The 113,475-nt window shown below is 67.0% G+C and carries 101 protein-coding genes, 1 tRNA gene and 1 pseudogene (1 of these 103 only partly in view); 43 read left to right on the forward strand and 60 right to left on the reverse strand.

Going from position 1 to position 113,475, the window contains the following annotated elements; all coding sequences use genetic code 11:
• The coding region (locus H5407_RS13485; protein ID WP_183104975.1) for a dihydrolipoamide acetyltransferase family protein at positions 1–975 on the forward strand (975 nt) is incomplete at its 5' end.
• A 344-nt stretch (positions 976–1,319) separates the two neighbouring features.
• Here the strand turns inward: H5407_RS13485 and H5407_RS13490 are convergent.
• Genes H5407_RS13490 through H5407_RS13520 form a run of 7 tightly spaced genes read right to left on the reverse strand, consistent with a single transcriptional unit; the run spans position 1,320 to position 8,616 of the window.
• Positions 1,320–3,014 (reverse strand): asparagine synthase-related protein, encoded by a 1,695-nt coding sequence (locus H5407_RS13490; protein WP_183104976.1) that lies wholly within the window; start codon positions 3,012–3,014, stop codon positions 1,320–1,322.
• A complete protein-coding gene (locus H5407_RS13495; protein WP_183104977.1) occupies positions 3,014–4,462 on the reverse strand; it encodes a lipopolysaccharide biosynthesis protein in 1,449 nt (482 codons plus the stop codon). Before H5407_RS13495 ends, H5407_RS13490 begins: the two co-directional genes overlap by 1 nt.
• Positions 4,463–4,483: 21 nt before the next feature.
• Positions 4,484–5,416 carry an AAC(3) family N-acetyltransferase gene (locus tag H5407_RS13500; RefSeq protein ID WP_183104978.1) on the reverse strand — a complete coding sequence of 311 codons (933 nt, stop codon included), beginning with the start codon at positions 5,414–5,416 and terminating at the stop codon, positions 4,484–4,486.
• A complete protein-coding gene (locus H5407_RS13505) occupies positions 5,403–6,587 on the reverse strand; it encodes a hypothetical protein (RefSeq protein WP_183104979.1) in 1,185 nt (394 codons plus the stop codon). The genes H5407_RS13500 and H5407_RS13505 overlap by 14 nt, the downstream gene beginning before the upstream one ends.
• 21 nt (positions 6,588–6,608) lie before the next feature.
• Entirely contained in the window at positions 6,609–7,520 is a 912-nt protein-coding gene (locus H5407_RS13510) for a hydrolase 1, exosortase A system-associated (RefSeq protein WP_183104980.1), read from the reverse strand.
• Positions 7,517–8,362 carry a hydrolase 2, exosortase A system-associated gene (locus H5407_RS13515; RefSeq protein WP_183104981.1) on the reverse strand — a complete coding sequence of 282 codons (846 nt, stop codon included), beginning with the start codon at positions 8,360–8,362 and terminating at the stop codon, positions 7,517–7,519. Before H5407_RS13515 ends, H5407_RS13510 begins: the two co-directional genes overlap by 4 nt.
• 20 nt (positions 8,363–8,382) lie before the next feature.
• Entirely contained in the window at positions 8,383–8,616 is a 234-nt protein-coding gene (locus H5407_RS13520) for an acyl carrier protein (protein ID WP_404935632.1), read from the reverse strand.
• Positions 8,617–8,822: 206 nt separating this feature from the next.
• Between H5407_RS13520 and H5407_RS13525 the strand changes: the two genes are divergently transcribed.
• Positions 8,823–10,487, forward strand: a complete 1,665-nt coding sequence (locus tag H5407_RS13525; protein ID WP_183104983.1) for an acyl-CoA ligase (AMP-forming), exosortase A system-associated — start codon at positions 8,823–8,825, stop codon at positions 10,485–10,487.
• Between the two features lie 91 nt (positions 10,488–10,578).
• Positions 10,579–11,784 (forward strand): pyridoxal-dependent decarboxylase, exosortase A system-associated, encoded by a 1,206-nt coding sequence (locus H5407_RS13530; RefSeq protein WP_183104984.1) that lies wholly within the window; start codon positions 10,579–10,581, stop codon positions 11,782–11,784.
• A gap of 125 nt (positions 11,785–11,909) precedes the next feature.
• Here H5407_RS13530 and H5407_RS13535 read toward each other — a convergent pair.
• The 3 genes from H5407_RS13535 to H5407_RS13545 form a co-directional block, all read right to left on the reverse strand.
• Positions 11,910–12,000 (reverse strand) — tRNA-Ser (locus tag H5407_RS13535).
• Positions 12,001–12,140: 140 nt separating this feature from the next.
• Complete coding sequence (locus tag H5407_RS13540; protein WP_183104985.1) at positions 12,141–13,052, reverse strand: SPFH domain-containing protein; 912 nt, start codon at positions 13,050–13,052, stop codon at positions 12,141–12,143.
• Positions 13,053–13,100: 48 nt separating this feature from the next.
• Positions 13,101–13,538, reverse strand: a complete 438-nt coding sequence (locus H5407_RS13545) for an NfeD family protein (protein ID WP_183104986.1) — start codon at positions 13,536–13,538, stop codon at positions 13,101–13,103.
• 164 nt (positions 13,539–13,702) lie between these two features.
• On the opposite strand from H5407_RS13545, the gene H5407_RS13550 reads away from it, so the two are divergent.
• Positions 13,703–15,961, forward strand: a complete 2,259-nt coding sequence (locus H5407_RS13550; protein WP_183104987.1) for an arginine/lysine/ornithine decarboxylase — start codon at positions 13,703–13,705, stop codon at positions 15,959–15,961.
• Positions 15,962–16,305: 344 nt separating this feature from the next.
• Here the strand turns inward: H5407_RS13550 and fabI are convergent, their stop codons facing one another.
• The gene (gene fabI, locus H5407_RS13555) at positions 16,306–17,085 is read right to left on the reverse strand and encodes an enoyl-ACP reductase FabI (protein ID WP_183104988.1); all 780 of its coding nucleotides are present in this window, start codon (positions 17,083–17,085) and stop codon (positions 16,306–16,308) included.
• Positions 17,086–17,602: 517 nt separating this feature from the next.
• Here fabI and rimP point away from each other — a divergent pair.
• The 12 genes and pseudogenes from rimP to H5407_RS13615 all read left to right on the forward strand — a co-directional run.
• Positions 17,603–18,103 (forward strand): annotated as a pseudogene (rimP, locus tag H5407_RS13560) (ribosome maturation factor RimP); the annotation flags it as partial.
• 125 nt (positions 18,104–18,228) lie between these two features.
• Positions 18,229–19,707: a transcription termination factor NusA gene (gene nusA, locus H5407_RS13565; RefSeq protein WP_183104990.1), complete on the forward strand. Its 1,479-nt coding sequence runs from the start codon at positions 18,229–18,231 to the stop codon at positions 19,705–19,707.
• A gap of 50 nt (positions 19,708–19,757) precedes the next feature.
• Positions 19,758–22,727, forward strand: a complete 2,970-nt coding sequence (infB, locus tag H5407_RS13570) for a translation initiation factor IF-2 (RefSeq protein WP_183104991.1) — start codon at positions 19,758–19,760, stop codon at positions 22,725–22,727.
• A gap of 74 nt (positions 22,728–22,801) precedes the next feature.
• The gene (gene rbfA, locus H5407_RS13575) at positions 22,802–23,185 is read left to right on the forward strand and encodes a 30S ribosome-binding factor RbfA (RefSeq protein WP_183104992.1); all 384 of its coding nucleotides are present in this window, start codon (positions 22,802–22,804) and stop codon (positions 23,183–23,185) included.
• A gap of 36 nt (positions 23,186–23,221) precedes the next feature.
• Entirely contained in the window at positions 23,222–24,220 is a 999-nt protein-coding gene (gene truB, locus H5407_RS13580; RefSeq protein WP_183104993.1) for a tRNA pseudouridine(55) synthase TruB, read from the forward strand.
• Positions 24,221–24,311: 91 nt separating this feature from the next.
• Positions 24,312–26,144, forward strand: coding sequence for a translational GTPase TypA (gene typA / locus H5407_RS13585; RefSeq protein WP_183104994.1), 1,833 nt, complete (start codon positions 24,312–24,314; stop codon positions 26,142–26,144).
• A gap of 118 nt (positions 26,145–26,262) precedes the next feature.
• Complete coding sequence (locus H5407_RS13590) at positions 26,263–27,144, forward strand: DMT family transporter (protein ID WP_183104995.1); 882 nt, start codon at positions 26,263–26,265, stop codon at positions 27,142–27,144.
• 47 nt (positions 27,145–27,191) lie between these two features.
• Entirely contained in the window at positions 27,192–28,310 is a 1,119-nt protein-coding gene (locus tag H5407_RS13595; RefSeq protein WP_183104996.1) for an enoyl-CoA hydratase/isomerase family protein, read from the forward strand.
• 108 nt (positions 28,311–28,418) lie between these two features.
• Entirely contained in the window at positions 28,419–30,083 is a 1,665-nt protein-coding gene (locus H5407_RS13600; protein ID WP_183104997.1) for a formate--tetrahydrofolate ligase, read from the forward strand.
• A gap of 361 nt (positions 30,084–30,444) precedes the next feature.
• Positions 30,445–32,772 carry a M14 family zinc carboxypeptidase gene (locus H5407_RS13605; RefSeq protein WP_183104998.1) on the forward strand — a complete coding sequence of 776 codons (2,328 nt, stop codon included), beginning with the start codon at positions 30,445–30,447 and terminating at the stop codon, positions 32,770–32,772.
• 158 nt (positions 32,773–32,930) lie between these two features.
• Positions 32,931–33,299, forward strand: coding sequence for a hypothetical protein (locus H5407_RS13610; RefSeq protein ID WP_183104999.1), 369 nt, complete (start codon positions 32,931–32,933; stop codon positions 33,297–33,299).
• A 4-nt stretch (positions 33,300–33,303) separates the two neighbouring features.
• Positions 33,304–33,870 carry a hypothetical protein gene (locus tag H5407_RS13615; RefSeq protein ID WP_183105000.1) on the forward strand — a complete coding sequence of 189 codons (567 nt, stop codon included), beginning with the start codon at positions 33,304–33,306 and terminating at the stop codon, positions 33,868–33,870.
• A gap of 74 nt (positions 33,871–33,944) precedes the next feature.
• Here H5407_RS13615 and nhaA read toward each other — a convergent pair whose 3' ends face one another.
• Together nhaA and H5407_RS13625 are read right to left on the reverse strand one after the other, a co-directional pair.
• Entirely contained in the window at positions 33,945–35,291 is a 1,347-nt protein-coding gene (gene nhaA, locus H5407_RS13620) for a Na+/H+ antiporter NhaA (protein ID WP_220800612.1), read from the reverse strand.
• Positions 35,292–35,382: 91 nt separating this feature from the next.
• Positions 35,383–35,607 (reverse strand): hypothetical protein, encoded by a 225-nt coding sequence (locus tag H5407_RS13625; RefSeq protein ID WP_183105001.1) that lies wholly within the window; start codon positions 35,605–35,607, stop codon positions 35,383–35,385.
• 932 nt (positions 35,608–36,539) lie between these two features.
• Between H5407_RS13625 and H5407_RS13630 the strand changes: the two genes are divergently transcribed.
• The 6 genes from H5407_RS13630 (at position 36,540) to H5407_RS13655 (ending at position 42,369) form a co-directional block, all read left to right on the forward strand.
• On the forward strand, positions 36,540–36,734 hold the full coding sequence (locus H5407_RS13630; RefSeq protein ID WP_183105002.1) for a hypothetical protein: 195 nt from the start codon (positions 36,540–36,542) through the stop codon (positions 36,732–36,734).
• 155 nt (positions 36,735–36,889) lie between these two features.
• Positions 36,890–38,773 carry a LysM peptidoglycan-binding domain-containing protein gene (locus H5407_RS13635; protein ID WP_183105003.1) on the forward strand — a complete coding sequence of 628 codons (1,884 nt, stop codon included), beginning with the start codon at positions 36,890–36,892 and terminating at the stop codon, positions 38,771–38,773.
• Complete coding sequence (locus H5407_RS13640) at positions 38,770–40,287, forward strand: hypothetical protein (protein WP_183105004.1); 1,518 nt, start codon at positions 38,770–38,772, stop codon at positions 40,285–40,287. Before H5407_RS13635 ends, H5407_RS13640 begins: the two co-directional genes overlap by 4 nt.
• 11 nt (positions 40,288–40,298) lie before the next feature.
• Complete coding sequence (locus tag H5407_RS13645) at positions 40,299–40,622, forward strand: hypothetical protein (protein ID WP_183105005.1); 324 nt, start codon at positions 40,299–40,301, stop codon at positions 40,620–40,622.
• A gap of 158 nt (positions 40,623–40,780) precedes the next feature.
• Positions 40,781–41,944: a hypothetical protein gene (locus H5407_RS13650; protein WP_183105006.1), complete on the forward strand. Its 1,164-nt coding sequence runs from the start codon at positions 40,781–40,783 to the stop codon at positions 41,942–41,944.
• Positions 41,945–41,946: 2 nt separating this feature from the next.
• Entirely contained in the window at positions 41,947–42,369 is a 423-nt protein-coding gene (locus H5407_RS13655) for a hypothetical protein (RefSeq protein WP_183105007.1), read from the forward strand.
• Positions 42,370–42,538: 169 nt separating this feature from the next.
• On the opposite strand, the gene H5407_RS13660 is transcribed toward H5407_RS13655, so the two are convergent.
• Positions 42,539–42,802, reverse strand: coding sequence for an antitoxin VbhA family protein (locus tag H5407_RS13660; protein WP_183105008.1), 264 nt, complete (start codon positions 42,800–42,802; stop codon positions 42,539–42,541).
• Between the two features lie 715 nt (positions 42,803–43,517).
• On the opposite strand from H5407_RS13660, the gene H5407_RS13665 reads away from it, so the two are divergent.
• Positions 43,518–45,674 carry a phosphocholine-specific phospholipase C gene (locus H5407_RS13665; protein WP_220800614.1) on the forward strand — a complete coding sequence of 719 codons (2,157 nt, stop codon included), beginning with the start codon at positions 43,518–43,520 and terminating at the stop codon, positions 45,672–45,674.
• An 11-nt stretch (positions 45,675–45,685) separates the two neighbouring features.
• Complete coding sequence (locus tag H5407_RS13670) at positions 45,686–46,384, forward strand: hypothetical protein (protein ID WP_255501238.1); 699 nt, start codon at positions 45,686–45,688, stop codon at positions 46,382–46,384.
• A gap of 361 nt (positions 46,385–46,745) precedes the next feature.
• Here the strand turns inward: H5407_RS13670 and H5407_RS13675 are convergent, their stop codons facing one another.
• The 4 genes from H5407_RS13675 to H5407_RS13690 form a co-directional block, all read right to left on the reverse strand.
• The gene (locus H5407_RS13675; RefSeq protein WP_183105010.1) at positions 46,746–47,423 is read right to left on the reverse strand and encodes a TonB family protein; all 678 of its coding nucleotides are present in this window, start codon (positions 47,421–47,423) and stop codon (positions 46,746–46,748) included.
• A gap of 147 nt (positions 47,424–47,570) precedes the next feature.
• Positions 47,571–49,766, reverse strand: a complete 2,196-nt coding sequence (locus H5407_RS13680) for a TonB-dependent hemoglobin/transferrin/lactoferrin family receptor (RefSeq protein ID WP_183105011.1) — start codon at positions 49,764–49,766, stop codon at positions 47,571–47,573.
• A gap of 188 nt (positions 49,767–49,954) precedes the next feature.
• Positions 49,955–50,440, reverse strand: coding sequence for a hypothetical protein (locus tag H5407_RS13685; RefSeq protein ID WP_183105012.1), 486 nt, complete (start codon positions 50,438–50,440; stop codon positions 49,955–49,957).
• 11 nt (positions 50,441–50,451) lie between these two features.
• The gene (locus H5407_RS13690) at positions 50,452–51,249 is read right to left on the reverse strand and encodes a DUF4198 domain-containing protein (RefSeq protein ID WP_183105013.1); all 798 of its coding nucleotides are present in this window, start codon (positions 51,247–51,249) and stop codon (positions 50,452–50,454) included.
• A 352-nt stretch (positions 51,250–51,601) separates the two neighbouring features.
• Here H5407_RS13690 and dusA point away from each other — a divergent pair, with 352 nt between their 5' ends.
• The 7 genes from dusA (at position 51,602) to H5407_RS13725 (ending at position 57,812) form a co-directional block, all read left to right on the forward strand.
• Positions 51,602–52,639: a tRNA dihydrouridine(20/20a) synthase DusA gene (gene dusA, locus H5407_RS13695; RefSeq protein WP_183105093.1), complete on the forward strand. Its 1,038-nt coding sequence runs from the start codon at positions 51,602–51,604 to the stop codon at positions 52,637–52,639.
• 8 nt (positions 52,640–52,647) lie between these two features.
• On the forward strand, positions 52,648–53,283 hold the full coding sequence (locus H5407_RS13700) for a methylated-DNA--[protein]-cysteine S-methyltransferase (protein ID WP_255501239.1): 636 nt from the start codon (positions 52,648–52,650) through the stop codon (positions 53,281–53,283).
• A gap of 221 nt (positions 53,284–53,504) precedes the next feature.
• Positions 53,505–54,668 (forward strand): cytochrome-c peroxidase, encoded by a 1,164-nt coding sequence (locus H5407_RS13705; protein WP_183105014.1) that lies wholly within the window; start codon positions 53,505–53,507, stop codon positions 54,666–54,668.
• 31 nt (positions 54,669–54,699) lie between these two features.
• Positions 54,700–56,007: a hypothetical protein gene (locus tag H5407_RS13710; protein ID WP_183105015.1), complete on the forward strand. Its 1,308-nt coding sequence runs from the start codon at positions 54,700–54,702 to the stop codon at positions 56,005–56,007.
• Positions 56,007–56,549 (forward strand): FMN-binding protein, encoded by a 543-nt coding sequence (locus H5407_RS13715; RefSeq protein ID WP_183105016.1) that lies wholly within the window; start codon positions 56,007–56,009, stop codon positions 56,547–56,549. Before H5407_RS13710 ends, H5407_RS13715 begins: the two co-directional genes overlap by 1 nt.
• Before the next feature lie 4 nt (positions 56,550–56,553).
• Complete coding sequence (locus tag H5407_RS13720; protein ID WP_183105017.1) at positions 56,554–57,339, forward strand: FAD:protein FMN transferase; 786 nt, start codon at positions 56,554–56,556, stop codon at positions 57,337–57,339.
• Positions 57,340–57,365: 26 nt separating this feature from the next.
• Complete coding sequence (locus H5407_RS13725; protein WP_183105018.1) at positions 57,366–57,812, forward strand: hypothetical protein; 447 nt, start codon at positions 57,366–57,368, stop codon at positions 57,810–57,812.
• Here the strand turns inward: H5407_RS13725 and H5407_RS13730 are convergent, their stop codons facing one another.
• The 6 genes from H5407_RS13730 to H5407_RS13755 all read right to left on the reverse strand — a co-directional run bounded on the left by H5407_RS13730 (position 57,813) and on the right by H5407_RS13755 (position 63,099).
• Complete coding sequence (locus H5407_RS13730; protein WP_183105019.1) at positions 57,813–58,838, reverse strand: recombination-associated protein RdgC; 1,026 nt, start codon at positions 58,836–58,838, stop codon at positions 57,813–57,815. It lies immediately after the preceding gene.
• Positions 58,839–59,008: 170 nt separating this feature from the next.
• Entirely contained in the window at positions 59,009–59,668 is a 660-nt protein-coding gene (locus H5407_RS13735; protein WP_183105020.1) for a DsbA family oxidoreductase, read from the reverse strand.
• A gap of 64 nt (positions 59,669–59,732) precedes the next feature.
• Complete coding sequence (locus tag H5407_RS13740; protein ID WP_183105021.1) at positions 59,733–60,125, reverse strand: hypothetical protein; 393 nt, start codon at positions 60,123–60,125, stop codon at positions 59,733–59,735.
• Between the two features lie 66 nt (positions 60,126–60,191).
• Positions 60,192–61,157: a succinylglutamate desuccinylase/aspartoacylase family protein gene (locus H5407_RS13745; protein WP_183105022.1), complete on the reverse strand. Its 966-nt coding sequence runs from the start codon at positions 61,155–61,157 to the stop codon at positions 60,192–60,194.
• Between the two features lie 11 nt (positions 61,158–61,168).
• The gene (locus H5407_RS13750; protein WP_183105023.1) at positions 61,169–62,083 is read right to left on the reverse strand and encodes a PIG-L deacetylase family protein; all 915 of its coding nucleotides are present in this window, start codon (positions 62,081–62,083) and stop codon (positions 61,169–61,171) included.
• A gap of 83 nt (positions 62,084–62,166) precedes the next feature.
• Complete coding sequence (locus H5407_RS13755) at positions 62,167–63,099, reverse strand: DMT family transporter (RefSeq protein ID WP_183105024.1); 933 nt, start codon at positions 63,097–63,099, stop codon at positions 62,167–62,169.
• A gap of 145 nt (positions 63,100–63,244) precedes the next feature.
• Here H5407_RS13755 and H5407_RS13760 point away from each other — a divergent pair, with 145 nt between their 5' ends.
• Positions 63,245–64,132 (forward strand): hypothetical protein, encoded by an 888-nt coding sequence (locus tag H5407_RS13760; protein WP_183105025.1) that lies wholly within the window; start codon positions 63,245–63,247, stop codon positions 64,130–64,132.
• Positions 64,133–64,168: 36 nt separating this feature from the next.
• Here the strand turns inward: H5407_RS13760 and H5407_RS13765 are convergent, their stop codons facing one another.
• From H5407_RS13765 to H5407_RS13815, 11 genes are all read right to left on the reverse strand, one after another.
• Entirely contained in the window at positions 64,169–65,662 is a 1,494-nt protein-coding gene (locus H5407_RS13765; RefSeq protein WP_183105026.1) for an aldehyde dehydrogenase, read from the reverse strand.
• 77 nt (positions 65,663–65,739) lie between these two features.
• Positions 65,740–67,146 carry a DUF3138 family protein gene (locus H5407_RS13770; protein WP_183105027.1) on the reverse strand — a complete coding sequence of 469 codons (1,407 nt, stop codon included), beginning with the start codon at positions 67,144–67,146 and terminating at the stop codon, positions 65,740–65,742.
• Between the two features lie 79 nt (positions 67,147–67,225).
• Positions 67,226–68,083: an ABC transporter permease subunit gene (locus tag H5407_RS13775; RefSeq protein ID WP_183105028.1), complete on the reverse strand. Its 858-nt coding sequence runs from the start codon at positions 68,081–68,083 to the stop codon at positions 67,226–67,228.
• Positions 68,080–69,021: an ABC transporter permease subunit gene (locus H5407_RS13780; protein WP_183105029.1), complete on the reverse strand. Its 942-nt coding sequence runs from the start codon at positions 69,019–69,021 to the stop codon at positions 68,080–68,082. The genes H5407_RS13775 and H5407_RS13780 overlap by 4 nt, the downstream gene beginning before the upstream one ends.
• 7 nt (positions 69,022–69,028) lie before the next feature.
• Positions 69,029–70,138, reverse strand: coding sequence for an ABC transporter ATP-binding protein (locus tag H5407_RS13785; protein WP_183105030.1), 1,110 nt, complete (start codon positions 70,136–70,138; stop codon positions 69,029–69,031).
• Positions 70,139–70,169: 31 nt separating this feature from the next.
• Positions 70,170–71,318 carry a polyamine ABC transporter substrate-binding protein gene (locus H5407_RS13790; RefSeq protein WP_183105031.1) on the reverse strand — a complete coding sequence of 383 codons (1,149 nt, stop codon included), beginning with the start codon at positions 71,316–71,318 and terminating at the stop codon, positions 70,170–70,172.
• Between the two features lie 169 nt (positions 71,319–71,487).
• Positions 71,488–72,891 (reverse strand): aspartate aminotransferase family protein, encoded by a 1,404-nt coding sequence (locus H5407_RS13795; protein WP_183105032.1) that lies wholly within the window; start codon positions 72,889–72,891, stop codon positions 71,488–71,490.
• Positions 72,892–72,988: 97 nt separating this feature from the next.
• Positions 72,989–74,356: a glutamine synthetase family protein gene (locus H5407_RS13800; RefSeq protein ID WP_183105033.1), complete on the reverse strand. Its 1,368-nt coding sequence runs from the start codon at positions 74,354–74,356 to the stop codon at positions 72,989–72,991.
• 83 nt (positions 74,357–74,439) lie between these two features.
• Positions 74,440–75,252, reverse strand: coding sequence for a gamma-glutamyl-gamma-aminobutyrate hydrolase family protein (locus H5407_RS13805; RefSeq protein ID WP_310737649.1), 813 nt, complete (start codon positions 75,250–75,252; stop codon positions 74,440–74,442).
• A gap of 11 nt (positions 75,253–75,263) precedes the next feature.
• Positions 75,264–76,580, reverse strand: coding sequence for an FAD-binding oxidoreductase (locus H5407_RS13810; protein ID WP_183105035.1), 1,317 nt, complete (start codon positions 76,578–76,580; stop codon positions 75,264–75,266).
• A 28-nt stretch (positions 76,581–76,608) separates the two neighbouring features.
• Complete coding sequence (locus tag H5407_RS13815) at positions 76,609–77,925, reverse strand: aspartate aminotransferase family protein (protein ID WP_183105036.1); 1,317 nt, start codon at positions 77,923–77,925, stop codon at positions 76,609–76,611.
• A gap of 188 nt (positions 77,926–78,113) precedes the next feature.
• On the opposite strand from H5407_RS13815, the gene H5407_RS13820 reads away from it, so the two are divergent.
• On the forward strand, positions 78,114–78,572 hold the full coding sequence (locus tag H5407_RS13820; RefSeq protein WP_310737650.1) for an Lrp/AsnC family transcriptional regulator: 459 nt from the start codon (positions 78,114–78,116) through the stop codon (positions 78,570–78,572).
• Between the two features lie 139 nt (positions 78,573–78,711).
• Here H5407_RS13820 and H5407_RS13825 read toward each other — a convergent pair whose 3' ends face one another.
• From H5407_RS13825 to H5407_RS13835, 3 genes are all read right to left on the reverse strand, one after another.
• Positions 78,712–78,897: a hypothetical protein gene (locus H5407_RS13825; protein ID WP_183105038.1), complete on the reverse strand. Its 186-nt coding sequence runs from the start codon at positions 78,895–78,897 to the stop codon at positions 78,712–78,714.
• Between the two features lie 313 nt (positions 78,898–79,210).
• The gene (locus H5407_RS13830; RefSeq protein WP_183105039.1) at positions 79,211–80,110 is read right to left on the reverse strand and encodes a DMT family transporter; all 900 of its coding nucleotides are present in this window, start codon (positions 80,108–80,110) and stop codon (positions 79,211–79,213) included.
• 58 nt (positions 80,111–80,168) lie between these two features.
• Positions 80,169–80,945 (reverse strand): ferritin-like domain-containing protein, encoded by a 777-nt coding sequence (locus H5407_RS13835; RefSeq protein ID WP_255501241.1) that lies wholly within the window; start codon positions 80,943–80,945, stop codon positions 80,169–80,171.
• A gap of 110 nt (positions 80,946–81,055) precedes the next feature.
• On the opposite strand from H5407_RS13835, the gene H5407_RS13840 reads away from it, so the two are divergent.
• Together H5407_RS13840 and H5407_RS13845 are read left to right on the forward strand one after the other, a co-directional pair.
• A complete protein-coding gene (locus H5407_RS13840; protein ID WP_183105041.1) occupies positions 81,056–81,580 on the forward strand; it encodes a gamma carbonic anhydrase family protein in 525 nt (174 codons plus the stop codon).
• A 169-nt stretch (positions 81,581–81,749) separates the two neighbouring features.
• Positions 81,750–82,703, forward strand: a complete 954-nt coding sequence (locus H5407_RS13845) for an Hsp33 family molecular chaperone HslO (protein ID WP_183105042.1) — start codon at positions 81,750–81,752, stop codon at positions 82,701–82,703.
• 63 nt (positions 82,704–82,766) lie between these two features.
• Here the strand turns inward: H5407_RS13845 and H5407_RS13850 are convergent, their stop codons facing one another.
• The 10 genes from H5407_RS13850 to mutS all read right to left on the reverse strand — a co-directional run bounded on the left by H5407_RS13850 (position 82,767) and on the right by mutS (position 94,194).
• Positions 82,767–84,506 (reverse strand): bifunctional UDP-sugar hydrolase/5'-nucleotidase, encoded by a 1,740-nt coding sequence (locus tag H5407_RS13850; RefSeq protein WP_183105043.1) that lies wholly within the window; start codon positions 84,504–84,506, stop codon positions 82,767–82,769.
• A 180-nt stretch (positions 84,507–84,686) separates the two neighbouring features.
• Positions 84,687–85,397: an AAA family ATPase gene (locus tag H5407_RS13855; RefSeq protein ID WP_183105044.1), complete on the reverse strand. Its 711-nt coding sequence runs from the start codon at positions 85,395–85,397 to the stop codon at positions 84,687–84,689.
• A gap of 9 nt (positions 85,398–85,406) precedes the next feature.
• The gene (pnuC, locus tag H5407_RS13860) at positions 85,407–86,045 is read right to left on the reverse strand and encodes a nicotinamide riboside transporter PnuC (protein ID WP_183105045.1); all 639 of its coding nucleotides are present in this window, start codon (positions 86,043–86,045) and stop codon (positions 85,407–85,409) included.
• Positions 86,046–86,058: 13 nt separating this feature from the next.
• Positions 86,059–86,328, reverse strand: a complete 270-nt coding sequence (locus H5407_RS13865) for a septum formation initiator family protein (RefSeq protein ID WP_183105046.1) — start codon at positions 86,326–86,328, stop codon at positions 86,059–86,061.
• 129 nt (positions 86,329–86,457) lie between these two features.
• Positions 86,458–87,744 (reverse strand): phosphopyruvate hydratase, encoded by a 1,287-nt coding sequence (gene eno / locus H5407_RS13870; RefSeq protein ID WP_183105047.1) that lies wholly within the window; start codon positions 87,742–87,744, stop codon positions 86,458–86,460.
• 98 nt (positions 87,745–87,842) lie between these two features.
• Positions 87,843–88,133 (reverse strand): DUF1330 domain-containing protein, encoded by a 291-nt coding sequence (locus H5407_RS13875; RefSeq protein ID WP_183105048.1) that lies wholly within the window; start codon positions 88,131–88,133, stop codon positions 87,843–87,845.
• A gap of 57 nt (positions 88,134–88,190) precedes the next feature.
• Positions 88,191–89,048: a 3-deoxy-8-phosphooctulonate synthase gene (gene kdsA / locus H5407_RS13880; RefSeq protein WP_183105049.1), complete on the reverse strand. Its 858-nt coding sequence runs from the start codon at positions 89,046–89,048 to the stop codon at positions 88,191–88,193.
• 13 nt (positions 89,049–89,061) lie between these two features.
• A complete protein-coding gene (locus tag H5407_RS13885) occupies positions 89,062–90,705 on the reverse strand; it encodes a CTP synthase (protein ID WP_183105050.1) in 1,644 nt (547 codons plus the stop codon).
• Between the two features lie 45 nt (positions 90,706–90,750).
• A complete protein-coding gene (locus H5407_RS13890; RefSeq protein ID WP_183105051.1) occupies positions 90,751–91,614 on the reverse strand; it encodes an alpha/beta fold hydrolase in 864 nt (287 codons plus the stop codon).
• An 18-nt stretch (positions 91,615–91,632) separates the two neighbouring features.
• Positions 91,633–94,194 (reverse strand): DNA mismatch repair protein MutS, encoded by a 2,562-nt coding sequence (gene mutS, locus H5407_RS13895; protein ID WP_183105052.1) that lies wholly within the window; start codon positions 94,192–94,194, stop codon positions 91,633–91,635.
• Positions 94,195–94,428: 234 nt separating this feature from the next.
• Between mutS and H5407_RS13900 the strand changes: the two genes are divergently transcribed.
• Together H5407_RS13900 and H5407_RS13905 are read left to right on the forward strand one after the other, a co-directional pair.
• Positions 94,429–94,977, forward strand: coding sequence for an integrase arm-type DNA-binding domain-containing protein (locus H5407_RS13900; RefSeq protein ID WP_183105053.1), 549 nt, complete (start codon positions 94,429–94,431; stop codon positions 94,975–94,977).
• Positions 94,971–95,774: an N-acetylmuramidase family protein gene (locus H5407_RS13905; RefSeq protein WP_183105054.1), complete on the forward strand. Its 804-nt coding sequence runs from the start codon at positions 94,971–94,973 to the stop codon at positions 95,772–95,774. Before H5407_RS13900 ends, H5407_RS13905 begins: the two co-directional genes overlap by 7 nt.
• A 229-nt stretch (positions 95,775–96,003) precedes the next feature.
• Here H5407_RS13905 and H5407_RS13910 read toward each other — a convergent pair whose 3' ends face one another.
• The 4 genes from H5407_RS13910 to H5407_RS13925 form a co-directional block, all read right to left on the reverse strand.
• Entirely contained in the window at positions 96,004–96,927 is a 924-nt protein-coding gene (locus H5407_RS13910; RefSeq protein ID WP_183105055.1) for a hypothetical protein, read from the reverse strand.
• A gap of 127 nt (positions 96,928–97,054) precedes the next feature.
• Positions 97,055–97,477 (reverse strand): hypothetical protein, encoded by a 423-nt coding sequence (locus tag H5407_RS13915; protein ID WP_183105056.1) that lies wholly within the window; start codon positions 97,475–97,477, stop codon positions 97,055–97,057.
• Between the two features lie 426 nt (positions 97,478–97,903).
• Positions 97,904–98,794, reverse strand: a complete 891-nt coding sequence (locus tag H5407_RS13920) for an antA/AntB antirepressor family protein (RefSeq protein ID WP_183105057.1) — start codon at positions 98,792–98,794, stop codon at positions 97,904–97,906.
• A gap of 9 nt (positions 98,795–98,803) precedes the next feature.
• Complete coding sequence (locus H5407_RS13925; protein WP_183105058.1) at positions 98,804–99,139, reverse strand: hypothetical protein; 336 nt, start codon at positions 99,137–99,139, stop codon at positions 98,804–98,806.
• Positions 99,140–100,273: 1,134 nt separating this feature from the next.
• Here H5407_RS13925 and H5407_RS13930 point away from each other — a divergent pair.
• Complete coding sequence (locus H5407_RS13930; protein ID WP_183105059.1) at positions 100,274–100,519, forward strand: hypothetical protein; 246 nt, start codon at positions 100,274–100,276, stop codon at positions 100,517–100,519.
• A 135-nt stretch (positions 100,520–100,654) separates the two neighbouring features.
• Here the strand turns inward: H5407_RS13930 and H5407_RS13935 are convergent, their stop codons facing one another.
• Complete coding sequence (locus tag H5407_RS13935; protein WP_183105060.1) at positions 100,655–101,290, reverse strand: hypothetical protein; 636 nt, start codon at positions 101,288–101,290, stop codon at positions 100,655–100,657.
• A gap of 188 nt (positions 101,291–101,478) precedes the next feature.
• Between H5407_RS13935 and H5407_RS13940 the strand changes: the two genes are divergently transcribed.
• Complete coding sequence (locus H5407_RS13940; protein ID WP_183105061.1) at positions 101,479–102,189, forward strand: SOS response-associated peptidase; 711 nt, start codon at positions 101,479–101,481, stop codon at positions 102,187–102,189.
• A gap of 738 nt (positions 102,190–102,927) precedes the next feature.
• Positions 102,928–103,107, forward strand: coding sequence for a hypothetical protein (locus tag H5407_RS13945; RefSeq protein WP_183105062.1), 180 nt, complete (start codon positions 102,928–102,930; stop codon positions 103,105–103,107).
• A 59-nt stretch (positions 103,108–103,166) separates the two neighbouring features.
• Here H5407_RS13945 and H5407_RS13950 read toward each other — a convergent pair whose 3' ends face one another.
• On the reverse strand, positions 103,167–104,135 hold the full coding sequence (locus H5407_RS13950; protein ID WP_183105063.1) for a pirin family protein: 969 nt from the start codon (positions 104,133–104,135) through the stop codon (positions 103,167–103,169).
• A 189-nt stretch (positions 104,136–104,324) separates the two neighbouring features.
• Here H5407_RS13950 and edd point away from each other — a divergent pair, with 189 nt between their 5' ends.
• On the forward strand, positions 104,325–106,139 hold the full coding sequence (gene edd, locus H5407_RS13955; protein WP_183105064.1) for a phosphogluconate dehydratase: 1,815 nt from the start codon (positions 104,325–104,327) through the stop codon (positions 106,137–106,139).
• 40 nt (positions 106,140–106,179) lie between these two features.
• Positions 106,180–106,809 (forward strand): bifunctional 4-hydroxy-2-oxoglutarate aldolase/2-dehydro-3-deoxy-phosphogluconate aldolase, encoded by a 630-nt coding sequence (eda, locus tag H5407_RS13960; RefSeq protein ID WP_183105065.1) that lies wholly within the window; start codon positions 106,180–106,182, stop codon positions 106,807–106,809.
• A gap of 58 nt (positions 106,810–106,867) precedes the next feature.
• Here the strand turns inward: eda and H5407_RS13965 are convergent, their stop codons facing one another.
• Together H5407_RS13965 and xth are read right to left on the reverse strand one after the other, a co-directional pair.
• The gene (locus H5407_RS13965; RefSeq protein WP_183105066.1) at positions 106,868–107,425 is read right to left on the reverse strand and encodes a PaaI family thioesterase; all 558 of its coding nucleotides are present in this window, start codon (positions 107,423–107,425) and stop codon (positions 106,868–106,870) included.
• 63 nt (positions 107,426–107,488) lie between these two features.
• The gene (gene xth, locus H5407_RS13970) at positions 107,489–108,253 is read right to left on the reverse strand and encodes an exodeoxyribonuclease III (RefSeq protein ID WP_183105067.1); all 765 of its coding nucleotides are present in this window, start codon (positions 108,251–108,253) and stop codon (positions 107,489–107,491) included.
• A 347-nt stretch (positions 108,254–108,600) separates the two neighbouring features.
• On the opposite strand from xth, the gene H5407_RS24670 reads away from it, so the two are divergent.
• The gene (locus tag H5407_RS24670) at positions 108,601–110,289 is read left to right on the forward strand and encodes a methyl-accepting chemotaxis protein (protein ID WP_183105068.1); all 1,689 of its coding nucleotides are present in this window, start codon (positions 108,601–108,603) and stop codon (positions 110,287–110,289) included.
• A 74-nt stretch (positions 110,290–110,363) separates the two neighbouring features.
• Here the strand turns inward: H5407_RS24670 and H5407_RS13980 are convergent, their stop codons facing one another.
• From H5407_RS13980 to H5407_RS13995, 4 genes are all read right to left on the reverse strand, one after another.
• Complete coding sequence (locus H5407_RS13980; RefSeq protein ID WP_183105069.1) at positions 110,364–110,942, reverse strand: DUF4337 domain-containing protein; 579 nt, start codon at positions 110,940–110,942, stop codon at positions 110,364–110,366.
• Between the two features lie 30 nt (positions 110,943–110,972).
• Positions 110,973–111,479, reverse strand: a complete 507-nt coding sequence (locus H5407_RS13985) for a dihydrofolate reductase (RefSeq protein WP_183105070.1) — start codon at positions 111,477–111,479, stop codon at positions 110,973–110,975.
• 17 nt (positions 111,480–111,496) lie between these two features.
• Positions 111,497–112,330 (reverse strand): thymidylate synthase, encoded by an 834-nt coding sequence (locus H5407_RS13990; RefSeq protein WP_183105071.1) that lies wholly within the window; start codon positions 112,328–112,330, stop codon positions 111,497–111,499.
• Between the two features lie 70 nt (positions 112,331–112,400).
• Positions 112,401–113,475 carry the 3' portion of a mechanosensitive ion channel family protein gene (locus H5407_RS13995; protein WP_220800618.1) on the reverse strand. 680 nt of this gene lie beyond the right edge of the window, so the window shows 1,075 of its 1,755 coding nt (coding positions 681–1,755); the start codon falls outside the window, past its right edge; the stop codon is at positions 112,401–112,403.

Below are 113,475 nucleotides of genomic sequence, written 5' to 3' on the forward strand. Positions count from 1 at the left end.
GTGCATGCGCCGGCCGCCGCCGCCGCGCCCGGCGCCCGCCCCATTGCCTCGCCCTCGGTGCGCCGCCGTGCCTGGGAGCTGGGCGTGGAGCTGGCCCAGGTGCGCGCCACAGGCACCGCCGGACGCATCACGCATGCCGATGTTGAAGGCTTTGCGGCGGCGCATCCGCAAGGCCTGCAGCCGGGCAGCGGCTCGCCCTTCGTGAACGTGGAAGGCGCAGCGGCTGTGGTCGCGCCGGTGCGACCCAGCGAACGCCACCTGGTCTCGCCCCGTGGCGACGGCATCGAGGCCAGCAAGGTCACGGGCCTGCGTCGCAAAATTGCCGAGAAAATGCAGGAGAGCAAGCGCCGCATCCCGCACTTCAGCTATGTGGAAGAGGTGGACGTCACCGAGCTGGAAGCCCTGCGTGAACGCCTCAACGCCCTGCATGGCAAGACCCGTGGCAAGCTGACGGTGCTGCCCCTGCTGGTGCGTGCCGTGTGCCGCTCGTTGCGCGACTTCCCGCAGATCAACGCCCGCTTCGACGACGAAGCCGGCGTGGTCAACCGCTATGAGGCCATGCACCTGGGCATCGCCGCCCAGACGCCCTCCGGGTTGATGGTGCCGGTGATTCGCCATGCCGAGGCCCTGGACCTCTGGTCCTGCGCGGCGGAGATCCGTCGCCTGGCCGAGGTCGCCCGCACCGGCAAGGCCACACGAGACGAGCTCAGCGGTTCCACCTTCACCATCTCCAGCCTGGGCCCCCTGGGCGGCATCGTCACCACGCCGGTGATCAACCATCCCGAGGTGGGCATCCTGGGTGTGAACCGCATCGTCGAGCGGCCCATGTTCAGGAGCGGTCAGGTGGTGGCGCGCCTGCTGATGAACCTGTCCTCGTCCTTCGACCACCGCGTAGTGGACGGGCAGGACGCGGCCGAGTTCGTCCAGTCCATTCGCGCGCAGCTGGAGGCGCCGGCGACGCTGTTCATCGACTGAGGACTCGCGCCTTCAGGAAAAAATCGGGGCGGCCCGCGCGGTCCGTGCCGAAACGGCCTGACAGTCGCCTCCAGTCAACGCCTTGGAGCAATCCAAGGCGTTTTTGCATGGGGCAATGAGTGGATGCGCTGGAGGGCCTCCTCGAATGGGCATCGCGCGCGGCGTCGTAGACGATGCATGGGCGCTCCAGTGGCGTCCCATCGCCCTGGCCCCGAGCATCACCGCTTGCGGCTCAGTGCCCGCGGCCCCGCCGGCCCGGCGTGGCTGGCGCCATGCGCAGCGCTGCGTCAGTGCGTTGGCACGGACCGCGCAGGCCGCCCTTTCCCAAGGGCGCGGGACAACACTCAGCGGCTGGCCTGCTCCACAGCCTCGGCGTAGCGGCCGTAGAAGCTCTGGTCGCGCAGGCCGGACTTGGTCAGCATCCAGGCCGCCAGTAGGTTGCCGCGCGAGAGCATGGGGCTCTTGGGCTGCAGGGCCGAGCTCAGGCAGTGGGCCGTGTGCTGGTCCTTGAGCATCTTGGTGTCGTCCTCGTCGTAGCAGGCTTCCCACTGATAGCGCAGCTTGAGCTCCTGCGGCACGGCGATGGGGCAGGGGTCGTGGCCCGGATACGCTTGCCAGGGCACTTGGGCAATGGGTCCGGGCAGGGCCAGCAGGATGCGGTTGTAGACGCGGTGGTTCAGCAGGTCCTCGTTGGGGCCGGCGAGCACCTTGGCGATGACGCGGGCGTCGAAAAAGGGCAGGGCGAAATCGAAGCCCTTCTTGTGCACGGTCTCAAAGTGTCCGATCAGGTGGCGGCGCTGGTCATTGAGCAGAAGGAAGAGGTAGGCGGCCTTGGCCGGTACGCGGTCCCAGCGACGCAATTCTGCGGCGACCTCGGCCTGCAGGCGCCGCGCCAGCTCGCGATAGCGCGGACGCAGGGCCCGAGAGGGCACGCCCCACTTGTTCTTGCGGCAAAGCAGGGACGCGGCCTCGTCATAACGGCGCTCCGTGGCCAGTTGGACGATCTGCTCATCGAGGTAGACGTGACCCAGGCCCACGCTGCCACCGTCACCCGACCAGATGCGCCGATCGAAGTTGCGGCCGCCGTCCTGGGCCTTCCAGGCGGAGATGGTCTGGATCTGCTTGCTGTCGAAGTTGTCCGGGCCCAGCGGGAACTCGAAATGCCGCGTGCCCAGGGCCTGGGCGGCCATGCGGCCGAAGGTGAGGTCCTGGGTGTCGCTGGGCGCGAAATTCAGCGTGTTGAGACGGATGCCGCTGTGGGCCAGGCTGGCGGCGATCAGTCGTGAGTCCATTCCGCCGGAGAGGAAGGCCGTCTGTTCCTGAGCCTCGCCCTGGCGATCCCGCACAGCCTGCAGGAAGGTCTCGTAGAGCTCGACTTCATACGGCTTGGCTGGATCGAGCGGGGTCAGGTCTTGCCAGTCATGGTAGGTCAGGCGGTGGGCGCCTGCGGCTGTGGCCTCGATCAGCTCGGCGCCGTAGCAGGCGCGGATGCCCAGATAGCGCGTGCGCTCGGCCAGAGGGAAGGCCATGGAGGCGATCTCCAGCACGCCCTGGGGATCGGGTTGCAGCGCGATCGCCTCGCCCATGCCCTGAAGCAGCCAGCGCGCATTGGTGAAGAAGTGGATGCCGCGGTGCTGGCCGGTGTAGAGGGTGCGTACGCCCAGCTTGTCGGTGAAGGCGTGCAGGCGCGTGTGTGCCGGGTCCAGGCGCAGGCCGCAGAAGGTGCCGTGGGACTGCTGGAGCAGGGCGCGCAGCTCGCCGCCTGCGAAGCGGGCCAGGGCTTCGGTCTGGGAGACGCGCTGGCCGTCCTGCTGCAGGATGGGCTCCCCGGCCAACAGGGCCAGGCTGCCGTCCGCCAGGCGGTGGTGCGAGACCGGCGCCCAGATGCCCAGCTCGTGCCACACGGCGAAGAGCCCGGGAGCCTCGGCGGCCTCGATGGGGGCGTTGCCCAGTTCACGGCTCAGGGCTGCGGAGGCCGCGGCCTTGAGCCGCTGAAGGTCCTCCGGCGTGCCGCCGACGGCCGCAAAGAAAATCGCCATTACGAATCCTTGTTCAAACGGGAGGCCAGCTGCGCCTGCAGCCATTGCCGGAAGGCACGGTCCAGGACGAACAGCGCCAGCACATAGCTCAGCACCCCCAGCGTGCCCGGCACCAGCAGCTGCCACAGCGGCTGCGCCGGTACGAGGCGCCCGGCGCCCATCACCACGCCCACCATGGGCAGGCAGGCCAGCAGGCCGTTGCGGAAGGTGCCCAGCACGGGTCGCAGCGGCAAGTCTAGCAAGCGGGCGCTGCGGGGGAAGTTGAGCAAAAAGACCAGGGGCACGCCAACCGTCCAGGCGGCAGCCAGGCCGTTGGCGCCCCAGAGCATGCCGCCGACGGCAAAGGCCAGGGGCATCACCAGGGCGCCAGTGAGCGTGTTCCTGAAGTCGGCACCCGCGTGGCCGGTGGCGATGAGGGCGGTGGCCAGGATGGCGCTGCACAGGCGCAGGGGCACGGCCAGCGCGATCAGCTGCAAGGCCAGCACCGCATCCGCCCATTGCTGCCCGATGACCAGCAGCACCAGGGGCTGGGCCAGCAAGGCCAGCAGGGCGCAACTGGGCAGGGAGGCCAGATTCAGCGCACGCAGGCCCCTGAGCAGCTCGGGCGGCACCGCCTGACCGCTGTTCTTGAGCTTGGCGATGGCGCTGAAGGCCACCTGGTTGACCACCTGCATGGACTTTTGCAGCGGCAGCGAAGCCAGGGTCAGCGCCACCGAATACAGGCCGAGGGCCGCCGTGCTGAGCAGCTTGGCGCCGATCAGCACGTCCACCTGGGACATGAACCACCAGGTGAAGCGGCTGGCCGTCAGGTTGCTGCCGTAGGACAGCAGGCCGCGCAGCTGCTGGAAGTCGGCATTGGGCCAGACCCGCGTATGCGACTGCAGGTGCAGCAGCAGTGTGCGCACCGCCGCGCCGACCAGGTTGCCCAGCAGCAGCGCCCAGACACCCTTGCCGGCATAGGCCAGGCCCAGGGCGCTGAGGCTGGTGGCGATGACGGCCGCGATGTCGGCATAGGCGATGGCTTTGAAGTCCATCTCCCGGCGCAGCACGGACTCTGGCACCGTGCTCAGTGCCGAGATGAGAAAGATCAGCCCGGCCGGTCGGAGCAGCTCCGCCAGCCGCGGGTCATTGAAGAAGTGCGCCAGCGGCGCGGCGCCCAGCCACAGCGCCCCATTGAGCGCGGTGGCCACCACCAGCATGGCCCCGAAGACGGCGCCGCAGGTCCGGCGGTCCAGGGTTTCGCCGCGCACCAGGGCTGAGCCGAAGCCGAACTCATTGAGGTTGGACAGCAGGGTGATGACCATCATGGTCATCGCCATCAAGCCGTAGTCGCTGGTCTGCAGCAGGCGCATCACCACGATGGTGGAGCCCCAGCTGAGCAACTGGCTCAGCAGCTTGCCGATGGCGGACCATTTCAGGCCATGGAGGAAGCGATCGCGTATCTGCATCGATGGCATCTGCGCCCGGGCTCAGGCCGGCAGGCGCGACAGCTCCTCGGCCGTGGTGTAGATGGTGAGACCACGCTGCGCGTCCTGCTCGAGGTGGCGGTAGAACTCGTCGGCGCGGATCCACCAGGAGCGCGCCGGCCCCACCTGGCCGGGATGCAGGATGCCGGCCTTCAGGTATCGGTCGTAGAAATGCTGACGCAGGTCGGCGCGGGACTTGTGGTCGATGCGCTGGCCCTGGAAGGCCGGGTCCAGCGGGCGTACCGGCACCGTGATGTCGCGCCCCTGCCAGTCCTTGCAGGGCATCTGGAAGGTCTCGCGCATGCGTACCGGCAGCGGGAAGCGCTGGTCCATGAGGTCCTCGACCAGGTGATAGAAGGTCACCGGGCCCATGCTGATGCCCAGGCCCAGGATCTTGGCCTTGTGGTGAACGCAGCGCTCCCAGGGGGACAGCCGGCCGCAGACCGAGGCTGCGAGGTGGTGCTGCCCCACGATGTCCTCGGCCAGCGGCCCCAGGGCCGAGACCGAGTGCGTCGGGTGGATGCTGCGGCGGATGCCGGGCATCTTCAGGAAGGCTGCGGGCAGGGCGCCCAGGTTGGAGCCGTGCTCGCGCGGGTCGAATACATAGCCCTGCATCTGGCAGGTGGCGTAGATGGTGCCGCCGGGCAGGTAGTAGGTGGGCACGACCAGGGTGCCGCCAGGGCTGATGGCTTCATGGATGGCCTCCAGCACCGCAGTGGGGCCGCCCTCCACATAGCCCAGGCTCTTCAGCGAGGAGTGCAGCATCACGGTGTCGCCCGGGACGATGCCCATGGCGCGCAGGCCGGCGACGATCTCCGCCTTGCTGGTGTGCGGCTGTTCGGCCTTGAGCTCGGCGCTGCGACGTCGGGCGCGCCAGGCGTTCAGCAGGCGCCGCAGGGGCGCCTTGATGCGCTCCTTGAGGTCAGGCGCGGCCATCGATGTCCTGCTCCAGCAGATTGGCGTCGATCATGAACTTGGCTGCCCAGTTGAGGTACTCCCACTGGCCGTAGTCGCCGTCCACCGGGAAGGAACCCTTGACACCGCCGCGCTGGTCTTCGGGACCGTCGATGGAGATGGCGCGGCGCACGTAGCGGTTGGCCAGCTTGGCGGCATCGCGGTACTTCTGCTGGCCGGTCAGCTCGTAGAGCATCAGCCAGCTGTGTGCGATCTGGACTTCGCCGGTCAGGCACGACCAGTCCACCGCGGCCGACCAGTCCGGCTTCAGGCGGCCGGGAATGAAGCCGTCCGGGCGCAGGGCCGTCATCAGGCCATCGGCGGTCTTGATGGCGCGACGCAGGATGTGCTCGTCCTGCGTGAAGCGGTGGGCTTCCATGAAACCGCGCAGGGCATAGCCCAGGGTGTGGGTCAGCGGCGTCGCGGGGATGTTCAGGCAGCAGTTGGCCAGCCAGCCGTTGGCCTGCTGCTGGGTGAAGGCCCACTCGACCTGGCGCAGGGCGGCCTCGGCATAGCCCCGGTCGGGCACGTGGCGGGCGGCCTCGAACAGGCCCCAGGAAACATGGGTCTCGTAAGTCTTGTCACCGCGCTCGGCGAAGGGCGTGGCGTGCTTGCGCCAGCAGCCGTCGGCGTCCAGCGAGTCACGCAGGAAGGCCGCGGCCTTGTTCATCGGGGCCAGGTAGGGCTCACCGAAGGCCCCGACGCCCGAGGCCAGGCCGATCAGGATCTGCCCGGTGTTGAAGGTGACGGGAACGCGCGGCGTGGCGTTGATCTTGCCGCCCATGAAGCCGCCCTCGGGGAACTGGATGGACACCAGCCAGTCCAGCATGCGGCGGGCGCGGTCCAGGGAGTCGGCGTCCTGGAAGCGCTGACCGCAGTCGATCATGGTGGAGACGATGTAGCCCGTGGTCTCGGGGTAGGAGACGGCCCAGCCCGACTTCAGGCTGAAATCCCGGGCGACGCCGCCATCGTGCGAGGCCGACTGGTCCTGGGCGCGCTTGAGCCACTGCAGAGCCGCCTTCACGGCCGCGTCGATGCCGGGGTCCTGAGCGGGCAGGCCGCGCGCATCCTTGGCGGCTTCGGCCTTGGCCTCGGCCGGAAGGCTGGCCTGCTCACGCCAGTTGCGGAGAACCTGTTTGGCTGCGTTCAACATGCGGTGTCACTCCCTCTTGATTCAGATGACGGCGGGATCCGCGGCCGGGCTGGCGCTGGGCGTGGCCACGGGGGCCTGAAAGTCCTGCAGCCACTGCGCGCTGAGGTTCAGCGCGGCGGCCCGGTGCTCGGGATCGGAAAAGGTATGGTCGGCCCCGTCCAGCCATTGCAGGCTGAAGCCGGGACGGCTGGCCAGCGCGGCCCAGCCGGGCTCGCGCAGGGTCTCGGAGAATTCCTGGGCCGTGAGGTCGGCCCCGGACAGCAGGCACAGCACCCGACCCTGGAAATGGGCCAGACCCTCGCGCATGCCGGCCCGGAAGTCGGTGCCGGGCTCCCCATTGGCGGCGGCACTGCGGCGCAGGCTGCCACCCAGAGCCCCTAAGGCGGTGCGCAGGCTGCTCCAGCGCACCTGGCCACTCAGCAGGCGGCGCCAGAAATCGGCGCTGGCCAGGCGGGCGGGATAGTAGTGGCGGGTGCGAGCTTGGGCCAGGCTGTGTTCGCTGCGCACCCAGGGATTGGCCAGCAGCAGACCGGCCACGCGCGCATCCCCGCGGCGGGCATGGAGCAGAGCGGCAGATGCGCCATCGCACAGGCCCCATAACAGCACGCGGTCTACCGTGGGGCAAGCCTGCTGCAGTGCCGCGATGGCGGCATCGATCTCGGGGTCCAGGTGCTCGAATCCGGGAGGAAGGCCGAGGGCGTCGCCCATGCCGCGATGGTCGAATCGCAGGACGGCCGCGCCATGCCCGGCCATTTGGCGGGCCAGGCTGACGAAGAAGCGATGTGCGCCGATGCGGTATTGCGGGCCGCCCACCACCACGATCACGCCCAGACGGGGCCGGCCGGCCGGCGGCAGGCTGAGGATGCCGGGCAGGCTCAGGCCTTCGCAGCTCACCGGGCAGACCTGCTCGATCACACTGGTGTGGCCGCTCATGCGAAGGACTCCTCGGCACACAGGGCGCGCAGACTGCCCTCGACCAGGCCGTGACTGAGGGCGGGCACCTGGCTGGCCCAGAACTGCGGGCCCTGCACGCAGAGGGTGCTGGGCTGGTAGCCGGCCGCGCGCCAGGCCTCGATGTGCTGGCGGCTGGCGGGCCCGAGGGTCTGGGTGGCAGCGCTGGCCATCTCGCCCCAGACCAGGCGCGCGCCGGCCACGCCGCCGGGCGGCTTGAGCTGCGTCGCGGCCAGGGGCAGGGCCAGTTCGGGGCGGACCACATAGCCCGCGGCATGAAGGGCCTGGCCCTCCTGCAAGGCCTGGCGCATGGCGGCGGTGTCGGCATAGCTGCGCACGCCACGTCCCATGTCGGAGGCCAGCCGCAGGCGCAGGAACTGCTGCAGCACCTGCTCGCCGCTGGGCTGGGGCTGCCACAGCAGCCAGTGGCAGGCCAGTTGGCGGCGGTGGGCGAAGTCGCTGGCCAGCAGGGCGCCGCTGCGCAGGCTCCACAGCCACAGGGGGCTGTCCGGCTCGCCTTCCTGGCGCAGGCGGTCCAGGGCCAGGTCGAGATCCTCCAGCCAGGTCTGCCAGCGGGCCTCACCGTGCTCGCCGGCGCTGTCCCCGCAGCCGAAGAGATCGGGCCAAAGCACGGTAAAGCCAGCCTGACGCAGGGAGTAGGCGCCCAGGGCCAGCATGCACCGGCTGCGGTTGAGTTCCTCCAGCCAAGGCGGGACCAGCAGCACCAGGCCGCGTCCGGGCGTGCCGGGCGCGGGCTTGAACAGGTTCACATAGCGCAGGCTGCCATCGCGGCTTTCCAGGAAGAAGGCTGTGGCGGCGTCCATGGCTTGCTGATGCGGAGGGTTCAGGCCGCCAGCTTGGCTTCGACGAAGCGGGTCAGGGCGCCCACGGTCGAGAAGGTCTGGCCATCGATCTCGTCGTCGCCGATGCTGATGCCCAGCTGTTCCTCCAGTGCGGTGATCAGGCTCACCACGGCCATGGAGTCCAGTTCGGCCAGGGCGCCCAGCAGGGGCGTCTGCGCATCGAACTGCGCGGCGCGGCCCTGGAGGCCGAGCGTTTCGTCGAGGAGGCGGAGCACGTGCGAAGCTGGAGACATGGGACGACCGGAAAAGGAAAAAGGGCGCCCGGGGAAGACCGGGCGCCAGGGAAGGCGGCCGAATCTTACCCGGGGGCGCCCTCCAGTTCCCGGGGGGCGGGCCCCCTCATCCCAAGGGAGGTGACCCTGGCGAGTGCCTCGCCGCAGACCCTTGGTCGGCCGACGGACTCGGGGACAATCGCCGCATCATGCAAGAGACCGTCGCCCCAGTCCTCGCCCCAGTCTTCGCCCTCAGCCCCGGCCAGCCGGGCTTCCCGGCGCCGCGGCTGCTCGCCGACCTGGTCCACCAGCAGGCGCGCTGCCGGCCTGCAGCGCTGGCCTTGGGAGGGGATGGTGGCGCCCTGGACTACGGCGGCCTGTCACAACAGTTACACCTGATGGGCGGCTGGCTGGCCGCGCGGGGCGTGTCGCGCGGGGAGCGGGTGGCGGTCTACCTGGACAAGCGCCAGGAATTCGTCATCGCCTGCTTCGGTGCCGGCGCGGTGGGTGGGGTGTTCGTGCCGGTCAATCCGGTGCTGAAGGCGGAGCAGGTCGTTCACATCCTGCGGGATTGTGACGTGCGCGTGCTGGTCACGGCCGGTGCGCGCCTGCAGTCCCTGGTCGAGGTGCTGCCGGACTGCCCGGCCCTGCGCGAGGTCCTGCTGGTGGACGCGCGGCCCGACGCGCTGGCCCTGCCGCCCGCGCTGCGCCTGCACGACTGGACGGAGCTGCACGATGCGCGCCCGCAGGAGGCCGCAGCGCCCGTGCTGGACAGCGACATGGCTGCCATCCTCTACACCTCCGGCAGCACGGGCAAGCCCAAGGGCGTGGTGCTGTCCCACCGCAACCTGGTGCTGGGCGCGCAGAGCGTGGCGCAGTACCTGGGCAACCATGCGGACGATGTGCTGCTGGCGGCGCTGCCCCTGTCTTTCGACGCAGGCTTCAGCCAGCTGAGCACCGGCTTCCTGGTCGGCGCCAAGGTGGTGCTGCTGAACTACCTGATGCCGCGCGATGTGCTCAAGGCCCTGGATCGCGAGGGCATCACCGGCCTGACCGCCGTGCCGCCGCTGTACATCCAGCTGACCCAACTGGCCTGGCCCGAAGGCGCCGGCCGCAGCCTGCGCTACTTCGCCAACACCGGCGGCCGCATGCCGCGGGAGACCCTGGACCGCCTGCGCGAGCGCCTGCCGCAGGCCGCGCCCTTCCTGATGTACGGGCTCACCGAGGCCTTTCGCTCGACCTACCTGCCGCCGTCCGAGGTGGACCGCCGGCCGGATTCCATCGGCCGCGCCATCCCCAATGCCGAGATCCTGGTGCTGCGGGAGGATGGCAGCCTTTGCGAGGCCGACGAGCCCGGGGAGCTGGTGCACCGCGGCCCGCTGGTGGGCCTGGGCTACTGGAACGACGCCGAGAAGACGGCCGAGCGCTACAAGCCCCTGCCTGCGGGCGTCGGAGGCCGCGAGGCGGGCCTGCAGCTGCCGGAGTACGCCGTGTTCTCGGGCGACACCGTACGGCGCGATGCCGAAGGCTTCCTCTACTTCATTGGCCGGCGCGACGAGATGATCAAGACCTCGGGCTACCGCGTCAGCCCCGTGGAAGTGGAGGAACTGCTGTACCGATCCGGGCTGGTGGGCGAATGCGCAGCCTACGGGATGCCGCATGAGCAGTTGGGGCAGTGCATCGAGGTGGTGTTCTGCCCGCCTGAGGGCACCGAGGCCGACCCGGCCGCGCTGCAGGCCTTTTGTAGAAAGCACATGCCGGCATACATGCTGCCCTCGCGCCTGCTGGCCGCGAGCGGCCCGCTGCCGCGCAATCCCAATGGCAAGATCGATCGCAAGCGCCTGCAGCAGCAGGCCCTGGCGGCCGAGGACTGATCGCGTCGCTCCCTTCCTCTCCTCCCCATCGCCTCCAATGGACACCACCTCCGCTGCTCCTCCCGCCCGCGCCCTGCCAATGCATGCGCCGATGCGCCAGTTTCCGGCAAAGGGCGCTGACCTCATCGTCGGCGGGCAGTCCCTGCGCGAGCTAGCGGCGGCGCTCGGGCAGACGCCGTTCTACGTCTACGAGCGAGCCCTGCTGGCGCAGCGCGTGGCCGAGCTGCGCGCCGCGCTGCCCACGGGCATCCACATCCACTACGCGATGAAGGCCAACCCGCTGCCGGCTCTGGTGGGTTGCATGGTGGGCCTGGTGGATGGCATCGACGTGGCCTCCGCCGGCGAGATGCATCTGGCGCTGGCACAGGGCGCTGATCCTCGGTGCATGAGCTTCGCCGGGCCGGGCAAGCGGGCTCAGGAGCTGCATGCCGCGGTGGAGGCGGGTGTGCTGGTTAATGTGGAGTCCTTCCGCGAGCTGCCCCTGCTCGCGCAGGCCTCGCAGGACCTGGGCCGGGCGGCCCGCGTGGCCGTGCGCGTGAATCCCGACTTCGAGCTCAAGGGCTCGGGCATGCGCATGGGCGGCGGGCCCAAGCAGTTCGGCGTGGACGCCGAGGAGGTGCCGCGCCTGCTGGCCGAGATCGGCCGCCTGGGCCTGCAGTTCGAGGGCTTTCATCTCTTCGCGGGCTCGCAGAACCTGCGCGCCGAGGCGATCTGCGAAGCTCAGCGGCTGAGCTACGAGCTGGCCCTGCGTCTGTCTGCTCATGCGCCCGCACCGGTGCGCCACCTGAACCTGGGCGGCGGCTTCGGCATTCCCTATTTCCCCGGCGAGCAGCCGCTGGACCTGGGCCCTGTGGCCGCCAGGCTGGCCGAGCTGCAGGGCAGGGCAGGGCGCGAAATGCCCGAGGCGCATCTGGTGCTTGAACTGGGGCGCTACCTGGTGGGCGAGGCGGGACTCTATGTGGCCCGTGTGCTGGACCGCAAGGTCTCGCGGGGTCAGGTCTTTCTCGTGACCGACGGCGGCCTGCATCACCACCTGGCGGCCTCCGGCAACTTCGGGCAGGTGATACGCAAGAACTACCCGGTGGCCATCGGCAACCGCATGGACGAACCGGCCACCGAATCCGTCCATGTGGTGGGGCCCCTGTGCACGCCGCTGGACCTGCTGGCCGAGCGCATGATGCTGCCGGCGGCGCAGGAGGGGGACCTGGTGGTGGTCTACCAATCGGGCGCCTACGGGGCCAGCGCGAGCCCGCAGGGCTTTCTGGGGCATCCGGGTTGCCTGGAGGTGCTGGTCTGAGCTGCTGCCGGACGGCTCGTGTTGGGGCTCGCGTGGGGCCTTGCACCTGCTGAGCCAGGCATCCGCTGAGCCAGAAATGAAAACGGGCCCCGACTGTTGTCTGGGGCCCGTTTCTATCGAATGGGTGGCGGAGAGAGCGGGATTCGAACCCGCGGTGGGCTGTTAACCCACACACGCTTTCCAGGCGTGCGACTTAAACCACTCATCCATCTCTCCGAAGCCCGCCATCATAGCGTAGTTTTTTGGCGCTCCAGGAAAGTTCAGCAAATTTTTGAAGAATTTCTCTGGAGGCTGTCTGGAGGACCCTTGGCGAGGGCGCCCGGCCGGCCGGTGGCCGGGCCGGGGCGCCTGCCGCATCAGGCCTTGGCGCCCTTGATCAGGGCCATGGCCGTGCCGATCAGGCCGGAGACCTCGCTCATGTTGTTGGGCACGATCATGGTGTTGTTCTTCTGGGCCAGCTGGGCGTAGGCCTCGACGGCCTTCTCGGCGACCTTCAGCTGCACGGCCTGCTCGCCGCCGGGCGACTGGATGGCCGCGGCGATCTGGCGGATGGCCTCGGCGCTGGCACCGGCCACGGCCAGGATGGCGGCGGCCTCGCCCTCGGCCTTGTTGATCTCGGCCTGCTTCTCGCCCTCGGAGCGGGCGATGGAGGCCTCGCGCTCGCCGGTGGCGATGTTGATCTGCTCCTGGCGGCGGCCCTCGGAGGCGGCGATCAGGGCGCGCTTGTCACGTTCGGCCGTGATCTGGGCCTGCATGGCGCGCAGGATCTCGGCGGGCGGGGTCAGGTCCTTGATCTCGTAGCGCAGCACCTTGACGCCCCAGTTGAGCGCGGCCTCGTCAAGAGCCTGCACCACAGCGCTGTTGATGATCTCGCGCTCCTCGAAGGTCTTGTCCAGCTCCATGCGGCCAATCACCGAGCGCAGGGTGGTCTGGGCCAACTGGGTGATGGCGATGATGTAGTTGCTGGAGCCGTAGCTCGCACGCATGGGGTCGGTGACCTGGAAGTACAGGATGCCGTCCACCGTCAGCTGGGTGTTGTCCTTGGTGATGCAGATCTGGCTGGGTACGTCCAGCGGGATCTCCTTCAGCGAGTGGCGGTAGGCCAGGCGGTCCACGAAGGGCACCAGGAAGCTCAGACCCGGGGTGAGGGTGGCGTGGTACTTGCCCAGGCGCTCGACCACCCAGGCGTTCTGCTGCGGCACGACCTTGACGGACTGGATAACGAAAATGGCTGCGGCGATGAGGATCACCAGCGCGATGAGTTCCATGAATCCTCCTTGGGTTTCTTGACGAATGGATCGGGGCAGGGCAGGGGTTCAGGCGTCCAGCAGCAGCGTGCTGCCATCGACGCCGCGGATGGTATGCATGCCGGACTGCGGCGTGGCGCTGCCGGTGTAGCGGGCCTGCCAGTTGGTGCCGCGGTAGCGCACGGTGGCATGGCCTCCGGGCTGCCAGGCATCCACCTGCACTTGCTGGCCGATGTCCAGCAGCACGTCCGGGTTGTGGCTCGCCGTGGCTTGCGGCTCATGGCTGCGGAGGGCCAACTGGCGACGGTGCCACAGCGTGACGGCCAGGCCGCCGATGAGGGCGGCGGTGAGCATCTGCCCTACGCTGGCCAGGCCGGCATGGGCCGAAAGGGCTGCGCAGGCCGTGCCAATGGCCAGCATCAGCAGGTAGAAGGTGCCTGTGTAGAGTTCCGTGGCGACCAGGATGCCGGTGGCAATCCACCACCAGGTCGAAGCGTTGAATCCCATCTCGTCCTCCTTTATTTCATGATGTGAACTGAGTGTATCGCCCGGCTTTTGCCGGCTTGCCGTTCTGTTTGTGCGACAAAGCGAAATTGGATCTTGCGCTGTCAGCTCCTAGCCCTACACTTCGCGCCTTTGATTTTTCGCCCGTGTTCCCGGAGGGCCCTGAAATGCTGCGTTTTCGTTTCCCCATCGTCATCATCGACGAGGACTACCGCTCCGAGAACACCTCGGGTCTGGGCATCCGTGCCCTCGCCGACGCCATCCAGAAGGAGGGCTTCGAGGTGCTGGGCGTGACCAGCTATGGCGACCTCTCGCAGTTCGCCCAGCAGCAGAGCCGGGCCAGCGCCTTCATTCTCTCGATCGACGATGAAGAGTTCACCCCCGGTCCCGAGCTGGACCCGGCGGTGCTGAACCTGCGCAAGTTCATCGAGGAGATCCGTTTCAAGAACGCGGACATCCCCATCTACGTCTACGGCGAGACCCGCACCTCGCAGCACCTGCCCAATGACGTGCTGCGCGAGTTGCATGGCTTCATTCACATGTTCGAGGACACGCCGGAGTTCGTGGCACGTCACATCATCCGCGAGGCCAAGAGCTACCTGGACGGCCTGGCGCCCCCCTTCTTCAAGGCGCTGATGGACTACGCCCAGGACGGCTCCTACTCCTGGCACTGCCCGGGCCACTCCGGTGGCGTGGCCTTCCTGAAGAGCCCCGTGGGTCAGATGTTCCACCAGTTCTTCGGCGAGAACATGCTGCGCGCCGACGTCTGCAATGCCGTGGAGGAGCTGGGCCAGCTGCTGGATCACACGGGCCCGGTGGCGGAGTCTGAGAAGAATGCTGCGCGCATCTTCAATGCCGACCACTGCTTCTTCGTCACCAACGGCACGTCCACGTCCAACAAGATGGTCTGGCACCACACGGTGGCCCCGGGCGATGTGGTGGTGGTGGACCGCAACTGCCACAAGAGCATCCTGCACAGCATCATCATGACCGGCGCCGTGCCGGTCTTCATGACGCCCACGCGCAACCACTACGGCATCATCGGACCCATCCCCGAGAGCGAGTTCGCGCCGGAGAACATCCGCAAGAAGATCGCCAAGAACCCGCTGCTCAAGGGGGTGGACGCCAAGAAGGTCAAGCCGCGCATCATGACGCTGACCCAGAGCACCTACGACGGCGTGCTCTACAACACCGAGACTATCAAGCAGAAGCTGGACGGCTGGATCGACACCCTGCACTTCGACGAAGCCTGGCTGCCGCATGCAGCCTTCCATACCTTCTACGGCTCCTACCATGCCATGGGCAAGAACCGCGCACGCCCGAAGGAGGCCATGGTCTACGCCACGCAGTCCACGCACAAGCTGCTGGCGGGCATCAGCCAGGCCTCGCAGGTGCTTGTGCAGGATGCGCAGAACGTCAAGCTGGACAAGCACCTGTTCAACGAGGCGTACCTGATGCACACCTCGACCAGTCCGCAGTACTCCATCATTGCCAGCTGCGATGTCGCGGCCGCCATGATGGATGCACCAGGCGGCCCGGCCCTGGTGGAGGAAAGCATCGCCGAGGCCCTGGACTTCCGCCGCGCCATGCGCAAGGTGGAGGCTGACTACGGCAAGGACTGGTGGTTCAAGGTCTGGGGGCCGGACAAGCTCGTCGATGAGGGCATCGGCAAGCCCGCGGACTGGATGCTCAAGGCCAACCAGAAGTGGCACGGTTTCGGCAACCTGGCCTCTGGCTTCAACATGCTGGATCCGATCAAGTCCACGGTGATCACGCCGGGGCTGGACATGAGCGGCAAGTTTGCCAAGACCGGCATTCCCGCCAGCATCGTCACCAAGTTTCTGGCCGAGCACGGCGTGGTGGTGGAGAAGACGGGCCTGTACTCCTTCTTCATCCTGTTCACCATCGGCATCACCAAGGGCCGCTGGAACACGTTGCTGACCGCGCTGCAGCAGTTCAAGGACGACTACGACCGCAACGCGCCGCTGTGGCGCATCATGCCGGAGTTCTGCGCTGCCCAGCCGCGCTACGAGCGCATGGGCCTGCGCGACCTTTGCCAGAGCATCCACGAGGCTTATGCCCAGGGCGACATCGCGCGCCTGACGACCGAGGTCTACCTCTCGGACCTTGAGCCGGCCATGAAGCCCAGTGACGCCTACGCGCACATCGCGCATCGCCGCACCGAGCGCGTCGGCATCGACAAGCTGGAAGGCCGCGTCACGACCTCCCTGCTGACGCCGTACCCGCCCGGCATCCCGCTGCTGATCCCGGGTGAGCGCTTCAACAAGAAGATCGTGGACTACCTGAAGTTCACCCGCGAGTTCAACGTTAAGTTCCCTGGCTTTGCCACTGATGTGCACGGCCTGGTTGAGGAGAAGGACGAGAACGGCAAGTCGCACTACTTCGTCGATTGTGTCAAGGGATGACCCCCCCCCCCCCCCCCTACCGGCTTCGCCGGCCCCCCAGGGGGGGCGAGCTTGAGGGCCCGGCGTGAGCCGGATCCCCAAGCTCCGTGACTGAAAAACAAAACGGGACTCGATGGTCCCGTTTTGTTTTGTCTGCGTGTAGCTTGCTGCGCTGGTGGCCTGCCCCGGGTCTCGGTCGAGTTCCCTTTGTCGAGCCCGAAGCGCGTGTCCGGAAAAACAAAACGGGACCCGAACTTGGGTCCCGTTTTGTTTCCTCAGCGGAGCTTGGGGATCCGGCTCCGCCGGGCCCTCAAGCTCGCCCCCCTTGGGGGGGGGGGGGGGGGGCGGCGAAGCCGGTAGGGGGGTCACTCCCCAGACAGGGCAACGTGGTTGAAGCCGCCATCGACGTAGATGATTTCGGCGCTGATGCCGGCCGAGAGGTCGGAGAAGAGGAAGGCGGCGGTGTTGCCCACGTCCTCGATGGTCACGTTGCGGCGGATGGGCGTGGTGGCGGCGAACTGGGTCAGCAGCTTGCCGAAGTTCTTGATGCCCGATGCGGCCAGGGTCTTGATGGGGCCGGCGGAGATGCCGTTGACGCGGATGTTGCGCTCACCCAGGGCGTAGGCCAGGTAGCGCACGCTGGACTCCAGCGAAGCCTTGGCCAGGCCCATGGTGTTGTAGTTGGGCACGTAGCGGTCTGCGCCCAGGTAGGACAGGGTCAGCAGCGAGGCGCCCGAGCGCAGGCGCGGGGCCGCGGCCTTGGCCATGGCCGGGAAGCTGTAGGCCGAGATGTCGTGGGCGATGCGGAAATTCTCGCGCGTCAGGCCGTCCAGGAAATTGCCGGCGATGGCCTCTCGCGGGGCGAAGCCGATGGAATGCACGAAGCCGTCGAACTCGGGCCAGACCTCGCCCAGTTGTGCGAAAAGGCTGTCGATCTGCTCGTCGCTGGAGACGTCGCATTCGAAGACCAGCTTGGAGTCGAACTCGGCGGCGAATTCGGTGATGCGGTCCTTGAAGCGTTCGCCCACGTAGCTGAAGGCCAGCTCGGCGCCTTCGCGGTGGCAGGCCTTGGCAATGCCATAGGCAATCGACCGGTTTGAAAGGACGCCCGTGATCAGCAGGCGCTTGCCGGCGAGAAATCCCATGTCTGCTCCTTGGTATCAATGTTCAAATCAGCGCGGGATTCTCGCACGGCCTCGTTTCAGGGCAAGCCGGGTTCTTGCGGGCATGGTGCTTGCATAGTACAATCCTGGCTTCGCTGAATAAGTGAAACGCTGGATGCGCGGCTTGGTTCGTGGACTGAATCGTGTGCTGAAAAGCACCCGAAGTTCCTGAGAACACGCCAGGATGCCATCGGGCGACGTGCAGAGGGGCGCCTTCATGAACTTGAACGGTGCTCAGATGTGGGCGGATTTTTCCAGCCCATTTTTTTTGCTTGATCTGGCGATGGAACTTTTGTTCTGAAGTTTTCTGTTTGGTTGATGGCCTGAGCTCTTTTGAAGCGCGGGTTGTCGGTCGAGCGACCGCTTGAGTGCTCTGCGGTGCGGGGAGTCCGCGCTGGCCCGGTGAAAGCCGAGTCAACGTGCCCGTGCGGCAGAGCTTCAGGCGCTTTTTGATTGCTGTTTTTTGCTCCTCGAGAGACTAGAAGCCCACACCCAACGCATGACGAATTGGCAAGCTGCTGTAGAGAAAACCGTGACCGGCCTGGGTTACGAGCTGGTGGACTGCGAACGCAGTGCCGGTGGTTTGCTGCGCGTCTACATCGACAAGCTGCCTGAGCAGGCACTGGCCGGTGCGGTGATCACGGTGGATGACTGCGAGCGCGTGACGCGCCAGTTGCAGTACGTGCTCGAGGTGGAAGGTGCAGATTACGCCCGGCTCGAGGTGTCCTCGCCGGGGGTGGATCGCCCGCTCAACAAGCTCGCTGACTATCAGCGCTTTTCCGGCCACGAGGTCGAGATCACCCTGCGCGAGGCCTTCCAGGGCCGCAAGAAGTACCGCGGCGTCCTGTCTTCCGAAGGCGAGGGCTGGCGCGTGGTCTTCAACGATGGCAAGACCGAGCAGGCGCTGGACTTTGCGCTGGACGAGGTGCGCAGCGCCAAGCTGGTGCCGGAAATTACTTTCAAGGGGCGCAATGCCGCCCCCAAGGGCGCTGCCACTCCCGGGCAGGCCGCAGCAATGAAGGCCAAGGCCGCGAAGCCTGCGAAGAAAAAGCAGAGCAACGCCAAGGCCAGGCAGTCTGTCGAGACTGCCGATCAGGATGACAAGGTTGACGGAGGTCTCGATCAATGAACCGCGAACTGTTGATGCTGGTGGACGCCATCTCCCGCGAGAAGAGCGTGGAGCGCGATGTGGTGTTTGGTGCCGTTGAAGCGGCCCTGGCTTCGGCCACCAAGAAGTTGTATGGCGGTGAGGTCGATATCCGCGTGGCCATCGACCGAGACTCCGGCGAGTACGAGACCTTCCGCCGCTGGCACGTCGTGCCCAACGAGGCCGGTCTGCAGAACGCCGACGCCGAGATCCTGCTCTTCGAAGCCCAGGAGCAGATCGCCGACATCGAGATCGACGACCACATCGAGGAGCCCGTCGAGTCCGTGCCCATCGGCCGTATCGGCGCGCAGGCCGCCAAGCAGGTCATCCTGCAAAAGATCCGTGACGCCGAGCGCGAGCAGCTGCTGAATGACTTCCTCTCGCGCGGCGAGAAGATCTTCATTGGCACCGTCAAGCGCCTGGACAAGGGCGACATCATTGCTGAGTCCGGCCGCGTGGAAGCCCGCCTGCGCCGCAATGAGATGATCCCCAAGGAAAACCTGCGCACCGGCGACCGCGTGCGTGCCGTGATCCTGGGCGTGGACCCTACCCAGCGTGGTCCGCAGATCATGCTCTCGCGCTCCAGCCCCGAGTTCATGAAGGAGCTGTTCGCCCAGGAAGTGCCCGAGATCGAGCAGGGCCTGCTGGAGATCAAGAGCTGCGCCCGCGACTCTGGCTCGCGCGCCAAGATCGCCGTGCTCTCGCACGACAAGCGCGTGGACCCCATCGGTACCTGCGTGGGCGTGCGTGGTTCGCGCGTCAACGGCGTGACCAATGAGCTGGCCGGCGAGCGCGTCGACATCGTGCTGTGGTCGGAAGACCCGGCCCAGTTCGTGATCGGCGCTCTGGCGCCTGCGAACGTCCAGTCCATCGTGGTGGACGAGGAACGCCACGCCATGGATGTGGTCGTGGACGAAGAGAACCTGGCCATCGCGATTGGTCGCGGCGGCCAGAACGTGCGCCTGGCCTCTGAGCTGACGGGCTGGCGCATCAACATCATGACGGCCGAGGAATCGGCCGCCAAGCAAGCTCAGGAGTCGGAATCGGTCCGCAAGCTCTTCGTCGATAAGCTTGACGTCGATGAGGAAGTGGCCGAGATCCTGATCGCCGAAGGGTTCACCAGCCTGGAAGAAGTGGCCTATGTGCCCATGCAGGAAATGCTGGAGATCGAGGCCTTCGACGAGGACACAGTCAACGAGTTGCGCACCCGTGCCAAGGATGCGCTGCTGACCATGGAAATTGCCCGTGAGGAAAAGGTCGAGGAAGTGTCCCAAGACCTGCGCGATCTGGAAGGCATGACGCCGGACCTGATCGCCAAGCTCGCTGACGGTGATATCCATACCCGCGACGACCTGGCCGACCTGGCCGTCGATGAACTCGTTGAACTGGCCGGCATGGACGAGGCTCAGGCCCGCGCCATGATCATGAAGGCCCGCGAACACTGGTTCAACGCCTGACCCGCAGGCACGCAACCATTCGCACCCAGATTACCCAGAAGGATTCCCACATGGCTGTGACCACCGTCGCCCAGTTTGCTGCAGAGCTGAACAGGCCTGCCAGCACGCTGCTTGAGCAGCTTCAAGCTGCCGGCGTCAAGAAGGCGTCTGCAGAAGATGCGCTCAACGAAGCCGACAAGGAGCGTCTGCTGGACTACCTGCGCACCGCGCACGGCACCAGCAGCGCTGAACGCAAGAAGATCACGCTGACCCGCAAGTCGACCAGCGAGATCAAGCAGGCCGATGCCAGCGGCAAGGCCCGCACCATCCAGGTCGAGGTGCGCAAGAAGCGTGTGTTCGTCAAGCGCGACGATGCCTCCGGCGTGGACGAATCCAATCTGCAAGCTGAGCAGGAAGCCGAGCTGCAGCGCCGCGAGGAAGAGGCCCGCGCCCAGGCCGACGCCCTGCGCAAGCAGGAAGAGGAACTGGCGACGCGCATGCGCGAGCGTGAGGAAGCCGAGCGCCGTGCCCGCGAAGCCGAAGAGCAGCGTCGCCGTGACGAGGAAGCCCGTGCCGCCGCCGAGGCTGAAGCCCGTGCCGCCGCCGAAGCCGCCGCCAAGGCCGCCGCTGAAGCCGCCGCCAAGGCCGCCGCTGAAGCCGCCGCCAAGGCCGCCGCTGAAGGCAAGCCCACGCCTGCAGCATCTGCACCGGCACCGGCTCCCGCCGCTACTCCCGCCGCCCCTGTGGCTGCCGCGGCGCCTGCGCCTGTGGCCGCCGCGCCGGTCGAACCGCCCAAGCCCCAGCTGCGCGTGGTCAAGGCCGGCGACAGCGCCGCCGACGAAAAGCAACGCCAGGCTGACCTCGAGCGCCGGCGCAAGGCCGCCGAGGCCGAGGCAGCAGCCATCCGCGCGATGATGAACGCACCCAAGAAGGTGCTGGTCGCGAAGAAGGAAGAGCCCAAGCCCGCTGAACCCGCCAAGGAAATCAAGGGCACCATCCACAAGAAGCCGGGCACTCCTGGCGCAGCAGCTCCCGCCACCGCCAATGCCGGCGCGGGCGCCAAGCCGGGCGACAAGAAGTCCGTGAAGAGCGAGAAGCTCTCGTCCAGCTGGGCCGACGACGCCGCCAAGAAGCGCGGCCTCAAGACCCGTGGCGACACCGCTCCTGCCGGTGCCGCCCGTACGCCGGGCTGGCGTGCTCCCAAGGGTGGCGCTGGCCGCCGTGGTGACCGCAACGACCGCGGTGGCAACAGCAACTTCTCGGCCCCGACGGAACCGGTGATCCAGGAAGTGCATGTGCCCGAGACCATCTCGGTGGCGGACCTGGCCCACAAGATGTCCATCAAGGCTTCCGAAGTCATCAAGAAGCTGATGCTGCTGGGCCAGATGGTCACCATCAACCAGCAGCTGGACCAGGAAACGGCCATGATCGTGGTCGAGGAAATGGGCCACAAGGCGCTTCCCGCCAAGCTGGACGATCCCGATGCCTTCCTGGAAGAGGAGGGCGCCGACGCCGACAAGGAACACGAGCTGCTGCCGCGTGCACCGGTCGTGACCGTCATGGGCCACGTCGATCATGGCAAGACCTCGCTGCTGGACTACATCCGCCGTGCCCGCGTGGCCGCTGGTGAAGCCGGCGGCATCACGCAGCACATCGGCGCCTATCACGTCGATACGCCGCGCGGCATGATCAGCTTCCTGGATACCCCGGGTCACGAGGCCTTCACGGCCATGCGTGCCCGCGGTGCCAAGGCCACCGATATCGTCATCCTGGTCGTCGCGGCCGATGACGGCGTCATGCCCCAGACCAAGGAAGCCATCCACCACGCCAAGGCGGCCGGCGTGCCCCTGGTCGTGGCGATCAACAAGATCGACAAGCCGGGCGCCAACCTGGATCGCGTGAAGAGCGAGCTGGTGGCCGAGGAAGTCGTGCCTGAAGAATTCGGCGGCGATTCGCCGTTCGTGCCCGTGTCCGCCAAGACCGGCGAAGGCATCGACAGCCTGCTGGAGCAAGTCCTGCTGCAGGCCGAAGTGCTGGAGCTGAAGGCGCCGGTGGCCTCCATGGCCAAGGGCCTGGTCATCGAAGCCAAGCTGGACAAGGGCCGCGGCCCCGTGGCCACGGTGCTGGTGCAGAGCGGCACGCTCAAGCGCGGCGACGTGGTGCTGGCCGGCTCGACCTACGGCCGCGTGCGCGCCATGCTGGACGAGGACGGCAAGCCCTGCCAGGAAGCCGGGCCTTCCATTCCGGTGGAAATCCAGGGCCTGACCGAAGTCCCGCAGGCCGGTGACGAGTTCATGGTGCTGGGCGACGAACGCCGCGCCCGCGAAGTGGCCACCTTCCGCCAAGGCAAGTACCGCGACGTCAAGCTGGCCAAGCAGCAGGCCGCCAAGCTGGAGAACATGTTCTCCGACATGGCTGCCGGCGATGTCCAGACCCTGCCGCTGATCATCAAGGCCGACGTGCAAGGCTCGCAGGAAGCGCTGGCCGCTTCGCTGCTCAAGCTCTCGACCGACGAGGTCAAGGTGCAGATCGTGCACGCCGCCGTGGGTGGCATCAGCGAGTCCGACGTCAACCTGGCGATCGCCTCCAAGGCCATCATCATCGGCTTCAACACCCGTGCTGACGCGGGTGCCCGCAAGCTGGCCGAGCACAACGGCGTGGACCTGCGCTACTACAACATCATCTACGACGCTGTGGATGAGGTGAAGGCAGCGATGGGCGGCATGCTGGCGCCGGAGCAGAAGGAAGAGGCTCTGGGCACGGCCGAGATCCGCATGGTCTTCGTCGCTTCCAAGATCGGCACGGTGGCCGGCTCCATGGTCACCTCCGGCCTGGTGCGCCGCAACGCCAAGTTCCGCCTGCTGCGCGACAACATCGTCATCTACACGGGCGAGGTCGAATCCGTCCGCCGCGAGAAGGACGACGTCAAGGAAGTCAAGGAAGGCTTCGAGTGCGGTATCAAGCTCAAGAACTACAGCGACATCGCCGAGGGCGACCAGCTCGAGTTCTTTGAAATCAAGGAAGTGGCGCGTACGCTGTAACAAGGCAAGCGGGCCCCGGCCGACAAACCCCGCCTCAGCAATGCGGCGGGGTTTGTGCTTGAAAGGAATCCACCATGCGACACAAGCGTTCCATTCCCAACCGCGGCTTCCGAGTCGCCGACCAGATCCAGCGTGATCTCTCCGAGCTCATCCGTGAGCTCAAGGATCCGCGCGTGGGCATGGCCACGGTCAACGCCGTCGAGGTGACGCCGGACTACGCCCACGCCAAGGTCTTCTTCTCGGTGCTGGTCGGTGACCCGGAGGCCTCGGCCGCCGCGCTGAACGAGGCCGCCGGCTTCCTGCGCAACGGTCTGTTCAAGCGTCTGCAGATCCATACCGTCCCCACCCTGCATTTCCATTACGACCGCAGCATCGAGCGCGCGGCCGAGATGAGCAGCCTGATCGCCAAGGCCAATGCCACCCGCGTGAAGGACGAAGACGACGACCGCGAGGACTGAGCCGCACGCCGACTCGCCATCCCTGAGAAGAGACTCTTGAGCCGTACCCCCGACCTCGCCCCCGAGCAGGCGCCCCAAGCGCCGGCCCGTGCCCCGCGCCAGCGCATCCAGCGCCGGCCGGTGCATGGCGTGCTTCTGCTGGACAAGCCCCTGGGCCTGTCCAGCAACGACGCATTGCAGAAGGCGAAGTGGCTGCTGCGCGCCGAGAAGGCCGGCCATACCGGCACCCTGGACCCCTTGGCCACCGGCCTGTTGCCCCTGTGCTTCGGCGCGGGCACGAAGTTCAGCCAGGTCAGTCTGGACGCCGACAAGGCCTACGAGGCGGTGCTGCAGCTGGGCATCAAGACCAGCACCGGCGACGCCGAGGGCGAGGTGCTGGAGCGACGCCCCGTGGCCGTGACCCGTGAGCAGATCGAGGCGGCCTGTGCGGCCTTCACGGGCAAGATCGACCAGGTCCCGCCCATGCACTCGGCGCTCAAGCATGAGGGCAAGGCCCTGTACGACTACGCACGGCAGGGCATCACCATCGAGCGCACGGCGCGGCGCGTCACCATTCATCGCATCGACATCCTGGACTGGCAGGATGTCGAGCTCCAGCAACTCCGCATTGCCGTCCGATGCACCAAGGGCACCTATATCCGCACCCTGGGCGAGGACATCGGCGAGCGGCTGGGCTGCGGCGCGCACCTGAGCGCGCTGCGGCGCACTGGCAGCGGTCCGCTGCGGGTGGAAGATGCCATCACCCTGGACGCCCTGGCGGCCATGAGTGAAGACGAGCGACTGGCGCTCTTGCGCCCGCCGGACAGCCTGCTGCAGGACTGGCCCGCCCTCCGGCTCGATGCCGGCGAGGCCGGGCGATTCCTCTCCGGGCTGCGGCGCCGCGTTGCCGCCGCAGATGCCGGGCAGGTGAGGGTCTACGGGCCCGAACCGCAAGCATTCCTGGGCAGCGCACACGTGAAGGCCGGCGAGCTGATCGCCGATCGGCTGCTGAGTCCGCAGGAGGTGCAGTCCCTCCTGGCCGGGCCCGGCACCTGATCCGGCTGATTCCTCGGCCACACCGGCCCAACGACTGCCCCGCGGCGGCACTTCGGTTCCGCGCCGCAAGACGATTACCTAGCGAGCATTTATGAGCACCCAAATCCGCAACATCGCCATCATTGCCCACGTTGACCATGGCAAGACCACCATGGTGGACCAGCTGCTGCGCCAGAGCGGCACCTTTGCCGACCACGAGAAGGTCGTCGATACCGTGATGGACAGCAATGCCATCGAGCGCGAGCGCGGCATCACCATCCTGGCCAAGAACTGCGCCGTGTCCTGGGAAGGCACCCACATCAACATCGTGGACACCCCGGGGCACGCGGACTTCGGCGGCGAAGTGGAGCGCGCACTGTCCATGGTGGACGGCGTGGTGCTGCTGATCGATGCGCAAGAGGGCCCCATGCCCCAGACCCGCTTCGTGACCAAGAAGGCCCTGGCCCTGGGCCTGCGCCCCATCGTCGTGGTCAACAAGGTGGACAAGCCCGGCGCCAAGCCGGATGCCGTGATCAACGCCGCCTTCGACCTCTTCGACAAGCTGGGCGCCACCGACGAGCAGCTGGACTTCCCGGTGGTCTACGCCTCGGGCATCAACGGTTGGACCTCGCTGGAAGAGGGCGAGCCCGGCGCCCAGTGGGGCCCCGACATGTCGGCCCTGTTCAACACCATCCTCAAGCACGTGCCGCCGCAAAAGGGTGACCCCAATGCGCCGTTGCAGCTGCAGATCTCGGCCCTGGACTTCTCGACCTTCGTCGGCCGCATCGGCGTGGGCCGCATCAGCCAGGGCACCATCAAGCCCGGCATGAACGTGGCTGTGATGGAAGGCCCGGATGGCAAGACCATCACCGGCCGTATCAACCAGGTGCTGACCTTCCAGGGTCTGGACCGCGTGCAGGTCACCGAGGCTGGCCCGGGCAATATCGTGCTGGTCAACGGCATCGACGAAGTCGGCATCGGTGTTACCGTGACCGACCCCGTCAATCCCCAGCCCCTGCCCATGCTGAAGGTCGATGAGCCAACGCTCACGATGAACTTCTGCGTCAACACCAGCCCGCTGGCCGGCCGCGAAGGCAAGTACGTCACCAGCCGCCAGATCTGGGACCGCCTGCAGAAGGAACTGCAGCACAACGTGGCCCTGCGTGTGAAGGAAACCGACGAAGACGGCGTCTTCGAGGTCTGCGGTCGCGGCGAACTGCACCTGACCATCCTGCTGGAAAACATGCGCCGTGAAGGCTACGAGCTGGCCGTGTCCAAGCCCCGCGTGATGTTCAAGGACATCGACGGCGTGAAGTCCGAGCCGATGGAGCTGGTGACGGCTGACGTCGAGGAAATCCACCAAGGCGGCGTGATGCAGGCCCTGGGTCTGCGCAAGGGCGACCTGGTCAATATGGAGCCGGACGGCCACGGCCGCGTGCGCCTCGAGTACCGCATCCCGGCCCGCGGCCTGATCGGCTTCTCCAACGAGTTCATGAACCTGACGCGCGGTTCGGGCCTGATCTCCTCCATTTTCGATGGCTACGAAGCCCACAAGGGCGAGATCGGCGGCCGCAAGAACGGCGTGCTGATCTCCATGGACGCCGGTGAGATCTTCACCTATGCCCTGGGCAAGCTGGACGACCGCGGCCGCATGTTCGTGAAGGCCAACGATCCCGTTTACGAGGGCATGATCGTCGGCATCCACAACCGCGAGAACGATCTGGTGGTCAACGCTACCCGCACCAAGCAGCTGACCAACTTCCGTGTCAGCGGCAAGGAAGACGCCATCAAGATCACGCCGCCGATCGACCTCACGCTGGAGTACGGCGTGGACTTCATCGACGACGACGAGCTGGTCGAGATCACGCCCAAGAGCGTGCGTCTGCGCAAGCGCTACCTTGTCGAGCACGAGCGCAAGCGCATGTCGCGCGAATCTGCAGCCTGAGGCTGTATCCTCGCGCGCCATGCGCTGCGCGCAGGAATGATGCTCCCCCCAGCCCCCCTCCGAGAGGGGGTTCCAGCAAGATCGTTGAGAGCGGCCCCGGTGGGGCCGCTTTGTCGTCATGAAGCATCGTCGAGCGGTACTGTTGATGATTCTGGTGACCTTGCTGTGGAGCACGGCAGGGGTGGTGTCGCGGCATCTGGAGGTCGCCCGGGGCTTCGAGGTGACGTTCTGGCGCAGTGCGTTCAACGCGCTGTCGCTGGTCGTGGCGCTGAGCTGGATGCGCGGAGCAGCCTTCTGGCGGCAACTGCCGCGCATGCCGCGGGCGGTGTGGATCTCGGGGCTGTGCTGGTCGGTGATGTTCACGGCCTTCATGATGGCCATCACCATGACCACCGTGGCCAATGTGCTGGTCACCATGGCCCTGGGCCCATTGCTGACGGCGCTGTTCTCGCGGCTCTTTCTGCACCACCGTCTGCCGCTGCGCACCTGGGTGGCCATCGTGCTGGGCAGCGCGGGCATCGCCTGGATGTTCGGCCACGAGATACAGGGCAGCGCGGCCAGCCTTGCCGGCATGGGCGTGGCCCTGGCCGTGCCCCTGGCGGCAGCCACCAACTGGACCTTGCTGCAGCGCATCGCCCACAGCGATCACGCACAGGAGAAGCCGGACATGCTGCCGGCCGTGTTGATCGGCGCACTGCTGTCCGCGCTGATGACCCTGCCCATGGCCTGGCCCTTTGCGGCCACCGGGCATGACCTGACCCTGTTGGCCGGCCTGGGCCTGACGCAGCTGGCCATTCCCTGCCTGCTGGTCGTGCGGCTCACCCGCGTGCTGCCGGCCCCCGAGGTGGCCCTGCTGGGACTGCTGGAGGTGATCTTCGGCGTGCTGTGGGCGTGGTGGGGCGCGGGGGAAGTCCCGTCTTCCTCCGCCCTCTGGGGTGGTGCTATGGTGCTGGCCGCGCTGGTCGGCAATGAATGGCTGGGCTGGCGGCGCGTGCGTTGAGGAGCCTGCTGAAGGCCACGCGCCCTGAACAATAAAACGGAGTAGTCATGACGTCCCCCCTGATCCCGCAATTGCAGTCCGAGGGCCAGATCCTGGCCGAGGTGAATGGCTGCCTGGGCCTGATCACGCTGAACCGCCCGCAGGCGCTCAATGCGCTCTCGCTGGCCATGATCCGCGACCTGACCACGCTGCTGAAGGCCTGGGCCGCCGAGCCCGGCATCCAGGCCGTGGTTGTCCTGGGCCAGGGCCGCGAGGGCAAGCCGGCGGCTTTCTGCGCCGGCGGGGACATCCGCTTCTTCCACCAGGCCGCGCTGGCCGGGGACTCCGCCCTGGAGGACTTCTTCACCGAGGAATACGCGCTCAATCACCTGATCCACCGCTTCCCCAAGCCCTATATTGCCCTGATGGATGGCGTGGTGATGGGCGGCGGCATGGGCATCAGCCAGGGCGCCCGCCTGCGCGTGCTGACCGAGCACTCCAAGCTGGCCATGCCCGAGACCAATATCGGCCTCTTCCCTGACGTCGGCGGCGGTTTCTTCCTCGGCCAGTGCCCGGGATTCACCGGCGAATGGCTGGCGCTGACCGGCCAGCCCATCGCCGCGGGCGATGCCATCGAGATGGGGCTGGGCGATGTCTACGTCAAGAGCAGCGTGCTGCCCGAGCTGATCCAGGCTCTGCGCCAAGGCCTGCAGACCAGCGCCGAGCATGTGGTGGCCACAGTGATGGAGCGCGTGGACCTGGCCCCGACGCCCGACCACCGCGAGCTGCGCCGCCAGATCGACCGCCACTTCGGCGCCGCCAGCGTGCAGGCCATCATGGCCTCACTGGCCGGCGATGACAGCGAATGGGCGCGCCATGCCCTGGCCACGCTGCAAAAGCGCTCGCCGCTGATGATGGCGGTGACCCTGGAACAGGTGCGCCGCGCCCGCCAGATGAGCCTGGCGGACGACCTTCGCATGGAGCGCGACCTGGTCCACCGCTGCTTCCACCTGCGGCCGGGCAGTGCCAGCGAGACAGTGGAGGGCATCCGCGCCCTGGCCATCGACAAGGATCACGCCCCGCGCTGGAACCCGGCTCGCATCGAGGACGTGACCCCCGAGATGGTGGCTGCCTTTTTCCAGAGCCCCTGGGCAGCGCAGGCTCATCCCCTGAGCGATCTGTCATGACCTGACCCTTGCCGCCCTCCGGGTGCAGGCACCACAATGGCGCGCAGGGCCCACCGGCCCTGACGCGCCTTTGTCTTTGGCGCCCGTCGATCCCATCAGGAGCGCTGCATGCCCACCGACATCGAGATTGCCCAGGCCGCCACGCTGCGCAAGATCCTTCCCCTTGCACAGGAGCATCTGGGCCTGGCCGAGGACGAGCTCGTGCCCTATGGCCATTACAAGGCCAAGCTGAGCCTCGCCGCCCTTCGCCGGCTCGAGAAGCTGCCCCAGCGCGGCAAGCTGGTGCTGGTCACCGCCATCACGCCCACGCCGCCGGGGGAGGGCAAGACCACCACCACGGTGGGTTTGGGCGACGGGCTCAACCGCATCGGCGCCAACACCATCATCTGCCTGCGCGAGCCCTCGCTGGGGCCCTGCTTCGGCATGAAGGGCGGAGCGGCCGGTGGCGGCCATGCGCAGGTGGTGCCCATGGAGGACATCAACCTCCACTTCACCGGCGACTTCCATGCCATCGCCCTGGCCAACAACCTGCTGGCCGCGATGGTCGACAACCACATCCACCACGGCAATGTGCTCGGGCTGGACGTGCGCCGCATCAGCTGGCGCCGTGTGGTGGACATGAACGACCGGGCCCTGCGTCTCATCACCGCGAGCCTGGGCGGCCCGGGCAATGGCTATCCGCGCGAGGACGGCTTCGACATCGTCGTGGCCTCCGAGGTCATGGCCATCCTGTGCCTGGCCGATTCGCTGGCCGACCTGAAGCGCCGGCTGGGCCAGATCATCGTCGGCTACACCACGGACAAGAAGCCCGTCACCGCCCGCGAGCTGCAGGCCGATGGCGCCATGGCGGCCCTGTTGAGGGATGCCATCCAGCCCAATCTGGTCCAGACCCTGGAAGGCAATCCGGCCTTCGTGCACGGCGGGCCCTTCGCCAACATCGCCCACGGCTGCAATTCCGTGATGGCCACGCGCACGGCCCTGCGCCTGGCCGACTACGTGGTCACCGAGGCGGGCTTCGGCGCCGACCTGGGCGCCGAGAAGTTCATCGACATCAAGTGCCGCAAGTCCGGCTTGCGGCCCTCCTGCGCCGTGGTCGTGGCCACCATCCGTGCGCTGAAGCATCATGGGCAGGGCGCGGCGGACGGCCTGGAGGCCCTGCGCCTGGGTCTGCCCAACCTGGAGCGCCATGTGCACAACGTGCAGCAGCACTACCGGCTGCCGGCCATCGTCTCCATCAACCGCTTCGACAGCGACACGCCCGAGGAGATCGCTCTCGTGAAGGCGGCCTGCGAACGCCTGGGCGTGCGCTGCGTGCTGGCCAGCCACTGGGCGCAGGGCGGGGCGGGCGCCGAGGAACTGGCGCGGGCCGTGGTTCAGGCCTGCCAGGGCGAAGCCCCGGCCCTGGGCCTGCTGTATCAGGATGCGGACGGCCTGGCGCACAAGCTGCAGGCCGTGGCCACGCGCATCTACGGCGCCGAGGACATCGACTTCGAGCCGACCGCCTTCAGGCAGCTGGAGGAGATCACGGCCCTGGGCCATGGCCACCTGCCGGTCTGCATTGCCAAGACGCAGTACTCCTTCAGCAGCGATGCCAAGCGCCTGGGCGCGCCGCAAGGCCATCGCCTGCGCGTGCGCGAGCTGCGCCTGCATGCGGGCGCCGAGTTCGTCACCGCCATCTGCGGCGACATCATGACCATGCCGGGCCTGCCCAAGTCCCCAGCGGCCGAGCGTATCGGCCTCGACGATGGTGGTCGCATCCACGGACTGTTCTGATGCGACACACCCGCGGCCGGGGTGCTGCGGGAAGGCACGGAGCCCTGCGGCGGATGGCCTGCCGATACTGCAGGGGCCCGGCGGAGCTGATGCCGCGCCACCTGCGCCGTTCACGGCAGGCCTGAAGAACAACAAGGCAAGGATGCTCCGGCATAGGCTGTCGGAGCGGGGGATCTCTCGGTGTGAGGCAGGACCAGGTCCGCCAGGCGGGCCTGCCTGCTCCGTGCAAACCGGGGCGCGCCCGCATGGCTGCGAGGCCGTCCCACTGCAGGCCGCAGGTCCCCGCGGCCGGCACCGCTGCTGTCCCGGGTGGGGTCGGACGTGCCAGGTCTTGCTACCTGCCTTATCTCAGGAGATCGAGATGAAGCAGCAAGGCAGTCAGTTTCAATCCGCGTGGCGTGTCCGGCGCCCAATCGTCGGTGCCCTCGTCGCCGCGCTCGGGGCCCTGGCCCTCGGCGGTATCGTGCCTGCCCAGGCACAGTCCGCCGAGCCCACGCTGATCCCGGGGCGAGAGTCCGCCGCCCGGCAGACCATGCGCGCCTACTTCAGCGATGTGCGCAAGGCCCGGGCCATCGCCCACAGCCGCTTCGAGACGCTGGCGTCGCCCTATGAACTGGGCTACGTGATCGTGCAGGTCAATGCCGAGGAGGCCCGGGAGCTGCGTGCCCTGGGCTTTCGTTTGGAGCCCGATCCGCACTGGCTGACGCAGCAGCGCGAGCAGGCCCGCATGGAGTCCGGCGAGCGGCGCCGCCAGGCCTTGGCCGCGGGGCAGCGCCAGACGCTGGCGGGCATTCCCAACTACAGCTGCTATCCCACGGTGGAGGAGGTCTTCACAGAGGCGCAGGGCATGGTCAGCGCCAAGCCGCAGCTGGCCAGCTGGATCGACATCGGCGATTCCTGGGAGAAGAGCCGGGGCACCGGCGGCTATGACCTGCGGGTGCTCAAGCTCAGCAACAGCGCGGTGGCCGGCCCGAAGCCACGGCTCTTCGTCAACGCGGGCATCCATGCCCGCGAGTACGCGACCACGCCTCTGGTGCTGGAGTTCGCGCGGCGCCTGGTCAACGGCTACGGTGTCGATGCCGATGCCACCTGGATCCTCGATCACCACGAGATCCACCTGCTGCTGGCCACCAACCCGGATGGGCGCAAGAAGGCAGAGACCGGCCTGCTGTGGCGCAAGAACACCAACACCGCCTACTGCGGTGCGACCAGCAACAGCAGGGGCGCTGACCTCAACCGCAACTTCGGTTTCGGCTGGAACAGCACGGGCGGCTCCGGGTCCAGCGGCAATGCCTGCAACGAAACCTACCGCGGCGCCAGCGCCGCTTCTGAGCCCGAGACCCGCGCGGTGGAGGCCTACGTCCGCTCCCTGTGGAGCGACCGCCGCGGTCCCAATCGCAGCGACCCGGCCCCGCTGGACACCAGTGGCATCCACCTGGACATCCACAGTCATGGCCGCCTGCTGCTGTGGCCTTGGGGTACGAACGGGTCCGTGGCGGGCAATGACGCGCAGCTGGCCACCCTGGGCCGCAAGTTTGCCTACTGGAATGGCCACACGCCCGAGCGGTCCCTGGACCTGTACGAGACCGACGGCACCAGCGACGGCCCCAGCTACGGCGAGCTGGGGGTGGCCGCCTTCACCTTCGAGCTGGGCACGGCCTTTTTTGAGCAGTGCAGCTACTACACCAACACCCTGTTGCCGGGCAATATGCCGGCGTTGTTCTACGCCGCCAAGGTGGTACGCACGCCCTACCAGACGCCGGCGGGGCCGGACGTCACCCAACTGGCGCTGTCGGCCGGCCGTGTGACGGCCGGTACGCCGGTGACCCTGGACGCGCGGGTGGACGACACCCGCTACAACCAGAGCAACGGTACTGAGCCCACGCAGACCATCGCCGCGGCCGAGGCCTACCTCGATGTGCCGCCCTGGCAGGCCGGGGCGCAGGCCGTGCCGCTGGCTGCGGTCGATGGCAGCTTCAACAGCAGCGCGGAGGCCGTGCGCGGCACGCTGAACACCACAGGCATGAGCAGCGGCCGTCACCTGGTCTTTGTGCGAGGCCGTGATGCCGCGGGCAACTGGGGCGCCTTCAGTGCGGTCTTCCTGGACATCGGCGGCAGCGGTGGTGGGCAGCCGCCCGTCGCGGCCTTCGACTACAGCGTCAATGGCCTCGCTGTGCAGTTCACCGACGGCAGCAGCGACGACGGCAGCATCGCCAGCCGCCAGTGGAGCTTCGGCGACGGCAGCAATGGCAGCGGGACGCCGGTCAGCCACACTTACCCCGCCGCAGGCAGCTACACGGTGCAGCTGACCGTCACCGACAACGAAGGACTCAGCGCCAGCACCAGCAAGCTGGTCCAGCTCAGCGATGATGGCGTGCCCGTGCTCACCAAGGGTCAGGTCTTGACCGGCCTGTCCGGTGCGACGGGCAGCTGGCGCTATTGGAAGGTGGCGGTGCCGGCTGGCACCACCTCCCTGACCGTGGCGACCAGCGGCGGCAGCGGCGACCTCGACCTCTTCACGCGCGCAGGTGCCAAGCCCACCAGCAGCAGCTACAACTGCCGCAAGCAGGGCAGCACCAATGCCGAGACCTGCACGTTGAGCAATCCGGCTGCCGGCTGGCTCTATATCGGTGTCTACGGCTACAGCAGCTACAGCGGTGCCCAGCTGAGCCTGAGCTATACGCCCTGAGCCTCCCTGCCGGCCTGCTGCACGCAATTGCAGCTTGAACTTGCTGCACAATCGCGCCCCCGCCCCCGTGGCGGGGGTGTGATTCTCGTCAGCAGGAGTGTTGTTTGTCCCGGAGCAGTAAAGAGCGCGCGGTGAGCCGCGCGGCAGAATTTTTTGTGATGAGCCAGCTCATGCGCCTGGGCCACCAGGTGGTGCCCACGCTCGGGGGCTTTGGCGGCGTGGAGCTGCTGGTCAAGACGCCCGCCGGGCGGCAGCTGGAGGTGGTGGTTCGCGGCGTGCCGGACAACGGCCGCTGGCTGGTCAACGAAGAGCCCGAAGGCGAGATGAGCCAGCGTTTCTACGTGCTGCTCAACTACAAGCGCTTCGAGGAAGCACGGGCCTATCCCATGGTCTTCGTGATGCCGGCGAGCCGGGCAGAGGGCATGAAGTCCCCGCGCGGGCGCGGCAAGGCCATCGTCTTCGGCAACAAGAAGCAGTGCCCACCGGACCTGGACCGCTGGGCGGAGGCCTGGGCTGTCATACAGTAGGGCCATGACCCAAGTCCTTCGCCTCAAGAACTCGCGGCCGTGGCTGGCCTCCCTCGTATTGCTGGCAGGCCTGTCGGCCTGTGCCGTGCAGACCGTCCATACCCCGGGCCAGAAGGCAGACACGGGCGACCGCCTGGCCGAGGCCGCTGCGTCGCCACTCAATGACCTGAACCTGGTGCGCGCCAAGATCCCCGAGGTGCTGCTCACCGCCCGCCAGGCGCCCTATGCGCGCCCGGCGGACTGCCCCGCACTGGCGGCGCAGCTGCAGGGACTCAACGCCGTGCTGGGCCAGGACCTGGACAGCCCGCGCGCCCCTGGCGAGGAAGACTGGTTCGGCAAGGCCGGCGATGCCTTTGGCGATGCCGCCGTGAGCGGCTTGCGCAGCGCCACCGAAGGCCTGCTGCCCTTCCGCGGCTGGATCCGCAAGCTCAGCGGCGCCGAGCGCTACAACCGTGAGGTCACGGCCGCCATCGCCGCCGGGCTGGCGCGCCGCGCCTATCTGAGCGGCCTGGGGCAGGGCATGCGCTGCGAGCCGGTGGCTGCACAGGCCGCCACCGCCGCCAGCCGCTGACAAGCCACGGCGTCTCCGGCCGCCAGGTCCATGCTGCTGGCCGAGGGCCTGGCTCCGGCCGATTCGCGAGTCGCTCAGCCGGGCGCACGACCTGTGGGCCTTGACGTCCACAGCAGCAGGGTAAGACCCAGGCCTGCAGAGCACAGCGAGGCCAGGAAGATGCCCATCTTCGCGCTGTCCAGGAGCGGGCCGCTCAGCCCGAGGTCTGCAATCAGCAAGGCCATCGTGAAGCCGATGCCGGCAAGAAAGCTGCCACCCACCAGTGTCCGCCAGCCCAGCTCGGGCGCGCGGCTCGCCAGGCCGAGGCGCAGGGCCAGCCAACTGAACAGCACGATGCCTGCCGGCTTGCCCACCACAAAGCCCAGGAACACCGCCATGGCAACCGGCTGGCGAGCCTGTTCCCAGGACAGCTGCAGCCCGGCATTGGCCAGGGCGAAGAGCGGCATCACGCAAAAGCTCACCCAGGGATGCATTGCCATCTCCAGCCGCTCGACAGCCGATAGCGATTCGCGGGCGGCCAGTTCCGCGATCAGCAATGTCTTGCGATCGCGCGTATTGCCACTGCCCCCGCGCCCGGTGGGGTGTGCGATGACCTGACGCAGGATGCCGTACAGCCGGGTGTCACTGACCCAGCGCCGTGCCGGGGTCATCAGGCCCAGGATCACGCCGGTGATCGTCGCATGCAGTCCGGATGCATCGATGGCCAGCCAGATGGCGCACCCGCTCAGAACATAGGGCGAGAACTGTCGGATGCCAATGCGTGCCATGAAGCGAATCAGCGCCACGCCCAGGGCCGCGAGTGTCAGCATGTGCCAGTCAATCCCGCTGCTATAGCCTATGGCTACGATCAGGATGGCCCCAACGTCATCCACGATGGCCAGCATCAGCATGAAGACGCGCAGGCTTTGCGGCACGCGGCGCCCCAGCAGGGCGAGGCACGCGATGACGAAGGCGGTGTCTGTGGCCATGGCGATGCCCCATCCGCGCTGTGACGGCGATCCCCATTGCAGGGCCAGGAAAACGGCAGCCGGCCCGACCATGCCGCCCAGTGCTGCAGCCATGGGCAGCGCCGCCATGCGCGGCTTGCGCATTTCACCCAGCACCAGCTCACGCTTGAGTTCCAGCGCCACCAGGAAGAAGAACAGCGTCATCAGCCCGTCATTGATCCAGGCCTTCAGCGAGCGCCCGGTTTCGAGATCCCCCAGGCGCAAACCGAGCCGCGTGTCCCAGAAGCCGGACAGCGCCTGGGCGAAGGCTGAGTTCGACAGCAAGACTGCGGCCAGTGCGCACAGCAGCAGGACCACGCCTCCAGCGGCCTCGATGCGAAGAAACCGCGCGAAGCTGGGCCGTACCTGATCGATCAGTTCCCTGGGAAGCCCTATGGTGGCAGCGTGCGGCCCGAGATGGTCCTTCTCGATCACGGGGCCGCGGCCTGGTCGAGGGCGCGCCGCCGCCGGAACTCATCCCGGCGACGCCGAGGCGGGCCCTGAGCGGCCCCCGACATGCCCAGCCTCACTCCGCCTTCATCTGCAACGTGATCTGCTGCAGGATGTTGCTGCCGACCGTGGTCAGGCGCAGGTGTCCGCCGTCCCATCGGAGCCAGTTCAGCGCGACGTAGTCGTCGATGTAGCCGTTGGGGATGTCAGCGGCCCGCCGTCGGTCCAGGGACGCCATGCTGCTGGCGAGGGCGCTTCTGAGCAGGCTCAGACGCGATCGAGTACTGGATAAGGCGACCATGATGTCTCCTGACAAGGTGAACAGGCCTGGGTCGTGGCGGAGGGGCGTCCTGCCGACCGTGTGCCGGCTCGCCCTCGGCCGCGGCGGCCGCAGAAAGGGGGTGGAGAGAACGCAGCCTTGCGGCGGCGCGATGTCCAAGCGCTGGCGCATGGGAGGGCGCCGGGGACTTGGGGAAATCCGCAGGGATCTTGCGGGCTGGCCATCCGGGCCTGAAGCAAGAGGCGTTCCCGCTTGAAGTGCTCGCCCGTGCCTTGCTTCGGCCTGGGCGAGCCTTGCGAATGGACGCCGGGGGCGGGCCGTCGGGTGCAGGTCCTTGGACTGCGGGCAGGCGATTCGCCGATCAGGCCTGATGCTGGTTTTACTCTACTTTGGGCCGGTGTGCCGCCTATTTGTTTGTGTCCCCAGTCTGGTGGCGCCGTGCTACGAAGTTCCGCCTCGGGGGCGCCCCCAGCCGGCCGGGCCTGTTGCGCACTGCAGGCGCGGCGCTGTGCGCGATAGCTCGCCAGGCGCCGATGCCAGGCGGCTCGTCGCTGCTGCGGGCCGGCATGAGTCGCAGCCCTTTCCCATGGGCACGGTTGCCAATGACGAGCAAGCTCGCTGTCCGCCAGAGGACCTGCCTGGTGATGGGTGGCGTGCAGGCCTACCTCGATGAAAGGCAGCCAGGTGCAATTCGCGGGCCTCTGGTCGCCAGCAGCAGCTCCCTGATCAAGTAAGCTAGACGGATGGCGCTCGCTCCGATCCCTTCCCTATCCGCCGCCCTGAAGCTGCTGAGCGGCGCCAGGGCAACGGACAGCAAACGTCCATTGCCGGGCCCCCGTGTACAGCCCCTTCGACAAGCTGGCGGCCGCAGCGCCAGGACCTCCTCGGCAGAGCGACTCCATGCGCGTCTCAAGGTGGCGCGGCTGCAGCCGGATTGGTCAGCGTCCAAGGCCTTGCGCCTGCTGGTCGAGGCGGCATTGCTGCAGGAACTGGGTGAATCGCTGCAGCTTGATCCCGGTTTCGGGGACCTGGTCGAACGCACCAGCCGTGCGATTGAGCTGGATGAAGGCTGTGCACCGCTCCTTGCTGAGGCATTCGATCAGATGACGGCGCTGGGCGAGGCGAGCACGGTCCCGCCAGCCCGCTGACGCCGTGGTTCAGCCCTGTGAGCTGAACCCATGGGCACGGAGCTGGATCAGCAGTGCCTTGATGCCCGCCCTGTGCAGCTGGGAAATCCTCCCGCGTGTCAGCCCCATGCCTGCGGCGATGTCGTTGAAGCCCTGCTGCTGAACGCATCGAACGGGTGGATGACATCGACAGGTACAACATCCGCTATGAGTACGATGCCGTCGGCAACCGGCGGATGATCGATGCTAACTACTGGGATGGACCGACAGGAGGCCGCCTGGACCGCCAGACCTACTGGTACGCCTACGACGCGATGAACCGCTTCGTGGTCTCCAAGGGCCAGCTCAACACCACGGTCGCAGGCACGGACCTCAACCGTTTCGCAGATGCCAAGCGGGGCACGAGCCTGACGGACAGCTCGGTGAACATCATCAGCGGCGAGTTCGGCATCAAGCTGGGCTATGACAAGAACAGTCAACGTGTCAGTGCGCAGTATGTGTTCAATGGCGCTGCCACGACCGACACCTACAAGTACAGCGGCGACGGCTACCTGCAGCTGACCAACATCAACGGGGTGCTCAAGGTCACGCGGGAGCTGGATGCGCTGGGGCGCACGGTGGTGCAGCATGACATCGATACTGTCACCGGAATCTCCGTGTCGGGCCAGCACACCCGGTCTGAATACGACCTGGACAATCGGCTGCTGAGCCAGAATTTCGTTGATGACAAGGATGGCAAACGCAACTATGCGCTGAGCTATCTCTACTATGAGGCGGTGTCAGGGTCGGCTGCCCGATATGCCTACGACGAGAAGACGGCTTCGATGAGCGGGGCCGGCAAGGGAGCGCTGGCCAAGACGGTGCTGCGCCCGGCGGAAGGCAAGGAGACGACGACCACCTACACCTACCAATACTGGGACGACGCCAAGCAATACACGATCGTGAAGGCGAATGCAGACGTTGGGACTGGCACCACGCAGATGAGCTACGACGTGAATGGCAATCTGCTGTTCTCCAACGATGCCGTCAGCAAGGTCACCAGCACCTTCGTGACGACAGCCAACGGGCTGATCCTGTCGCGTACGCGCATGCCGGATTCGGGCCAGAACGTCAGCCACCACTACTTCTACTACGTGGACTCGCACCGCATCGGTGACGTCGGGGACACGCCGGACGAGATCCAGCGCGTGAGCTACGCGGAGCAGCTGGCGCTGAAGGACGCACGGCGCAAGGATCCCGACGCGAAGGGGCGGACGTACGGCAGGCTGATCCGCCAGGCAGAGTTCGACAAGGAGGAGTCTTCCAGGAAGGGGCATCCTGTGCTCGTGACCGATGCGGTCTACGGCTCGACGGCGGACTTCGATCAGAACTACGAGCCCATCAACGACAACTACCCGGGCCACGCGGCCAGCCTGTACACGGTGCAGCGGGACTCGGAGACCCTGGCCTCGATCGCGCAGACGCTGTGGGGCGACGCGGCGATGTGGTACCTGATCGCCGACGCCAACGGTCTGACGGCCAGCGCCACGCTGAAGTCGGGCCAGCTGCTGGTGATCCCCAACAAGGTCACCAACATCCACAACAACGCCAAGACCTGGCGCCCCTACCAGGCCGGCGAGGCGATCGGCAAGACCGATCCCACCATGCCCACGCCGCCGCCGCCCAAGAGCAGCGGTTGCGGTGGGCTGGGGATGCTGCTGATGGTGGTGGTGGCGGTGGCGGTGACGGTGTATACGGCTGGGGCGCTGACTGCGGGTGTGAGCGGTGGCTTTGGTGCCACGATGAGTGCCGGGGTCAGTACTTTGGCGGGAACTGGGCTTAGCTTAGGCGGGGCTATTGCCATTGGCGCGGCGTCTGCGGCTGTGGGCTCTATCGCCAGCCAGGCGGTGGGCCTGGCCATCGGTCAGATCGACAGCTTCAGCTGGCGGGCGGTGGGGCAAGCAGCATTGGGCGGGGCCATCACCTCTGGAGTCGGCAACGTGCTTGGGGGGCCGGCGGCGTCCTCGGCGGTGGCGACCCCTGGGCGGTCGCAGGCCGGGCGGCCATCGGCAGCGGTGTGAACATGGCGCTGCGGGGCGACTGGAGCTGGAAGACCGTGATGATCTCGGCGGTCAGTGCGGGCGTGGGCTCGGCGGTGGCAGGTTCTGGGACTGACTTCGGCAGTGTCTTGACCCGCGGCCTGGCGGCCGGCGTGACGGCCACAGCGCTCTCAGGGGGCAATCGTCGGGCTTATGAGTCGGTGTTCATGTCGAGCCTAGGGAGTGCACTGGGTGAGAGCTTGGCGTACGGCTCGCCGCAGAAGCCCGCTCCCACTTTTGCTCAGGACAAAGCTGCTCGCGAGCGCGCGAACGACCCTGCGGGGCTTCGTGATTTCGCGAACTACCGGTCCAGCAACGGTTTCCAAACGACGCGGAGCTACAGCGCGGTTGACCTGTACGGCGCGGACGACATGAAGTTCGACCGGATGCTGCTTGGTGACAGGATGGCCGCATTGGCTGCACCGCAGGCGTTTGCATCGAGCGCGGCACTTCCCGCCACCTACTTGGCTGTAGACGGCACGGGGCACTGGACTCCGCAGGCCCCGGTCGTGGTCAATTCGCGAGCCCTGTCAGCGGATGCAAGCGGCGGGCTTGACTACGCGGGTGTTTATGACGAGTACGGCTTGTTCACGATGCCGGGCTCAGCGCCCATCTGGAATGGAGTCGTCAGTCCCGTAGCCCGGGAGGTCGGTGCAGCCGCGACCTTCCCTCAGCACTTCAAGTCTGCTGTTCTCACGGAACTGGAAGACCAAGGGCGGGACGCGGCACTCAAGGGAGATGACAGGGCGCTGATGGTGCTGGGCATGAAGCATACGTATGTGAACATGCTTCTGCCAGGTTCGCCGCAGGAGGCGGCGTTTGGCGTCGGAGCAGGTGCGGCTATCGGCAAGGTGGCGCCCTGGGCGGTCGGTTACCTGAACCGACTGCCGGTGCTGGGTGATACCCTGCCGCAATTGGGCAATCGCATCTCCGGCATGTGGGCGCAAGGTATGGAAAACCTTGCTGTGCCTAGGACACTCAATCCGCAATTTGGCGGCGTTTTAGTCGATGACGCAGGTAAGGCGTTCACACCAGCACCAAAATCTGGTCTTGGGTTTGAACTTAGCGTTCGCCAGCATACTGATGCACTCACTACGGTGGATTTGATAACGAAGGAACGCTTCAGCCCCAGCGGGGAAATATCGAATCGACCATATCCGACATCCTTCATTTACACAACGTTCAATGAAGAGACGGGTCACTTGTTTATCGATAAAATGGCAGCGCAGCCTGGCCGGCATATCGGGCGTGAAATGATTTCAAACATCATTGAAGCCATTGGGCCAGATAATGTTAAATCTATAGGAGCGGAGTTTGCGGAGACAAACTTGGCCGTTTTTAGGGACTCACTGTCGTCTGGCTTTAGTGAATTCGGTGCAGCTCAATCGACGCCTTTGGGCAAGGCGCTCAGAGACCTCGGTTTCGAAAACCACCTGACCAGCGTGAAAGATGCCTATCCTCGTCCGGCTGTTTTTTATCGCATCAAGGGGCAATGATGGAAAAGGTATTGGAAGAACTGATAAGGGAACTCGTCGATTTCGGAAGGGCTGAGGAAGTGGCGCTGCTGATGGACGGGGACAGTAAGTACTATTCAGGATCTGTGGAAAATATCCCAACGTCAATAGACGAGGTGTATGTTTTCAGAATGGCCACTGAGCACCTGAAATTCGTTGCAAAATATGGCCAAGACGTAAAGATGAAGAAGGTTGATGGTCACGTGTTTTCTGCATATCCAGAATATTTTGAGCAGTGGGTGTCTGGTGGTTGCCGGGGCGTGTGCTTGGGCGATGTGAAGAACTATTTGAAGGAGCATCCATTGTCGAGTAGATAACCTCGCAACTTTCGACGAAGATACGTCGAATACTGGACCGAAGCATCGAGTTGGGGAGTGCGATTGGGGACAGCTTCGCAAGCCCCGGACGACAAGGCGATGGGCCTTGGTCCGCGAGGGACTATCGCAATGGGTCGGACGTTGAGAGCGATCTGGCGATGGAAGCCGGTAACCGGCAGCGCGCGCAGTCCTACCTCGACATGAGTCCTCAGGCTTCGTCAGATGCAGTTCTCCGATTGAGCCGCGGTGCCAGCCTTCCGCAGGACACCCAACTGCTGACCATGCAGGCCCGGATCAACCAGATCAACGCAATCGGGGACAGCATTCGACAGCAACGCCTGGCCGCCGACGCCATGGAAACATCGGGCCTTTACGCTGATGGTGCTGGCGATGTTCGTACCTTGCTAACCTTGTCCGATACGAGCGCGCCACTTCAACGCTTTGCAGCGGAGCCGCTCTCACCTTTGGCGCGAGCCCTGACCATGGAGGTTGAAGTTCCCCCCAGCTTGGCCGCGATTGGACGAGGCGCTGGTGACTTGGTGGCCGACGGCATTCTGGGCATGGCCAATATGACGGTGCTTCCGTTGGCGGATACCGTCCAAGCAGGCCTGAAGTACTTGCACGGGTCAGTGACGGGCGACTACCAGCCTCTGAACGCGCTCAGCACCTTTGGTGCGTCAGGCGCCAGCACATGGGATGGGGTGAAGTCCACTGCGGTGAATGTCTTCAACGTCTCGCCGGCGGGCATGGTCTATCACTCCTACACAGGGGCACGGAATGCGACCACTGCGCTCATGAATGGCGACCTGCGGCGTGCCACGAGCGAGGGGCTGGGGCTGGGGCTGAACTTCGCAGGTGCGCGCGCAGCTGGGATGGGAGACTACGGCTTCACCATTACAGATGTTCGTGGCGCGGGGATGGGGCGCGGCCAAGTTGGTGCTATCGGCATCAAGTTCGGCAAGTTGGCCGATGGGCAAGGTGCCACGTTTGGTCGGGCGACTTCACATGACTACCGAGCAACGTTCTTTGCCGAGTATCCCGAGCTGAATGGCAAGGTGGTGGTGCACCATGCGGTGGAACAACAGGCTCTGACGCGATACCCAGGGGTAGTTAGCGCAGCTGAGATGCACTCGCTGGAGAATCTCCGCGGGATTCCAAAGGAGACGAACTCGCAGTTGCATCTCAGTGAAATTCGACGTGAATGGAATCGGTTCTACCGCGAGAATCCGACAGCGACGCAGGCTCAGCTTCTTGCTAAAGCCACTGAGATTGATGCCAAGTACGGGACTCGGTTCAGTCCGCCCGTTGAATCTGGAAACTAAAAATGCACTTCATCCTAGAGCCCGAGGTGGCGGGAGGTCTTGGCGCCAATACCGTCATGGACCGAACTTCGCATCCGCCCCAGGTAATGCACTTGCACTACCAGTTTGATGGCTGGCTTGGCGATGTCCTCGTTGAGAGCTTCCCATGCTTCATTGTTACCCATGCTGCCAAGGAAGCGCTAATCGCGGCTGCTGTGACTGGGGTGCAGTTTGGTGATGTGGAGGTCTCCACGTCAGACCAATTTAGCGAAGTCTGCGCGGGAGTCGTGTTGCCTGAGTTTGTAAGGCTTGAGGCAGTGGGAAGGGCCGGCAGTGACGACTTCGGCGTGGTTAAGGACGGTCGGCTTGTCGTGTCGGAACGAGCATTGGCAGTTCTGCAGCAATTCCAGTTGGCAAATGCCCTTGTAGAACCATTCGTCCTATAGCGATACGGATGGCCAGGGACCACCACCGTATGGCCGCATGCTTCCCTCAGGATCGCTGCAGAATCATCGCAGAGGCGGAGGAATCGTCCAGGGCAGGATGCCAGATGTGTGCCTCACGGCGCACATCCATCCTGGTCCGCTGGGTCGCTGGCGCGCCCGTCGCAGACGGTCAGGGCTGCGCCCCGAGACCCCGGTTCAGGCCAGCTGTTGCCCGCCGATCCGCCTCGCGCGCCCGCTCGATGATCCGCCGCCGCACCTCCTCCGCGCCGAGCTGCCCGGTGACCATGGCCTGCATGTCCGCCAGGAACTCCGCGCTGGGCTGATGGCCCTCGATGCGGGTGCTGGCCAGGGCCTGCTCCAGGCGCATGCGGCGCTCGGCCACGGTGCGCTGGCGCGGCGCTGCGGACTCGTCAGAGGTGGGCTTGTGTTCCATGCGGTTCGGCTCCATCGGCACCTGGCATCGCCGCTCGCACCGGCCTGGTGTTCGGTCCTGTTCGGTGGTGTTCGGTGACTGTTCGGTGTTCGTTCGGCATTCGTTCGGTGTTGCGGGCCCAAAGCGGTGGGCCGTAAAACCCCGGCCGTTCCCCATGAAACAGCTGGCCTGAGCCCCCGGTTCGGCATCGCGGTGATCCCCCGCGGCCCCCGGCCGGAACTGATCACACATCACGCAACCTGGCGGTTGCTGGTAAGTCCCTGCTGTGCAAGCAGAAACCGCGTTAAGCACAACCCCGGCGCTTTCCGACAAGAAAACTTGGCCCGCATTCAACGGATGGTGGGCGACGCGAGTGCGCCGGGCGCCGACGTGTGGCGGCTCGCCCGCACCCGGGCCGGCCTGAGCCGCGTGTGGTGGGCATGGCTTCCTGGAGCGAGGCCGCCTCTGCCGGGCTCGGGCTGCTGAAGACCGTCGATGCTGAAGGACTCGTCGCCCATCAGCCCGCCGCGTGCGGGCGCTGAGCGAAGGAAGTCGAGGCGTCGCCGATCTGTCACCCCGTCTTCACGAGCGCTGCCTACAGTGGCGCCGCGCACGACGTCCGAGCCCCTCTTCACTCTGTCCTACAGGAGACATCCATGTCCCGTTTCACGCCCGTCGCGGCTCTGCACGCGACCCAGGCGCGCCGCTGCTTGCGCGCATGCCGGGGAGCCGCACGATGAGCCGCCGCTCCTTCCTTCGCGCCAGCGCCGTGCTGGCCAGCTTTCCTCCCGCCATCGCGAGAGCGCTGGCCATCCCCGCCAATCAGCGCACGCGCAGCCTGGAGGATGTCGAGCACATCGTCGTGCTGACGCAGGAGAACCGCAGCTTCGACCACTACTTCGGCACCCTGGCCGGCGTGCGGGGCTTCGGCGACCCGTTCCCCGCGCCGGTCAAGGACCGTCCGGGCCTGTTCACCCGCAAGAGCGTGTTCGTGCAGCCGACCCAGGGGGGCAATCCGGTGCCGGGCCGGCCTGACTGGGGCCAGCGCCGGGCGATCGCACCGTTCCCCTTGAATACGAGCCAGGACTTCGCGCTGATGCGCGTCGCCGGCACGCCGCACGCCTGGCTGGACGCCCAGCTCGCCTGGGACCACGGCCGCATGAACGACTGGTGCAACGCCAAGCAGAACCACTCGCTGGGCTACTTCAGCGAGGCCGACCTGCCGTTCCAGTTCGCACTGGCACGCGCCTTCACGCTGTGCGACCACTACCACTGCGCAACCCAGACCGGCACCAACACGAACCGTTTGTTCCTCTGGACCGGGCACAACGATCCGCTTGCCGTCGCCGGCGGCCCGTGTACCGACAACAGCCGCGAATGGTTCAACACCGATCGCGCCACGGACTACCGCTGGACGACCTATCCCGAGCGCCTGCAGGCTGCCGGTATCTCGTGGCAGGTCTACCAGAACATGTCGGACAACTTCACCGACAACCCGTTGGCCGGCTTCCGGCCCTTCCGCGATGCCTGGTACGAGCGTGCCGGCTATTCGCAGGCGCTGCGAGAACGTGGCATCAGCACGCGCGACCTCGATCTGCTCAAGGCCGACGTGCTCGCCAACCGTCTGCCGCAGGTCAGCTGGATCGTCGCGACGGCCGAAGGTTCGGAGCACCCGGGACCTTCGAGCCCGGCCTCTGGCGCCGACTACACGGCCCGCGTGCTCGACGCGCTGACGGCCAACCCGGAGGTCTGGAGCAAGACCGTCCTGTTCATCAACTTCGACGAGAACGACGGCTTCTTCGACCATGTGCCGCCGCCGGCTGTGCCGTCCTACGTCGCCTATGACGCCGACCCAGCCAAGGCGCAGCTGGCCGGTGCATCGACGGTCGATACGAGCGGTGAGTACCACCACGTGCTCAACGGCGCCGATGCACGCACCCACCATCGCCCCTACGGCCTCGGCCCGCGCGTGCCCATGTACGTGGTCTCGCCGTGGACCAAGGGCGGCTGGGTCAACTCGCAGGTGGCCGACCACAGCTCGGTGCTGCGCTTCATCGCCGCGCGCTTCGGTGTCCAGGAACCGCTGATCAGCCCGTGGCGGCGTGCGGTCTGCGGCGACCTGCAGTCCTGCTTCGACTTCGCCAACCCCGACGACGAGGGCTTCCTGCAGCTGCTGCCGGCCACGGCCGAGCGCCGCGCCCGCGCCCTGGCGCTGCCGGGCACCAAGGCGCCGACGGCGCCCGCCACACTCGCAGCGCCCGTGCAGCGGGCCGGCATTCGACCAGCGCGTTCGCTGCCCTACGACCTGCAGGTGCAGGCGCAGGTGCCTGAACACGGGGGTCAGGTCTTGCTGAGCTTTGAGAACACGGGCGAGCAGGGCGCGGTGTTCCATGTCTACGACCGGCTCGCGCTGGACCAGATGCCGCGGCGCTATACGGTCGAGGCGGGCAAGCAGTTGCAGGGCCGCTGGCCCACGGCCGCAGCCTATGACCTGTGGGTGCTCGGCCCCAATGGCTTCCACCGCCACGTTGCCGGCGATGTGCGGCGCCCGAGCGGCAGCGCCTTGCCCAGCCTCGTGCTGCGCACCGCGCGTGCCAGCGGCGAGCTCCTGATCGACCTCGTCAACGAGGGCGGCGCACCTTGCACCTTCGTGCTGCAAGCCAACAAGTACCTGTCCGCCACGCCGCGCGAAATCACCGTCGTGGCGCGCAGCCGCACGAGCCTGCGCATTCCGCTAGCCGCCAGCCAGAACTGGTACGACTTCAGCCTGCGCGTGAAGGGACTCGGCGGCTGGCTGCGCCGCTTCGCCGGCCACCTCGAGGACGGCAAGCCGTCCATCAGCGACCCGGCGCTGCAGGGCGCTGCCCGGCTCGATCAACCCACGACTGCATGAACGGAATCCTCATGAGCAAGAACACGACCTCTGCCCGGCACTGGCTCGGCGCTGCAATGCTGGCCCTGGCCGCCGTGGGCGCCCAGGCCGGCCCCGTGTATGGCAGCAACCTGATCGTCAACGGCGACGCCGAGACCGACGTGGCCTCCAGCTGGCTCGCCTTCGACGGCTATGCCCGCCCGCAGGCTGTCGCCTATGGCCCCAACTGGGTCCTGCCGACCCAGCCCGGTCCAGCGGATCGCGGCAAGCGCATGTTCGCCGGCGATGGCGCTCGCACGGCCGGCTACCAACTGCTGGACCTGGCCGGCACGTTGACGCGGCCGCTGTCCTTCAAGCTCAGCGGCTGGCTGGGCGGCTGGGCCTCCCAGGGCGACAACGCGCTGCTTTATGTCTCCTTCCTTGACGGCAGCGACAGCGAGATCGGCCATGCCACGATCGGGCCGGTGAAGCCGGGGGACCGCGGCAATGTCACCGGCCTGTTCTACCGCGAGGTCAGCGACTGGCTGCCCGTTGGCACCAGCCGGCTGATGTTCTCGCTGTCGATGGAACGCCTGGGCGGCGGGGACAACGACGGCTATGCCGACAACCTGGCTTTCGTGCTCGATGCTCCGGCGCCCTCGCTGGTGCCGGAACCGGCGGGCTTGAGCTGGCTCGTGCTGGGCGTGCTGGCCCTGGCGGTCGGCGCGCGCCGACGCAAGCCAGGGGCCTGACCCTCGATGGCCTTCCGCTCGGGCGGGCGCCGGGCCATCGGCCAGCCCAGGACCCGCCGGCTTGCGCCGCGGCTCATCGCCTGCCCTTTCTGTGGACGCGGCGCTGCCCCGCACGGGGTGGAGGCGGCGGTGCCGGCAGCGCTTCTGCGGGCTCCTGATGCGGGCTGCCGAGGCGCCGGAACCGGGGGCGCGGGCTGTCTGCTGCCAGGCGGACGGGCGGTTCGTCGCAACCACAGAGGCAGCGAAGCCGGGCCGCGCGCTCGCGCTGCCTGTGTGCAAGGGGGACGTGTCTGTTCATGGATGTCTGTTCAAGGCTCGGGCCGGGGCGGTCCAGGGGCGGGGGCAGGAGGGCACGCCGAGATCAATGCAGGCTGAAGCGGACGGGGTACTCGATCCAGGCCATCAGGCGCTGCTCTGCGCGCCGGGCGGGCAGGTAGGCGCAGGCCGTGGCGACCTGGCGCGCGGCCTCGTCCATCAGCCGCCACCCACTGGGATTCAGGACCTGCACTTCCGCTGCGCGGCCGTTCTCATCCACCCGGACGCGAACGACCACCCGGCCTTCGATGCCCCGGTCTCGCAGCAGGGCCGGGTAGTGGCGCTGCGCCTGCCGAGCCTGGCAGGCCAGGTGCTCGGGCGGCTGGGCAGCGGGAACCAGGGCCTGCGGCGCAGGATCCGGGGGCGAGGGGGCGGGATCGGGCTCCCGCGACGAGGCCTCGCGCATGCCCAGGCGTTCGGGCGAGGGGGCGTCCAGGGCCGCGGGCGAAGGAGAAGGCTGCGCCGTGCCGCCAGGCTGCAGTTCCGGGGGGGCGATGAGCAGGGGTGTCGGCGGCTGCAGGACCAGGGCCTGGGCCACCGTCGGAGGCCTGAGCCCTTTCTCTCGCCTGGCCTCGGGCTCTTGCAGGGCGGACAGGCGCAGGGCCAGGGTGGGACGGTCGGCGGCCAGGCCCTGGACGGCCGGTGGCCGTGGCGCGCCTGACCCAGCGGCGAGCAGAAGTCCACCGTGCAGCAGCACGGCAAAGGAGGCGGCCCAGCGGTTCATGCACACCTCGGCAGCCTCCCCACCCCGGCCTGCTGGAGCCTTGCCGCGCGAGGCGGCTCAGAGGCGTGTGCAAGCCGGTGGTCTGGCCGCTTTCCGGCACTGTCGGGGAGCGTGGGCTGGACGGACATGGCGGGCGCGGTCCTGACCTCAGAAGTCAGCGCGCAGCGACAGCTGCAGCTGCCGGCCTGGCGCCGTGTGGGCATCCAGCACGGGGCTGGTGGCAGCAATGCCTCGCACATCACTCCAGCGCCAGTACTTCCTGTCGCCCAGGTTGGTGATCAGGGCCGCGGCGCGCAGGGTCGGGTGGATGCGGTAGCTCAGGCCTACGTCGATCACGTCATAGGCGGGCGGCAGGAAGTGGCTGGCGCTGCTCGAGCGGCTGGCCTTCTTGGCGGCCACATGCTGCCAGGCAGCCTGCAGGTCCCAGTCGCCATGCTCCCAGCGCAGGGCCGTGCTCAGGCGTGTGGGCTGGACGGTGTCCAGCGGGGTATCGACGCCGGCGCGGGTGCTGTCGCCCCGGGTGTCGGCCAGGGCGGTGCTCAGGGACAGGCCGGCCAGGGGCTGCCAGACCAGGCGGAACTCCATGCCGCGGATGCGAGCCTGGCTGAGGTTGATGTACTGGAACACCAGCGGGTCTGCCGGAGTGCCACTGCCCTGGACCACGTTCTGGCTGATGAAGTCCCGGTAACGGTTCTGGTAGAGGCTCAGCTGCCAACGCAGGCGCTCGTCCAGCGTGCCGCGCACGCCCAGCTCCAGGCTGTTCGCGTGCTCCGGCTTGAGCTCCGAATTGCCGATGCTGCGGTAGCCCTGCGCCGGGTTGGCGAAGCCGTTGTTGACCTGGTCGGGCGTCGGGGCACGGAAACCCTGGGACCACTGCAGATAGGGCTGGAATGCCGGCAACGGGCGCCAGACCAGGCCCAGGCGGGGCGTCACGGCCTGGTCCGACAAGGAGACCACGCTGCCGCCGGTGTAGCCCTCGGCGGAGGGCTTGAGCGAGTAGCGCTCCAGGCGCAGGCCGGGGATGAGGCTGAAGTCGCCGAGTTCGAGCTCATCCTGGAGGTAGGCGCCGGCCAACAGGTAGTGGGTGTCGGGGAAGGGCTTGTTGGGAAAAGTCTCGCCAGCGGGTGGCACCGTGCCATCCCGCAGGGCGGTGACGGTGTTGCGGCTCAGCTCCAGGCCGTAGGTCAGCCGCTGTCCGGGCAACTGCGTCTGGGCCTGGGTGGTCATGCCCTGGACATGCTCCTTGTAGAAGCCGTCGCGGCTTCGGTCCGGCGCCGTGTAGCGGTCTTCCGCGGAGTGCTGGCGGGTCTTGCTGTCCTGCACATAGACCTGGGTGCGCAGCAGTTGCAGCCAGGCTGCGTTCAGGTCTTCATAGCGGTGTTCCAGCGACAGCCGGCGGCGGTCCAGGCGGTCCTGCGCCTGCAGGCCGATGACGGCCGTGGCGGGCGTCCTGGCGTCGATGACCGCGACGTTGGCACTGAGGACCTCCGTGTCCGTGTCCCGCTGGCGGGTTTCCAGCGTGGCCTGCAGCGCATGCCGGCTGTCGAGGCGCAGGCCCAGCTTGCCCAGCAGGCTGTGCGAGCGGATGTCCGTCGGGTTCGGGCGGGTTCGGTTCACGTTGGCCACCTCGCTGCGCCCCATGTTCTCTACCGCATGACCGCGGCGCACCACCGCGGCCAGCAGGCCCTGCCATGGGCCGGACGATGTGGCAAAGCCCGCGCTGAGCTTGGAGGAACGGTCCATGGAGTAGGCGCCCAGCGCGGCAAAGCCGGCCTGCCGCCGCCCCCGGGTCAGCAGATCCTCCGGAGACTGCGTGCGCAGGACCAGGGCGCCACCCAGGCCGTCGCTGCCGAACAGGGTGGACGCCGGCCCCCGCAGCACTTCGGCGCCGGCCAGCAGCTCGGTGTCGATGTAGTCGGCGCGTCCGCTGGCGAAGGCGCCGAAGCTGAAGCTCTGCGGCAGGCGAATGCCGTCCAGGCTCATCAGGACCTGGTTGCCTTCCAGCCCGCGGATATTGATGCCTTCATTGCCCGCGCGCCCTGTCGCGGCGCCCGCTGCGGTGAAGCGCCCGGTGGTGGCCCGCACGGCGATGTCCACCTCCGCGTCCAGCATGTCCTTGAGGTCACGGGCGTCGCGCTGCTTCAGCCGCTGGCTGTCATAGACGGTGACGGTGTTGGGCACCGCTTCGACGCTGCGCTCGGTGCGCGTGGCACTGACGGTCACCTCGGCAAGCTGTCGAGGCTCGGCCGAAGAGGTGGAGGAGGGCGTCTCAGCGGTGCTGGGAGTGGCGGCGAGCGCGGCCAGGGCGCCGAGCGCCAGCGCGATCGGAGTCTTGCGCAGCATGGATCAGTCCTTGGGGATGTGGCACGGGCTGGCGACGCTGGCTGGCTGGTGCGAATGAATCAGTAAAGGGGGTGTCCGGAAGGCCCGGAACGCGGGGGCAAGCCCGCCGGTGTGCGCGCGACTCAGCGGCGGGAAGCCGGTCCAGGGGTCGTGACGAGGCGGGCAGTTGCACAGCCCAGCGCGTCCAGTCAGGGCGACACAAAGCTGGTCTTGCCCGCCTTCTGCTCGTCCTCGGCGATCTTCATATCGAGTTCGTCGATCACGTCGTCTTGGTTGCGGTCATGCAGCTTGAACATGTGCCGGCCGGTGGCCTGGAACTCTTCCAGGCTGATGCTGCCGTTCTTGTCGGTGTCCAGCACGCCGAAGCGGACCTTGGCCTGGCGCATCTGGCGCTGTAGTTCCTCGCGGCGCTTCTCCGGATCGGCGATCTTGCCGACGCGCAGCATCAGCCGGCCCTCGAACTCGCCCAGGTATTCGGCCTCGCTCAGCTGGCCATCGGCGTTGAAGTCGATGCGGACGAACTCGAGCTGGCGGCCGAGCCGGAACTCATCGGGTAGCACCTTGCCGTCGCCGTTGAGGTCCTGCTCGCTGATGAAGGTGCTTGTGGAATGGGAGGCGGCCAGGGCCGGCAGCGCCAGGAAGGCCAGCAGAATGGGGGGCAGGGCATGTTTCATGGGGGTGCGCCTCAGGGCTGGGCTTGGACTTCGATGGTGAGCGTGGCGGTGTTGCTCAGCCATAGCGTGGGTTTGTCGGGGGAGGGGCGGCGCACACGGACCTGCAGCAGGTAGACGCCGGCGGCCTGCGGCTTGAAGCTCACTTCGCCGGCGGCGTTGGTGCTGAAGTGCTGCTCGGCCTGTTTCTGGCTGGCATAGCTTTGGCCGTCGGCGATCAGAGTCAGGGTTTCGCCAGCCAGGGGCTTGCGGTTCTCCCGCACCCGCACGGTGACGGTTTCGCCCGCGTAGAGGTCGTAGGGCCGGGTGACCGGGTAGATCTCCAGGCCGTCGGTGTCGAAGTCCACAGCGCTGGGGCGGCCCCGGCTGACGTAGACATCGGCGCGCGTCAGGCTCTGCACCTCGACGGGGGTGTCACCCGGCAGCGGGTCTTCCTGTTGCTCGGTGAAGTGCAGCTGGCCCCGGCGCAGCAGGGCCTTGGCCAGTCGGCCCTTTCTGACACCTGATGACACCAGGTAGGTGCCGCTGGCATCCAGGGGGACCTCAAGATAGCTGGCGTCCTTCAGAACGGCAGCTGGCACCAGCGGCTGCCTGCGTCCGTCAGGGCCAATCACATGGAAGCTGTCGGACTTCATCGCTACATCGGGGCGCAGCTCACCTTCAGCGAAGGAGGCTTCGACGGTGACGTGCTTGCGCTGCTGTTCGGCATTGAAGGTATTGGGCTTCAGGTAGGGCGAATGGGCCTGGGCAGCACTGCCCAGCAGCAGCGGCGTCAGCCAGAGGCCCAGGGTTTTCAGCCGGGTGAGGAGCATGGTGTGGGGGCGGCAGGAGGTGGGGTGATGCGCTGCTCGATTGAGTGCGTTTTATTGCAACTATAAATGAGAACGATTTGTATTTGCAAGAACACGTCGATTGGATCACGGGAGGCGGATCGCGGAGCTTGGCTGCGAGAGCTTTTGCCCGGATGCCCGACCACTCGCCGCTGCTGAACGTCATCGACTCTGAGAAAATGGCGGACCCCACCTTGGCTGATGCGGACTTGGGCAAGGGCCTTGCCTCCTGCAGCTAAGACCGATGCCGTGCTTGTGACAGGCTGCAGAACCCCGCCACACCCGGGGCGCTTGAAAACGCAGAAATCCGCCGAAGTCCCCAAAGTCCAGAATGATGCAGACCCAAGAAAATCAAGCACCGGAGCGCGAAGCTTCCCCATGGCGACTGAGCGTGGCGCCCATGCTGGACTGGACGGATCGCCACTGCCGCTACTTCCACCGCCTGCTGACCCGCGAGACCCTGCTGTACACCGAGATGGTGACCACGGGCGCTCTGCTGCATGGCGACCAGCCGCGCCACCTGGACTTCAGCGAGGAGGAGCACCCGGTCGCGCTGCAGTTGGGCGGCAGCGAGCCGGCGGACCTGGCCGCCTGCGCGAAGCTGGCCGAGCGTTGGGGCTATGACGAGGTCAATCTCAACTGCGGTTGCCCCAGCGAGCGTGTGCAACGCGGGGCCTTCGGGGCCTGCCTGATGGCCGAGCCGGAGCTGGTGGCCGACGGCGTCAAGGCCATGCGGGATGCCGTCAGCATCCCGGTGACGGTCAAGCACCGGATCGGCATCGACAAGATCGAGAGCTATGAGTTCGTGCGCGATTTCGTGGGCCGCATCGCCGAGGCCGGCTGCGAGGTCTTCATCGTCCATGCGCGCAATGCCTGGCTCAAGGGGCTCTCGCCCAAGGAGAACCGCGAGGTGCCGCCCCTGCGCTACGCCTTGGTGCACCAGCTCAAGCGCGAGTTCCCGCACCTGACCATCGTGATCAACGGCGGTCTCAAGACGGACGAGGAGATCGCCGAGCAACTGCAGCACGTGGACGGCGTGATGGTGGGCCGTCAGGCCTACCACGAACCCTGGCAGATGGCCGGCTGGGACCAGCGCTTCTTCGGCACACCCGGCCCGGCCCGGAGCCGTGAGCAGGTCGAGCAGGCCTGGGTGCAGTACCTGGAGCGCGTGGTCCAGGCTGGAAGGCCCTGGCCGCAGGCCATGCGCCACGCTCTGGGTCTCTACAACGGCCTGGGCGGCGCACGGCGCTGGCGCCAGATCTGGTCCGATCACAAGCTCAAGGGCCTGCGGCCCGGCGAGGTGGCTCTGCAGGCCAGCGAGGCGCGTTCGCAGCAGGCCGGCCTGCGTCCTGTGAGCCTGCTGGTGGCCTGAGAGCGCCCATGAACCCCATCGCCGAAGGCGGGGAGGGCGCCGCCGAACCTGGCAGCCTGCCCCTCATGCTCCAGTACCTGTGCTTCGAGACTGCCCTGGGCCTGTGCGGCCTGGCCTGGTCGGCACAGGGCCTGGTTGGCGCCCAGCTGCCCGAGGCCAGCCGGGGCGAGACGCGCGATCGCATGCGCCAGCGTTTCCCCTCGGCGCACAAGGCCCGGGAGGGCGACGCGGTGCCCGCTTTCGTGCAGGACGCCATGGACTGCGTGAAGGCGCTGGTCAGCGGGCAGCCGGCCGTCGTGAGCCGCGTGGTGCTGGACGAGCGCGCCCTGACGCCATTCCAGCGCGCGCTGTTCACCCTGGCCCGCCAGATTCCCCAGGGCCAGACCCGCAGCTATGGCGAGCTGGCCGCACTGCTGAAGATGCCGGGCGGGGCGCGCGCCGTCGGCCAGGCCATGGGGCAGAACCCCTTTGCGCCCATCGTGCCCTGCCACCGCGTGCTGCCGGCCGCGGGGGGGCGGGGCGGCCTGGGCGGCTTCTCCGCGCATGGCGGCGCGGTGACCAAGGCTCGCCTGCTTGCGCTGGAAGCCCAGGCCACTGGGCAGTGGGTGGGGCAGCAGGGCAGCCTGGATCTGGATCATTTTTGAGGGCGGTGCGGCCCTGCCGGCGTGGCGTGGATGCGTCGCTGGGGCCGCGGTCTTGATCTGGATAAAGGTCACGCAATTGCGAATTGTTATCATTGCGCTTGCTAATCCAAGTGCAAACCATGCTTCGCTCCGCTCAGACGCGCGTCCAGCCTTCGCTCTCTCACGCTGAATACGCCCAAACTCCGACTGTGAATTCCTTGTTGACGATGGCTTCGGCGCTCATGCTGAGCCTCGTCCTCAGCGCCTGCGGTGGCGGTGGCAGCGCTGCTAGCCCCGCGCCCGCGCCCGCTGACAGCGGCCTGAGCAGCCGGGCGCTGCTGGGGGAGAAGATCTTCAAGGACGTCAGCCTCTCCGGTTCCGGCCAGCAGGCCTGCATCAGCTGCCACACGCCGGAGACCGGCCATGCCGGCGCCCTGAACGGCAAGCCCACCGAGCCGGGCGGCGTGATGATGGAGCTGGAGGGCGGGCGCACCGCGCCAGGACTGCGCTATCTGGCGGGCAACAAGTCCTTCAACTTCGACAAGGAAGGCACGCCCAATGGCGGCTTTTTCTGGGACGGTCGAGCCAGCAGCCTCATGGATCAGTCCGGCAAGCCTTTCTTCAATCCCAAGGAGATGGCCAATGCCAGCGTGGAGGACCTGATCGCCCGCCTGGCTCGTACCAGCTACGCCGCCGAGTTCAAGAAGGAGTTCGGCGCCGACATCTTCAAGAGCCCCACGGACGCTCTGCAGCGCATGCAGCTGGCCTTGCAGGCCTACCAGCTGGAGGACGCGGAGTTCCGCCCCTACAGCAGCAAGTACGACGAGTTCCTGCGCGGCCGCACCGCCCTGAGCGAGCAGGAGCTGCGTGGCCTGGCCCTCTTCAACGCCAAGACCAAGGGCAACTGCGCGGCCTGCCATCCCTCTGCCAAGGGCGCCGATGGCAGCTTCCCGCTTTTCACCGACTTCAGCTATGACGCCCTGGGTGTGCCGCGCAACACCGCCCTGGCCCAGAACGCCGATCCGACCTTCTTCGATCTGGGCCTGTGCGCCCGCGACGGCGGTGACCTGCTGGCCCGCCAGGACCTCTGCGGCGCCTTCAAGGTGCCCTCGCTGCGCAATGTGGCCCAGCGCAAGGCCTACTTCCACAACGGCCGCTTCAGCAGCCTGCGCGAGGTTGTGAGCTTCTACGTGCAGCGCGACGTCTACCCTGAGAAGTGGTACCCGCGTCTGGCCGACGGCAGCATCGACAAGTTCAACGACCTGCCCGTGGCCCTGCGCCGCAACGTCAACACCAGCGAAGGCCCCTACAACCGCAAGCCCGGTGATGCACCGGCGCTGGACGAGTCCGAGATCGACGACGTGGTCGCCTTCCTGCGCACGCTCAGCGACGGCTACGCCCGCTGACCCCCCATCCAAGACCGTTAAATTGCCCCTCATGAATAAGAAGACCCTGCCTCTGCTCAGCACACTGAGCCTCAGCCTGATGCTGGCCCTGCAACCTGCCCAGGCCCAGACCGCCACCGAGCAGGAGCTGCTGCGCCGCGTGGACCAACTGGCCGCCGAGCTGAACAAGCTGCGCGCCGAGCTCACCCAGGTCCAGCAGCAGCGTGCCGCAGAGGCCGCCAAGCCCGCGCCGGCGCCGCTTGCTCCGGTCTCGATCCCGCCCGCGTTCGCCGAGGCGCAACGCCCTGCGGCCGCGCCGGCCACCGTGCTGAGCGGCTATGCCGAGCTGAACTACAACCGCCCGACCAAGAGCAGCAAGGACGCCCAGGCCGACCTGCGCCGCCTGGTGCTGGGCTATCAGCACCGCTTCGACGAGAAGACCAAGGTCGTGGCCGAGATCGAGGTGGAGCACGCCGTGGCCTCGGCCGACGATGCCGGCGAGGTGGCCATCGAGCAGGCCTATGTCGAGCACCAGTTCCATCCGAACTGGGCCGTGCGTGGCGGCCTCTTCCTGGTGCCCATGGGACTGATCAACGAGAACCACGAGCCCACCGCCTACTACGGCGTGGAACGCAACTTCGTCGAGACCGCCATCATCCCCAGCACCTGGCGTGAAGGCGGCATCCAGCTGGTGGGCCAGTTGGACAGCGGCTGGACTCTGCAGGGAGGCATCGCCACCGGCTTTGACCTGAACAAGTGGGACGCCAGCAGCAGCGAGGGCCGCGAGTCCCCGCTGGGCTCGATCCACCAGGAGATGGCCCAGGCGCGCTCGCGTGACCTGTCCTTCTTCGGCGCGGCCAACTACCGTGGCATCCCGGGCCTGCTGCTGGGCGGCTCCGTTTTCACCGGCCTGGCCACGCACAAGCAGCAGGCCAGCGAGTCCCGCATCACCCTGTGGGACCTGCACGCCCGCTGGACGCCCGGCGCCTGGGACCTCTCGGCCCTCTACAGCCGCGGCACCATCTCCAACACCGCGGCGCTGAACCTGCCCCTGGTCGGTGGCGACAGCCTCATCCCCTCGCGCTTCGATGGCGCCTATGTGCAGGCTGCCTACAAGCTGTGGGAGCAGGGCAGCTACGTACTCAAGCCCTTCGTGCGTTGGGAGCGCTTCAACACCGCGGCTGCCTATGCCGAGCTCGGTACGGGCCTGACGCCCGAGGTGCTGGCGGCCGAGCAGGTCTACACCCTCGGGGCGAACTTCGAGTTCGCGCCGGGCGTGGTGTTCAAGGCCGATGTGCAGCGCTTCAAGCAGAACAAGGACCTGAACCGCCTCAACCTCGGTCTGGGCTGGAGCTTCTGATGCAGCTGCGCCTGGCCGCCACCGCCGCGCTGGCCCTTTCACCTGCGGGGGCGTTCGCCGTGGACTACATGACGGCCGAGGCGGCGTCCAGGCTGATGTTCGCCGAGGCCGAACGCTTCGAGATCCGCGACTGGCAGTTGGACGCCACCCAGGCTCAGGCCATTGCCGCGCTGGGCGTCAAGCCGCGCAGCGCGCAGTGGAGGCTGCGCCTGGCCTACAAGGGCAAAGAACTTCTCGGGGTCGTGGTCGCTGACGACGTGCTGGGCAAGTTCGAGCTGATCAGCTATGCCGTGGGCATCGGTGCGGACGGCAAGGTGCGCGGTGTGGAGATCCTCTCCTACCGCGAAAGCCATGGACACGAGGTGCGCACGCCGGCCTGGCGCAAGCAGTTCCTGGGCAAGGCCCAGGGCGCGCCGCTGAAGCTGGGCGATGACATCGCCAACATTTCGGGCGCCACACTGTCCTGCGGTCATGTGACCGAGGGTGTGAAGCGCATTGTGGCGGTGGTTGAGCAGGCGCGGCGCAGCGGTGTGCTCAGCTGAGGCCATGGGGAGCGGCCTGCTGCCGCCCCTGCAGCGACGGGCCCGGCCGGCGCTGGGCACGGTGGTGGAGCTGGCCCTGCGCCATCCCGATCCCCAGGCCGGCGCGCAGCGCCTCGAGGCGGGCTTCGCCTTGCTGGAGCGCCTGGAAGGGCAGCTGAGCCGGTTCCAGTCGGCCAGCGACATCGCCCGCTTCAATGCCTTGCCAGGCGGCACCAGCTTAGCCCTTCAGCCCGCCACTCAGCGGGTGATGGCCGCAGCGGCCTGGCTGCGTGATCGCAGCGGCGGCCGTTTCGACCCCACGCTGGGCAGCGGGGTGCGGCGCTGGCATCTGCGCGACGGCCGGCTGCACAAGACGCAGGACGGCGTGCAGCTGGACCTGGGCGGCATCGCCAAGGGCTTCATCGTCGATCGCGTGGTGGCGCAGCTGCGCCGCGGCGGTGCCGTCTGCGGCTGCGTCAATGCGGGCGGCGATTTGCATGTCTTCGGCCCGGAACCGGTGCCGCTGCTGCTGCGCGACGAAACCCGCGGCGGCCTGCGCGAGTTCGGCCAGTTGGCCGATGGCGCCTTCGCCAGCAGCCACTACGCGCCGGACAGCCGCAGCCGGCTGCACGGCCTGGATCCGGGCGATGCCGTGCAGGTGGCCGTGGCGGCGCCCTCCGCCCTGTGGGCCGATGCCTTGTGCAAGCTGGCGGGCCTGGGTGCACTGGGCATCCCGGCGGCGCCCGGCCCTGAGCGAGAATCCGCGCTGCTCACGCGCCTGCAGGCCCGGGTCTGGATCTGGCGGCACTGAGCGCCCCGATTCCGCCTTGACCTTCCATGCGCGCTCCTCTGCTCAAACTGCCCGGCTGGCACAAGCGCTGGCTGTACACCAGCTTCACGGTGCTGGCCGCTTCCGGCCTGGCCTGGCTGCTGCTGCATTACGGGCGCGATGCCGACACGTTGCCGCCACCGGCCGAGGCCTGGCTGCTGCGCCTGCACGGCCTGGCCAGCATGCTGGTGCTGCTGGGTCTGGGCATGGTTGCGGGCAGCCATGTGCCGGCGGGCTGGCGGCTCAGTGCCCAGGCCGGACGCCTGGGGCAGCGACGCAGCGGCCTGTGGCTCTGCGCGGTGCTGGCGGTCGTGGTGCTGACGGCCTACGGGCTGCTTTACCTGGTTCCCGAGGCCTGGCATGAGGCCACAGGCTGGTTGCATGCCGGGCTGGCGGCCAGCCTCGTCCTGCTGTGGGCCTGGCACCGGCCGCGGCGCCATCGCCCGGGCGGCTGATCAGTCCCAGGGCGCGGGTTCTGCGGCGCCGCTGTTCGCTGCCGTCGGCGTCGATGAGGCAGGGGCCGATGCGGCCGGCACGGCCTGCTCCTTCTGCAGCTGCAGGCTCACGCCCTGCAGGGCGGCCGCGGCGAAGTCATGCTCGCCGCCCAGGCCGTAGACCAGGTCCGGCAGCAGCTGGGAGAGCTCGCCCGTGGCCAGGGCCGCGTCGGCGTCGAAGGCCTCGTCCTTGCTGGGCTTGTCACGGCCTTCGAAGACGATGTCCAGGAAGGCGATCTTCTTGATGGACAGGGTGTCCGTCAGCAGGAAGGAGACGCGGTCGCGCCAGGTCAGGGCCAGCTTGGTGGGGCGCTTGCCGGCGGCCAGATGCTGGCGGACTTCCTCGATGTCCAGCGGGTGGCGGGCATAGCGCACCACGGACTTCATCTCGTCCTCGCTCTTGAGCTCGCACTCGCGATCGACGGTGAAGCCGGCCGGCGGCACGCCGTCCGAGAGCCAGGCTGCCATGCAAGCCGCGGGCGTTTCGGCGGTCTGCAGCAGCTGCACGACCAGACTGGGCAGGCACTTGACCAGCAGGGTGATGAGTTCGTCTGCCTTGCTGACCGACCCGGCGTCCACCATCAGCAGGCGCTGCTTCACGTCGATCCAGACGCGCGTGGCGCCCTGCTTGGTGAAGGCCTGGGGCAGCAGCTCCTGCGTGACCTGCTCCTTGAGCTCGTTCTTGACCTTCTTGCCGGGCTTGCGGCCGGTCTCCTGCTCGATGCGCTCGCACAGCTCATCGACCTTGCGGCGCACGACGGAGCCGGGCAGCACGCGCTGCTCTACCTGCAGCTTCAGCAGCCAATGGCCGCCCACGTCCTCGATCAGCGGGGCATGCGCGATGCCGCGCGGCGAGACCCAGCCCGCCGACAGCGGCTGCGTGGCCCCACAGGGCACGAAGCGCTCGGGCTCGAGCGCTTCTTCGATCTCCTCGATCGTGGCCTGCCATTCAGGCGCGATGCGGTACAGCAGGAGACTCTTGAACACGGACGACCTCTCTCAAGCAAAAACGCCCCGGCGGGGCGCTCAACGATTCATTCCCAGGGCCGCGCGCGGCGGCCGACTGGCGTGGATTGTCGCTCAGCCGGGAGGCGGATCCGCCTGGGAGCGGTCCCCTTTACAAGCCGTCGTAAATGGGGGCCGACATCGCGCGACGCTCAGGTGCCCGCGGCCTTCGCTTCCTCGGCCGCGATCTGCCGCAGGGCCTGGGCGAAGACCTCGGGCGGCTGGCCGCCCTGCAGCAGGTAGCGCTGGTTGATGACCAGGGCCGGCACGGAGCTGATGCCCTGCGCATGCCAGAAGGACTCCTGTTCGCGCACGGCCTCGGCGTAGGCTTCGCTGTCCAGTACCGCCGAGGCGGCGGCCGGGTCCAGCCCGGCGCTCTCGGCGGCGGCCAGCAGTACATCGCGGGCGCCCGGGTTGCGCCCCTCGGTGAAGTAGGCGGTGAACAGGGCCAGCTTCAGCGCCTTCTGCCTGGCCAGGTCTGCTTCACCGGCCCAGTGCAGCAGGCGGTGGGCGTCGAAGGTGTTGTAGATGCGGTCCCGAGCGCCCTTGGTGAAGCTGAAGCCCAGTGCGGCACCGCGCTGGCGGATCTGCTCTCGGGTCTGGTCCAACTGGGCCGGGCTGGCGCCGTACTTGCGGGCCAGGTGGGCATTGATCTCCTCGCCCTCGGCCGGCATCTGCGGGTTCAGCTCAAAGGGCTGGAAGCGGATCTCGGCCTGCACGTCGGGCACCTGGGTCAGGGCCTGTTCCAGGGACTTGAGCCCGATGGCGCACCAGGGGCAGGAAACATCGGAGACGAAATCGATCTTGAGCATGGGGTCGATGGTAGTCCGCGGCGGCGCGGCCTGCCGGCATGGGGTCTTCCAGTCTCAGGCCGCGTCAAGAGGCGTAGCCCAGCTCACTCAGCCATTGCAGGGCGTCGGCCAGGTCGGCGCAGTCCTTGCGATCGACGCGCTTGGAGGTCTCGCGTCGAAGCCCTTCCGCCATGCTGGCATGCAGGGCCGTGGGCATGGCCACGGCATAGGCACCCAGGCCGTGGGCCACGGCATCCAGGAAAAAGTCCAGCCATACCTTCAGTGTCTCGGGCGTCGCGCCCTCCCAGGCCTCGAAGAGACCCACCATGGCCCAGCGGGCCGGATGCCGTGCCCACAACAGCGCTGCGTCACGATGGAGGTGGCGCGCCGCCACCTCGTTCCAGACGCCCTCGTAGCGCACCACCAGCACGTCCCCCCGCCACTGCAGATGAAAGCTGCCGTGTTGATTCCAGTCCATGGCCTATTCAGTGAGCTGTCCCGGCAGTCAGTGTAGAGGGCAGTCGAAGCGATGCCATGCCCTGGATCAGAGCCGCCGCTCGCTGGCCCTGGCCCAGAACACCCATTCGGTGCCGACGGCGGCCTTCTCGTCTGGGAAGACCAGGCGGCCGTCGCCTGGCGCCAGCACGGCCTGGCCGTCATGGCGCCAGCCGATGCACTCGCCGGCGTTGACGGGATCGAAATTGCGCCAGACCCGGGCGAAGCGATCCTGGGGGTGAAGGCGGTCGATCACCACCAGCATCTCCAGCAGCTCGGGGGGCGAGGGCGGCAGCGCCTCGGCTTCGACGGAATCGATCATGTCCAGCAGGGCCAGCGCGCGCCGCACGGCGCGATGGGCAAAGTCCACGGCGGTCGGGTCCGCGTGCTGGCCGCATTCCAGCGTGACGCCGTAGCCGCCAGCGCGACGCATGGCCTCGGTCGTGCCGACGGCCAGCTCGATGGCGGCCGGATCCGCACCGCGCTGAGCCAGCCCGCGGGCGTAGCAGCGCATCCATCCCTCAACGATGCGAGGTGCGCCCAGCTCCCGCGCCAGCCGGGCTTCGGCCTCGGCGTGGGCAAAGGGCTCGAGGGGGCCGCTGTTGTCACGCGGGCCCAGCATGACGAAGGGCTCGCCCTCGCCCTGGAAGGAGTGCAGGTCCAGCAGCACCTCATGGGCCGCCAGCAGCGGGCTCAGCACGTTGCCGACGCGGTCCTCGTAGTTCGCCGGCTGTGCTGAGGGCATCAGACGGCGGTTGAGGTTGCGTTCGCCCTGGCGCTGCCGGCGCTGCCAGGCCAGGGGGTTGGTGACGGGCAGCACAGTCAGCTGGCCCCGGCGCAGCTCCAGCGTGCCGGCATCGAGCTCGTTCACCAGGCGATACAGGGCATGCGCGCCGCAGCTCTCGTTGCCATGCACGGCGGCGGTGATCAGCAGTCGCGGGCCTGAAACCAGCCCGAGGTATTGATGCAGGCGCAGATGGCCCAGGGGCACGGACTCGGGTGGCGGAAGGCCCATGGTGGTCGCGCTCAGGCCAGGCTGAGGCGTTCGGCGGCACCGGCCATGCGCGGCGGCAGGTCGTCCTGCTCGCGGCCAGCCAGCCAGCGGGTGAGGCGGTACAGGGTGGCAAAGCCGAAGGCCGGCGGCGCCGTGCCGGCGCCGGCAATCATCTCACCGCCGCGGCGCACGTTGTCCGCCATCCAGGCCGGCAGGCGTAGGTGGTAGGGATTGCGAGCCACCTCTCCCTCGTGGCGGGACAGGGCCTGCACCAGGCGTGCCAGGTCTTGCCTGGAGCTTTCCACCATCAGGTTGGCTCCCGACTGCGGCGCCCAGTATTCGGTCTGGGCCACCAGGCCGTTGTAGCCCGCTGCCTGCAGGGCGTCCAGCGCCAGGCGGTGCACGCCCATGTGGGTGGCGATGCCGTCGCCTTCATGGGGCAGCAGTACCAGGGCGGGTTGCTCGCGGCGCAGCAGGGCGGCGGCCTTGTCGACATGGGCTTGCCACAGCGCGGGCTGGGCGATGGGGGTGTCGGGGCGAACCTGCTCCAGGCCCCCTTCGGCCAGTTGCAGGGTCTCGAAGTCAAGCAGCTCGCAGGCCAGACGCAGCTCCTGCCAGCGCGGCTGGCGCCGGGCCAGGTTGCTCCCCAGGGTCACGGCCACGTTGCAGACGCGCCAGTGAGACTCGCGCCGCAGGCGCAGGGGCAGGGCGCCGACAATGCATTCGTCATCCGGATGGGGCGAGAAGACCAGCGCCAGCGGTGTGTGGCCCCGGCGCTTGCGGGCGGGCGAAGCCTCGTTGCAGGGCGGGAGCTGCATCAGGCGGGCCCAGTCGTTCACCCAGTCCAGCCAGGCGGCGAGCTCGCGGGCTCGATCAGCCTCGGTGGCGGGTAGACGGCCTTGGCGGGCATCTTCGGCTTCAAGGGCTGGGGGGCGGGAAGGGGACATCGGCAAAACAGCTGCAGCAGGCCAGCCAATGGTAGGGCATTGTCGGCCGCCGCATGGCGCAGCGCGGGGCAATCCCAGCAAACTCAGGGATTGCCCTGCTCCGTCAGCGGCATGCCGGTGGGGCGCCCGCCACGTTCGGGCCAGGTCGCCAGCAGCACGCCGCTGAGGGCCAGTCCATAGGCCAGGGCCTGCGTGAGCTGCAGCTGCTCCTCCAGGAAGACCCAGCCCACCAGGGCCGTCGCCACCGGCAGGAAGACCATGAACACCCCGGCCTGCGAGGCCGGCACCGCCCGCAGTCCGCGCATCCACAGCACCACGGTGATCATGCTGGCTGCGGCCGCGTAGAAGACCAGCAAGGCCCAGTGCGGCGCAGGCACGGCGCCGAAGTCAAAGGACAGCGCCTGCCACAGGCCCAGGGGCGTGACCAGCGCCAATCCCCAGAGGTTGATCAGCGCGCTGATGCGACGCGGGGCCAGGTCTTGCGTCAGGCGCTTGCCGATGACCACATAGGTCCCCTCGCAGAACACCGCGGCCAGCACGAGGGCGATGCCCAGGGGCGTGGACTGCGCTGCACCGCCCTGGCGCTCCAGGGCTACCAGCGCAATGCCCGCTACGCCCAGCACCAGGCCGGCCAGCACCAGCGGCCGCAGTCGTTCCTTGAGAAAGAGGGCGCTGAGCAGAGCCACCGCCGCCGGAATGCCGGACATGATCACCCCGGCCGCCATGGCCGAGCATTGCCGCAGGCCGAAGAGCAGGCAGATGGAGAACAGGAAATTCCCAATGAAGCTCTCCAGGAACAGCAGGCCCCTTGTGCGCGGGCTCAAGGGGGCCGCGCCGGCCGGCGCCTTCACCCAGCCCGCCATCATCAGCGCCGCGATGCCGAAGCGCAGCCAGGCCAGCAGGAAGACCGGAAAGCTCAGCAGCAGGATCTTGGACAGGCCCACATAGCTGCCAACCAGACTGGTGCTGGCGGCGAGGCAGAGGTAAGCGGCGATGGGCAAGGGTGGGCGGGGCATGGCCCTGATTTTGCAGGCGTCCTGGCACGTGCCGCGCGTCAGAGTCCGCGCTTGTCCGGTCTAGAATCACTGCCGGTGCCGGCGGCACTCATCAACAGGAACAGACAGTGATCCCCGGGCCATGAGCCAAGGGGCGAGGGATTCCATGAAGTACTTGAAACGGGCTGCCCGACGGACGGCCCTGGTGGCCGTGGCAGCGATGGCCGCCAACTGCCTGCTGCCGGCCTGCGCCTGGGCTGAGCGCGTGTACCAGGCCCATGACAGTGATCTGTCCAAGCGGGCTCGAACTGTTGGCGTGATGGTGTTGTCGGGCAGCCGGGCCCGCGTCCAGCAGATCGGGACTCTGCTGATCTCGAAATACAACGAGTTCCGCTTCGAGCCGAGGGACGACGACCTGCTCACGGACGCCATCTACCGGGCGGTGCAAGACGAGCTGATGATGGAGGCGCGCTATGAGGTCAGCCGCTTGCCAGTGGACCTGGCCTTTGCGCGCAACGTGCTGGGGGAGCTGTGGGATCCCAAGACGGGCGTGATGAATCCGTGGCCGGAGGCGCTGGTGACGGCGATCAAGGCGGCTCCCACCGACGCCGTGCTGCTGATCGTGGACGGCACGGTCTACAACAGTGCCAAGGAGGCAGGCTTCTTCGTCGGCCCGAACTTCGTCGCGAAGGGCAATTGGGTCGGCGGTGGAGACCCCACGGAAGCGCATCTGCGTTTCGGACTGCGAATGGCCCTGTTCGATCCCGTGGAGGGCAAACCCGTGCGCACGGGTTACGGGTCTGACCGGCCGGACTACAGCCCGGATGTCGCCACGCTGTGGCCAGCCGGCGGGGGCCGCCCCACGCAAGCGCAATGGCAGCTGATGGCCGACTACCTTGGGAGCCTGAAGTCGGTCTATCGGCGGGCGCTTCACGAGACCGGCCTGCGCCCATCTTGTGCGCTGCCGTTCTATGAGAGCAACCGCTTGGCGCAGTCCCGCGGTGAATCGCCGCCGCCGACCCTGCCCGGCACGGACCCAGCACGTTGCCAATGAGCTCCCGCTGAAAGGGCCCGCGCCGCGGGCCCGCTTTCATGCGCCGTTGATGCGCAGCCAGGTCGTCTTCAGCTCCGTGTACTTGTCGAAGGCATGCAGGCTCTTGTCGCGGCCGTTGCCGGATTGCTTGTAGCCGCCGAAGGGCACGGTCATGTCGTCCTCGTCGTACTGGTTGACGTGGACGGTGCCGGCGCGCAGGGCGCGGGCGACGCGGTGGGCGCGGTCGATGTCCTGGCTCCAGACGCTGGCCTGCAGGCCGTAGCTGGAGTCATTGGCCATGCGGACGGCCTCGGCTTCGTCGTTGAAGCGCAGCACGCTCATCACCGGGCCGAAGATCTCCTCGCGGGCGATCTTCATGCCGTTGCTGACGCCGCTGAAGATGGTGGGGGCGACGTAGAAGCCGCCCGTCTCGCTGCGGGCCTGGGTGGCACCGCACAGGGCGCGTGCGCCCTCGGACAGGCCGGACTCGATGTAGCCCATCACCGTGCGCAGCTGGCCGTCATCGACGAGCGCGCCCATCACGGTGGCGGGGTCCAAGGGGTCACCGGGCTGGTAACGCGGCGCCTGCTGGGCCAGCAGGGCCTCGAACTCGTCCGCGATGCTGGCGTGCACCATCACTCGCGAGGGCGCATTGCAGCTCTCGCCCTGGTTGAAGAACATGCTGCCGGCCACGGTGCGCGCAGCGCGGGCCAGGTCCTTGAAGTCGGGGAAGACAAGGAAGGCGCTCTTGCCGCCCAGCTCATTGAAGACGCGCTTGAGGTTGGAACGCCCGGCGTACTCCAGCATCTTGCGGCCCACCCGCGTGGAGCCGGTGAAGCCGATGGCATCGACGTCCATGTGCAGGGCCAGCGCCTCTCCGGCCTCGTGGCCGTAGCCGGGGACCACGTTGAACACGCCCTCCGGCAGGCCGGCCTCCAGCGCCAGCTCCGCCAGGCGAAGCGCCGTCAGCGGGGACTTCTCGCTGGGCTTGAGCACGACCGAGTTGCCCACCGCCAGGGCCGGGCCGAGCTTCCACGAGGCCATGATCATGGGGTAGTTCCAGGGCACGATGGCGCCGATGACGCCCATGGGCTCGCGCTGGATCAGGGCCAGGGCGTTGGGGCCGGTGGGGGCGATCTCGTCGTAGATCTTGTCCACGGCCTCGGCATACCACTGGATGCAGCGGGCCGCGGCCGGCACGTCCACACCCAGGGCGTACTGGATGGGCTTGCCCATGTCCATGGTCTCGAGCAGGGCGAGCTCGTCCCGGGCGGCGAGGATCCTGTCGGCGAATTTGAGCAGGATCTTTTTGCGCACCGCCGGTGGCTTGGCGGACCAGAGGCCGTCCTCGAAGGCCTGGCGCGCGGCCTGCACCGCGGCGTCAATGTCCTCGGCGCCGCAGCGGGCGACCTGGCCGATCACGCGGCCATCAATGGGCGAGACGCAGTCGAAGTGCTCACCGCGCACGCTGTCCACACGACGGCCCTTGATGAAGGGGCGGCCGTCAATCTGCAGGGCCTGGGCGCGCTGGTGCCAGTCAATGGTGCTCATGGGGTCATCCGTGATCGTTGGGGAGCCCTGCCGGGACGCGGGTCCCGCAGGGCCCGCAGGCTCAGAAGCTCAGAAGCTCAGAAGCTCAGCACCATGGAGGTGCCCAGCAACTGGTTGGTCTTGGTGAAGCTGCCATCCTTGGTGTTCAGGAACACAGGCAGGCTGGCGCCATCGTAGCGGTACTCGAGTTTCCAGATCGTGTTCTGGTTGAGCAGGTAGCTCAGACCCAGGCTGAGGGCGTAGCGGTTCGCGCCCTTGCCGGCGGTGTCGGGGTCGGGGTTGGCCTCGTCCCAGAAGAAGCCATTGCCGCGGCCAATGCCGTTGTGGCTGTCGTCGTAGCTGTAGCCGAAGAGGCCGCCGCCGTTCTTGCTGTTGCGCAGGTAGTCCAGTCGGCCCGTGACTTCCCAGCGCGGGATGAACTTGTAGGCCATGAGCGTGGACAGGCCGCTCCAGCTGGCGTCGCGCAGCTGGCCGTCCTCGTTGAAGATGGCGGCATGGCGCTGGCGGCCCCAGGAGAGCTGGCCCTGCCAGGTGAAGTCGCCGCGGATGAAGTAGGCGTCGATCTCCAGCATGTCCACGCGGGTGTCCTTGCCGGCCTGATCGGCGAAGCGCAGAGCGCCGCTGCCATCCAGGGCATCGGTGGCGTAGTTGTAGGCCTTGCCGTGCAGGCCGGTGAAGCCGAAGCCCTGGAACTCGCCCTTGGCGTAGTCCACCCGGTAAACGAGGGCCGGCGTCTTGTTGCCGGCGCTCTTGCGGGAGTTGTTCACATTGGCCAGGCCGGCCTTGATCATCCACTTGCCGCGGGTGATGTCGGCCACGGCGCCGGTGTAGGCAGTGGGGGCGGTGTAGTCGAACAGCAGGTTGTGGGTGATGAGCTTGTTCAGGGGCGGGGCCGTCATCTCGTAGCCCGTCCAGTCGGGGATCTGGCCGACCCACAGCCGGGTCTGCAAGTCGCCCAGGGGGATGTTGACGCTGGCCTCATGCACGATGGAGCCGCCGTTGAAGACCGACCCCGTGCCGCGGTCCGGCGCCAGGGTCAGCTTGTAGCGGGTGCCGCCGTCCATCTCCTTCTGGAAATCCAGCAGGGCCATGCCGAAGTAGCCGGCGTCGTAGGCGTAGGCGTCCTTGTTGAGGAGCTGGAAGCCGGCGGTGTTCTGGGCCTTGTTGGCGATGAAGGTGGGATCGATGAAGCCGGTGATCTTCAGGTTCTTGAGGCCCAACGCTTCCTGGGAGTCTTCCAGCGCCTCGGTCTTGACGGCGATGCGGTTGAACTCCCGCACCTGCTCGGGCGTCATGCCCCACTGGGCCTCGCTCGGCTTGGCGTTCTTGGCCTCGGCGGTCTTGAGCTTGTCCTCCAATTGGGTGACGCGCTCCTTCAGTGCGCGCAGCTCCTTGAGCAGCTCCTCGTTGCTTTGGGCCTGAACGGGCCCGCCATAGGCCAGGGCCAGGGCGGCGGCGAGGAGGGCCAGGGTGTGCTGCTTCATGGGGAGCTCCTGAGGGGTGAGGTGAGTCGTTGGATAGAATCGTTGACAGGAAGGAAATCGACGAGGGTGTGTGCCCGGCTCAGCTGCTGTCGCGCTGCGCTGCTGCCAGCTCCCGGGCCAGCCGCTGCTCGCGCCGGGCGATGGCCAGGCTGGCCGCGACGATGCCCAGTGACACCACCACGATGACCACCGTGGCCACCGCATTGATGCTGGGCGACACGCCCAGGCGCGCCCGCGAGAAGATCACCAGCGGCAGCGTGGTCGAGCCCGGGCCGGAAAGGAAGGCCGAGAGCACCACGTCGTCCAGCGACAGCGTGAAGGTCAACAGCCAGGCCGAGAGCAGGGACTGCGAGATCATGGGCAGGGTGACCAGGAAGAAGACCTGCAGCGGCCGCGCACCGAGGTCCATGGCGGCCTCTTCCAGCGAGGGGGGCAGGTCTTGCAGCCGCGCCTGGATCACGACCGTCGCGTAGGCCAGTCCCAGCAGCAGGTGGCCCAGCCAGATGGTGAGGCTGCCCCGCTCCGGAAAGCCCAGGGCCCGCTGCACCGACACCAGCATCAGCAGCAGGGACAGGCCCACGATCACCTCCGGCATCACCAGCGGTGCATTGACCATGCCGGCGAAGAGCGTGCGGCCCTTGAAGCGGCGGTACTTCACCAGCGCGAAGGCCGCGAAGCAGCCCAGCAGCACCGAAGCCGAAGCTGTAAAGAAGGCGATCTTCAGCGAGAGCCACAGTCCGGCGAGCAACTCGCGGTCCTCGCCCAATTGGCTGTACCAGCTCAGTGTGAATCCGCCCCAGACTGAGGGCACGGGCGAAGCGTTGAAGCTGTAGATCACCAGGGCCAGCAGGGGCAGGTAGAGGAAGCCGAAGCCCAGCAGCAGCCAGGTGCGGGCCACGGCGCGGCTGCTGCGTTGGCCGAAGATCGCACGGCTCATGACCTCGCCTCCTGGCTCTGCGCCTGGTATTTGTTGAAGAGAGCCAGCGGCACGATGATCAGCAGGATCACCACCACCGCCACGGCCGAGGCCATGGGCCAGTCGTTGTTGCTGAAGAACTCGTCCCAGAGCACGCGGCCTATCATCAGCGTCTGCGGGCCACCCAGCAGCTCGGGGATCACGAACTCGCCCACGCAGGGAATGAAGACCAGCATGGAGCCCGCGATGATGCCGGCCTTGGACAGCGGAACCGTGATCTTCCAGAAGGCTGTCCAGGGCGTGGCACCCAGGTCCGCCGCAGCCTCCAGCAGGCGCAGGTCCATCTTGGAGAGGTTGGCGTACAGCGGCAGCACCATGAAGGGCAGGTAGGTGTAGATCATGCCCAGCGCGAGCGAGAAGGGCGTGTTCAGCAGCATGCCCGGCGCGGGGATCCAGCCGGCTGCGGCCATGAGCTTGTCCAGCCCCAGCGCCTCGATGGCCTGCGCCACCCAACCCTTGTCCGCCAGCAGGCCCTTCCAGGCATAGACGCGCAGCAGGAAGCTGGTCCAAAAGGGCAGCATCACCAGCATCAGCAGGGCCGGCTGCAGCGTGGCCCGCGCACGTGCCATGAAGTAGGCGAAGGGATAGCCTATGAACAGGCAGCCCAGCGTGGTGATGCCGGCGTACTTGAGGCTGTTGAGGTAGGCCTTGAAATAGAGCTCGTCCTCGGTGATGAAGACGTAGTTGCTGAACTTGACGGTCAGCGTGGCCACGCCGTCGGCGTAGCGCAGCAAGTCCTTCACATGCACGGTCTCCATCTCGGAGACGCTGATCTTCAGCACGATCAGGAAGGGCAGGGCGAAGAAGGCCAGCAGCCAGGCATAGGGCAGGGCGATCACGGCGCTGCGGCCGCGCCACCAGCGGGGGCGCCAGGCGAGGAGGGGGGCGAGCGTGCTCATCAGGGTCTCATTGCGTCAGCACGACCTGGGCACTGTCCGTCCATTGCGCCCAGGCCTCGTCGTTCCAGGACAGCACTTCATCCGGGTGCCGCGCCGTATTGGCCTGCGACACCTTCAGCACCGCCCCGCTGGGCAATGCCAGGTGGTAGACGGTGTAGCTGCCGAAATAGGACATGTCGCGGACGCGGCCCCGCACGGCGTTGACATCGGTACGCGCAGGCGGCGTGCGGCCCAGCTGGATCTTCTCGGGCCGCAGCGCCACGGCCAGCTCCATGCCCTTGGAGCCGGTGATGCCGTGGCCAACGTAATGCCGGCAGTCCGCGCACTGGATCTCCAGGTGGTCGGCTTCGTCCACGACCAGCGTGCCTTCCATGAGGTTGACGTTGCCGATGAAGTCCGCCACGAAGCGGGTGGCCGGCGTCTCGTAGATCTCACCGGGCGGGCCCACCTGCAGGATGCGTCCTTCGCTCATCACGCCGATGCGAGAGGCCATGGTCATGGCCTCTTCCTGGTCGTGGGTCACCATCACGCAGGTCACGCCGACCTCCTCGATGATGTTGACCAGCTCGATCTGTGTCTCCTCGCGCAGCTTCTTGTCCAGCGCACCCAGGGGCTCGTCCAGCAGCAGCAGCTGCGGCTTCTTGGCCAGGCTGCGGGCCAGGGCCACCCGCTGCTGCTGGCCGCCCGAAAGCTGGTGCGGCTTGCGCTTGGCGTACTTGCCCAGCTGCACCAGCTTCAACATGGCCTCGACGCGCGCCTCGATCTCGGCCTTGGGGCAGCCGTCGCGGCGCAGGCCGAAAGCGATGTTGTCCCAGACGCTGAGATGCGGGAACAGCGCATAGCTCTGGAACATCATGTTGATCGGACGCTCGTAGGGCGCGAGCCCGGCCAGGTCCTGGCCGTTCAGCACGATGCGCCCGCTGGTGGGGGTCTCGAAACCGGCCAGCATGCGCAGCAGCGTGGTCTTGCCGCAGCCGGAGGAGCCGAGCAGGGCGAAGATCTCGCCCTGCGCGATGTCCAGGGACACGCGGTTGACGGCGATGGCGCCGCCTCCGAAGTCCTTGAGTACCTGGTCGATCTGCAGGTAGGGCGTCGAGGCGGCGCTGGGGCTCATCATGATGCGGGCGTGCTCCGGGGCAGCTTCAGGTTCAGATGCCGGTCTTGAACGAGGTGTACATGCGCGTCATCTGGCGCCGCACGTCGTTGTTGATGGCATCGGGCGCGGCCATGCGCTTCATGTCAGCCTCGCTGAGGAAGACCGTTGGGTTGCTGGCCACCTCGGGCTTCACGAACTTGCGCGCCTCCTTGTTCGGATTGGCGTAGAAGACCTTGTTGGTCAGACCGGCATGGATCTCGGGGCGCAGGATGAAGTTGATGAACTTGTGCGCATTGCCGGGGTGGGGCGCGTCCATGGGGATCACCATGGTGTCCATGAAGATAATGCCGCCGGTCTTGGGAATCAGGGCCTCGATCTTCTGGCCGGTCTTGCCGTCGATGGCGCGCTGGCGGGCGATGTTGATGTCACCTGACCAGCCCAGGGCCAGGCAGATGGAGCCGTTGGCCATGTCGTTGATGTAGCCCGAGGAGCTGAACAGGGTCACGTAAGGGCGGATGGCCTTGAGCAGGGCGGGCACGCCCGAGTAGTCGGACACGCTCTTGCTGTAGGCCGGCTTGCCCAGGTAGTGCAGGGCGGCGGGTACGACCTCGGTGGCGGAGTCCAGGAAGCTCACGCCGCAGCTCTTGAGCTTGGAGATGTATTCGGGTTTGAAGACCAGGTCCCAGGTGTTCTCTGGCATGGGTGTGCTGCCCAGCGCGGCCTTGACCTTGTCCACGTTGATGCCCACCGTGGTGAAGCCCCACAGCCAGTTCACCATGTACTCGTTGCCCGGGTCCAGCTTGGCCAACTGGGTCTGCACCTCGGGGTCCAGGTTCTTGTAGTTGGGGATCTGGCTCTTGTCGATCTTGCGCAGCAGGCCGCCGTCCGCCTGCAGCTTGGCCCAGTAGGAAGAGGGCACGACGACGTCGTAACCCGTCTTGCCCGCGACCAGCTTGGCATGGACGATCTCGTTGTTGTCGAAGTTGTCGTAGCGCACCTTGATGCCGGTCTCCTTTTCGAAGAGCTTGAGCGTGTCTTCGGCGATGTAGTCGGACCAGTTGTAGACGTTCAGCACCTTCTCTTCCTCCTGTGCCTGGGCTGCCGGGGCGAAGAGGGCGCCGCAGGCCACCGCCAGTGGCAGAAGGATGCCGGGCAGGGCGCGAAGCAGGGATTGCGGAAGGGACCGGGTGGGCTGCGACATGGAAGAACCTCCTGGAAAACGAACAGAACCAGTGGACGCTGCGAGAGCGCGTGTCATGAAGCGTTGGGGTCAGGTCTGAACCCCTGGGCGGAAATCGTGCGGGCCAGTCTAGGGGTCGGGCCGGCCCCCAGGCATTCGCCAAAACCCGTGCTGTGGCGCGGGCCCGGCATCACAGCCATCCCTTGGCCCTGAGTTCACTCAAGCTCAGGTCCAGGCAGCGACGGATGAGAGCCATCATCTCGTCGATCTGCTCGCGGCTCATCACCAGGGGCGGCGCGACGATCATGCGGTCCCCCACGGCGCGCATGATCAGGCCGTTGCCGAAGCAGTGCGCGCGGCACAGCATGCCCACCTCCAGCGCGGGGTCAAAGGGCTGGCCGCTGGCCTTGTCCTTGACGAGCTGGAGCGCGCCCATCATCCCGCAGGTCTGGGTCTCGCCCACCAGCGGATGGTCCGCAAGGCTGGCAAAGCCGGCGGCCAACTGCGGGCCAATGTTCTGGCGCACATGGCTGACCAGGTTGAGCTGCTGGATCAGGCGGATATTGGCCACCGCTACCGCGCAGGCCGTCGGGTGGCCGGAGTAGGTGAAGCCATGGTTGAACTCTCCGCCCTGCTCAATCAGCACTTTTGCCACTTTGTCCGACACCATCACCCCGCCCAGCGGGATGTAGCCCGAGGTGACGCCTTTGGCAAAAGTCATCAGGTCGGGCCGGGTGCCCATGGTCTCGCAGCCGAACCACTGGCCGGTGCGGCCGAAGCCGCAGATGACCTCGTCACTGACCAGCAGGATGCCGTAACGGTCGCAGATGCGCTGGATCTCTGGCCAGTAGGTGCTGGGCGGCACGATGACGCCGCCGGCGCCCTGCACGGGCTCGCCAATGAAGGCGGCCACCTTCTCGGGGCCGATCTCCAGAATCTTGGCCTCCAGCCAGCGCGCGGCGGTGAGGCCGAAGTCTTCGCGTGACTGCTCGCGCCCCAGCTCAAACCAGTGCGGCTGCTCGATGTGAACGATGCCGGGAATGGGCAGACCGCCCTGCGCATGCATGCCGCTCATGCCGCCCAGTGAGGCGCCGGCCATGGTGGAGCCGTGGTAGCCGTTCTTGCGGCCGATGATGACCTGGCGCTCAGGCTGCCCGAGGCTGGTCCAGTAGTGGCGCACCATGCGCACCACGGTGTCGTTGCCCTCGGAACCCGAGCTGGTGAAGAAGACCTTGCTGAACTGCGGCGGCGTGACCTCGGCCAGCAACTCGGCCAGTTGGATGGCCGGTGGGGTAGAGGTCTGGAAGAAGGCGTTGTAGAAGGGCAGTTCCTTCATCTGCCGGGTGGCGGCGTCGATCAGGGCCTGCTGGCCGTAGCCGACGTTGACGCACCAGAGTCCGCTCATGGCATCGAGGATCTTGTGGCCCTCGCTGTCCCAGAGGTAGATGTTCTCGGCGCGCGTGATGATGCGCGCGCCCTTGCGAGCCAGACCGGCGTGGTCGGTGAAGGGGTGCATGAAATGGGCGCTGTCGGCCTCCTGCCATTGGCGGGTGCTGCGCGCGGCGGCGTTGACGGGGGCTTGCACGGTGGTCATGGAGTGTCCTTGCTCACGGCGTGGCGTGGAATGGGGTCACGTGGATCGAGGGTCAGGTCGTGCCTGCCCGGCCGTGCGACGACCGGGCGGGGCGGCCTCAGACATGCAGCAGCAGGTGCTCGCGTTCCCAGGGAGAGATGACCTTCATGAACTCGGCGTACTCGATCTCCTTGATCTCGGAGTAGACCGTCACGAAAGACTCGCCCAGTACCGAAGCGAGGTCTGTCTCCGCACGGAGCAGGGCCAGGGCCTCGCCCAGGCTGCGAGGCAGCTGGTAGTCGCCCAGGTAGGCGTCGCCCTTGCATTCTGGCGTGGGCTCGATGCGGTTCTTGATGCCCAGGTAGCCGCAGGCCAGGGTGGCGGCCAGGGCGACGTAGGGATTGGCATCGGCGCCGATCACTCGGTTCTCGACGCGCCGCGCCGCGGGCGGCGCCACCGGCGAGCGGATGCCCACCGTCCGGTTGTCGATGCCCCACTGGATGTTGATGGGGGCCGCCGTGAAGCGGGCCAGGCGCCGGTAGCTGTTCACATAGGGCGCGAACAAGGCCATGGCGGCGGGGATGTAGCGCTGCAGGCCGCCGATGTACCAGTAGAACTCCTGGCTGGGGCTGCCATCCTCGTTGCTGAAGAGGTTGCGCCCCGTGGCCTTGTTGATCACGCTCTGGTGCACATGCATGGCGCTGCCGGGCTCGCCGGCAATGGGCTTGGCCATGAAGGTGGCGAACATGTCGTGGCGCAGCGCGGCCTCACGCACCGTGCGCTTGAAGAAGAAGACCTCGTCCGCCAGGCCCAGCGGGTGGGCGTGAAAGAAGTTGATCTCCATCTGCCCGGCGCCGATCTCGTGGATCAGGGTGTCCACGTTGAGCTCCATCTTTTCGCAGTAGTCGTAGACGTCCTCAAAGAGTGGGTCGAACTCGTTCACCGCGTCGATGGAGTAGGCCTGGCGCGAGGTCTCGGCGCGGCCGCTGCGACCCACAGGAGGCTTGAGGGGCACGTCCGGGTCGGTATTGCGGGCCACGAGGTAGAACTCCAGTTCTGGCGCCACCACCGGGTCCCAGCCCTCGGCCGCGAACAGGTCGCAGACCCGGCGCAGCACCGAGCGGGGGGCGAATGGCACGAGCTTGCCGTCGCGGTCGAAACAGTCGTGGATGATCTGGGCCGTCGGGTCCACGGCCCAGGGGACCAGGCGCACCGTGCTCGGGTCGGCCCGCAGGTGCATGTCCATGTCATTGGGGCTGATGACGTCGTAGTAGGGCCCCTCTTCAGGGAACTCGCCGGTGACGCCCATGGCCACCACGGCTTCGGGCAGGCGCATGCCGCGGTCCTCGGTGAACTTCTCGCGCGGGAGGATCTTGCCGCGTGCCACACCGGTGAGGTCGGGCACGAGGCATTCCACCTCGGTGACGCGATGCTCACGGAACCATTGCTCGAGCTCGCTGAATGTGATTTCTTGTCTGACCACCATCGTTGCCTCATCTTCTGGTCTTGGCCCCGGGTCATACCCACCGGGGCTTCGGATTGCTAGAACTCGGTCGGGGGTCAGCGGCGCTAGGTTTCCGGGTCGCGCTTGAAGTCGTGCCGGGGTTCGCGGATGTCGTTGCGGTAGTCGCGGAAGGCCGCGCAGGCCTGGCCGAAAGCCCTCAGCATCTTCATCGAAACCGGGTTGCTGGCCGCCTGCCATTCAGGGTGCCATTGCAGGCACAGGGAGAAACCGCGGCTGGCCTCGACGCTGAAGGCCTCGACCAGCCCGTCCGGCGCCACGGCCTCGACACGCAGGCCTGGCGCCAGCGTCTTCACGCCCTGGCCATGCAGGGAGTTCACGCGGAAGTGCTCGTGGCCCAGCAGGAACTCCAACACGCCGCCGGGCATCACATGCACCTCGTGCTGCTCGGCATAGGCGATCTCGGGCGGCTGGCCCTCTGGGGCGCGATGATCGTGCAGGCCTGCCTGTTCCTGCACGGCCTGGTGCAGCGAGCCACCCAAGGCCACATTGGCCTCCTGGAAGCCACGGCAGATGGCGAACAGCGGCATGCCCAGCCGCAGGGCCCTGGGGATCAGGGGCAGGGTCCAGGCATCGCGATCCGGGTCCAGGGGCAGGGCGGGGTTGTGGACGTCCTCGTCGAAATGGCTGGGATGCACATTGGAGGGCGAGCCCGTCAGCAGCACGCCATGGGCGATGGCCAGCAACTCGTCGATCTCCTGCGGGCTGGCCGAGGGCACCACCAGAGGCAGGCAGCCCGCCAGGCGCACCGCGTCCACGTACTTTTTGCCAACGATGTGGAAGGGGTGCTCTCCCACCTGGCGATTGCAGGCGGGGACCAGCACGATAGGTGTGCCGGCCGGGCCGGCAGAGGAAGGCACGTGGTGGTGCATCACAGCAAGTCCCTCAGTCGGTAGTACGCCATGCCCAGCACCAGGGCTGGCGTACGCATCAGTGTGCCACCGGGAAAGGACCGGTGGCGCAACTTCCCAAAGCAATCGAAGCGGCTGGAATCCCCATGCATGGCCTCGGCCACCACCTTGCCGGCCAGGCCGGTCAGTGCGAGGCCGTGGCCGGAAAAGCCCTGGAGGTAATACACGTTTCGATGATCGGCCAGACGCCCGAAGTCAGGCGCGCGGTTCATGCTGATGTCCACGAAGCCACCCCAAGCATGGCTCATGCCAACATCAGCCAGTTGGGGGAAGGTGTGCAGCAGGCGCCCGCGCATGCTCTGCATGAGGTCGCGCGGCGTGACCATGCTGTAGCTGACCCGCCCGCCGTAGAGCAGGCGATGGTCGGCCGTGGGGCGGAAGTAGTCCAGCACGAAGTTGGTGTCGCAGACCGCGCTGCGGCTGGGGATCAGGGCCTGCAGGCGCACCGGGTCCAGGGGCTCGGTGCAGACGATGTAGGTGCCGACCGGCATGATGCGGTCCGCGAGTGCCGGTGCGAGCGCAGGCGCCAGGGCCTGCAGGTAGGCATTGCCCGCCAGCAGCACCTGCCTGGCGCGCACGCTGCCTGTGCTGGTGCGCAGCCGCTGGCTGCCGTCGGCCTGCGCCTCCATGCGGTGCACGGCGCTGTGCTCATGCAGGACCGCCCCGGCGGCCCGCGCCGCGCGAGCCAGGCCCAGGCAGTACTTCAGCGGATGCAGGTGGCCCGAGCGCGGGTCATGGATGCCGGCATGGAAGCGCGGGCTGGCGATCCAGTCCTGGATTTGCTCGGGCGCGATCCAGGTGAGCGGATAGCGGTAGTCCCGCTCGATGCGATCGGCCCAGGCGCGCAGCTCCACCGTCTTGGAGGCTTTGGTGCTGAGGCCCAGGAATCCTGCTTGCCATTCGGCCTCGATGCCGTGGCGCTGGCAGCGCTGCTGGATCAGGTCCAGGGCCTCCACGCTCATGTCCCAAAGGCGGCGGGCGTCGGCCAGGCCCAGTTGGACTTCGAGGGTCGTGTTGTCGCAGGCCAGGCCGTGGATGGCCTGACCGCCGTTGCGTCCCGAGGCACCGCCGCCGACCTGGCCCGCCTCCAGCAGGCGCACATCCATGCCGCGCTCGGCCAGCTCCAGTGCGGCAGAGAGGCCGGCCAGGCCTCCGCCGACGATGGCGACGTCCGCCGCCACGTCTTCATGCAGGGGCGGGTAGGCCTCCTGGCGCGGCGCGGTGGCGGCGTAGTAGGAGTCCCGGGCGAGGTCCTGGTCGATCCGGAGCAGGCGCATGCAGCAGTGATCAGGTGAGGCCAGGGCCTCAGGCCACCCGACGCAGGGCGGTGCGGATGGTATCGATCAGGCGATCGATCTGCGACGACTCGATGATCAGCGGCGGCGACAGCGCGATGGTGTCCCCCGTGGTGCGGATCAGCACGCCCTGCTCCCAGCAGTCCAGGAAGACGTTGAAGGCCCGCTTGGCCGGCTCGCCGGGCAAGGGCGCCAGCTCGATGCCGCCCACCAGCCCCATGTTGCGGATGTCGATCACATGAGGCTCGCCCTTCAGCGAGTGCAGGGCCTCAGCAAACTGCGACTGCATCGCGCTGGCGCGGGTCAGCAGGCCCTCCTCGGCATAGGTCTTGAGCGTGCCCAGGGCTGCCGCGCAGGCCAGCGGGTGGGCCGAGTAGGTGTAGCCGTGGAAGAACTCGATGAGGTGTTCGGGTCCGCTCATGAAGGTGTCGTAGATCTTCTGCTGGGCGAAGACGGCGCCCATGGGCACACAGCCGTTGGTGAGGCCCTTGGCCACGGTCATCAGGTCTGGCGTGACGCCGAAGGTCTGGGCTCCAAACGGGTTGCCGGTGCGGCCGAAGCCGGTGATGACCTCATCGAAGATCAGCAGGATGCCGTGCTTGTCGCAGATTTCGCGCAGGCGCTGCAGATAGCCTTGAGGCGGGATCAGCACCCCTGTGGAGCCGGCGATGGGCTCGACGATCACGGCGGCGATGGTCGAAGCGTCATGCAGGGCGACGAGGCGTTCGAGATCGTCCGCCAGCTCGGCGCCGTGGGCCGGCTGGCCCATCGAGTAGGCATTGCGGGCGGGGTCATGCGTGTGGCGGATGTGATCCACGCCGCCCAGCATGGTGCCGAACATCTTGCGGTTGGCCACCATGCCGCCCACGGAGATGCCGCCAAAATTGACACCGTGGTAGCCGCGCTCCCGCCCGATCAGCCGGGTGCGCGAGCCCTCGCCGCGCACGCGGTGGTAGGCAATGGCCATCTTCAGCGCCGTGTCCACGGACTCCGAGCCGGAGTTGGTGAAGAAGACCTTGTTGAGACCCGCGGGTGTCAGCTGCACCAGTTGTTCGGCCAGCTCGAAGGCCTTGGGGTGGGCCATCTGGAAGGGCGGGGCGAAGTCCAGTTCGGCGGCCTGCGCCTGGATGGCCTGGACGATGTGTGGCCTGTTGTGGCCGGCGTTGACGCACCAGAGGCCGGCAATGCCGTCCAGCACCTGGCGGTCGCGGTCGTCGCGGAAGTACATGCCGTCGGCACCGGTCAGCAGGCGTGGCGCCTTCTTGAACTGCCGGTTGGCGGTGAAGGGCATCCAGTAGGCGTCCAGCGCGGCGGGATTGAGGGGCATGAAAGGGCTCCGGGTGATCGAATCCGCCGCGTTTCAGGAGGGTCCAGGCGCAGCAGGCAATTCACCCAGTCTAGGCATTCCCTCACGCAATAGGCTTGCGGATGCGCGCAGGGCAAACCCTTGGATTTGCAATTTCATGCGATAGGATGGCCTCCAATTCGCATTGGATTCGAATGATGAGCTCTGAAGTGCAATTGGATTCGATCGATCGCGCCATTCTGAATGAGCTGCAGACGGACGGCCGCCTGTCCAACCAGGACCTGGCGCAGCGGGTGCACCTGTCGCCCTCGGCGTGCCTGCGGCGGGTCAAGCGTCTGGAGGACAGTGGGGTGATCGCCCAGTACGTGGCGCTGGTGAACCCAAAAGCCGTGGGCAAGCAGGGCACCAGCTACACCATCATCAATCTGGAGCGCATGACCACCGCAGCCCTGGCCGCCTTCGAGCAGGCCGTGCTGGACAGTCCGGACGTCCTGGACTGCTTCTATGTGGCAGGCACGAACGACTACGTGATCCGCTTCGCCTACAAGGACGCCGAGGACCTGGAGCGCTTCCACACCCATGTGCTGATGCAACTGCCCGAGGTCGCCAGGTCCAACAGCATGCTGGTGCTGCGAACCATCAAGAAGACGACGGCATATGCGTTATGAGCCCCCTACGGCCTGCGCTGATCGGACTCTTTGCAGACTTCGACGGTTGGGGCGCATGGAAAAGCAAAACGGACCGCAAGGGTCCGTTCAGGCAGGGCAGACGGGCATTGGGCCCGCCTTGACTTCAGAGACAGGGCGATCAGGCCGCCAGGAGTGCGATGACGGAGCTCAGGCCGAAGAAGGCCAGCATCGCGACGATCATCACTTCCTCGACCTTGCCGGCCGAGACGGGTTCGAAAGACAGATTGCCGCCGGCGTCCAGGGCAGTCGGGCCGGCGACGAAAGACGTGGTCACCGGGGGAAGGAACTTCTTGAATGCAAACATGGAGCTTCTCATCGTGTCTGTTGGACGGTGGGGTGAGAAGACCTCGTGAGTAGCCCTACAGCTGCCACTCTCACCAGTCGGATGGGCACGTCCACATGCGACACCCGCCTGGCGTGTCGGCACCGGGATCAGTCCGGCGCCTTAGGCCTTGTGATGCCCTCCAGGGCGTCACAGGAAGAAGTATCGCAGAGATCCGTGAAAACCCTATGACAATGTTTCGGGTTAACCCGAACTTTTTTGCATGGATTGATGTCGGGTTGTCAGAGGCGTGACTATTTGAAACAGAGAAGTTCAGTAAACGAACTTCAGGGTTTCAGACGCGCTCTCGCCTCAGGGTCGCCAGCATGGGCAGCATTTGCACGCCCAGCATGCTGACAAGGATCAGGCCGCAGCCCACCAGGCCAGCCGCACTGAGGCGGTCGCCCATCAGCAGGTAGCCGAAGGCGGCCGAGAACACCGTTTCCGAGGACAGGATGATGGCCGCGTCTGCCGCGTGCGAATAGCGCTGGGCCACCACCTGGGCGGTGAAGGCTACGCCCACCGACATCACGCCGGTGTAGAGAATGGCGCCCGCGGCCTCGCGCAGGCCGGTCCAGCTCCAGGGCTCGAAGGCCAGGGCATAGGCCAGCGCAGCCAGGCCCACAAGGAAGAACTGGCCGCAGGCCACCGAGAAGGGCGCGTTCATGCGGTCCGCCACCCGGCCCACCATCAGCACGTGCACGGCCCAGGGCAGTGAGGAGGCGATCACCCAGGCATCGCCCAGACCGATCTTCAGCTCATGGGCGCCGGATAGGAGGAAGGCGCCCACCAAGCAGGCCAGGCCACCTGGCCAAACCGACCAGTGCGGCACATGGCGCAGCAGCAGCCAGCCCAGCACCGGCACCAGGGGCACATACAGCGCAGTCAGGAAGCCGGCATTGGTGACCGTGGTGCTGACGATGCCGATCTGCTGCATGGCCGCGCCCAGCAGCAGCAGCGAGGCCAGCGCCGCGATCTTGTGCCAGTCCCGGCGCTGCAGGGCAGCGCCCTGGGCGCTCAGCTGGCGCTGCTCCCGCCAGGCCAGCGGCAGCACCACCAGCGAGCCCACCAGGAAGCGCACGCCGGTGAACATCATCGGCCCAATATGCGCCATGCCCTGGCTCTGGGCCACGAAGGCCGAACCCCAGATCAGGGCGATGACGGTCAACAGCAGATTGGCTTGGATGCGGGTCACGGCGGCGGCGCTTCAGGAGCGGTCTGGGGAGCCGCGCATCATAGCGAGGCGCCTGGGCTCAGCTTCGCAGATAGTCCAGTTCCGCTTCGCTGAAGCCGGCGGCGCTGCGGGCCTCGAAATTGAAAGGCGGACGCAGCCGGGGTGCCTGGTAGCGCTCGACCAGGGCCGGGTAGCAGGCGATCGGGTCCATGCCGCGTGCCAGGCACAGGTGGCGGTACCAGCGGTTGCCGATCTCCACGTGGCCGATCTCGTCGCGCAGGATGATGTCCAGGATGGCCACGGCGCGTTCGTCCCCGGCCTTGCGGAATTTGGCCTGCAGGGGTGGCGTGGCATCCAGGCCGCGGGCCTCCAGGGTGCGCGGCACAAGGGCCATGCGGGCGAGCACGTCGTCCTTCGTGCGCTCGGCCATGGTCCAGAGGCCGTCGTGGGCGTCGAAGTCGCCATAGTGGTGGTCCAGGGTCTGCAGATGCTCATGCAGCAGGCTGAAGTGCAGGGCTTCCTCGGCCGCCACCTGCAGCCAGTCGGCGTAGAACTCGCGCGGCATGCCGGGGAAGCGCCAGACGGCGTCCAGCCCCAGGTTGATGGCGTTGAATTCGATATGGCAGATCGCATGGATCAGCGCGGCCCGGCCCTCGACCGTGAAGGGCGAGCGGCTGGGCACTTGCAGCGCTTCCTTCAGTGCCGGACGGGCGGGGCGGCCGGGCAGGGGCAGGGTGGGAAGCAGGCGGGACTCGGTGTCCAGCGCGGCGCCGGCCAGGAAATCGGCCCGGAGTTGTGTGGCCGCGGCAGCCTTGAGTGCCGGATCGGGCTCGGCCAGCACAGCGAGTGCCCTCATGCGTGTTTCCATCCTTAAAATTATCGCTTTGCCGTCGGGCCCTGGCCTGACGCCTGACAAAGCGAGAACGGACGGCACCCGCAGTGGGCCCCCGGACAAGGAGTGCCTCGATGGCGATCTATCAGCTGGGCGAGCATGTGCCCGAAGTGGCCGACACGGCCTGGGTGGCCGACAGCGCCGAGGTCATCGGGCGAGTCAGCCTGGCCGAGGACGTGAGCATCTGGTTCCAGGCCGTGCTGCGCGGAGACAGCGACACTCTCACCATCGGCCGCGGCAGCAATATCCAGGATGGCTCGGTTCTGCACGCCGATACCGGCTTTCCCCTGGTGCTGGGTGAGAACGTCACCGTGGGTCACCAGGTCATGCTGCACGGCTGCACGGTGGGGGACAACTCCCTGATCGGCATCGGCGCGGTGGTGCTCAATGGTGCGCGCATCGGGAAGAACTGCCTGGTTGGCGCCGGCTCCCTGGTGACCGAAGGCAAGGAATTCCCGGACGGCAGCCTGATCATGGGCCGCCCTGCCGTGGTGGTGAAGGAGCTCCGCCCGGAACAGGTCGCCGGGCTGGCCGCCAGTGCGCGGCATTACGTGGGCAATGGGCAGCGCTATGCCAAGGAGCTCAAGCGCCTGCGCTGAGCGTCGGCCCGGGGGTGCTTGCTTTGAGCGTGGCGGGCCCCATATGCATCGTTGCCGCGGGGCTCAAGCGCCGCGGTTGTCCCGACGCTGCGGCGCCGGGACTTTGTTTTTCCGAAACCTGCAAGGACGTCCCCGGCCCCTCACGAAGGGGCTGGAGGGGCTCAAGACCATGAGTGAACTGCATAAATTTCTGTTCGAAGGCCTGCCCGTGCGCGGCATGCTGGTGCGACTGACCCACAGCTGGAAGGAGCTGTTGGCCCGCCGCCCCGGCGACAAAGCCTTCCCGCCGGCGGTGCGCAGCCTGCTGGGCCAGATGTCGGCGGCAGGCGTGCTGATGCAGTCCAACATCAAGTTCAACGGCGCCCTGGTGCTGCAGGTGATGGGCGACGGCCCGGTCAAGCTGGCCGTGGTGGAGGTCCAGCATGACCTGAGCTACCGGTCCACGGCCAAGGTGATCGGCGAGGTGGCGGATGACGCGCCGCTGGAGATGATGGTCAACGTGCTGGGCCAGGGCCGATGCGCCATCACGCTGGACCCCAAGGACAAGATGCCCGGCATGCAGCCCTACCAGGGCGTGGTGCCCCTGCATGGCGACCGGCGCGAGCCGCTGCACCGGATCTCCGAGGCCCTGGAGCACTACATGCTGCAGTCAGAGCAGCTGGACACCCGCCTCATCCTCGCCGCGAACGACGAGATGGCGGCCGGCCTGCTGATCCAGCGCATGCCCGTCGAGGGTGAGGCCAATCTGCAGGGGCAGCCGGGCCGCGGCGAGATGATCGGCGACCATGAGGACTTCAACCGCATCGCCATGCTGGCCGCCACGCTGACCAGCGAGGAGCTGTTGAGCCTGGATGCCGAGACCATCCTGCGCCGCCTGTTCTGGGAGGAGGACATGCGCCGCTTCGAGCCCCTGCGTCCGCGTTTTGCCTGCACCTGCTCGCGCGAGCGCGTGGGCCAGATGCTGGCCGGCCTGGGCCGTGAGGAGGTGGAAGGCGTGGTTGCGGAGCGCGGCGAGGTCGAGGTCGACTGCGAGTTCTGCGGCGCGCAGTACCGGTTCGATGCGGTGGACGTGGGCGGCCTGTTCGCGGCCCCCAGTGCGGGTGGCAGCCAGACCCTGCAGTGAGCACGTCGTCACCATGAAAAAGGCCCGTCATCGACGGGCCTTTTGCCGTGCGTGGCGCTATCTTCAGCGCGCCTGTACACGGTCGCGCGGGGCCGGCTTGAGGCCAGGATGGGCTTGCAGGTAATTCACCAGGGCCTCGTGGTCCACAACACTGCGCTGCAGGATCTTCCCTTGCGCGAAGGCCGGGAACCCGTCGCCGCCGGCGGCCAGGAACATGTTCAACCCGACCTTGTAGCTGGCCTCCATGCGCAAGGGCTGGCCGCGCAGTTGCAGACTGCCTGGCAGGACCCGGTCGCCAACGGGCCGGGTGGCGTCATAGGCGTAGCGCAAGCCTTCGGAAAGCTGCAGCGGGCGGAACTTGGGCTGGCCGATCCATTGCTGCTCCAGCGCCTCCTTCAGCTGCGCACCGGTCAGCTGCATCACGACCAGATTGTTGTTGAAGGGTTGGGTGGTGTAGACCTGCCCGAAGCTGACCGAACCGTCGCCGCTGAACAGCAGGCTGGAACGCACGCCGCCGATATTGGTGATGGCAAAGTCCGCGCCGCCGTCCTCGGGTGCTCGCGTGGCGGACCAGTGCGCATCGGCCACGAGCTGGCCCATGGTGGTGGCGCCGGCGGCATCCTCCTCGCGGGTGAAACTGGCGCCGATGCGACCCACGGGCCGGTCGATGATGGCGGTGGCCTTGGACTCGTAGCCGGCGATCAGCGCAGTCTGCGTGGCGTCACGGGCGAACTGGTCGTGCCGGACGATGCGGTTCTCGGCCGAGGTGCCGACGATGTCGCGGGTCTTGCGGTCCAACTGCACGTCGATGGCCGTGACGATGGTGCCGTATTTGTCGCCGCTGGTGACCAGGCGGCCGGCGATGCGGCAGTTGTAGGCGCGGTGTGTATGCCCGCTGACCACCAGGTCCACCGCCGGGTCCAGCTGCTTGACGATGTTCACGATGGGGCCGGAGATGCCCGGGCATTCGTTGTAGTCCCCGGCGGGGAAGCCTCCTTCGTGAATCAGCACCACGATGGCCTCCACGCCCTGGGCGCGCAACTGGGGCACCAGGCGGTTGACGGTTTCGGCCTCGTCGTCAAAGCGCAGGCCTTTGACGCTGCTGGGCACCACGATGCCCGGCGTGCCCTTGAGCGTCAGGCCGATGAAGGCCACGGGAATGCCGTCGAAATGGCGGATGGCATAGGCGGGGAAGATGGGCTTGCCGGTGGCTGTCGCGATGGTGCTGGCCGCAAGGTACTGGAAGGCCGCACCCTTGAATGGCGTCGGACCCTGACAGCCCTTTTCGGGATGGCAGCCGCCATGCTGGCGGCGCTGCAACTCGTCCAGGCCGGCGTCGAACTCATGGTTGCCCACGCTGCTGAGGGCCAGCCCCATGGCGGACAGGGATTCGATGGCAGGCTCGTCGTTGAAGAGGGCGGACAGCAGTGGGGAGCCCCCCACCAGGTCGCCCGCGGCCACGAAGACGTGGTTGGCGTGCCCGGCCCGGGCCTGGGTCACCGCGGTCGCGAGGTATTCCGAACCGCCCGCATCGACGTCGATGAAGGCGTCCGGCTGCTTCGGGTCCCGGATGCGGATACCGCCTGCCGGCGGCTTCAGGTTGCCGTGGAAATCATTGATGGCCAGGATGCGCAGCGGCACGAGATCGGAGGCAGGCGTGCTGGCCTTGGCGGCCGGTGATTGCTGGGGCGCTGTGCTGCAGGCAGCCAGGACCAGGGCGACCAGGGCAGCGGCCAGGGTGGGGCGCCAGGACAGGCACAGGGATGCGGGACGGGATCCTTGCAGGGCAGCTGGGGCAATCATGGAACTTCGCGGACGCTCAGGGGTTGGACGAGGGCGGCTGCTCGGCATTCCAGCGAATGCCAAACGTTTGCCGCGTTCGGCGGCCAGTGTGCAGGGCGAGCGCCCGTGCGTCAAGAAGTGCGCCAGATGGTGGCTCGGGGCTCCGCGTCGGCGCGACAGCGGCTGCGCGCGGCGCCTTTCTCAGGAGCGGCCGCGCCTCTGGGGCGACGAGGTCGATTTCAGGGCATGCTCACAGCCCGGGTCATCACAGAGTTCGCAGGTCCAGCGCGTGCTGCCGGGCAAGCGTGATTGACGGTCCATCAGGCGGCTGAACAGGCCCGTGGGCGCCGCCGCAGGCGGTGCCCCGCTCGCGTGCTGGGCCAGCAAGGGCGTCAGCGCGTCCAGGGCATGAGCCAGCCGGTCCGGGCCCTGGCCCTGGATGACGACGAAGGCGTGGCCCTGCATGCGAAGCCAGCCTCGCAGCAGGCGGTCCACCGGCTCGCGCACATGGGGGCCGTCACGCTGCAGGCCGTCCGCCACCCAGGGCAGGTCCAGCGCCATCAGCAGGCTGAGTTGGTAGCGCCGGTGCGCTTCGTGGGCCCAGGGGCTCAGGCTGCGGTCGTCGAACAGGTGCTCGCTGTAGAGGGCGGTCATCAGCGCCGTGGTGTCGGACAGCACGAGGTCGTGGCTGCCCGCTAGTGCGTCGGCACGGCGTTCCTGCTCCTGGGCGATGGCCCGCTGCTCGTCGGGGCGGGGCGTGCGGCCCTCACGCGCGCACCATTCGCGCAGGTATTCATCGACACGGGCCACGCGCAGGCCGGTGAGGGACGGCAGCGTCTCCTGCAGGGCGCGGGCGAGGGTGCTCTTGCCCGTGCTCTCGGCACCCAGCAGCGCGATCCTTAGGGCAGGCATGGCAGGGGCTCAGTTGGCAGGCTGGGCCCGCAACTCCCTCGACCAGGCCCGCCAACCGGCGACTGACATGGGGATGAAGCCCGCGTACAGCAGCACCGTCAGCCAGTAGCCCTTGAAGGCGAAGAGCGCCACCGACACCACGTTGACCACCACCCACACGCCCCAGTTCTCCTGGTACTTGCGGCCCAGCAGGTACTGGCCCAGCAAGCTCGCCACGGTGGGGAAGGCGTCCCAGTAGGGCAGAGGGGAGTCGGTATAGCGGGCCAGGTAGAGGCCCAGCAGGGGCCAGGCCAGCAGGGTCAGACCCACGGCCTGCAGCAGCTGGCGCTGCTCCAGGCGCCGTACGAACAAGGCCCGGCCGTCCTCCGTGCGCCCGCGCAGCCACTGCAGCCAGCCCCACAGTGCCAGCACCGCAAAGACCAGCTGAAGCGTGGCCTCGCCGTACAGCTTGCCGGACCAGAACAGCAGGAAGTACAACAGGGAGCTGACGAGAGCCAGTGGCCAGCCCAGCACCTGCACGCGCATATTGCAGATCACCATCCAGACGGCCAGCACGAAGGCCACCAGCTCCAGCCAGGTGATGGGGCTGCCGAAAGCCTCGACGGCGGGCAGCAACAGGGGGCTCAGCCAGGCGAGCAGGGCGTCCATGGGCAGGGGCGGATCAGCGATGGACCTGGACGTAGATTTCGTCGGGGCGGACCATGCTCAGCTCGAACCGGGCCTTCTCCTCGACCATCTCCAGGCCTTCGCGCAGGTCACGCAGCTCGGCCTGGATCAGCGCATTGCGCGCCTGGGCCTGCTCATTGGCCAGCTGCTGCTGGCGCAGCTCGGCGCGCAACTGCACGCCACGAGCCAGACCGCCCTTGCCGAACCAGAGCTGGCCCTGGATGGCGATGAGGAAGGCGGCGAGGATGAGCGCGAGGACTTTCACGAGGGGCGAGTGTAAGGCAGTCCGCGGACGGTCGCCTTGCGGGATGTCCATGAAAAAGGCCCCGTCACCAAGGGGTGCGGGGCCATGCGTGTCATCGGGTGGCCTCGGGCACGAAGCCCCAACGCGGGATCAGCGCAGGTTGTAGAAGGCAGCGCGGCCCGGGTAGACGGCGATGTCGCCCAGGTCTTCCTCGATGCGCAGCAGCTGGTTGTACTTGGCCATGCGGTCCGAGCGCGACAGCGAGCCGGTCTTGATCTGGCCGGCGTTCAGGCCCACGGCGATGTCCGAGATGGTGGAGTCCTCGGTCTCGCCCGAGCGGTGCGAGATCACGGCGGTGTAGCCGGCACGCTTGGCCATCTCGATGGCGGCGAAGGTTTCGGTCAGGGTGCCGATCTGGTTGATCTTGATCAGGATCGAGTTGGCGATGCCCTTGTCGATGCCTTCCTTCAGGATCTTGGTGTTGGTCACGAAGAGGTCGTCACCCACCAACTGCACCTTGGCGCCCAGGCGCTCGGTGATGTGCTTCCAGCCGTCCCAGTCGCCTTCGGCCATGCCGTCCTCGATGGAGATGATGGGGTACTTATCGACCCAGGTGGCCAGCATGTCGGTCCATTGCTCGGCCGTCAGCGAGATGCCGCCTTCGCCTTCCAGCACGTACTTGCCGTCCTTGTAGAACTCGCTGGCGGCGCAGTCCAGGCCCAGGGCGATCTGCTCGCCAGCGGTGTAGCCGGCCTTGTCGATGGCCTCCAGGATCAGCTGGATGGCGGCCTCGTGGTTCTCGACGCTGGGGGCGAAACCACCCTCGTCACCCACGGCGGTGGACATGCCCTTGCCGTCGATGATCTTCTTCAGCGCGTGGAAGACCTCGGCGCCCCAGCGCAGGGCCTCGCGGAAGCTGGGGGCGCCCACGGGGATGATCATCAGCTCTTGCAGGTCCAGCGAGTTGTTCGCGTGGGCGCCGCCATTGATCACGTTCATCATGGGCACGGGCAGCTGCACGCCGCCCATGCCGCCGAAATAGCGGTACAGGGGCAGGCCACTCTCTTCGGCCGCAGCGCGGGCCACGGCCATGGAGACGGCCAGCATGGCGTTGGCGCCCAGGCGGCTCTTGTTCTCCGTGCCGTCGAGGTCGATCAGGGTCTTGTCCAGGAAGGCCTGCTCGGAGGCGTCCAGGCCCAGCACGGCCTCGCTGATCTCGGTGTTGATGTGCTCGACGGCCTTCAGCACGCCCTTGCCCAGGTAGCGGGTCTTGTCGCCGTCACGCAGTTCGATGGCTTCGCGCGAGCCGGTGGAAGCACCGCTCGGCACAGCCGCGCGGCCCATCACGCCCGATTCCAGCAGCACGTCGCACTCCACGGTGGGGTTGCCGCGGCTGTCCAGGATCTCGCGTCCGACGATGTCAACAATGGCGCTCATTGAGAAGGTCTCCGGTAGGAAGTTGGTAACTTAGTTACGTTCGGCGCGCATGGTGCCAGCAAAAGGTTACGCGCGCTGAACAATCGCAGGTCAGGGTCTTACACCCCGTCAACGATCAGCATGCGCATGACGCTGGCGTTCTCGCGCAGGGTCCGGGCATGCCGGTAGGTCTGGGAATCGTAGAAGGCACGGGCGGTGGCGTGGTCAGCGAACTTCAGCACCACCAGGCGGGTGGGCTGCCAGTCACCTTCCAGCACCTCAATGGCGCCGCCGCGCACGAGGATCTCGGCGCCATGCTCCTGCATGGCCTTGGTGCTCCATTCCCGGTACTTGGCCATCTGTTCGGCATCGGTCACGGTGACGTCGGCAATCACAAAGGCGGCGGGCATGGGCATCCTTGAAGAAAAGCGGCGCGGACTGTGCAGGCCGCGCCGGGGTTTGTGGGCTCAGGCGGAGAAGTCGTTCTCCAGCAGGGGCTGGCTCTTGACCACGCGGTCCAGGGCCACGAGCTGCTCCAGCAGCGCCCGCATGCGGTTCAGGGGGACGGCATTGGGGCCGTCCGAGAAGGCCTCGGCCGGGCGCGGATGGGTCTCCATGAAGAGCCCCGCCACGCCCACGCCCACGCCGGCGCGGGCCAGCACCGGCACCATCTCGCGGGCACCGCCGCTGGTGGCGCCCTGGCCGCCGGGCTTCTGCACCGAGTGGGTTACGTCGAACACCACCGGGGCGCCGGACTTGCGCATCTCGGCCAGGCTGCACATGTCAGCAACCAGGTTGTTGTAGCCGAAGCTCACGCCGCGCTCGCAGGCCAGGAAGCTGTCTTCGGGCAGGCCGGCTTCGCGGGCGGCTTCGCGGGCCTTGTCGATGACGTTCTTCATGTCCCAGGGCGCGAGGAACTGGCCCTTCTTGATGTTCACCGGCTTGCCCGACTTGGCCACCGCGCGAATGAAGTCCGTCTGGCGGCACAGGAAGGCCGGCGTCTGCAGCACATCGACCACGGCGGCCACGGGGGCCACCTGGGATTCGTCGTGCACATCGGTCAGGATGGGCAGCCCGAGCTGGCGGCGCACCTCGTCCAGGATCTTGAGGCCGGCGTCCATGCCGACCCCGCGCTTGCTGCTGCCCGAGGAGCGGTTGGCCTTGTCGAAGGAGCCCTTGTAGATCAGAGGGATGCCCAGGGCCGAGCAGGCTTCCTTGAGCTGGCCGGCCACATCCAGCGAGAGCTCCAGGCTCTCGATCGAGCAGGTGCCGGCGATCAGGAAGAAAGGCCTGTCGATCCCGACATCAAATCCGCAGAGCTTCATGGGCTGGCTTCCTTCAGGCCTTCTTGTGGCCCAGGGCCGCCTTGATGAAGGCGGTGAACAGCGGATGGCCGTCCCAGGGGGTGGACTTGAACTCGGGGTGGAACTGCACGCCGACGAACCAGGGGTGCACCTCGCGCGGCAGCTCGACCATCTCGGTGAGCTTCTCGCGCTGGGTGATGGCCGAGATCACCAGGCCCGCCGCCTGCAGCTTGTCGAGGTAGTGCTCGTTGGCCTCGTAGCGGTGGCGGTGGCGCTCGGTCACGACCGGACCGTAGATGTCATGGGCCAGGGTGCCGGGCTTGACGTCCGAGCTCTGGGCGCCCAGGCGCATGGTGCCGCCGAGGTCGCTCTTCTCGTCGCGCTTCTGGATGGAGCCGTCGGCGTCCTGCCATTCGTCGATCAGGGCGATGACCTTGTGCGGAGCGTCGGGGTCGAACTCAGTAGAGTTCGCGCCCTCGAGACCGGCCATGTGGCGGGCGTACTCGATGGTCGCGACCTGCATGCCCAGGCAGATGCCCAGGTAGGGCACCTTGTGCTCGCGGGCGTACTGCGCGGCCAGGATCTTGCCTTCCACGCCGCGCTTGCCGAAGCCGCCGGGCACCAGGATGGCATCGAACCTGGCCAGCTGCGCGACGTTCTGGCGGTCCAGCAGCTCGGAGTCGATGTACTCGATGTTGACGCGGGCATGGTTGTGGATGCCAGCGTGGCGCAGGGCCTCGTTGAGCGACTTGTACGAGTCCGACAGGTCGGTGTACTTGCCGCACATGGCGATGGTGACTTCGGTCTTGGGGTTCTCGACCTCGTAGACCAGGCTGTCCCAGCGCTTGAGGTCGGTGGACTTGGTGTTGAGCTGCAGCTTGGTGCAGATCAGCTGGTCCAGACCCTGCTCATGCAGCATGCGCGGCACCTTGTAGATGGTGTTGACGTCCCACATGGAGATCACACCGTACTCGGGCACATTGGTGAACAGGGAGATCTTCTCGCGCTCGTCGTCCGGGATGCGGCGGTCGGCACGGCACAGCAGGGCGTCGGGCTGCACGCCGATCTCGCGCAGCTTCTGCACCGTGTGCTGAGTGGGCTTGGTCTTGAGCTCGCCGGCGGCGGCGATCCAGGGCACGTAGGTCAGGTGCACGAAGGCGGTGTTCGTGGGGCCCAGTTTCAGGCTCATCTGGCGCGCGGCTTCCAGGAAGGGCAGGGACTCGATGTCACCCACCGTGCCGCCGATCTCCACGATGGCCACATCGACCGCATCCGGCATGCCGGCGCCAGCGCCGCGCTTGACGAACTCCTGGATCTCGTTGGTGATGTGCGGGATCACCTGCACCGTCTTGCCCAGGTAGTCACCACGGCGCTCCTTCTCCAGCACCGACTTGTAGATCTGGCCAGTGGTGAAGTTGTTGCTGCGCTTCATCCGCGTGGTGATGAAACGCTCGTAGTGACCCAGGTCCAGGTCGGTCTCGGCACCGTCGTCGGTGACGAAGACTTCGCCATGCTGGAAGGGGGACATCGTGCCCGGATCCACATTGATGTAGGGATCCAGCTTGATGAGGGTGACGGAGAGGCCGCGCGATTCGAGGATGGCAGCCAGAGAGGCCGATGCGATGCCCTTGCCGAGGGAGGACACCACACCGCCGGTGACGAAGACGTACTTGGTCATGTCTTGCAGCGTCCGATGCAAGAACGCTGTGGTGGTAAAGCGCGATTATAGCGAGGTCGCGCCGGGGGCCGCAGCCTCCGCTTCCAGCCTGTCCAGCAATTGCAGCACAAGAGCGGCCGTGTCGTCGGGCCGCTCGAAGGGATAGAGGTGCCCGCCTTCCATCCAGTGGAAGTTGTGGCCGGCCAGGCGTTTGCTGGCCTCGGCCCCAGCCTGGCGCAGCTCCTCGGACTGCGTGCCCGCCACGAAGGCCACCGGGCAACGCGGCGGGTGGCGGCGCATGATGCGGTCGAAGGTGTGGGGCAGGGTGTTGTAGATGCGGGTCTCGACCTCGCGGCGGAAGCCCAGGTGGACCTCGCCCCCGATCTCATCGAAGCCGCAGGCGACGTAGTCCCGCAGCACGCGCTCGTCCCAACGGGCGAACTTGTGTTTGCTGGCGAAGTGCCCGAACACCACGTCGCGCGAGGGCCAGCGGTGGCGCCGCTGGCTGGAGATCTTGCCGGGCGACACTCGCTCGATCAATCCCGTCAGCTTGGCCACATGGATGCTGTGCGCCTTCCAGCCCGAGACCACCGGCGAGTCCAGCATCAGCAGGCCACGCGCCAGGTCCGGCCTCCTGCAGGCCGCCAGCAGGCTCACGCCGCCACCCAGGGAATGGCCGACCAGCATCACCGGGCCCGGCGTCTTCATGCGGGGGCGCACCTGGCGCTCGATGAAGTGGATCAGCTGGTCCCGCAGGTGGGGCCAGTTGCTGGTGACAGGGTACTGCGGGTCATGGCCCAGCCGGGGGATGGCGTGCACCGTCCAGCCGGCCCGCTCCCAGGTTTCGAAAAGCACGCGGTAGCAGCCCGCGGGAAAGCCGTTGGCATGGGAGAAGACGAGGTGGCGCTCGGCCGGCGGTGGCAGGGGCATGGGGGTCCGGGGTGGGCGTCAGGCGCGGACCAACTGTTTGAGCTTGTACAGCTGTTCCAGGGCCTCGCGCGGGCTCAGGGCATCGGGGTCGAGATCATGCAGGGCGTCCACGGCGGGATGGGTCGCCTCGGCGACAGCGGGGGCCGGCTCGGGCGGTGCAGCGAACAGGTCGATCTGCGATTCGGCCTCGCCCGCCTTGGCTTCCAGGGCCTCCAGCGTCGCACGCGCCTGCCGCACCAGGCTGCCGGGCATGCCGGCCAGGCGGGCGACCTGCACGCCATAGCTGCGGCTGGCGGGGCCGGGCTGGATCTCGTGGAGGAAGACGATGTCCTCGCCACTCTCCGCTGCGGAGACATGCATGTTCACCGCCTGCGCATGCTTGGCGGGGAACTCGGTCAGCTCGAAGTAGTGGGTGGCAAAGAGCGTGAAGGCCCGGCACCTGTCGTGCAGGTGGCTGGCGATCGCGCCGGCCAGGGCCAGGCCGTCGAAGGTGGAGGTGCCGCGGCCGATCTCGTCCATCAGCACCAGGGACTGGTCCGTGGCGCCGTGCAGGATGGCCGCGGCCTCGGTCATCTCCAACATGAAGGTGGACTGGGCGTTGGCCAGGTCGTCCGCCGCGCCGATGCGGGTGTGGATGGCGTCCATGGGGCCCAATCGGCAGCTGCGGGCGGGCACGTAGCTGCCCATGGCTGCCAGCAGGCAGATGAGCGCCACCTGCCGCATGAAGGTGCTCTTGCCGCCCATGTTCGGGCCCGTGATGACCTGCATGCGGGTGCGGGCGTCGAGGCGGCAGTCATTGGCCATGAACTCGCCGGCACCGGTCTCGCGCAGGCGCATCTCCACGACGGGATGGCGGCCGCCCTGAATGTCGATGCAGGGCTGGGGCACGAAGTCAGGCCGGGCCCAGCCCAGCGTGGCAGCGCGTTCGGCCAGAGCGGCGAGTGCGTCAAGGCTGGCCAAGGCGCGGCCCAGTCGGGTGAGGGCGGGCAGCTCATTGGTGAGCTCGTCGATCACCAGCTCGTACAGCGCCTTCTCGCGGGACAATGCCCGCTCCTGCGCCGACAGCGCCTTGTCCTCGAAGCTCTTGAGCTCGGGCGTGATGAAGCGCTCGGCGTTCTTGAGGGTCTGGCGGCGCTGGAAGTCCATGGGGACCTTGTCCAACTGGCCCGCGGTGACCTCGATGTAGAAGCCGTGCACCTTGTTGTACTGCACCCGCAGATTGGCAATGCCGGTGCGGGCGCGCTCGCGGGCTTCAAGGTCCAGCAGGTAGGCGTCGCAGTTCTGACTGATGCCGCGCAGTTCGTCCAGCTCCTCATCAAAACCCGGGGCGATGACGCCACCGTCGCGGATCAGTACCGCCGGCTCGTCGGCGATGGCGCGGCTCAGCAATTCCGCCAGATGGGGCGAAGCCAGCAGGCCTTCGCCCAGGGACAGCAGCAGGGCACTACCGGCCGCAGGCACCTGCGACCGCAGTCCCGGCAGGCTCAGCAGCGTGGCGCGCAGGCCGGCCAGCTCGCGCGGGCGCACCTGGCGCAGGGCCACCCGGGCGGCGATGCGCTCCACGTCAGACACCTGGCGCAGCGCCTCGCGCAGGCCCTCGAAGCCCTGGCTGAGGAAGGTGGCGATGGCCTCGTGCCGCGCCAGCGCCTCGGCGCGCTCGCGCTTGGGATGCAGCAGCCAGTGGCGCAGGGCTCGACTGCCCATGCCCGTACGGCAGCTGTCCAGCAGCGAGAGCAGGGTAGGGCTCGTCTCGCCGCGCAGGGTCTGGGTCAGCTCCAGGTTGCGCTGCGTGGCAGGGGGCAGATCCAGCAGTTCGGAGGCGCGCTGCACCTGCAGGCTCTTGACGTGAGCCAGGGCCCGGCCCTGCGTGTGCTCGGCATAGCTCAGCAGCGCTGCCGCGGCGGCCTGGGCGGCCGTCAGCTCCTGCGCGTTGAGACCTTGCAGGCTGGCAACGCCCAGCTGCTCGCAGAGCTTGCGCAAGCCCAGGGCGGTGTCGAACTGCCAACTGGGGCGGTTGGTGATGGGCAGGCGCGCAGCCAGCACACCGGCGGGCTGGCGCTCTCGGTCCACCAGCACCTCAGCCGGCGAGAGGCGGGCCAGCCAGGAGGGCAGTTCCTCGGCGCTGCACTCTGCCAGGCCCAACTGGCCCTGGGTGAGCGAGAGCCAGGCCAGACCCAGGGTGGGTTTGGCACGAGCGCCGGTGCTGGCCACGGCGAGCAGAATGCTGTCCTGCTTGTCGGCCAGGAGTTCGGTGTCGGTGACGGTGCCCGGCGTCACCACTCGCACGACCTTGCGCTCCACCGGCCCCCTGGTCGCACCAACCTCGCCGACCTGCTCGGCAATGGCGACCGCCTCCCCCAGCTTGATCAGTTTGGACAGGTAGGACTCCAGCGCATGAACCGGCACGCCAGCCATTACCACGGGCTCGCCGCCGCTCTGGCCGCGCACGGTCAGCGTGATGTCCAACAGGGCATTGGCCTTGCGGGCATCGTCATAGAAGACCTCGTAGAAGTCGCCCATGCGATAGAAGACCAGGGTGTCCGGGAACTCGGCCTTGATGCGCAGGTACTGCTGCATCATAGGGGTATGTCCAGAAACATCGACCTCTGTAACGCCTTGATTTGACTGGGAATAATTCTCGTAGGTCATTGATTTTTCTGGAATTTCTTCTGGTTCGAGCCCGCCTGCTTTGTTCCCGCTACTCGTCCACATGGTGTTTGCACAGCGCCTGCACTTGGATTATGGGCGTAGCTTTCGGCGTAACATTTGCCCCGGTTTGAGTTCGGCGTAGGTTTTGCCGAATAGGGGAGGACCATGGCTACGTTCGACGCCAGGGCGGCCAAGCAGCTGCTCGCCGGCCAGCATCTTACGGTGAATGACGCCCCAGGCCTGCGCCTGGAGGCGACGGGCAGCACCAGGACATGGGCATACCGCTACAAGAGCCCGATCAGCGGGTTGATGAAGCAGCTGAAGCTCGGCGCCTGGCCGGAGATGGGGTTGGCCCAAGCGGTGGCCGCCTGGATCGATGCCAAGGCAGTCCGGGATGCGGGCCGCTGCCCCGCCACGGAGCGACGCGCGGCGCGTGCGGCGCCTGTGGGCCCAGCAAAGGCTGCGGAAGTCCTCACGGTGCAGCAACTCCTGTCCCTGCTCGCCTACTTCGTGATCGTCGCCGCGGGCGCCGTGCCCGTGCTGACGCTGTTCGGCGCAGCGCCCTGCCCCGGCTGGCACCGGGTGCTGCTGGACGCTGTGCTGTGCCTGGCCGTGTTCGCGGTGCGCGGCAACCTGATGGAGCTGTTCCGCTCCACCTCGGGCGACGGCCGCGTCGCCGACTTCCTGCGCCGCGGAGGTAGCTCCCAATGCTGAAGCTCCACGACATCGGCCAGGCCGTCACGGGGCTGCAGCGCCTGCTCGGCGTGCCGGCGACCGCCGTCTTCGACGAAGCGACCCAGCTGGCCGTCTCGGACGCACAGCGCCGCTTCGGCCTGGTGGTCGACGGCATCGCCGGCCCCAAGACGATGGAAGCGCTGACGCGCGGCAGCCGGCCGGCCCGCCTGCTGGGGGACGCAGACCTGAAGGCCGCGGCCGAGGCGCTGGGCGTGCCCATCGCCGCCGTGCGCGCCGTCAACCAAGTGGAGAGCCGCGGCAGTGGCTACCTCGCCGATGGCCGCCCGGTCATCCTCTTCGAGCGCCATGTCTTCTTTCGCGAGCTGGAGAAAGCCGGCGTCGATGCCCAGGCCATCGCCAGCAAGTACCCGACCCTGTGCGCGCACGAGCGCGGCGGCTACTCGGGCGGCTCCGCCGAATGGACCCGGATGGAGCTGGCGGCCAGTGTCTCGTACCACCGCGAGGCCGCACTGCGCTCCGCGAGCTGGGGCCTGTTCCAGATCATGGGCTACCACGCATCGGCACTCGGCTACGCGAGCGCCCAGGCCTTCGCCGACGCCATGGTGCAAAGCGAGGGCGAGCAGCTGCAGGCCTTCGTCCGCTTCATCAAGGCCGACAGCGCGCTGCACAAGGCGCTGAAGGCCCTCAAGTGGGCTGAGTTCGCCCGCATCTACAACGGTCCCGCCTACCGGGACAACGCCTACGACCTGAAGCTGGCTCGCGCCTTCGAGCGCTTCAAGGCCTCCGACCCCTCCGACACCAAGACCCAAGCATGAGCAAACTGACCCCCTTCCTCCTCACCATCGCCGGCCTGGCCTTCGCCGGCCTGCCAGGCACCACCGCGGACTTCCAGAACATGATGGCTTGGTGAGGAGGTGGTGGCCTTCGAGCCCTATGTGGTTTCGGAGGCAGGGGGCGGCGATGCCTGACCACGTAGGAAGCCCCGGCTGATGCTCCCGGCGTGCCGGTTCAGGAAGGGGCTGCCAATTGGGCTGACTCCAGTCGTCAGCGCTTCTGGCCTTCAGCCCATGCCGTTGCCGGGGCGGAAGGGGGGGCAGATGCAGGAGCTGACGCGACCGATGCGCCCGGAGGCGCCCTTTGACCTCGTTCTTCCGATGAGGCTTGGGGTGCCTTCACATCGGTGCTGAAGTCGAGGATCGTGGGAACCCTCACTATGTTGGCTTGGACGATAGCTGAGAGTGCGCTTACAACCGCGACAAACCAGAGCGCCCATTGAAGGCGCTGACTGGCTGTGTGCTTGCGCTCCTCTTCGTCACGTCGCTCGAGCTCGGCCATGCCATGGCCAGTAATGCGGTACCTCTGGCTGTCTCCTGAAACGTTGATGGCCCACTTCATGGCCACGCAGGAATCAAGGTAGAGCTGTATCTTGTTTCGAAAGGCACCGCCGCCGGGATGCTTCCAGTATCGCCTGGTGGCGAGGTTCTCACAGAGTTGGAAGTAGGTGGTGCCCCGATACCCCGAGCCGGACTCCATATCGTCATAAAGCGCTCGCAGGACCATCGTCTGCTGTGCGCTGACGAGGGATCTGCGGTTGAAGAACCACTGCCCAACCTGGTCGGCCCAAAGTGCCATGTATGGCCAGCGTGTCGTACGGCTGCGCACGAAGTCCCAGAGACCAAAGCACTCAACCTCGGAAAGACCACGGTAGTGCACGATCCTGATCTGCCGGGCTTCCACCGCCGAGAATCGCAAAGTGGTATCGATCTGCGACCCATTCTCGTAGTGGTGGCAGCGAATGCCGTCGTCCTCAATGGCGCTCACCCATTGAGGCGGGTCGAGCTGGAGCTCGACGGCGAAGCAGTTGACGGCTTCACCGTCAGGGCCAGACCTTGAAATTTTCAATGGGCACGGGCGCAGCAGCGCCGGCCCAACGAACCGTTTGAAAAGCAGCGTCTCTAGGTTGTTCATGCCTCAGCCAGCAGTTCAGCTTCCTATTGAGCCGCCTGGCGGCTACCCGCTGAGATGAGCAGGTCGCAGGTCGTTTGCTCGACAGAAGGCAAGCTATGGTGCTTTGGGAGCCTTCTGCAGGGCGGCTCTAGTTCTTCTTCGGCTGTGGTGCCGGTTGCGGCATGGGAGGGCGCTTGCCGCCTCCGCGCTGCAGAAATGCGACGGCCAGCGTGCCAATGGTGATAGTGGCGATCGTGCCACCAAGCACAGCCTGCCCATTCAGCCCGGCGTAGACACCGCCGCCGATCCCGCCTGCTGCGACCAACAGGGCAGCCAGCTGCCCGAACATGCGTTCGACGAAGACATACGTATTGATCCTGTTGTCCTGCGCTCGTCGGTGCGCAGCTTCTTTGCGCGTTTCGTCGACTACAAAGTCGACCAAATCTGGGCGAAAGGTGTGCAGCCGCTCCAGTTGAGGAACGGGGAGAGCAAGAGCGTCTGTTTCGTGGGCGTCGACGGTCAATTCGCCGCCATTGCTATCTGTGGCTCGAGCTCTTAGCGACTTTCCCATACTTATTGGTCTTCTTTTTCAGGGTGGCTGCAACTTTGCGCGCGTCTCCACGCAAGGCAGCTTGGTCACGTTCGAAGCCACCACGGCCGGACCTATAGAGCCGCTGCTGCGGGGCCCAGAAGCCCAGGACGCTTGCGAATCCGTCGAGTACGTTGAGTAGGTGGTTCATGGTCGTTTCCCCCCATGGTTACGGTCTCCCGCCTGCACTCCCAGAGTGTGGTAGGAGAGGGTGGTTTGGGGTGCAATGTGGAACACTGTAGCAGATCGGTCAATGCCGATATGTCAAGTGGGAGTAGGGAAATCTCTATGCTCGCTTGACATCGTGGTGGCATAGCCGATCGGTAGCGGTTGATGGCTCTGGCATTTGCTATGCCTGGAAGCAGGAAGGGGCGCCGCAGCGCCCCTTTGTCATGCGGGTGACCCTTCTCAGGCGGCCTGGAAGATCAGGCAGCGCAGCAGGGGCGAGTGCGGGGCGCGCAGCTTGCTCTTCACGCGGCCGAAGCGGATGTAGCGCGGGTCGGCTCGCATGGCTTCCTCGATGGCCTCCTGCACCGCGGGCTTCTCAAGGCCGGGCCACAGCAGGCCCTCATCGCTGGCCACGGCGTACAGCGTCGGCAGGCTGATGGCGACCTCGCCGGCGTCCGGGCTGTGGTCCAGCAGCTGCAGGCCCAGGTCTTCGACCAGCTCCCAGAATTGCCGGCGGTAGACCGCAGCCGCCTCGGCCGGGCGCGGGAAGTGCTCGACCTTCGGAAGCGGCAGGCCCACGGCGCGGTTGTAGGAGGTCAGCGCCTGCAGCTGCTGCTCGTACTCGCCCACCGTGGCGGCCCGCGCCAGCTTGCTGGCGGCCTCGCTGGCCAGGTTGGTGATCTTGACCAGGTCGCCGGCGCGGATCTGCATCTTCGGCGTGCGGGCGCCCAGTAGCGGGCGGTCGCGCTCCTCGATCACGGCCTGGCGCAGCAGCTCGACGGCCTGCTTCTCGCGCTGGATGAAGTAGCGCCGGACCTGGCGGCCGAGGTCGTTGTTCTCCAGCATGGCCAGCTCCTTGGCCATGTCGAGGGTCAGGTGGTAGTCGACGGATCGGCGGTCACCGCCATGCTGAGCAACTTGATTTTCCGGATCGGGAAAATCAAGTCTGGCATCGCGAGCCGCCATGGTGACGTAGTCGGAGCCCAGCTCGAAGCCGTAGTCATCGATCCGGCCCTTGATCCAGGCGGCGAAGACGCGGCCGACGCCCAGGGCTTTGTGCAGGTCGCGGGCATTGCAGAGCAGGGTGTCTTCCTGCTCGGTCAGGGGGAAAACAGGGATGAGGTTGTTCATGGCCACGGCTCAGTGGAGGGCGGCATTGATGGTGCTGACCGAGCTGCGCAGCTTCTCGACCAGCGGCGTCAGCAGGCACATCAGGCCGGCGGCGCGCAGGGGCTTCTCGGGGTCGGCGTCGAGCATGGTCAGCAGCATGTCGAAGGCCTCGATCAGGTCGTACTGCTGGCGATGCGCCTGGTCCAGGATCTGGTTCGTGCTGTGGGCTTGATCGAGCAGCTCATCGAAGCCGGCGGCGGTCAGGACGTCGGTCTTCAGGCCCTGCAGGCGGGCGAGTTGATCGAGGGTGTCGCACAGCGCGGCGCGCCGGGCGTGAGGGGTAACGGCTTGGTCAGTTGCGCCCATGGGGCCTCCGTAGGTTGCAGTCGTCGAGTGACTGCCACCCTCCGCCAAGAGGGCGGCAGCCCGAGGTGGGTTGGCGGACCGGGCAACCCGCGGAGCGGAAACCGGCGAGCCTTGCGGCTCCCCACCCGGGCCGCCATTGAACGGACGGAATACGGGCGCAAAAAAGCCGCAGCTCAGTCGATGCGGCTTCAGGGCCGCGGATTGCATCGGGCCGCCAAGCCCGGGCCCTGATGTGCAGGGCTGCCAGAAGTCTAGCGCGGAATTTTCGTCACTGTGACGAAAATCGACACAGGAGCGGACGCGCGCCCGGCACTTGATTCCCCGGATTGGGGGGATCAAGTTGGTCGGTGAGTTCTCCCCCGATTCGAGGAATATTCCGCCGACGCGATCAGAGCCCCTCAGAGACGCGCGGGCCCGGGCAGACCCTGGCCCTTGGCCGCGCGGACGATCGCGGCTCCTGGGGCCGCTGGGCGGCCTGGGCGGGGCCTCGCCGCCGGGAGGCACCCCTGCCGGACCTCGGCCGCGCTCCGGAGCGCGCGCGTGACCCCGCCACGCCTGCCCGCTTCATGTGCCTGGTTTCCTGCAGCTGCATGAGGCCCTGCCGAAGGGCCGCTGCCCCGTGGGGAATGCCGGCCAGCGGCCGTCGAGGACTGTTGCGGATTCATGCACCCAAGCGCATGCATGGCGATGCGAAGTCCAGGGTTTCGGCCCCACAAAAGGTAATCACCGTCACCAGGCCCAAAGCCGGCGAAATTTGCCCTTACGAATCAACGATCTAGGCAGTTACCTTTGAAAGGCAACCTGGAGGCACCTGAAAAGTAATCGGCTCCTAAGTGCTTGATTTGCAAGGCTTTGTCTGCATATTCAGGTTACCTTTTATAGAGGTAATCTAGTTACTCTAAAGTTACCCAAAGGTGACTCCGACCCGGGCCGGACTTTGCCCAGTGTTCATCGGGGTTCCCGGCGATTTGATGGGGTCGGCGTCAAAGATTACCTTTTTTTCGACCCCCTCGGACCTGAGAAATGGGCCGCGCGCGCATGGCGGGCGCACGCGATCTTCACCTTGTTGTCGCCAGCGCGAGGACATGGCCGCCGGGCTACCGCCGGCTGGCCAGGCTGACCAGAATCCTGGCCATGCAGATCAACATGCGCGACCCCGAAAGCATCGCCGCCTGGTACGAGGTCTTCCCGGCCCGCCATGGCCCCCAGCTCGCCGCGCTGCGGGCCCTTCGCCCGGCCTTCGCGCTGGCTATCGACGCTGCTGGCCAGCTGCTGCGTGCGCGGCGCCTGACGGCGGCCGTCGGCCAGCCCGGCGCACGTCGTGGATCCGGTAAACTCTCCAACGCCGCTGCCGCCGAGCCTCCCTCATTTCCTCCCTGACGGAGCGGCTTTGACGCCGGCACTGGATGCCGGCGTTTTCTTCATTGCACCGTCAAGACCTTCGACGTGGGTTGCCCTCAAGGCCGGGGCCGCGCAAGCCGGCGCTGGGCATGGAATACACCGTTCCAACCGGTACTATGTATTCGAGGCACACCTCGCTGCCGGGTCGAAAAGGTCGTTGGCAACCACTGCGCAGTCAGCAAGCAGGTCAGCCAGGTTGACATAGGTCAAAGCGTGATTGCGGGTGGAAAACCCGCTGTTAGTCAACCACATGGGGACGGTGTCGTCATCGTGGTGCTTTCCTTCACGCACCCGTTTGCCCCAATGCTTGATCGTGTTTGCTATTTCATAGGCATGTTCTTGCGGAGTGTCGTCACCTTTCGTGAAGATGTTGGTGTTCGAAAGAGTGACGACTAGCTCTGTAAAAGCCTGAAGATTTAATAAGCATGTCTCCCAGGCGCGAAGTGCGCGGTAATACTTGTTTGAGGATGGATTTTCGGGCTTGCTTGATTCCAGGTAAGTGCTGGTTAACTCCCGCGCACGCTTGTGGTCCTCAATAGCGGCCTGAGCACGGTAGATGATATTGAAAGCAAGCTGTCGCTGGTTCCCCTCGTATTGAGAAAGAAACACTGAATGGAGGAAGTGGTTTGCCATCCAGTACTCGGCCTGCACGCCCGCTATAGCTGGTTCTGGAATCTCGGCTTCAGTAAATTGTGCAATGCCCGGGGCAATGAAGCGATTCAGAATATCGGGGTTCCATGTGGGTGCCATTGTTTCTGCCTGCTAGTTTGCCGTGTGCAGCACGGTGAAAATCTTTTGCCGAACAATTTGGGTGCTCGGCGTTAATCGGCCCTCACCCGCAAGTCTCGGCCAGCCACGTGCGAGGGCACCACATTCCTGGTTCGTCGGGGTTGTAGCAACTCTTGGGCATACAAGCCATTTGTGACTACATTCGTCGCATGTGTAACCTGTACCACGTAAGTCCCAAGGGAGACATTTTCACGTACTTCAGGACCAGCGTGCCCGACCCCTGGCTGGACGCGCCGGTCGTCGGTCCATTTGGACAGGGGGTCTTTCTTAGAAGCCGGGGCCGCGGCCTGGATTGCGTCCTAGGCCAGTGGGGCCTAATCAGGCCAGGGCAGCCGGAGCGGATCGAACGGCTGCCGTCAAAGGTGCCGGGAAAGCAGGGTCGCCCCAGGTCAACGAACAATGCGCGAATCGAAGGCATCGAGAAGAAGGTGACCTTCCGCGCCGCGTGGGCGGAGGGCCGGCGCTGCATCATCCCGGCGGCCTGGTATCAGGAGCCGAACTGGGAGACCGGCAAGAACATATGGTGGCAGCTACGGCGTGCCAACGGGCTACCCTGGGCCTTGGCCGGCCTATGGTCTGAGTGGGTCGATCCGGCCACCGGTGAGGTGGTGCCGAACTTCACCATGATCACCACAAACTGCGATCAGCACCCGCTGCTGAATCGCCTGCACAAGCCAGATCCAGACCTGGCGGCGGACGCTCAAGACAAGCGCTCATTGGTGCACCTGGAGCCGGGCCAGTGGGAGACCTGGCTGCACGGTTCGATCGACCAGGCCCTGGCCATGATCAAACCGGCGCCAGCGGAGATGTTCGATCTGGCGGACGCTCGTCGAACCGACCAGCTTCTGACGGCTCGCTGACCGGGCGGCACCACCACGTCTGCCGCAGCCCTGGGTCTTGCAGATGGTCTGAGTCCTCGCGGCCCGACAGAAGGAACCCGCGGTCTTCCATCGCGGTCAGTTCGCAGTCATGGATGGCCGGGATCAGGTACGAGGCGCCCCGGCTTTGGCCGCATCGCAGAACGGCAGACCTCACCCATCGATCCTCAAATCGGTTCGACAGGCGCCAACGCTCAATCGTGAGCCAACCAACCGAGGGCTCGCCGAGCTGGTCGAGCGCCAACTTCATCCCATCTTTCCTGAGCCTCAATACTGCCACCTTCATGCTGTATGAATATACAGTATTTGCGGGCTGTCGGTAGCGTAGGTTTTGGCGTAGGTTTCTGGAAATCTCTTAGATTTTCATGGGAGAACACGCCGCTGCATCATGGGGGTGTGCGCGGAGAAGTCCTGGGCTGCGAGGTCTGCCTTGGCAGGGGCGGCGCTGGGTGCTTGGGCCATGTCGGCGTGCGGGATGCTGGAAATGGGAAGCGAGCCGATCCGGGCTCGCGGGGCTGGCATCTTAGCGGTAGCGGCTGGCCTGCATGATCGAGAGGCCAGTCGCGTCCCACGACCTGCCCAGTTGCGGCGATCAGCCGATCAACAAACCACTTGAATACTGTATTTGCATACAGTATTCTTGCGCCAGCACGAATCAAGGCAGGCGCGCCAACCCGGCGCCTCCTGCCGCCTGGTCAAGCAATACAGCGGGAGCAGCAGATGGCAGCGGTCAAGCGCATGGGTGTGAAAGTGGGGCAGACGGTGGGTCTGACGGTGGGCGTGACGAGGGGGCTGACGGTCCGCAAGATCCTGGGCGGCCACATGCAGGAACCGGAGTCCTGGATCGTGGGCATTGGCGGCCTCACACTGCTGGGGCTGGCGCTGGGGGTGCTGGGCTGAGAGCTGGGGCACCGCGTCAGGCTCGTGTGGCATTGCGGCAGGAAGCCCCTGGCCTGCGCTCAGGGCCGGGTGGGCGGCAGGGGAATGAAGTCATCCTCTCCCGGGACCTTCGGGAAGCGGCCCTCGGCCCAGTCTCGGGCCGCCTGTTCAATCCGCTCCTTGCGGCTGGAGACGAAGTTCCACCAGAGGTGCCGATGGCCGTCCAGGCGCTTGCCTCCCAGGAGCACCAACTCCGTGGGCTCTGGCGCCCAAGGGGGGGCGCTGAGTTCGAATGCAGACGGGGGCTGCGGGGCGGAGGCTTGGTTGGCGGCCTCTGCCGGCGTGGCGTCGGCTGGCGACGAGCCAGCTGCGGAACGAAGCACCACCAGTTGGCGGGCGGGCAGCGGTTCGCCGCCCAGCAGCAGGTCCTGGCTGGGCGCGTAGATCGCCCATTCTTCGGGCAGCTCGAGGTCCCAGTCACTCAGGGCCAGGGTGGCCCCGGGGGCCAGGCTCAGGTGCAGATACAGCGTGCTGGCCGAGGCGTGGACAGGTGAGCGCAGGCCACCCAACTGACCCACGAGAACGCGGATGCGCGCCCCTGGCCGCTCCAGCACCGGCAGGTCGGCCGCGGCCACATGCTGGAAGGCGGGTTCACATTCCTCCTCTTCCTGGGGCAGGGCGCACCACAGTTGCAGGCCGTGCATGGCGTAGCTGGCGCCTCGCAGGTGTGCGGGCGCTCGTTCGCTGTGCACGACGCCCTTGCCGGCCGTCATCCAGTTGATGTCGCCCGGGCGGATCTCCTGCTGCGCGCCTGTGCTGTCGTGGTGAAGCAGGGCGCCCTCGAAGAGGTAGCTCACCGTGCTCAGACCGATGTGCGGGTGCGGTCGCACATCATGCGCCGGATCGCCGTGGCTGGTGGCGGGGCCGAAATGGTCCATGAAGATGAAGGGCCCCACGCTGCGCTGGGTCACGTCCGGCAACAGGCGGGACACCTTGAATCCCCCGCCCAGGTCTTTCTCATGGCCCTGGATGATGCGTGCTGCAGGCATGTCGTTCTCTTTCATGGGCCAGGCGCGGCCTGGCAGGATTGTGTCTTGCCGGTTTCGGCGCATCGCCTTTATCCGGCGGGTGCCAATCTTGCAGTTGTACTCGCCTTGTAACCCGCAGCAGGCGCTCTTCTTGTAATATGGTTACCAATTCAATAAGGGTTGAGTTACATAGACCCGAGGCACAAACGCATGAACAAGACGCTGCAAACGGTGACGGCCCGCATTCGCGAGCGCAGTGCACCGGCCCGTGAACGCTACCTGGCCGAGCTCGACCGGCTCGCCCAACGCAAGAAGGGGCCCGAGCGCATGGGCTGTGCCAATGTGGCTCATGCCTTTGCTGCCATGCCGGCGAATGACAAGCTGCGCATCGTGGCCGAGCGCCCCACCCACCTGGCGGTGGTGACGGCCTACAACGACATGCTCTCGGCCCATCAGCCCTACGAGCACTACCCCGAGCTGATCCGCGACGAGGCCCGCCGCCATGGCGCCACCGTGCAGGTAGCCGGCGGCGTGCCGGCGATGTGCGACGGCGTCACGCAGGGCATGCCGGGCATGGAGATGAGCCTCTTCTCCCGGGATGCCATCGCCATGGGTACTGCCGTGGCCCTGAGCCATGATGTCTTCGATGCGGCCCTGCTGCTGGGCATCTGCGACAAGATCGTGCCGGGCCTGTTGATCGGCGCGCTGAGCTTCGGCCATCTGCCCTGCGTCTTCGTGCCCGCTGGGCCCATGAGCAGCGGCCTGTCCAACAGCGACAAGGCCAAGGTCCGCGAGCTCTTCGCCCAAGGCAAAGTCGGCCGCGAGGAGCTGCTCAAGGCCGAGTCCGCCGCCTACCACGGCGCCGGTACCTGCACCTTCTATGGCACGGCCAACAGCAACCAGATGCTGCTGGAGGCCATGGGACTGCATGTGCCCGGCGCGGCCTTCGTGCACCCCCATGACGAGCTGCGCGAGCAACTGAGCCGCGAGGCCGTGCGCCAGGCCCTGCGCATCGCCCCGGGTGCGAACTTCACGCCGATCGGCCGCCTGGTGGACGAGCGCTGCATCGTCAACGCCATGGTGGCCCTGCTGGCGACGGGCGGTTCCACCAACCACCTGATCCACTGGGTCGCCGTGGCCCGCGCGGCGGGCATCAGCATCGACTGGACGGACTTCTCCGAGCTGTCCGCCGTGGTGCCGCTGCTGGCCCGCGTCTACCCCAACGGCAGTGCTGATGTGAACCAGTTCCAGGCGGCCGGCGGCCCGGGCTTCGTGATCCGCGAGTTGCTGGGCGCCGGGCTGATGCACGGCGACGTGCTGACCATTCAGGGGCCCGGTCTCGAAGCGTATGGCCGCGTGCCGCATGCCGCCGCGGGCGGCATCGGGTGGGCGGACCTGCTCGCCGGGTCGGGCGATGAGAGCGTGGTGCGCACCGCAGCCTCGCCCTTCAGTCCGACCGGCGGCCTGAAGCTGCTGGATGGCAATCTGGGGCGCGCCGTGATCAAGGTCTCCGCCGTGCCCGAGGACCGCCATGTGATCGAGGCTCCCTGCCGCATCTTCGCTGACCAGGAATCCATGCAGGCGGCCTTCAAGGCCGGTGAACTGGACCGCGACGTGGTCGTGGTCGTTCGCTTCCAGGGCCCACACGCCAACGGTATGCCCGAGCTGCACAAGCTCACGCCGCCCCTGGCCGTGCTCCAGGGCAAGGGCTTCAAGGTGGCCCTGGTGACGGACGGCCGCATGAGCGGCGCCTCGGGCAAGGTGCCTGCTGCCATCCACGTGAGCCCAGAGGCCCTGGCCGGCGGTCCGCTGGCCCGCCTGCGCGATGGAGATGTGGTTCGCCTTGACGCGCAGAGCGGCGAGTTGCTGGCCCTGGTGCCGACCGAGGAGTGGTCTGCGCGCGAACTGACCGCTATCGACCCGGCGCAGGCGGCGGACAACGCCACCGGCCTGGGCCGCAATCTCTTCGGCGGCTTCCGCCGCAACGTCCGTAGCGCCGAGGAAGGCGCCGTCACCTGGCTTTGAGGCCCGGCACACGGCAGTGGAACAAAGCAGAGGAACCCGCATGAGCAATCAGACCCTGAGCCTGGCCAGTCACGGCCCCGTGATTCCCGTCATCGTGATCCAGAAGCTGGAGCACGCCGTGCCCCTGGCCGAGGCCCTGGTGGCCGGTGGTGTGCGGGTGCTGGAGGTGACGCTGCGTACGCCGGTGGCCCTTCAGGCCATGGAGGCCATGGCTCGGGCCGTGCCCGAAGCCATCGTGGGCGCTGGCACGCTGCGCACTGCGGCGGACGTGGCCGCCGCCAAGAACGCCGGCTGCCGCTTCGGTGTCAGCCCCGGTTTCAGTACCGAGATTGCCGTGGCAGCCCAGGGGCAAGACCTGGCCCTTCTGCCGGGCGTCTCCACCGCCAGCGAGGTCATGCAGGCCAATTCGGCCGGCTACACCTTCCTGAAGCTCTTCCCGGCGGTGGCCGTGGGCGGCGTCAACCTGCTCAAGGCCCTGGCCGGCCCATTCCCGGACATCGCCTTCTGCCCCACGGGCGGGATCACGCAGGAGTCGGCGCCGCAGTTCCTGTCCCTGCCCAATGTGAAGGTCTGTGGCGGTTCATGGCTGACGCCGCAGGACGCCATGGATGCCGGCGACTGGGCTCGCATCACCCAACTGGCGCGGGCCACGCACGCCTTGCGAGCCTGAGAATCCACTGCAGCTGCTGCGGTGCGCGGCAGGCTGGAGCGGCAAGGGATCTCAAGCTTCAACCTTGCAGCTGATCGAAGATCAGGCAGGTGGTGCTGGCATGCGCGTAGAGCTTGCCGTCGTGTCCCACCAGTCGGGCCTCTGAGGTGGCGACTTGCCGGCCGCGGTGCGTGACCTCGCCAATGGCGCGGACCAGCGGGACCTTGTCTGTCAGGGCGCGAACAAGGTTGACCTTGAACTCCAGCGTCGTGTAACCGCTGCCGGGTTCCAGCGTGGTATGCACCGCGCAGCCCAGGGCCGAGTCCAGCAGAGTGGCAAACCAGCCGCCGTGCACCGTGCCCAGGGGGTTGTAGTGGCGGAACTGCGGCTTGCCCTGGAACACGGCCTTGCCCTTGGCCACTTCAATCAGCAGGAAGTCCAGCGTCAGCGCGATGGGGGGAGGCGGCAGTTCGCCGTCGAGCATGGCCTGCATCTGAGCCAGACCGTCCAGGCCGGCCAACTGGTCCAGCCGCGCGAGCCCGGGCTCGGGCTGCATGTGCTGGCGGACCCGGGCTTCTTCATCGCGCCAGCGTTGCAGCAGGGTATCGACGTGCGTGGCATTGTCGGAACGACTCATGAGGCTACTCCAGAGGGGCCGCGGCTGGGCGGCTGAGACGGCGGGGAATGGCTCGGCGCAGGCTCACTGCAGCGTCACGACGACGGGTGCGTGGTCGCTGGGCCGTTCATTGCGGCGCGGCTGCTTGTCGATCTCGCAGGCCGTGACGCGCGGCCGCAGCGCTTCGCTGACCAGAATGTGGTCGATGCGCAGGCCCTGGTTCTTGCGGAAGGCCAGATTGCGGTAGTCCCACCAGCTCCAGCTCTTGGGGGGCTGCTCGAAGAGCCGGAAGGCGTCCACCAGGCCCAGGCCCAGCAAGTCCTGGAAGTGCGCACGCTCCTGCGGCGTGCAATGGATCTGGCCTGCCCAAGCCACGGGGTCGTAGACGTCGCGGTCCTCGGGGGCGATGTTGAAGTCGCCCATCAGTACCAGGCGTTCGTGCGCCTTCAGCTCGCCACGCACCCACTCGCGCAGGGCCTCCAGCCAACCCATCTTGTAGGCGAACTTCTCGCTGTCCGGGGCCTGGCCATTGGGGAAGTAGGCACCGATCACGCGGACGCCATCCACGGTGCCCGCGATCACCCGCGCCTGCTCGTCGCCCAGGTCGGGGATGTTCTTGACGATGTCCAGGGCCGGTGTGCGGCTCAACAGGGCCACGCCGTTGTAGGTCTTCTGCCCGAACCATTGCACCTGGTAGCCCGCGGCGCCGATCTCCAGCGTGGGGAACTTGTCATCCGTGAGCTTGGTCTCTTGCAGCACCAGGGCATCGACCGGATTTGCCGCGAGCCAGTCCAGCAGCTGGGGCAGGCGCACGGCCAGGGAGTTGACGTTCCACGTGGCAAATTTCATGAGTACGGGACAAAAGACGGGGGGAGTGGGCATTGTCAGCCAGAACTGAGATTGCGTTGCCGGTTTGCGCTGCGTATGGTTGCACCACGGTGGACAGCGCCGCGCCCACAGGGCCGCAGGGCGCGCACCGATGGCTGCAATCGGCGGGATAACAAGCCAAAAGGCTGGCCCGCAAATAGGGAGCGAATCATGCAATGCAGTAGCAGCGGGCCCTAGTCGGCCGGCCTCGACTTCCAACTCTTCCTCCGCGCGGTGAGCCTGGTGCCCGCCGTCGTGGCGGCGCTTTCCTGCCTGGCAACCCGGGCGGCGATGGCAGCGTCTGCTCGACCCATCCCATGGAGAAATCAATGCAACAAGCCAAGGTAAGTTCGGTTCGTGGCATCTTCGGCACCTTGTTTGCCGCGGTGTTCGGCATCTCGGTACTGCTCCTGTGCTCGACGCTGGCCATGCGCCGCGCGGCCGAGAGCGTGGAGCGAGCCACCCAGGCGCGCTACGACTCCTATCTCCTGGCCGACGAGCTGCGGCAGAGCTCGGACGACCTCACCCGCCTCGCGCGGACCTACGTGATCAGCGCCGACCCCAAATGGGAGAAGCAGTACTTCGAGGTGCTGGATGTGCGCAACGGGAAAGCGGCCAGGCCATCGAGCTACCAGGGCATCTACTGGGACTTCCGGGCCGCCGATGAAGTGCCGGCCAAGGGCAGCGGCCCCGCCGTTCCCTTGCAGGAGCTGATGAAAAAGGCCGGCTTCACCGAGGCCGAGTTCGCCAAGCTCCGCGAAGCGCAGCAGAACTCCAATGAGCTGGTGCGGACCGAGACCATCGCCATGAATCTTGTCAAGGGCCTCCACGAGGACGGCAAGGGCGGATTCACGCGCCAGGGCGCTCCGGACCTGGAGCGCGCCCGGGCCATGATGCATGACCTGGACTACCACCGCTTCAAGGCCAAGATCATGCGGCCTGTGGACGAGTTCCTGCAGCTGCTGGACCAGCGCACGGCCCTGGCCGTGGCCCAGGCCAGCGAGCAGCGCAGCACCTGGGCCAATGCCTCGCTGGTGCTGGCGGTGCTGCTGGTGCTGTCGGTTGCGGCGCTGCTGGGTTGGGGCTACCGGGCCATTCTTGCCCAGCTGGGGGCCGAGCCGGCCCAGGTGCGGGGCATCGTGGAACGGGTGGCCTCCGGGGACCTCAGCAGCCCCGTCGATCTCCAGGGCGTCTCATCACACAGCCTGCTTGCGGCGGTCGCCCGCATGCAGCGTGCCCTGCGTGACGTGGTCGGCGCGGTGCGCGCCAGCAGCGACAGCATCGTCACCGGTTCCGCCCAGATCGCGACGGGCAATGCCGATCTGTCTCATCGCACCGAGCAGCAGTCCAGCAATCTGCAGCAGACGGCGGCCTCGATGGAGACGCTTTCCGAGACCGTGCGCAGCAACGCCGACACCGCCCGCCAGGCCACGCAGCTCGCCGGGTCGGCCAGCGCGGTCGCCGAGCGAGGTGGCGAGGTGGTCAGCCGCGTGGTCTCGACCATGGAAGAGATCAACGGCGCCTCGCGCAAGATCGTCGACATCATCGGCGTCATTGACGGCATCGCGTTCCAGACCAACATCCTGGCCCTCAACGCCGCTGTGGAGGCGGCCCGCGCGGGCGAGCAAGGCCGCGGCTTCGCCGTGGTGGCCAGCGAGGTGCGCAGCCTGGCCGGGCGCAGTGCCGAAGCCGCGCGGGAGATCAAGGGCCTGATCCACGACAGCGTGGGCAAGGTCGAGACCGGCAGCCAACTGGTGAACGAGGCGGGCAGCACCATGGCCGACATCGTCAGCCAGGTGCGCCGCGTGACGGACCTGATCAGCGAGATCAGCGCAGCGAACAGCGAGCAAACCACGGGCATCCAGCAGATCAGCAGCGCCGTGGGTCACCTGGACCACGTCACGCAGCAGAACGCCGCTCTGGTCGAGGAAAGCGCCGCAGCGGCGGAAAGCCTGAGCCAGCAGGCGCAGGCGCTGATCGAGGCTGTGCGTGCCTTCAGGCTGGAGCCGGCGGCCTGAGGTGGCCGCGGCAGCGCGAGTCGGGCACGGGATCGCTCACGGGCTCGCTTTCCGCGGCCCGTGCCCTGCATGCATCAATAGTGCAGCCAGGCCGCAATCCCGATCAGGATGCCCACGCCGCCCACGGCCAGCGTGGCACCTTCCATCCAGCGGCGGCGGGTCAGCAGGGCGATGGCGGCCAGGGCGATGGAGACCTGCAGGGCCGTGGTGGCCTGCGCCCAGCGATGGTGCTGGTGCAGCTGCTGCTCGCTCTGGTGGTCGAAGTCGGCGGACTCCTTCTCCAGGGCCTCGGCTTCTTTTTTGATCTCGTTCTTCTCGGTCTCGTAGCGCTCGATCTTGGCCTTGTACTTGGCCTTCTGCTCCTCGCTGGGTGCGAGGTCCATGGCGATCTCGGCCAGGTTCTGCTTGCTGCTCTTGGACTGGAAGTAGGCCCACCTGTTCGCCGCTTCCGTCTTCTTGATGGCAGCGTCGTTCTTGTAGAGGCCTGCGTTGGCCTGCGTGGCACCGCCCATGTAGGCGAAGAGTGCGCCCACCGTGGCAAGGATGGCCGTGATCACGGCCAACTGGCCGGCCATGCCCTTGGGTTCGTGCTGGGCCGCATGTTCCAGCTCGTGGTCATGCGGACCGTGGACGTGAAAACCGCCTCCGGACATTGTTCATTCCTCCCGAAATTGAAAAACCGCTCAGCCTACGCGCTCGTAGCGCACAAAGCTGTAAGAAAAACCTTCTGGCTCGCCGGCGCGATGCTGGTGCTCCTCGCGCTGGCTCAAGCGGAATTGAGAGGCGTCCCAGGCCGGAAAGAAGGCGTCGGCCGGGCGCTGGAGATCGAACTCCGTCAGCTCCAGCGCGGTTGCCAGTGGCAGTGCCAGGGCGTAGACCTCGGCGCCGCCCATCACGAAGATCGCTTCGTCGGGAGCGCAGCAGGCCAGGGCCGATGCGATGTCGGGGAAGACCTCGGCGCCGGGCAGTTGCAAGCCCGACTGGCGGCTCAGCACCAGGTTGCGACGGCCCGGCAGCGGGCGAAATTTCGCGGGGATGGAATCCCAGGTCTTGCGGCCCATCAGCACCGTGTGGCCGAGGGTCAGCGCCTTGAAGTGGGCCATGTCTTCGGGCAGACGCACCAGCAGCTCGTTGCCCAGGCCGATGCCTCGGTCCCGGCACAGGCCAGCGATGAGGGTCAGGTCTTGCATGCGCGTGGCCCCCACACTCAGACCGCCACAGGCGCCTTGATGGCGGCGTGGTGCTGGTAGTCCTGCACCTCGAAATCCTCGAGCTGGTAGTCGAAGAGGCTGTCGGGCTTGCGACGGATGTGCAGGGTCGGGTAGGGGAAGGGCTCACGCTCGAGCTGGGTTTTCACCTGCTCGAAGTGGTTGCTGTAGATGTGGCAGTCGCCGCCGGTCCAGATGAAGTCGCCGACGTCCAGCTCGCACTGCTGCGCGACCATGTGGGTGAGCAGGGCGTAGCTGGCGATGTTGAAGGGCACGCCCAGGAAGATGTCCGCGCTGCGCTGGTAGAGCTGGCAGGAGAGCCTGCCACGGCCGCCAGGCTCGGTGGCGGGCGCCACGTAGAACTGGAAGAAGGCGTGGCAGGGCATCAGGGCCATCCTGGAGAGATCGGCCACGTTCCAGGCGCTGACGATGAGCCGGCGCGAATCCGGATTGCTGCGCAGTTGCTGCAGCACCTCGCTGATCTGGTCGATGTGGCCGCCGTCCGGTGTGGGCCAGGAGCGCCATTGAACGCCATAGACCGGGCCGAGCTCGCCGTCCTCGCGGGCCCATTCGTCCCAGATGGTGCAGCCGCGCTCCTGCAGCCACTTGACGTTGGAGTCGCCGCGCAGGAACCACAGCAGTTCCAGGATGATGGACTTCAGGTGCACTTTCTTGGTCGTCACCAGCGGGAAGCCCTCGTTGAGGTCAAAGCGCATCTGGTGGCCGAAGACCGAGCGCGTGCCGGTGCCCGTGCGGTCACCCTTGGCCACGCCCTGTTCAAAGACAAGGCGCATGAAGTTTTCGTATTGGCTTTGAACGGGGCGGGTGGTCACGGCAGGGGTCCGGGCAGCGTTTGGGCAGCGCCTGGGCAGCAAATGAGGCAGCGTAGTTTATTCGAGCCGCTCAACGCCCCAGCGGTGGTGTGCTCTGCGGCCCGTCCTGCGCCGGGGCGGGGCGCCAGCGGGCGGGCGGGACCACCTTGGCCTCTGCCGGATCGCCAAGGTAGTGCGGGGACATGATCTGCACGCCGAATTCGTTGAAAACGTCCTGGATCTCCGCGTGAAGCAGGCTCAGCACCTGGGCGCGCGGGCCGGGCTCCGTGGGCTGGGCCTGCACCACCAGGCGGTACTCGACGTAGAAGTCCGACAACGCGGTCTGGAACACGCGGGGTGCGGGATCCTGCAGGATGCCGGGCGTGCGGGCTGCCGCGAGCTTGAGCATGGCCTCGACCTGGCGCCAGGCGGTGTCATAGCCGATGGTCACCGTGGTGTCCAGCGCAAAGCCTGCGCCGCCGCCGGTGCGGGAGTAGTTGCGCGTGACGCTGCCGGCGATCAGGGCGTTGGGCAGGGTGAGCTCGTCGCCCTGGCCGGTGCGGATGCGGGTGGCGAAGGTGCCCAGCTCGGTGACGGTGCCTTCGTGCTCGCCGATGCGCACGTACTCGCCGATGCGCAGCGTGCGCGTGTACATGAGGATCAGCCCGGCGGCCGCCTGGCCCACCACGCTGGAGGCCCCCAGCGAGGCCATCAGACCGATGAGCACGGACAGACCCTTGAAGGCCTCGGTCTGCGCGCCGGGAAGGTAGGGGTAGGCCATGGCCACGGCGAAGGCCCAGATGCCCAGGCGCAGCAGGCGGCGCGTCGGGCGGGCGGTGTCGGCGTCCAGCCAGCCCAGATCGACGGCGCCGGACTCGGCGCGCTCGAAAAAGGGGTCCAGAGCGGTGCTCAGAAAATGCGCGAGCACGAAGATCAGGACGGCCACCAGCAGCTGGGGCAAGGCGCTGGCCGCGCCGACCAGCACGCCGCCCAAGGCATCGCGCAGCGCAGCATGCAACTGCTCGCCCCACACCCGTGTGTAGGGGAACTGGCGAAGCGCCCAGCCCAGCCACTCGTACACCAGCAGCAGCCACAGGCCAGCATGCAGCAGTCGCACGACCAGTCGCACGCCATCGCCCAGGCGCTCCAGGCTCAGCAGCGTGACC

Origin of the sequence: Mitsuaria sp. WAJ17, assembly GCF_014174515.1 — a bacterium.
Lineage (GTDB): Bacteria > Pseudomonadota > Gammaproteobacteria > Burkholderiales > Burkholderiaceae_C > Roseateles_B.

Coding starts and splice junctions, on each gene's coding strand:
- H5407_RS13930 (WP_183105059.1), top strand. CDS start 100,274: ATGCAGATCAACATGCGCGACCCCGAAAGCATCGCCGCCTGGTACGAG.
- H5407_RS13755 (WP_183105024.1), bottom strand. CDS start 63,099: ATGCCCCGCCCACCCTTGCCCATCGCCGCTTACCTCTGCCTCGCCGCC.
- H5407_RS13710 (WP_183105015.1), top strand. CDS start 54,700: ATGAATAAGAAGACCCTGCCTCTGCTCAGCACACTGAGCCTCAGCCTG.
- rbfA (WP_183104992.1), top strand. CDS start 22,802: ATGCGACACAAGCGTTCCATTCCCAACCGCGGCTTCCGAGTCGCCGAC.
- H5407_RS13760 (WP_183105025.1), top strand. CDS start 63,245: ATGAAGTACTTGAAACGGGCTGCCCGACGGACGGCCCTGGTGGCCGTG.
- nusA (WP_183104990.1), top strand. CDS start 18,229: ATGAACCGCGAACTGTTGATGCTGGTGGACGCCATCTCCCGCGAGAAG.
- H5407_RS13590 (WP_183104995.1), top strand. CDS start 26,263: ATGAAGCATCGTCGAGCGGTACTGTTGATGATTCTGGTGACCTTGCTG.
- H5407_RS13785 (WP_183105030.1), bottom strand. CDS start 70,138: ATGATGAGCCCCAGCGCCGCCTCGACGCCCTACCTGCAGATCGACCAG.
- infB (WP_183104991.1), top strand. CDS start 19,758: ATGGCTGTGACCACCGTCGCCCAGTTTGCTGCAGAGCTGAACAGGCCT.
- H5407_RS13505 (WP_183104979.1), bottom strand. CDS start 6,587: ATGTTGAACGCAGCCAAACAGGTTCTCCGCAACTGGCGTGAGCAGGCC.
- H5407_RS13910 (WP_183105055.1), bottom strand. CDS start 96,927: ATGAACAACCTAGAGACGCTGCTTTTCAAACGGTTCGTTGGGCCGGCG.
- H5407_RS13670 (WP_255501238.1), top strand. CDS start 45,686: ATGAGCAAGAACACGACCTCTGCCCGGCACTGGCTCGGCGCTGCAATG.
- H5407_RS13530 (WP_183104984.1), top strand. CDS start 10,579: ATGCGCCAGTTTCCGGCAAAGGGCGCTGACCTCATCGTCGGCGGGCAG.
- H5407_RS13665 (WP_220800614.1), top strand. CDS start 43,518: ATGAGCCGCCGCTCCTTCCTTCGCGCCAGCGCCGTGCTGGCCAGCTTT.
- edd (WP_183105064.1), top strand. CDS start 104,325: ATGAACAAGACGCTGCAAACGGTGACGGCCCGCATTCGCGAGCGCAGT.
- eda (WP_183105065.1), top strand. CDS start 106,180: ATGAGCAATCAGACCCTGAGCCTGGCCAGTCACGGCCCCGTGATTCCC.
- H5407_RS13725 (WP_183105018.1), top strand. CDS start 57,366: ATGCGCGCTCCTCTGCTCAAACTGCCCGGCTGGCACAAGCGCTGGCTG.
- H5407_RS13510 (WP_183104980.1), bottom strand. CDS start 7,520: ATGAGCGGCCACACCAGTGTGATCGAGCAGGTCTGCCCGGTGAGCTGC.
- H5407_RS13515 (WP_183104981.1), bottom strand. CDS start 8,362: ATGGACGCCGCCACAGCCTTCTTCCTGGAAAGCCGCGATGGCAGCCTG.
- H5407_RS13655 (WP_183105007.1), top strand. CDS start 41,947: ATGCACTTCATCCTAGAGCCCGAGGTGGCGGGAGGTCTTGGCGCCAAT.
- H5407_RS13740 (WP_183105021.1), bottom strand. CDS start 60,125: ATGGACTGGAATCAACACGGCAGCTTTCATCTGCAGTGGCGGGGGGAC.
- H5407_RS13775 (WP_183105028.1), bottom strand. CDS start 68,083: ATGAGCCGTGCGATCTTCGGCCAACGCAGCAGCCGCGCCGTGGCCCGC.
- H5407_RS13965 (WP_183105066.1), bottom strand. CDS start 107,425: ATGAGTCGTTCCGACAATGCCACGCACGTCGATACCCTGCTGCAACGC.
- H5407_RS13660 (WP_183105008.1), bottom strand. CDS start 42,802: ATGGAACACAAGCCCACCTCTGACGAGTCCGCAGCGCCGCGCCAGCGC.
- H5407_RS13545 (WP_183104986.1), bottom strand. CDS start 13,538: ATGGGATTCAACGCTTCGACCTGGTGGTGGATTGCCACCGGCATCCTG.
- H5407_RS24670 (WP_183105068.1), top strand. CDS start 108,601: ATGCAACAAGCCAAGGTAAGTTCGGTTCGTGGCATCTTCGGCACCTTG.
- H5407_RS13495 (WP_183104977.1), bottom strand. CDS start 4,462: ATGCAGATACGCGATCGCTTCCTCCATGGCCTGAAATGGTCCGCCATC.
- H5407_RS13715 (WP_183105016.1), top strand. CDS start 56,007: ATGCAGCTGCGCCTGGCCGCCACCGCCGCGCTGGCCCTTTCACCTGCG.
- H5407_RS13950 (WP_183105063.1), bottom strand. CDS start 104,135: ATGCCTGCAGCACGCATCATCCAGGGCCATGAGAAAGACCTGGGCGGG.
- H5407_RS13540 (WP_183104985.1), bottom strand. CDS start 13,052: ATGGAACTCATCGCGCTGGTGATCCTCATCGCCGCAGCCATTTTCGTT.
- H5407_RS13935 (WP_183105060.1), bottom strand. CDS start 101,290: ATGGCACCCACATGGAACCCCGATATTCTGAATCGCTTCATTGCCCCG.
- H5407_RS13690 (WP_183105013.1), bottom strand. CDS start 51,249: ATGCTCCTCACCCGGCTGAAAACCCTGGGCCTCTGGCTGACGCCGCTG.
- H5407_RS13615 (WP_183105000.1), top strand. CDS start 33,304: ATGACCCAAGTCCTTCGCCTCAAGAACTCGCGGCCGTGGCTGGCCTCC.
- xth (WP_183105067.1), bottom strand. CDS start 108,253: ATGAAATTTGCCACGTGGAACGTCAACTCCCTGGCCGTGCGCCTGCCC.
- H5407_RS13915 (WP_183105056.1), bottom strand. CDS start 97,477: ATGGGAAAGTCGCTAAGAGCTCGAGCCACAGATAGCAATGGCGGCGAA.
- H5407_RS13850 (WP_183105043.1), bottom strand. CDS start 84,506: ATGATTGCCCCAGCTGCCCTGCAAGGATCCCGTCCCGCATCCCTGTGC.
- H5407_RS13700 (WP_255501239.1), top strand. CDS start 52,648: ATGAACCCCATCGCCGAAGGCGGGGAGGGCGCCGCCGAACCTGGCAGC.
- H5407_RS13765 (WP_183105026.1), bottom strand. CDS start 65,662: ATGAGCACCATTGACTGGCACCAGCGCGCCCAGGCCCTGCAGATTGAC.
- H5407_RS13940 (WP_183105061.1), top strand. CDS start 101,479: ATGTGTAACCTGTACCACGTAAGTCCCAAGGGAGACATTTTCACGTAC.
- H5407_RS13750 (WP_183105023.1), bottom strand. CDS start 62,083: ATGTCCCCTTCCCGCCCCCCAGCCCTTGAAGCCGAAGATGCCCGCCAA.
- H5407_RS13945 (WP_183105062.1), top strand. CDS start 102,928: ATGGCAGCGGTCAAGCGCATGGGTGTGAAAGTGGGGCAGACGGTGGGT.
- mutS (WP_183105052.1), bottom strand. CDS start 94,194: ATGATGCAGCAGTACCTGCGCATCAAGGCCGAGTTCCCGGACACCCTG.
- H5407_RS13825 (WP_183105038.1), bottom strand. CDS start 78,897: ATGTTTGCATTCAAGAAGTTCCTTCCCCCGGTGACCACGTCTTTCGTC.
- H5407_RS13600 (WP_183104997.1), top strand. CDS start 28,419: ATGCCCACCGACATCGAGATTGCCCAGGCCGCCACGCTGCGCAAGATC.
- H5407_RS13875 (WP_183105048.1), bottom strand. CDS start 88,133: ATGCCCGCCGCCTTTGTGATTGCCGACGTCACCGTGACCGATGCCGAA.
- H5407_RS13845 (WP_183105042.1), top strand. CDS start 81,750: ATGAGTGAACTGCATAAATTTCTGTTCGAAGGCCTGCCCGTGCGCGGC.
- H5407_RS13800 (WP_183105033.1), bottom strand. CDS start 74,356: ATGGTGGTCAGACAAGAAATCACATTCAGCGAGCTCGAGCAATGGTTC.
- H5407_RS13985 (WP_183105070.1), bottom strand. CDS start 111,479: ATGCAAGACCTGACCCTCATCGCTGGCCTGTGCCGGGACCGAGGCATC.
- H5407_RS13920 (WP_183105057.1), bottom strand. CDS start 98,794: ATGAACAACCTCATCCCTGTTTTCCCCCTGACCGAGCAGGAAGACACC.
- H5407_RS13840 (WP_183105041.1), top strand. CDS start 81,056: ATGGCGATCTATCAGCTGGGCGAGCATGTGCCCGAAGTGGCCGACACG.
- kdsA (WP_183105049.1), bottom strand. CDS start 89,048: ATGAAGCTCTGCGGATTTGATGTCGGGATCGACAGGCCTTTCTTCCTG.
- pnuC (WP_183105045.1), bottom strand. CDS start 86,045: ATGGACGCCCTGCTCGCCTGGCTGAGCCCCCTGTTGCTGCCCGCCGTC.
- H5407_RS13490 (WP_183104976.1), bottom strand. CDS start 3,014: ATGGCGATTTTCTTTGCGGCCGTCGGCGGCACGCCGGAGGACCTTCAG.
- typA (WP_183104994.1), top strand. CDS start 24,312: ATGAGCACCCAAATCCGCAACATCGCCATCATTGCCCACGTTGACCAT.
- H5407_RS13925 (WP_183105058.1), bottom strand. CDS start 99,139: ATGGGCGCAACTGACCAAGCCGTTACCCCTCACGCCCGGCGCGCCGCG.
- H5407_RS13905 (WP_183105054.1), top strand. CDS start 94,971: ATGCTGAAGCTCCACGACATCGGCCAGGCCGTCACGGGGCTGCAGCGC.
- fabI (WP_183104988.1), bottom strand. CDS start 17,085: ATGGGATTTCTCGCCGGCAAGCGCCTGCTGATCACGGGCGTCCTTTCA.
- H5407_RS13790 (WP_183105031.1), bottom strand. CDS start 71,318: ATGTCGCAGCCCACCCGGTCCCTTCCGCAATCCCTGCTTCGCGCCCTG.
- H5407_RS13650 (WP_183105006.1), top strand. CDS start 40,781: ATGGAAGCCGGTAACCGGCAGCGCGCGCAGTCCTACCTCGACATGAGT.
- H5407_RS13855 (WP_183105044.1), bottom strand. CDS start 85,397: ATGCCTGCCCTAAGGATCGCGCTGCTGGGTGCCGAGAGCACGGGCAAG.
- H5407_RS13705 (WP_183105014.1), top strand. CDS start 53,505: ATGCTGAGCCTCGTCCTCAGCGCCTGCGGTGGCGGTGGCAGCGCTGCT.
- H5407_RS13605 (WP_183104998.1), top strand. CDS start 30,445: ATGAAGCAGCAAGGCAGTCAGTTTCAATCCGCGTGGCGTGTCCGGCGC.
- H5407_RS13685 (WP_183105012.1), bottom strand. CDS start 50,440: ATGAAACATGCCCTGCCCCCCATTCTGCTGGCCTTCCTGGCGCTGCCG.
- eno (WP_183105047.1), bottom strand. CDS start 87,744: ATGAGCGCCATTGTTGACATCGTCGGACGCGAGATCCTGGACAGCCGC.
- H5407_RS13675 (WP_183105010.1), bottom strand. CDS start 47,423: ATGAACCGCTGGGCCGCCTCCTTTGCCGTGCTGCTGCACGGTGGACTT.
- H5407_RS13625 (WP_183105001.1), bottom strand. CDS start 35,607: ATGGTCGCCTTATCCAGTACTCGATCGCGTCTGAGCCTGCTCAGAAGC.
- H5407_RS13745 (WP_183105022.1), bottom strand. CDS start 61,157: ATGGGCCTTCCGCCACCCGAGTCCGTGCCCCTGGGCCATCTGCGCCTG.
- H5407_RS13595 (WP_183104996.1), top strand. CDS start 27,192: ATGACGTCCCCCCTGATCCCGCAATTGCAGTCCGAGGGCCAGATCCTG.
- dusA (WP_183105093.1), top strand. CDS start 51,602: ATGCAGACCCAAGAAAATCAAGCACCGGAGCGCGAAGCTTCCCCATGG.
- H5407_RS13735 (WP_183105020.1), bottom strand. CDS start 59,668: ATGCTCAAGATCGATTTCGTCTCCGATGTTTCCTGCCCCTGGTGCGCC.
- H5407_RS13890 (WP_183105051.1), bottom strand. CDS start 91,614: ATGCCCCTGCCACCGCCGGCCGAGCGCCACCTCGTCTTCTCCCATGCC.
- H5407_RS13980 (WP_183105069.1), bottom strand. CDS start 110,942: ATGTCCGGAGGCGGTTTTCACGTCCACGGTCCGCATGACCACGAGCTG.
- H5407_RS13810 (WP_183105035.1), bottom strand. CDS start 76,580: ATGCGCCTGCTCCGGATCGACCAGGACCTCGCCCGGGACTCCTACTAC.
- H5407_RS13680 (WP_183105011.1), bottom strand. CDS start 49,766: ATGCTGCGCAAGACTCCGATCGCGCTGGCGCTCGGCGCCCTGGCCGCG.
- H5407_RS13815 (WP_183105036.1), bottom strand. CDS start 77,925: ATGCCCCTCAATCCCGCCGCGCTGGACGCCTACTGGATGCCCTTCACC.
- H5407_RS13720 (WP_183105017.1), top strand. CDS start 56,554: ATGGGGAGCGGCCTGCTGCCGCCCCTGCAGCGACGGGCCCGGCCGGCG.
- H5407_RS13885 (WP_183105050.1), bottom strand. CDS start 90,705: ATGACCAAGTACGTCTTCGTCACCGGCGGTGTGGTGTCCTCCCTCGGC.
- H5407_RS13795 (WP_183105032.1), bottom strand. CDS start 72,891: ATGACCACCGTGCAAGCCCCCGTCAACGCCGCCGCGCGCAGCACCCGC.
- H5407_RS13835 (WP_255501241.1), bottom strand. CDS start 80,945: ATGAGGGCACTCGCTGTGCTGGCCGAGCCCGATCCGGCACTCAAGGCT.
- H5407_RS13610 (WP_183104999.1), top strand. CDS start 32,931: ATGAGCCAGCTCATGCGCCTGGGCCACCAGGTGGTGCCCACGCTCGGG.
- H5407_RS13500 (WP_183104978.1), bottom strand. CDS start 5,416: ATGGCCGCGCCTGACCTCAAGGAGCGCATCAAGGCGCCCCTGCGGCGC.
- H5407_RS13900 (WP_183105053.1), top strand. CDS start 94,429: ATGGCTACGTTCGACGCCAGGGCGGCCAAGCAGCTGCTCGCCGGCCAG.
- H5407_RS13550 (WP_183104987.1), top strand. CDS start 13,703: ATGCTGCGTTTTCGTTTCCCCATCGTCATCATCGACGAGGACTACCGC.
- H5407_RS13525 (WP_183104983.1), top strand. CDS start 8,823: ATGCAAGAGACCGTCGCCCCAGTCCTCGCCCCAGTCTTCGCCCTCAGC.
- H5407_RS13780 (WP_183105029.1), bottom strand. CDS start 69,021: ATGAGCACGCTCGCCCCCCTCCTCGCCTGGCGCCCCCGCTGGTGGCGC.
- H5407_RS13770 (WP_183105027.1), bottom strand. CDS start 67,146: ATGAAGCAGCACACCCTGGCCCTCCTCGCCGCCGCCCTGGCCCTGGCC.